Source organism: Acidobacteriota bacterium, from assembly GCA_012729555.1.
Taxonomy (GTDB): Bacteria; Acidobacteriota; UBA6911; order UBA6911; family UBA6911; genus UBA6911.
In genome coordinates, this window is the sequence record JAAYCX010000044.1 from 1 (window position 1) to 89460 (window position 89460).

The 89460-nt window shown below is 66.4% G+C and carries 77 protein-coding genes, 2 tRNA genes and 1 pseudogene; 39 read left to right on the forward strand and 41 right to left on the reverse strand.

What is annotated here, in order from left to right; translation table 11 throughout:
- Positions 1 to 142 (reverse strand): NADH:flavin oxidoreductase (locus GXY47_08960; GenBank protein ID NLV31273.1); only part of this gene is annotated, 142 nt, incomplete at its 3' end.
- A gap of 48 nt (positions 143 to 190) precedes the next feature.
- A complete protein-coding gene (locus GXY47_08965) occupies positions 191 to 1444 on the reverse strand; it encodes a hypothetical protein (protein ID NLV31274.1) in 1254 nt (417 codons plus the stop codon).
- Between the two features lie 94 nt (positions 1445 to 1538).
- Between GXY47_08965 and GXY47_08970 the strand changes: the two genes are divergently transcribed.
- Positions 1539 to 1934 (forward strand): YbgC/FadM family acyl-CoA thioesterase, encoded by a 396-nt coding sequence (locus GXY47_08970; GenBank protein ID NLV31275.1) that lies wholly within the window; start codon positions 1539 to 1541, stop codon positions 1932 to 1934.
- On the opposite strand, the gene GXY47_08975 is transcribed toward GXY47_08970, so the two are convergent.
- The gene (locus GXY47_08975; GenBank protein ID NLV31276.1) at positions 1931 to 3028 is read right to left on the reverse strand and encodes a hypothetical protein; all 1098 of its coding nucleotides are present in this window, start codon (positions 3026 to 3028) and stop codon (positions 1931 to 1933) included. The genes GXY47_08970 and GXY47_08975 overlap by 4 nt on opposite strands.
- Before the next feature lie 85 nt (positions 3029 to 3113).
- Positions 3114 to 3917 (reverse strand): imidazole glycerol phosphate synthase subunit HisF, encoded by an 804-nt coding sequence (hisF, locus tag GXY47_08980; protein ID NLV31277.1) that lies wholly within the window; start codon positions 3915 to 3917, stop codon positions 3114 to 3116.
- A 201-nt stretch (positions 3918 to 4118) separates the two neighbouring features.
- Between hisF and GXY47_08985 the strand changes: the two genes are divergently transcribed.
- Positions 4119 to 4694 carry a helix-turn-helix domain-containing protein gene (locus tag GXY47_08985; protein NLV31278.1) on the forward strand — a complete coding sequence of 192 codons (576 nt, stop codon included), beginning with the start codon at positions 4119 to 4121 and terminating at the stop codon, positions 4692 to 4694.
- A gap of 12 nt (positions 4695 to 4706) precedes the next feature.
- On the forward strand, positions 4707 to 6356 hold the full coding sequence (locus tag GXY47_08990; protein ID NLV31279.1) for an AMP-binding protein: 1650 nt from the start codon (positions 4707 to 4709) through the stop codon (positions 6354 to 6356).
- A 9-nt stretch (positions 6357 to 6365) separates the two neighbouring features.
- Here the strand turns inward: GXY47_08990 and GXY47_08995 are convergent, their stop codons facing one another.
- From GXY47_08995 to GXY47_09035, 9 genes and pseudogenes are all read right to left on the reverse strand, one after another.
- On the reverse strand, positions 6366 to 7454 hold the full coding sequence (locus tag GXY47_08995; GenBank protein NLV31280.1) for an ATP-binding cassette domain-containing protein: 1089 nt from the start codon (positions 7452 to 7454) through the stop codon (positions 6366 to 6368).
- Positions 7447 to 8223: an ABC transporter permease gene (locus tag GXY47_09000; protein NLV31281.1), complete on the reverse strand. Its 777-nt coding sequence runs from the start codon at positions 8221 to 8223 to the stop codon at positions 7447 to 7449. The genes GXY47_08995 and GXY47_09000 overlap by 8 nt, the downstream gene beginning before the upstream one ends.
- Positions 8224 to 8241: 18 nt before the next feature.
- Positions 8242 to 9090: a molybdate ABC transporter substrate-binding protein gene (gene modA / locus GXY47_09005; protein NLV31282.1), complete on the reverse strand. Its 849-nt coding sequence runs from the start codon at positions 9088 to 9090 to the stop codon at positions 8242 to 8244.
- A gap of 47 nt (positions 9091 to 9137) precedes the next feature.
- Positions 9138 to 11486: a TonB-dependent receptor gene (locus GXY47_09010; protein NLV31283.1), complete on the reverse strand. Its 2349-nt coding sequence runs from the start codon at positions 11484 to 11486 to the stop codon at positions 9138 to 9140.
- Positions 11487 to 11747: 261 nt separating this feature from the next.
- Positions 11748 to 12122: a DUF5320 domain-containing protein gene (locus GXY47_09015; GenBank protein ID NLV31284.1), complete on the reverse strand. Its 375-nt coding sequence runs from the start codon at positions 12120 to 12122 to the stop codon at positions 11748 to 11750.
- A gap of 23 nt (positions 12123 to 12145) precedes the next feature.
- Positions 12146 to 12343: pseudogene (locus GXY47_09020) on the reverse strand (hypothetical protein).
- A gap of 716 nt (positions 12344 to 13059) precedes the next feature.
- Positions 13060 to 14604, reverse strand: coding sequence for a tannase/feruloyl esterase family alpha/beta hydrolase (locus GXY47_09025; GenBank protein ID NLV31285.1), 1545 nt, complete (start codon positions 14602 to 14604; stop codon positions 13060 to 13062).
- A gap of 34 nt (positions 14605 to 14638) precedes the next feature.
- Positions 14639 to 16210, reverse strand: coding sequence for an alpha-N-arabinofuranosidase (locus tag GXY47_09030; protein ID NLV31286.1), 1572 nt, complete (start codon positions 16208 to 16210; stop codon positions 14639 to 14641).
- Between the two features lie 28 nt (positions 16211 to 16238).
- The gene (locus tag GXY47_09035) at positions 16239 to 17066 is read right to left on the reverse strand and encodes a pirin family protein (GenBank protein NLV31287.1); all 828 of its coding nucleotides are present in this window, start codon (positions 17064 to 17066) and stop codon (positions 16239 to 16241) included.
- Between the two features lie 66 nt (positions 17067 to 17132).
- Here GXY47_09035 and GXY47_09040 point away from each other — a divergent pair, with 66 nt between their 5' ends.
- The gene (locus GXY47_09040; protein NLV31288.1) at positions 17133 to 21035 is read left to right on the forward strand and encodes a hypothetical protein; all 3903 of its coding nucleotides are present in this window, start codon (positions 17133 to 17135) and stop codon (positions 21033 to 21035) included.
- A 7-nt stretch (positions 21036 to 21042) separates the two neighbouring features.
- Positions 21043 to 21234, forward strand: coding sequence for a hypothetical protein (locus GXY47_09045; GenBank protein ID NLV31289.1), 192 nt, complete (start codon positions 21043 to 21045; stop codon positions 21232 to 21234).
- 7 nt (positions 21235 to 21241) lie between these two features.
- Here the strand turns inward: GXY47_09045 and GXY47_09050 are convergent, their stop codons facing one another.
- The 4 genes from GXY47_09050 to GXY47_09065 are packed head-to-tail and all read right to left on the reverse strand — an operon-like array spanning position 21242 to position 26032.
- On the reverse strand, positions 21242 to 22162 hold the full coding sequence (locus GXY47_09050; protein NLV31290.1) for a prolyl oligopeptidase family serine peptidase: 921 nt from the start codon (positions 22160 to 22162) through the stop codon (positions 21242 to 21244).
- 46 nt (positions 22163 to 22208) lie between these two features.
- On the reverse strand, positions 22209 to 23276 hold the full coding sequence (locus GXY47_09055; GenBank protein NLV31291.1) for a DUF3237 domain-containing protein: 1068 nt from the start codon (positions 23274 to 23276) through the stop codon (positions 22209 to 22211).
- A gap of 34 nt (positions 23277 to 23310) precedes the next feature.
- On the reverse strand, positions 23311 to 25050 hold the full coding sequence (locus GXY47_09060; GenBank protein NLV31292.1) for a tannase/feruloyl esterase family alpha/beta hydrolase: 1740 nt from the start codon (positions 25048 to 25050) through the stop codon (positions 23311 to 23313).
- Between the two features lie 40 nt (positions 25051 to 25090).
- Positions 25091 to 26032, reverse strand: a complete 942-nt coding sequence (locus GXY47_09065) for an alpha/beta hydrolase (protein ID NLV31293.1) — start codon at positions 26030 to 26032, stop codon at positions 25091 to 25093.
- A gap of 245 nt (positions 26033 to 26277) precedes the next feature.
- On the opposite strand from GXY47_09065, the gene GXY47_09070 reads away from it, so the two are divergent.
- Both GXY47_09070 and GXY47_09075 read left to right on the forward strand, forming a co-directional pair.
- Entirely contained in the window at positions 26278 to 26997 is a 720-nt protein-coding gene (locus GXY47_09070; GenBank protein NLV31294.1) for a TetR/AcrR family transcriptional regulator, read from the forward strand.
- Positions 26994 to 28154 carry an esterase gene (locus tag GXY47_09075; GenBank protein ID NLV31295.1) on the forward strand — a complete coding sequence of 387 codons (1161 nt, stop codon included), beginning with the start codon at positions 26994 to 26996 and terminating at the stop codon, positions 28152 to 28154. The genes GXY47_09070 and GXY47_09075 overlap by 4 nt, the downstream gene beginning before the upstream one ends.
- Before the next feature lie 124 nt (positions 28155 to 28278).
- Here the strand turns inward: GXY47_09075 and GXY47_09080 are convergent, their stop codons facing one another.
- From GXY47_09080 to GXY47_09090, 3 genes are all read right to left on the reverse strand, one after another.
- Positions 28279 to 29295, reverse strand: a complete 1017-nt coding sequence (locus tag GXY47_09080) for a uroporphyrinogen decarboxylase (GenBank protein ID NLV31296.1) — start codon at positions 29293 to 29295, stop codon at positions 28279 to 28281.
- A 26-nt stretch (positions 29296 to 29321) separates the two neighbouring features.
- Complete coding sequence (locus tag GXY47_09085; protein NLV31297.1) at positions 29322 to 29954, reverse strand: cobalamin-binding protein; 633 nt, start codon at positions 29952 to 29954, stop codon at positions 29322 to 29324.
- A gap of 190 nt (positions 29955 to 30144) precedes the next feature.
- Positions 30145 to 30966, reverse strand: a complete 822-nt coding sequence (locus GXY47_09090; protein NLV31298.1) for a methyltetrahydrofolate cobalamin methyltransferase — start codon at positions 30964 to 30966, stop codon at positions 30145 to 30147.
- Between the two features lie 353 nt (positions 30967 to 31319).
- Here GXY47_09090 and GXY47_09095 point away from each other — a divergent pair, with 353 nt between their 5' ends.
- From GXY47_09095 to GXY47_09105, 3 genes are all read left to right on the forward strand, one after another.
- Positions 31320 to 33335: a hydantoinase/oxoprolinase family protein gene (locus tag GXY47_09095; GenBank protein ID NLV31299.1), complete on the forward strand. Its 2016-nt coding sequence runs from the start codon at positions 31320 to 31322 to the stop codon at positions 33333 to 33335.
- Between the two features lie 191 nt (positions 33336 to 33526).
- A complete protein-coding gene (locus GXY47_09100; protein NLV31300.1) occupies positions 33527 to 34528 on the forward strand; it encodes a hypothetical protein in 1002 nt (333 codons plus the stop codon).
- A gap of 81 nt (positions 34529 to 34609) precedes the next feature.
- The gene (locus GXY47_09105; GenBank protein ID NLV31301.1) at positions 34610 to 36415 is read left to right on the forward strand and encodes a DUF4445 domain-containing protein; all 1806 of its coding nucleotides are present in this window, start codon (positions 34610 to 34612) and stop codon (positions 36413 to 36415) included.
- Here GXY47_09105 and GXY47_09110 read toward each other — a convergent pair.
- Positions 36410 to 37477, reverse strand: a complete 1068-nt coding sequence (locus GXY47_09110) for a hypothetical protein (GenBank protein ID NLV31302.1) — start codon at positions 37475 to 37477, stop codon at positions 36410 to 36412. The two genes, GXY47_09105 and GXY47_09110, sit on opposite strands and share 6 nt — an antisense overlap.
- Before the next feature lie 32 nt (positions 37478 to 37509).
- On the reverse strand, positions 37510 to 38292 hold the full coding sequence (locus tag GXY47_09115) for an arylamine N-acetyltransferase (protein ID NLV31303.1): 783 nt from the start codon (positions 38290 to 38292) through the stop codon (positions 37510 to 37512).
- A gap of 190 nt (positions 38293 to 38482) precedes the next feature.
- On the opposite strand from GXY47_09115, the gene GXY47_09120 reads away from it, so the two are divergent.
- The 6 genes from GXY47_09120 to GXY47_09145 all read left to right on the forward strand — a co-directional run bounded on the left by GXY47_09120 (position 38483) and on the right by GXY47_09145 (position 45721).
- Positions 38483 to 39490, forward strand: coding sequence for a uroporphyrinogen decarboxylase (locus GXY47_09120; GenBank protein NLV31304.1), 1008 nt, complete (start codon positions 38483 to 38485; stop codon positions 39488 to 39490).
- A gap of 11 nt (positions 39491 to 39501) precedes the next feature.
- The gene (locus GXY47_09125) at positions 39502 to 40032 is read left to right on the forward strand and encodes a DUF2284 domain-containing protein (protein ID NLV31305.1); all 531 of its coding nucleotides are present in this window, start codon (positions 39502 to 39504) and stop codon (positions 40030 to 40032) included.
- Between the two features lie 231 nt (positions 40033 to 40263).
- A complete protein-coding gene (locus GXY47_09130) occupies positions 40264 to 41007 on the forward strand; it encodes a hypothetical protein (GenBank protein NLV31306.1) in 744 nt (247 codons plus the stop codon).
- Positions 40985 to 41764, forward strand: a complete 780-nt coding sequence (locus tag GXY47_09135; protein NLV31307.1) for a nucleotidyl transferase AbiEii/AbiGii toxin family protein — start codon at positions 40985 to 40987, stop codon at positions 41762 to 41764. Before GXY47_09130 ends, GXY47_09135 begins: the two co-directional genes overlap by 23 nt.
- Positions 41765 to 42207: 443 nt before the next feature.
- Positions 42208 to 43269 carry a hypothetical protein gene (locus tag GXY47_09140; GenBank protein NLV31308.1) on the forward strand — a complete coding sequence of 354 codons (1062 nt, stop codon included), beginning with the start codon at positions 42208 to 42210 and terminating at the stop codon, positions 43267 to 43269.
- A gap of 97 nt (positions 43270 to 43366) precedes the next feature.
- Positions 43367 to 45721: a xanthine dehydrogenase family protein molybdopterin-binding subunit gene (locus GXY47_09145; GenBank protein ID NLV31309.1), complete on the forward strand. Its 2355-nt coding sequence runs from the start codon at positions 43367 to 43369 to the stop codon at positions 45719 to 45721.
- Between the two features lie 11 nt (positions 45722 to 45732).
- Here GXY47_09145 and GXY47_09150 read toward each other — a convergent pair whose 3' ends face one another.
- The 4 genes from GXY47_09150 to GXY47_09165 form a co-directional block, all read right to left on the reverse strand.
- Positions 45733 to 46617: a DUF72 domain-containing protein gene (locus tag GXY47_09150; protein NLV31310.1), complete on the reverse strand. Its 885-nt coding sequence runs from the start codon at positions 46615 to 46617 to the stop codon at positions 45733 to 45735.
- A complete protein-coding gene (locus tag GXY47_09155) occupies positions 46617 to 47786 on the reverse strand; it encodes a Fic family protein (protein ID NLV31311.1) in 1170 nt (389 codons plus the stop codon). Before GXY47_09155 ends, GXY47_09150 begins: the two co-directional genes overlap by 1 nt.
- A gap of 183 nt (positions 47787 to 47969) precedes the next feature.
- Entirely contained in the window at positions 47970 to 48551 is a 582-nt protein-coding gene (locus tag GXY47_09160; GenBank protein ID NLV31312.1) for a hypothetical protein, read from the reverse strand.
- A 164-nt stretch (positions 48552 to 48715) separates the two neighbouring features.
- Positions 48716 to 48792 (reverse strand) — tRNA-Met (locus GXY47_09165).
- A gap of 293 nt (positions 48793 to 49085) precedes the next feature.
- On the opposite strand from GXY47_09165, the gene GXY47_09170 reads away from it, so the two are divergent.
- Positions 49086 to 51548, forward strand: a complete 2463-nt coding sequence (locus GXY47_09170) for a molybdopterin-dependent oxidoreductase (GenBank protein ID NLV31313.1) — start codon at positions 49086 to 49088, stop codon at positions 51546 to 51548.
- Here GXY47_09170 and GXY47_09175 read toward each other — a convergent pair.
- Entirely contained in the window at positions 51545 to 52627 is a 1083-nt protein-coding gene (locus tag GXY47_09175) for a hypothetical protein (protein ID NLV31314.1), read from the reverse strand. The genes GXY47_09170 and GXY47_09175 overlap by 4 nt on opposite strands.
- A 51-nt stretch (positions 52628 to 52678) precedes the next feature.
- Positions 52679 to 52984 carry a hypothetical protein gene (locus GXY47_09180; protein ID NLV31315.1) on the reverse strand — a complete coding sequence of 102 codons (306 nt, stop codon included), beginning with the start codon at positions 52982 to 52984 and terminating at the stop codon, positions 52679 to 52681.
- 157 nt (positions 52985 to 53141) lie between these two features.
- On the opposite strand from GXY47_09180, the gene GXY47_09185 reads away from it, so the two are divergent.
- The 4 genes from GXY47_09185 to nifJ all read left to right on the forward strand — a co-directional run bounded on the left by GXY47_09185 (position 53142) and on the right by nifJ (position 59776).
- A complete protein-coding gene (locus GXY47_09185; protein NLV31316.1) occupies positions 53142 to 53384 on the forward strand; it encodes a ferredoxin family protein in 243 nt (80 codons plus the stop codon).
- Between the two features lie 66 nt (positions 53385 to 53450).
- Positions 53451 to 54515, forward strand: a complete 1065-nt coding sequence (vorB, locus tag GXY47_09190) for a 3-methyl-2-oxobutanoate dehydrogenase subunit VorB (GenBank protein NLV31317.1) — start codon at positions 53451 to 53453, stop codon at positions 54513 to 54515.
- Complete coding sequence (locus GXY47_09195) at positions 54496 to 55935, forward strand: 2-ketoisovalerate ferredoxin oxidoreductase (GenBank protein NLV31318.1); 1440 nt, start codon at positions 54496 to 54498, stop codon at positions 55933 to 55935. The genes vorB and GXY47_09195 overlap by 20 nt, the downstream gene beginning before the upstream one ends.
- A gap of 274 nt (positions 55936 to 56209) precedes the next feature.
- Positions 56210 to 59776, forward strand: a complete 3567-nt coding sequence (nifJ, locus tag GXY47_09200) for a pyruvate:ferredoxin (flavodoxin) oxidoreductase (GenBank protein NLV31319.1) — start codon at positions 56210 to 56212, stop codon at positions 59774 to 59776.
- A gap of 24 nt (positions 59777 to 59800) precedes the next feature.
- Here the strand turns inward: nifJ and GXY47_09205 are convergent, their stop codons facing one another.
- Positions 59801 to 61003, reverse strand: coding sequence for an anion transporter (locus tag GXY47_09205; protein ID NLV31320.1), 1203 nt, complete (start codon positions 61001 to 61003; stop codon positions 59801 to 59803).
- Between the two features lie 75 nt (positions 61004 to 61078).
- Here GXY47_09205 and GXY47_09210 point away from each other — a divergent pair, with 75 nt between their 5' ends.
- Together GXY47_09210 and GXY47_09215 are read left to right on the forward strand one after the other, a co-directional pair.
- A complete protein-coding gene (locus GXY47_09210) occupies positions 61079 to 62164 on the forward strand; it encodes a saccharopine dehydrogenase family protein (protein NLV31321.1) in 1086 nt (361 codons plus the stop codon).
- 136 nt (positions 62165 to 62300) lie between these two features.
- On the forward strand, positions 62301 to 63533 hold the full coding sequence (locus tag GXY47_09215) for a cytochrome C (GenBank protein ID NLV31322.1): 1233 nt from the start codon (positions 62301 to 62303) through the stop codon (positions 63531 to 63533).
- 79 nt (positions 63534 to 63612) lie between these two features.
- On the opposite strand, the gene GXY47_09220 is transcribed toward GXY47_09215, so the two are convergent.
- From GXY47_09220 to GXY47_09265, 10 genes are all read right to left on the reverse strand, one after another.
- Positions 63613 to 64197, reverse strand: a complete 585-nt coding sequence (locus GXY47_09220; protein NLV31323.1) for a methyltransferase domain-containing protein — start codon at positions 64195 to 64197, stop codon at positions 63613 to 63615.
- A gap of 23 nt (positions 64198 to 64220) precedes the next feature.
- Positions 64221 to 64994 carry a hypothetical protein gene (locus GXY47_09225; protein NLV31324.1) on the reverse strand — a complete coding sequence of 258 codons (774 nt, stop codon included), beginning with the start codon at positions 64992 to 64994 and terminating at the stop codon, positions 64221 to 64223.
- Positions 64995 to 65086: 92 nt separating this feature from the next.
- Complete coding sequence (locus GXY47_09230) at positions 65087 to 66235, reverse strand: ABC transporter permease (GenBank protein ID NLV31325.1); 1149 nt, start codon at positions 66233 to 66235, stop codon at positions 65087 to 65089.
- Between the two features lie 4 nt (positions 66236 to 66239).
- A complete protein-coding gene (locus GXY47_09235; GenBank protein ID NLV31326.1) occupies positions 66240 to 67367 on the reverse strand; it encodes an ABC transporter permease in 1128 nt (375 codons plus the stop codon).
- Between the two features lie 45 nt (positions 67368 to 67412).
- Positions 67413 to 69404, reverse strand: a complete 1992-nt coding sequence (locus tag GXY47_09240) for a hypothetical protein (protein ID NLV31327.1) — start codon at positions 69402 to 69404, stop codon at positions 67413 to 67415.
- 57 nt (positions 69405 to 69461) lie between these two features.
- Entirely contained in the window at positions 69462 to 70202 is a 741-nt protein-coding gene (locus GXY47_09245; protein NLV31328.1) for a glycosyltransferase family 2 protein, read from the reverse strand.
- 16 nt (positions 70203 to 70218) lie between these two features.
- Positions 70219 to 71316 carry a class I fructose-bisphosphate aldolase gene (locus GXY47_09250; GenBank protein ID NLV31329.1) on the reverse strand — a complete coding sequence of 366 codons (1098 nt, stop codon included), beginning with the start codon at positions 71314 to 71316 and terminating at the stop codon, positions 70219 to 70221.
- Between the two features lie 83 nt (positions 71317 to 71399).
- Positions 71400 to 72227, reverse strand: coding sequence for a pyrroline-5-carboxylate reductase (proC, locus tag GXY47_09255; GenBank protein ID NLV31330.1), 828 nt, complete (start codon positions 72225 to 72227; stop codon positions 71400 to 71402).
- A gap of 21 nt (positions 72228 to 72248) precedes the next feature.
- Positions 72249 to 73841: a SpoIIE family protein phosphatase gene (locus GXY47_09260; GenBank protein NLV31331.1), complete on the reverse strand. Its 1593-nt coding sequence runs from the start codon at positions 73839 to 73841 to the stop codon at positions 72249 to 72251.
- Between the two features lie 83 nt (positions 73842 to 73924).
- The gene (locus GXY47_09265) at positions 73925 to 75118 is read right to left on the reverse strand and encodes a PLP-dependent transferase (GenBank protein NLV31332.1); all 1194 of its coding nucleotides are present in this window, start codon (positions 75116 to 75118) and stop codon (positions 73925 to 73927) included.
- A gap of 164 nt (positions 75119 to 75282) precedes the next feature.
- Between GXY47_09265 and GXY47_09270 the strand changes: the two genes are divergently transcribed.
- The 12 genes from GXY47_09270 (at position 75283) to GXY47_09325 (ending at position 84644) form a co-directional block, all read left to right on the forward strand.
- A tRNA-Sec gene (locus GXY47_09270) sits at positions 75283 to 75381 on the forward strand.
- A 229-nt stretch (positions 75382 to 75610) separates the two neighbouring features.
- Positions 75611 to 77686 (forward strand): hypothetical protein, encoded by a 2076-nt coding sequence (locus GXY47_09275; GenBank protein NLV31333.1) that lies wholly within the window; start codon positions 75611 to 75613, stop codon positions 77684 to 77686.
- Positions 77686 to 78192: a class IV adenylate cyclase gene (locus GXY47_09280; protein ID NLV31334.1), complete on the forward strand. Its 507-nt coding sequence runs from the start codon at positions 77686 to 77688 to the stop codon at positions 78190 to 78192. Before GXY47_09275 ends, GXY47_09280 begins: the two co-directional genes overlap by 1 nt.
- Before the next feature lie 96 nt (positions 78193 to 78288).
- The gene (locus GXY47_09285) at positions 78289 to 79023 is read left to right on the forward strand and encodes a DUF364 domain-containing protein (GenBank protein NLV31335.1); all 735 of its coding nucleotides are present in this window, start codon (positions 78289 to 78291) and stop codon (positions 79021 to 79023) included.
- A 34-nt stretch (positions 79024 to 79057) separates the two neighbouring features.
- Positions 79058 to 79930 (forward strand): DUF89 family protein, encoded by an 873-nt coding sequence (locus GXY47_09290; GenBank protein ID NLV31336.1) that lies wholly within the window; start codon positions 79058 to 79060, stop codon positions 79928 to 79930.
- A 96-nt stretch (positions 79931 to 80026) separates the two neighbouring features.
- The gene (locus tag GXY47_09295) at positions 80027 to 80308 is read left to right on the forward strand and encodes a type II toxin-antitoxin system Phd/YefM family antitoxin (GenBank protein NLV31337.1); all 282 of its coding nucleotides are present in this window, start codon (positions 80027 to 80029) and stop codon (positions 80306 to 80308) included.
- Entirely contained in the window at positions 80299 to 80706 is a 408-nt protein-coding gene (locus GXY47_09300) for a type II toxin-antitoxin system VapC family toxin (protein ID NLV31338.1), read from the forward strand. The genes GXY47_09295 and GXY47_09300 overlap by 10 nt, the downstream gene beginning before the upstream one ends.
- 53 nt (positions 80707 to 80759) lie before the next feature.
- Positions 80760 to 82022, forward strand: a complete 1263-nt coding sequence (locus GXY47_09305; GenBank protein ID NLV31339.1) for a YdcF family protein — start codon at positions 80760 to 80762, stop codon at positions 82020 to 82022.
- An 84-nt stretch (positions 82023 to 82106) separates the two neighbouring features.
- Complete coding sequence (locus GXY47_09310; GenBank protein NLV31340.1) at positions 82107 to 82400, forward strand: GYD domain-containing protein; 294 nt, start codon at positions 82107 to 82109, stop codon at positions 82398 to 82400.
- Positions 82401 to 82491: 91 nt separating this feature from the next.
- Complete coding sequence (locus GXY47_09315; GenBank protein NLV31341.1) at positions 82492 to 82827, forward strand: winged helix-turn-helix transcriptional regulator; 336 nt, start codon at positions 82492 to 82494, stop codon at positions 82825 to 82827.
- Positions 82824 to 84362, forward strand: coding sequence for a hypothetical protein (locus GXY47_09320; protein ID NLV31342.1), 1539 nt, complete (start codon positions 82824 to 82826; stop codon positions 84360 to 84362). Before GXY47_09315 ends, GXY47_09320 begins: the two co-directional genes overlap by 4 nt.
- A gap of 51 nt (positions 84363 to 84413) precedes the next feature.
- Positions 84414 to 84644, forward strand: a complete 231-nt coding sequence (locus GXY47_09325) for a thioredoxin family protein (protein ID NLV31343.1) — start codon at positions 84414 to 84416, stop codon at positions 84642 to 84644.
- A 7-nt stretch (positions 84645 to 84651) separates the two neighbouring features.
- Here the strand turns inward: GXY47_09325 and GXY47_09330 are convergent, their stop codons facing one another.
- Positions 84652 to 85044, reverse strand: a complete 393-nt coding sequence (locus GXY47_09330) for a metalloregulator ArsR/SmtB family transcription factor (GenBank protein NLV31344.1) — start codon at positions 85042 to 85044, stop codon at positions 84652 to 84654.
- A gap of 227 nt (positions 85045 to 85271) precedes the next feature.
- Here GXY47_09330 and GXY47_09335 point away from each other — a divergent pair, with 227 nt between their 5' ends.
- Genes GXY47_09335 through GXY47_09345 form a run of 3 tightly spaced genes read left to right on the forward strand, consistent with a single transcriptional unit; the run spans position 85272 to position 87723 of the window.
- Positions 85272 to 85712, forward strand: coding sequence for a hypothetical protein (locus tag GXY47_09335; GenBank protein ID NLV31345.1), 441 nt, complete (start codon positions 85272 to 85274; stop codon positions 85710 to 85712).
- 12 nt (positions 85713 to 85724) lie between these two features.
- Positions 85725 to 86411 carry a sulfite exporter TauE/SafE family protein gene (locus GXY47_09340; protein NLV31346.1) on the forward strand — a complete coding sequence of 229 codons (687 nt, stop codon included), beginning with the start codon at positions 85725 to 85727 and terminating at the stop codon, positions 86409 to 86411.
- Between the two features lie 43 nt (positions 86412 to 86454).
- Positions 86455 to 87723: a radical SAM protein gene (locus GXY47_09345; GenBank protein NLV31347.1), complete on the forward strand. Its 1269-nt coding sequence runs from the start codon at positions 86455 to 86457 to the stop codon at positions 87721 to 87723.
- Here GXY47_09345 and arsB read toward each other — a convergent pair whose 3' ends face one another.
- Entirely contained in the window at positions 87724 to 88884 is a 1161-nt protein-coding gene (gene arsB / locus GXY47_09350; protein ID NLV31348.1) for an ACR3 family arsenite efflux transporter, read from the reverse strand.
- Positions 88885 to 88956: 72 nt separating this feature from the next.
- On the opposite strand from arsB, the gene GXY47_09355 reads away from it, so the two are divergent.
- Positions 88957 to 89439, forward strand: a complete 483-nt coding sequence (locus tag GXY47_09355; protein NLV31349.1) for a rhodanese-like domain-containing protein — start codon at positions 88957 to 88959, stop codon at positions 89437 to 89439.
- Positions 89440 to 89460 lie beyond the last annotated feature (21 nt).

Sequence of the window (89460 nt, forward strand, 5' to 3'; positions counted from 1 at the left end):
GGAAGAAATCGACGAATTCGGGGGTGACGCGCCCCTCGCGGTCGGCCAGGTTGGGGGAAGGGGGAGCCATCTCCAGGCGGTTCTTGAAGTCCACCCCCCGGATCCTGAGCGGTTCAAATACGTGCGTGTAGCGCGATCCCATGTCGGTATGTCCTTTCCCCGCTATGAGGCGACTCCGGCCCCGTTCTTGTCAAGAGAAATGGCGGCGGGCGCCGACGGCGACCGCCGCCTCCAGCAGGACGGAGACCGAAACCAGCGCGGAGACGGCGGCGACCGCGGGCCAGAGGGTGCCCGGGCGGGCCCACTGCAGGGAAGCGCCGAGGAGCGGCCCCAAAACCTGCCCCAGCCCGATGAGGGCCTCGTGATAGCCGCCGTGCCGGGTGCTGCCGCCGCTCGAGGCCATCCCGAAGTAGAGGCTCGCGGCGTAGATGGTCCCGATGGAGAAGCCGAGCACCGCCTGGGCCGCGACCATCGCCGCGAGCGCCGGCCCGAGCCCGGCCCCGGTCAGGCCGCCCCCGGCGACGGTGCCGACGAAGCCGAGGAGCATGGCGACGCTCGCGGCGAGCAGCAGCCCCGGCCGCCGGTGCCAGAAGGTCGTCCCCCCGGTGACGGCGAAGGCGGCGGCCCGGGCGACGAGCCAGACGCCGCCCGCCAGTGTGGCCTCCGTCGGGGTGAGCCGCGCGATGGCCTCGAGCGAGGGGAGCGCGGGAGCGAGGGTGAAGACGATGACATAGGTGGAGGGGAGCGCGATCCGCGACAGCCACAGGGCCAGGCGCAGGCGCGCGCCGTCGGAGGGGGTCTCCGCGCTGCGCGTCGTCGATTCCGGGGGGGCGGCCGGCGGAGGCGCCGCGGGGGGGCGGAAGCGGAGGATGATGAGGCCCGCGGCCAGGTGCCCGGCGGCGATGATGCCGAAGTAGGCCCAGGCGGGGGCGTGCTGGATCACGGCGCCGCTCGCGGCGAAGGCGGCGGCCCCCGTCGTGGACCAGAGGATGTTGTACCCCCCGAGGCGGCGCGACAGGCGGTCGGGAGCGCCGGCGGCGGACACCAGGCTCTGCAGCATCGGCCAGGAGGCGGCCACCAGGCCCGTTTCCAGGACCGCGAGGACGGCGGCCGTCACGGCGCGGCCGCCCGAGGCGGCGGCCCCCACCGCGACGGCGCACGCCGTCATGAGGGCGTACAGGGCGGGCAGGGACCGCCGCCGCCCCCAGCGGAGCGAAATCCCTCGGGCGGCCAGGGCCCCCAGGGTGTAGAACGCCCCCTGGCAGGCGGCGACGGTGAAATTCTCCCGGGCGTCCCAGCCGAAGCGGTGATGGGTGTAGAAGGAGAGGCCCGAGACGAGCAGGACGGCCGCGACGGCGTTGGCCGTTTCCGCGGCATACAGCGGCCGCAGGCCCCCGCCGGGGGGGGAGGGTGTCTCGGCGCCTTGGGTCGTGGGGGTTCTCAATGTCTCACCGGGCCAAATCTGGAATAGTAGCAGGCGCCGGCCGGTGATGCCATTTCCGCTTGGCCCACGGGGAAAATCGGGTACAATCCCGCTCATGCCGACGAAAGAACAGGTGCAGCCGTTCCGTGTCTATATGGAGGACGTCGACGCCCAGGGGATCGTCTATTACGCCAATTACCTGCGCTTTTTCGAACGCGGCCGGAGCGAACTGCTGGAAGCCCTCGGCGTCCCGATGGCCCGGGCCGCCGACCCCGACTGCCGGCTCGTGATCTACGAGATCCGGGTCCAATACCGCCGCCCCGCCCTGCTCGGGGACATGATCGAGGTGGTCACCTCGGTCGAGCGCATGAGCGAGTACCGGCTCACCTTCAGGCAGCAGGTCCGGCGCCGGGGGGAGACCGAGCCCTTGGTCAAGGGGGAGGTGGACATCGTCGCCATCGGCCCCGACGGCGCGGTGAAGGAACTCCCCCCCTTCTTCGACGCTATCTAGCGGAGCAGGGCCATGAGAAAATCGCGCCATTTCGACCCGGAGGCGAACGCGAGCGACTCGTACCGGGCAGAGTCGTAGATCCGCTCCGGCAGGTAGATCCCCAGCCCGGCCGCGCGCTCGTATTCCGCGCCCGCGCCCGGGTCCCCCTCGGCCCGCTCCGGGAAGTTCCGGCTGCGGGAGGGGAGGAGTTCCCGCTCCAGGTAACCCTGAAGCTCGAGCCCCGCGGTGCGGGCGGGGTGCCCTTCCGGCAGGGCCCCGCCGACCCGGCCGACGAACTCGTAGAGGTCGCGGCAGCCGTTGGCGTCATAAGCGTAGGTCCGCCCCACGGCCTCCCGGGCCTCTTTCATGGCCTCCGGGTCCCCGGTCACGGCCGTCACCCACCGGTCGAGCCGCTCGATGAAGCCGGGGATCCCTTCCGTCTTCACCGCCGACGTGACGCGGTTCTCCGCGTAGTAGACGAAGGCGCTCGCCAGTTCCCCGGGACCCATGGAAGGATCCGCCGCCAGGTCCCCGATCGCCAGTACGTACAGGTAGCCGAGCCGGGGGCTTGCCCCGGGGGTCCCCACGACGATGTCCGCCCCGGCGCGCCATTCGTGGACCGCCTCGGCCGTCTGCATGAAGTCGGCGTCCACGACCAGGAGATCGATTTTTTTCCCCGTCGCGGCGCGGACCCGGGCCAGGGTCCGGGCGAAATCGGGGACGCTCATGGCGTGCCCGCTCAGGTCGTCGCGCCCCAGCCCCCCGAATCCCTCGCCCCTCCCGAAATAGAGCAGGGCGATCTTTTCGGCCGGGTAGCGATGGTGCGGCGCGCGAAGGTGTAGAGCGCGCTCTCCCCGGCCATGTCCTGGATGGGGGACGAGTCGAGCGCGGGGGGAGTGCCGGCCTGCCCGCCCGGGTCGTTCCGCAGGAGTACCGTTGTCAGGGTCCGGGGAAACCGCAGGGCCCCGCCCGCCCCCTTCTCCAGGATGCCGTGGCGGACGACCACCGCCGCCCGGTCGCCGGGAGCCCCTTTTTCGAGGGCCTGGATCAATGCATGCGCCGACCCGTCCAGCCCGCGGTCGTTGAGGGCGCTGACATAGACCAGGACGAGCCATTCCCGGTCCTCTTCCGATGCGGCCCCGCGCGGGGCCGCCCCCGCGAGCGCGAGCAGGAGGAGGAGCGTTGCGGGCAGGCCCGCCTTCATAAGGCCCCCCCCGGTCCGGCCGGGGCGGAGGCGGAGTCCCCGAGGACGGGGATCCCGCACTTGCGCAGGTACTCCTTCACCTCGCAGATACGGAAGGTCCGATAGTGGAACACGGAGGCCGCCAGCAGGATGCGGGCCCCACCCCGCGTCACCCCTTCGTGGAAGTGCTCGAGCGTCCCGGCCCCGCCCGAGGCGACCACGGGAACGGTCACGGCGTCGGCGATCGCGCGGGTGAATTCCAGGTCGTAGCCGGCCAGGGTGCCGTCGCCGTCCATGCTGGTCGGGAGGAGGATGCCGGCCCCCAGGCGTTCGCACTCGCGCGCCCAGGCGACGGCGTCCTTCCCGGTGGGTTTCGTCCCCCCGGCCACCACCAGCTCGAACCCCGACGGCATCGCGGCGTTGCGGCGCGCGTCCACGGCCACGGTGACGCGGTCGGAGCCGAAGGTGCGCGCAGCCGTTTCGACCAGGGAGGGGTCCCGGACCGCGGCGCTGTTCATGGACACCTTCGCCGCGCCGGCATCGAGCGTCATCGTGATATCCTCGAGCGAGCCGATGCCGCCGCCGACCGTGAGCGGGATCGAGATGACGGAAGCTACGCTCCTCACCCACTCCAGGCGGGTCTTGCGGTTCTCCAGCGTGGCCGCGATGTCGAGCATGGCCAGTTCGTCCGCCCCCTCCAGCTGGTAATAGCGCGCGTTCTCCACCGGGTCGCCCGCCTCCCTGAGCCCGACGAAATGGACCCCCTTGACCACCCGACCGTCCTTCATGTCGAGGCAGGGCATTATCCTGACCGGTTCCATCCTTCCTTCCTTTCCGCGGCGCGTTCCGCCCGTAAATGTTTTCCCCATTATGGCCCCGCACCGCGGTCCCCGCAAGCGTCCAGGCCGGCCGCCGGCCGGACGGGGAAAGGGGGAAAATAAGCCATGATTCCGCCGGGGAAACATATTATGATTCCCACTTTGGTTTGTTTACTGGAGAGATACCAAAGCCCGGGAAGGATCATGGCCCATACCATCACCGTCGGATCGAGGATCCGTTCCATACGAGAGTCGAAGAACATCACGGCCGAACAGGCGGCCGAACGCGCGGGCCTGACGCCCGCGCAGCTGGAGCGCATCGAGGGGGACCGGAACCTCCCTTCGCTGGCCCCGCTGGTCAGGATCGCCCGCGCGCTGGGGGTGCGGCTGGGCACCTTCCTCGACGACAGCGACGGCCTGGGGCCCGTCCTCAGCCGCAGGGAGGACCGCCCCGAGAGCATCAGCTTCTCCTCCGAGACCGCCTGCTCGCACAACAACCTGAAGTTCTTCTCCCTGGCGCAGTCCAAGGCGGGCCGGCACATGGAGCCGTTCCTCATCGACATCGAGTCCGAGTCCGACTGCGGGTACCCCCTGTCCACCCACGAGGGGGAGGAGTTCCTCTACGTCCTGGACGGGGTGATCGAGATCTATTACGGGAAGGAAAAGTACGTCGTGCGCGAAGGGGAGAGCATCTACTACGACTCCATCGTGGAGCACAACGTGCACGCCGCCGGCGGTTCCCGGGCCAGGATCCTGGCCGTCGTCTACACTCCATTCTAGGCAGAAGGACTTATGCAACTCTTCGACCGAACCCTGGGGGAATGGCTGGAGTACTGGGCGGAAACGACTCCCGACCGGGAGTATATCGTCTATTCCGACCGCGACCTGCGCTTCACCTGGCGGCAGTTCAACCGGCGGGTGGACGAGGCCGCCCTCGGCCTGCTCGCCATCGGGGTGCGGAAGGGGGACCACGTCGGCATCTGGGCGCAGAACGTGCCCGAATGGCTGACGTACATGTACGCCTGCGCCAAGCTGGGCGCGGTCTACGTTACGGTCAACACCAACCACAAGCAGCACGAGCTCGAGTACCAGGTGAAACATTCGGACATGCACACCCTTCTCATCACCGAGGGGACCTGGGAGTCGAGCTACGTGGACATGGTCTACGAGATGCTGCCCGAACTGAAGGAATGCATGCGGGGCCGGCTGCGGAGCGAGCGGTTCCCGGTGATGAAAAACGTGGTCTTCATCGGGCAGGAGAAGTACCGCGGGATGTACAACAGCGCCGAGCTGCAGCTGCTCGGGGCCAACATGGACCCGCGGGCGCTCGAGGAGATCAAGCGGACGGTGCGCCCCGACGACGTCATGATGATGCAGTACACCTCCGGCACCACCGGGTTTCCCAAGGGGGTGATGCTGTCGCACTACAACCTGGCCAACAACGGGTACATGACGGGCGAACACATGCAGTTCACGGCCGAGGACAAGCTCTGCGTCTGCGTCCCGCTCTTTCACTGCTTCGGCGTGACCCTGGCCACCACGAACTGCCTGACGCACGGCTGCACCCAGGTGATGGTGGAGCGGTTCGACGCGCTGGTGGTCCTGGCCTCGATCCACAAGGAGCGCTGCACCGCCCTCTACGGCGTCCCCACCATGTTCATCGAGGAGCTCAACCACCCGATGTTCCCGATGTTCGACATGTCCAGCCTCCGGACCGGGATCATGGCCGGGGCCCTCTGCCCGGTGGAACTGATGCGCCGGGTGAGCGACAGGATGTTCATGCGGATCACCAGCGTGTACGGCCTGACCGAGTCGTCGCCGGGGATGACGCAGACCCGCATCGACGACCCCTTCGAATGGCGCTGCCAGACGGTGGGCCGCCCTTACGAGCACACCGAGGTGGCCGTCATCGACCCCAAGACCCGGAAGATCTGCGCGGACGGGGAGCAGGGGGAGATCTGCTGCCGCGGTTACCTGGTCATGAAGGGGTACTACAAGAACCCCGAGGCGACGGCCGAGGCGGTCGACGCCAGCGGCTTCCTCCACTCGGGCGACCTCGGGTACCGGGACGCGGACGGCAACTACCGGATCACCGGGCGGATCAAGGACATGATCATCCGCGGGGGGGAGAACATCTATCCCCGGGAGGTCGAGGAATACCTCTACCACCTGGAGGGGATCAAGGACGTGCAGGTGGTGGGGGTGGCCTCGGAGAAGTACGGCGAGGAGGTCGGCGCCTTCATCATCCTCAAGGAGGGGGCGGAACTGGACGAGGTCGCGGTCCAGGAATTCTGCCGCGGCCGGATCGCCCGCCACAAGATCCCCCGGTACATCTTCTTCGTCGACCGCTTCCCGCTCACGGGCAGCGGCAAGATCCAGAAGTTCAAGCTCCGGGAGCAGAGCCTCGAACTCCTCCGGGAGCGCGGCGTCACCCCGCCCTGAGCCGCGGGATCACTCTTTGTTCATCCAGAACAGGGCGCTCCGGGGCAGGCCGACCATGACTCCGGTCTGGCCGTCCCTCAGGTCGAAGTGCTCGACCATCCGGCGGCCGGCGTGGAATTCGAGAACGAGGTCCGCCCCGTCGGGCTGAAACTGAACGACGGACCTCGGGCCCAGGTCGAGGAGATGGATCCGTCCCGTCAGCACGTGTTCGTCCGGCCTGGGCGGATGCGCGGCATCGCGAAAGGCCACATGTTCCGGGAGGATGCCGACCATGACGCGGGTCCGGGGCGTCGGGTCCTCCTCCCCCGCAGGAAGCGACGCCAAAATTCCGGCGGCCGGGCATTCCACCGTCAGCCAATCCCCCTGCCGCCCCTTCACGACCCCTTCCCAGAGGTTGTTGATCCCCAGGAAGCGCGCGATCGATTCCGTGGCCGGCCGGCGGTACACCGACGCCCTGTCGCCCGTCTGCCGGATGCGTCCGTCCATGAGGATGCTGATCCTGCCGGCCAGGAAATAGGCCTCCATCAGGTTGTGGGTGACGAGCAGGACCGTCAGCCGCTGCCGGCGCTGCAGCTCCCGCAACAGCCGCCAGATCTCCTGCCGGAGCGATTCGTTCAGCGAAGCGAAGGGTTCGTCGAGCAGGACCAGGCGCGGGCGGCTGGCCAGCGCCCGCACCAGCCCGACACGCTGCCTTTCGCCCCCGGAGAGGGTCTGGGGGAGGCGTCCCAGCAGCTCGCCGATGCCCGTGGCCTCGACCAGCATATCGACGAGGGGCTGGTATGAGCCCGGACTGAGGCCGCGCGCGCGGGGGCTGTAACGGATGTTTTCGCGCACGGTCAGGTGGGGGAAGAGCCCGATCGACTGCGGCAGGTAGCCCAGGCCCCGCTCTTCCATCGGCCGGTTCGTGATCTCTTCCCCGTCGAGCCGGATGGATCCCCCCAGCGGCGGCAGGATGCCGAGCAGGGCGTTGAGCAGCGTGGATTTTCCGGAACCGGAGGGGCCGAGCACCGCGTGGCATTCCCCTTGCGCCACCTCCAGGTCGATGCCCCGCAGCCGGAACTCCCCCGCCGCCGCGCTGAGAGCGTTCACCTTAAGCATGCGCCACCTTTCCCAGCAGCCAGCGGGAGAGGGACAGCGCCGCAAGCCCCGTCAGCACCAGCACGAGGATCAGCGCCACCGTTCCCTCGATGTCGGCGCCCGCCAGACGCATGAAAATCGCGATGGGGAGGGTTTCCGTGCGCATTGCCATGGTCCCGGCCACCATGATCGTCGCCCCGAATTCGCCGAGCGCCTTGGCCCACGACAGGATGAAGGCGGCCAGGAGCCCGCGGCGGGCCAGAGGCAGGGTGACGGTGAAAAAGGCGTGGCGCGGCGTCGCGCCAAGGGAGCGGGCGACCGTTTCCAGTTCGACGGGGACCTCGTCGAAGGATGTTTTCAGCAGGCGCACCGCCACCCCGAGGACCGTCACGAACTGCGCCAGGATGATGCCCAGGAAGGTGAAGACGAACCGGACCCCGTAATCCTGGACCCATTCCCCGACCGGGTTGTTGAAGAAGATCAACAGGATCGCGCCCAGCGCCGCGGGAGACACGATGATGGGAAACTCCAGGACGGTGTCGACCAGCTCCCGGAAGCGGAACCGGTAGCGCGACAGTCCGTAGGCCGCCGGCACCGCCAGCAGGATCGCCAGGAGGGCGGCAAGGGAGGCCGCGACGAGGGAGAGGCGGATGGAGAACAGGGTCCGGGCCGAGCCCAGCGTTTCGCGCAGGGTGGAGGGGTCCAGGAACCAGGCGAGGGAGAGGATGAGCCCGCCGTAAAGCCCCAGGACCGCGAGGGCGGCGGCAATGGTGGTGCGGCGAAGATTCATGGGCGGCTTCCCATCGTCCTATTTCCCGACCCACCCGGCGGGCAGGGCATACTCGCCTCCCACCGGCTTTTCGGCGCCCAGCCAGTCCATGGCCTCCCGGGGCGTCGCGAAATATTTGTGGCGGGCGAAAATCCTGCGCCCCTCGGGACCCGCCAGGAAATCGATGAACGCCTGCGCCGCTTTCCTGTCCCGGGTGAACCGGGATACCGCCACCGGGATGTAACCGATCCGGGGCACCTGGGCCGCAGGGATCCGGACCGTCTCGATGCGGGCCGGGTCCCAGTGCTCGAACACGCTCCATCCGATCACGGCGTCCGCCATCTTCAGGGAAATCGCGGTCGCCGTCCGTTCGCACGATTCGGTGTAATTGACGAGATTGCGCCGGAAGGCCGCCTTTTCCGCGGCGCCGAAGGACTTTTCGACGATCTCCACGGCGTAGGTCCCGACGCAGACCGTTTCGGGGTTGGCGATGGCGACGCGCAGGCCGGGCCGGGTCAGGTCCTTCAGGGTGCGGATCCCGTGCGGATTGCCCCTGGGCACGTTGATGGCCGAAACCAGGTAGACGAGGATTCTTTCCGTATCCGCGTAGACGTCCCCGCCGCGCTTGGCTTTTTCCATGTAATCGGACGATCCCGGAAAATAGATGTCCCCCTGGCGGGCCAGCTTCATCTGCGAGAGGACCGACCCGGAACCACCGAACACCAGTTCGATCTTGACGCCGGTTTTTTCCGTGTACAGGCGCGCCGCCTCCTCGGTGGGGGGCTTGGAGGCGGCCCCCGCGTAGACCAGCAGGCTTTCGGCGGCGGTGGCCTCCCCCACGCCGAAGCCCGCCAGGAGCCCGAGAAAAGCAGGAAGGAGTTTTGTCATGACCCGATGCATGATGAATCCTCGAACGCGATAGACGCCCGGCGCGGCTAATGGAGCCAGCGCAGGCTCAGGTGCCAGTTGCGGCCCGGTTCGGGAAAGCCCTCCTGGTAGTGATAATTCCGGTCCAGGAGATTCTTGACCCCTCCCGTGAGGCGCGCGCCCCGCCCGAGCGGGACGATCACCCCCACATCGACGGTGGCGAACCGGGAGGCGGGGACGATGGCCCCGGAATCGTTCGTCGTCACGGTGCCGCTTTCGTAGCGCGCCGCGGCCATCAGGTGAATGTCCCGCGCCAGGCCGTAATCGGCCGTCCCGACGACCTTGTGGCGCGGCGCGCGCACCGGGTGCACCCCCAGCATATTCGAGGGGCCCGAGAGGGTCCAGTTCAAATAGCTGTAGTTCGCGTTGATGGCGAGCCGGGGGACGGGGGCGCTGCGCAGGGTGAATTCCACCCCCTGGTGGGTTTCCGTGCCGACATTGACCGCCTGCTGGCACATCCCGCCCGCCAGGGACGGGCACTGCCCCTCGAACTCTTCCGGAACGAGCGCGTTCTGGATGGCGTCGCCGACGTCGCTTCGGAACAGGTCCGCCTGCAGCATGGTGCCGCGTCCGAGGGCGTGCGCGTACCCCAAATTCCAGTTGCGCGCGTGCTCCGGCTGGAGGGACGGGTTGGGGATCGCCCGGCCGTAGCGGTAGGAGTAGCGGTCCTTGAGGGTCGGGAAGTGGCTCTTGCGCGCAAAGGAGAAAAACAGGGAGCCCGATTCCGACACGGCGTAGGAAAGCGAGGCGAGCGGGTTGAGGCCCCAGGTCCGGGCCAGGCAATCGGAGCCCGGGCAATCGAAAGGGGCGATCGTGTAGACGGTCGCGCGCTCGCTCCCGGAGCCCGTCACCGTCGTCAGCAGGTCCTCGGCGTCCACGGCATCGAGGTAATCGGCGCTGAACCCGACCGTCCCCTTCAGCCGGGAGGAAAGAGTGACGACGTCCTGGACCCCGATCGACATCATCCTGTCGTGCTGCCGTCTCCAGGGCTGGCCGAGGGGCGACTCCCCGGAGTAGGAGATGGAGCTTTCCTCGTGGATGTCGTCCTTCAGAAAAAAGGAAATCCCCAGGGCGTTCCGGGAAAAGCGCCGGGTGGAAAACTCCGCCGAGGTCCCGAGCGAGTGGTCATCCAGGGGCGCGACGCTCGAAAGCCCGGAATAGGTCGCGTCGGTGAAGCCCGTCATGGCGTTGCGGTAACGGTCGTAGAAGACCCGGAGCTTCAGGTCGCCGGTGTTCCCCAGGGTGGTCCGGGAGGTGAAGTAAGCCATCTCCCGCTTCCAGTCGGGCCAGCGCCAGAATTTCGGCTTGTTGTTGCGGGTGTCGGTGCCGGAATAAGGGGGGACCCCGTAGTCCGACTCCTGGCGGACGTAGGAGAGCACGTACTGGTCCCCGTCCCGCGGCGTCCAGCCCAGCCGCCCGTTGAATCGGGTGTCGGCTCGGTCGGAGTTGATCCGTTCGTGGTCCGGCTGCATCGGCGTGGGTTCATACCCGCCCGAGAGCGGGAAGGAGTCCGTCTGGACCCGGTCCACCCCCCCCTGGAGGAAGAAGCGGCGCCAGGCGGTGCCCAGGTGGAGCCACGATTCCAGACGGTCGCCCGAGCCGGTCCCGAGTGCGGCGTCCACGTCCAGCTCCTTTTCCGGCCGGCGCGTCACCAGGTTCACCGAGCCCCCCAACCCGTTCGGCCCCAGCAGGGGGGAGGAGTATCCTTTGGCGACCTCGATGGCGGCGAGGTCGCTCGAGAGAAACCGGCTGACGTCGACGAAGCCGTCGTAGGGGACGTAGAGCGGGATGCCGTCGAGGTAGAGACCCACCTGGCGCGTGTCGAAGCCGCGGATCATGAGGCCCGCGCGGCCGCTCGAGGAGTTGTGGTCCACGCCGATCCCGGGGAGGTGGGGGACCGCCTCGGCGAGATCGACGGCGTACAGGCGCCGGATCTCTTCGTGGTCGAGGGTGGAGACCACGGGGGAGAGGGGCGAAGTCTCCGCCGTGACGCTGATCTCGAGCGTGCCCAGTTCGAAGGGGCGCCCCGGGCTGCGCTCCAGCAGCTTCTGCACGGTCTCGCCGAGCCGGGTGATGACGCTCCTTGTCACCTCGTCGTTCCAGGGCCGCGCCGGGACCTCGGGCGCGGCCACGCCCCCGCCCGGGTAAAGGTCGATCCAGCGCCGGACGGCCGAGACTATCGCCTCGGTCCCGGCCCGCCGCTCTTCGGGGCCGAGCGCTTCGCTCGCGAGGAAAGCCAGGTCGTCGAGCCAGGCGCGCAGCTGTTTCGTCTGCGCTCCCGACGGGGAAGCCCAGAAGAGGGGGGCGAGGAGGAGAAGGAGGGTCAGCGGGCGTCGAAGTGATCGAAGCATAGGCATAGGGCAAAGGCCTCTGTAATGGATCGGGAACGGCGTTCCCGGTTACGGGCGGCACTTATACCATAGCCATGTCGTTTATAAAAAACAAAAAATGCGGCCAGGGTCGTCCCCCTTCCATGTGGCGCGCGGCTGTTTGGAACAGGGGCAATAGCGCAGGTGGCCGTGAAGGGCGGCGGGCCCCGCGCCGGTTACGCCGTAGAAGACCACCCGTTTCCCGCCCCTGCGTCAAATCGGGCCGGAGCGAAGCCGGCCCGTCCCGGGCTAATCCCGTGCCGTTTCGGCCGCGGCCTCGATTTCGGAAAGACGCTTCTCGATGGCGTCGAGTTCCGTCTTGAGCATCTCGGCCTGGTTCCTGAGCGCCTCGGTCTCCGTTCCCGGGTCGGGTGTCCGGTAAGGGGGGTATCCGTATGGGACGGCCCCCCGGCCGAAACGGCTCCATCCCGGCCGCCCGGTGGCGTAATACATGTTGCGCCAGCCGCGGCCGCCGCCTCCGAACCCGCGGCCCCGGCCGTAACCGAAGCCGCGGCCCGGCCCGGGCTGCGCATATCCCGGCGCCCCGAACCCGGCGCAATAGCCGGCCGCGCGTCCAGTCATGGATCCCATTCCCATCGGTCCTGTTCGATCTCCTCCTGGCATGGTCATGCCTCCTTTCCTTTTGTCTACTCTCTTGTCATGAAAGCCCCGCACCTCGGGCATTTGTGCTCGCTGCAGGGGATCCCGCGCTGGTGCGGCAGCGTCGCGCCGCACTGCGGGCAGACGCAATCACCTTCCGGACCGGCGGCGAAGGGGCCGCCCATGCGGCCCGCGCCGCCACCGCGGCCCGCACCGCCACCGCGGCCCGCACCGCCACCGCGGCCAGCGCCGCCGCCACGGCCAGCGCCGCCCCCACGGCCCGCACCGCCCCCACGGCCCGCACCGCCCCCACGGCCCGCACCGCCGCCGCCTCCTGCTCCTCCTGGTTCCATCATTGTGTTTACCTCCTGACACTCGTTGTGCATTCCCCTGCGGCGCCAGCCTTCCCTCCGCCCGCGGCAACCGGGCATGGCAAAGGTATCGTGCCCCAGGGTGTTTCCCATCCAGGCCGCGACGACCTGGTCCAGGTCCCCCGCCACGAAGGGAATAACCTCGATGCCGTAACCGGCTACGATGGCCTGCAGGGTCCGGGTGATGGCGCCGCATACCAGGGTGCCTATTCCCAGCTCCACCAGCCGCAGCGCCTTGTGTGCCGGAAAATCCTCCGGCAGGGTCGCGCGCGTTTCGCGCAATATCCGTCCCGCCCCGACATCCCCGACATCCCCGACATCGATGATGTGAAGCTGGCGGGCGGTGTCGAAAACCGGCGCGATCCGGTTGTCCCAGGCCGAGAAGGCTGTTTTCATCGTCGTACCCCGTCCTTTGTGCCACCCTCTATAGAGCAAATGGCGGGCCAGAGGCGACGCCGCCGATCCGGTCGGGGCAAGATGTGGATATGGAATCAGATAGGGCTTGCAGGCGGGGGAGGGGGATCCCGGTAGGGTAGCACGGAGGCTACTTTACCGGGGTCCAATCGCTGCAAAAATGCAACTCTCGAGGTCTACTCAGCCCTGCACTCGAAGCTGGACGCGTCGTCGAGGTCGCCCGAGCCTTTATACGCCGCCGTCTGCGGGTAGGGGCAGAGGGGGCGCGAGCGCGGCTTCTGACCCGGGCCGGTGCTTGCCCGGATGCCTTCGGGTGCCTCGCCCGTTTCCACCCAGCGGTCGATCACCGAGAGCATGTCGGTGACGGCGGGGGCGTCGCCGCCGCCGCAGTGGCCGGCACCGGGGATCATGAAGAGGCGGACCGATCCGGCCGCCTCTTCAGGGTCCATCTTCTCCGTCATCGATTTGTAGAAGTCGATGGTGTTCCCCGCCGGGATCAGGCCGTCCGCCCAGCCGTGCGAGAGGAGGAGCTTCCCCCCCCGCTCGAAGAACCGCCGGAGTCCGTCGGCCGGGACGTCCAGGATGTCGCTCCCGGCCCGGAACGATTCGGCCAGGTCCCGGTCGTAGTCGAAGGAGCGGAAGTCCCACTTCGGATCCTTGAACACAATGTCGCGGAAGTAGGAGGTGGCCACCGGGAACGGTTCTTTGCCGCTGACCAGTGCCATCAGCTGCTGCTCGCTCCCCGGGGGGAAGCCGGCGAAGACCAGCTCCCCTGTGCGCGGGTTTTTCACCCCGGCGTAGATGTCACGGAGCGCCTCGACCTGCGGCGCGGTCAGGCAGTCGGCCTTGCCGCCGTCGCGGCACTGGAGCCGGGCGGGATCGAAGCCGCATCCCTCGGGGTCGGCCGCGATCCCGTCCCTGAGCCCGTCCTCGGGGTCGCATTGATTCAGAAAGGCCTGGTTGACCGCCATCAGTTTGGGCGCCGGGAGGGCGCGTGGTTCCTCGCTCATCGTGGCGTAGCCGGTCCAGAGCGTGCTCAGCATCAGGCCCACCATGGGGTTGGCCGGCGCCATCGCGGAGATGCCGTCGTAATCCTCGGGGTATCGGTACCCCTCCATGAGCCCCTGCCGGCCCCCCGTGGAGCAGCTGACCCAGAGCGACCTCTGCTCCTTGCGCCCGTAATAGGCGGCGATGAGGATCTTCGCCTTCACCGTCATTTCGTGCACCGCCCGGTAGCCGAAATCGATCAGCTTCTCCGGGTGGCCGACGGCGAAACGGGCGTCCATGCCGCTGCCGACATGGCCGGTGTCCGTCGCCACGGTGGCGTAGCCTTCCGCCAGGGGTTCGGCCAGCGCGGAATAGCTGATGCTGCCGGCCCACACCCCGTTGCCGATCCCGACCAGCTTGCCGTTCCACTTCTCGGCCGGCATCCAGATCTCGATCCTGATGTCGGAATCGGTCGTGGGCGTGAGCGTGGCGGTCACCCGGCAGAAGGCGGGTGCGGCTTTGAACGCGGCCGTACCTCCCGGCCCCCCCGCGAGCATCCCCCCGCCCCCGGGCGGGGTGAAGGCGCCCGCCGCGACCAGGGAGGCCGAGGTGATTTTCCCGTCCGGCAGCGAAAGCGAGGCGAGACTCTCGCAGGACGCAGCCCGGGTCGGCGCAGCCAGGAGGAGTGCGCCTGCGGCCGCCGCGCAGAATATTTTTGCCACATAGCTCAACATGGTTTTCTCCTTGAATAGCGGTTGAAAATCCGGGCTAGCGCAGCTCGAGGACCACGACCGATTTCGCCGGCAGGCGCAGGTCGAGCCGGCCCCCTTCCAGCTTCGCCCCCGTAAAGGGGACGGGGTGGAGCGTTTCCGGGTTTTCGAAAGTGTTGTGCGCATCCATGGCCTCCGCCGTCAGGACTCTGCCCGTGACCGCCGAGACCGGCGCGCCCTCGATTTCCACCGAGACTCCGCTGGCGGCGTGAGGATCGAGGTTCACCAGGCCGATCACGAGCGATCCGTCCTTCGCCCGCGCGGCCGAGGCGGTGACCCGGGGAACGGACCAGCGGTCGTGGCTGTAGGTGCCCGTCTCTACCTCGGCCGGGAGGGAGACGGCGTCCTGGAACGGACGGTACATGTGGAAGGCGTGATAGGTCGGGGTCCGGACCATCGCGGGTCCGTCGGTGAGGATCATCGCCTGCAGCACGTTGACGGTCTGGGCGATGGCCGTCATCCGGACCCGGTCGGCGTACTTGTGGAAGATGTTGAAGTTCGCCGCGGCCACGAGGGCGTCCCGCAGGGTGTTCTGCTGGACGAGAAACCCGGGGTTGGAGCCCGGCTGGGGCCGGTACCAGGTCCCCCACTCGTCGACATACAGCCCGGTCTTCACGCGCGGCCGGCCGCCGGAGCGCGCTTTTTCGAGCTCCGACAGGAGCGCGTCCTGCCGGGCGATGAAGCCGTCGATCCGGAGGGTGTTGGCAAGGGTCCGGATCCATCCCTCCTCGTCGAAGCCGGTGGCCGTGTCCTTGTCCTCCCAGCGTGGTCCCAGGATGGTGTAGTAATGGAGCGAGATCGCGTCCATCCGGCCCCGCACGTTCTTCATCAGGGTTTCGGTGAAGACCGTCTCGCCGTCGTGGTCGCCCGACGCCAGAAGCTCCGGCATCGCCCCGGGGCGCGTCTTCATGAAGGTGGCGTACTGGTTGTAGAGGTCGGCGTAGTACTCGGGGCGCATGTTCCCGCCGCAGCCCCAGGTCTCGTTCCCCAGGGCGTAGATGGAAACCTTCCAGGGCCGTTCCCGGCCGTTGGCCTTCCGTTCCCGCACCAGGGTCGTGTCCTGGTCCCCCGTCATGTACTCCAGCCACTCGGCCGCTTCCCGGGGGGTGCCGGTCCCGACGTTGGCGTTCACGTAGGCGTCGGCGCCGATCAGCTCGACGAAATCGAAAAACTCGTGGGTGCCGAAGGCGTTGTCCTCGGGGACCCCGCCCCAGTTGGTGTTGATGCGGACCGCGCGCCGCTCCCGCGGGCCGATCCCGTCGCGCCAGTGGTATTCGTCGGCGAAGCAGCCGCCGGGCCAGCGCACCATCGGGACCCGAAGCTCCCGGAGGGCGGCGATGACGTCGTCGCGCAACCCCCGGGTGTTCGGGATCGGGGAGTCCTCGCCGACAAAGACGCCGCCGTAGATGCCGCTTCCCAGGTGCTCCGAGAACTGGGCGTAGACATTCTTGTCGATGACGGGGCCCGGATGGTCGGCCCGCACGACGACGGTGGTGTCGGCCGCCGCCACGGCGGAGGCGGGCAGGGCGGCCGTCAGCAAAAGCGTCAGCGCTCTGATGAAAGGTCTCATGGATGTACCTCCGGTCGGTTGTGTCTTTCTAACGGATGAAGTTGCCCGTGCGCAGGTCGGCGAATGCCTGCTCGAGCTCCTGTTTCGTGTTCATCACGATCGGGCCGCCCCAGGCGACCGGCTCCCGCAGGCGCGGCCCCTCCAGGAACATGAAGCGGAGCGGCCGCTCCGCGGCCGAGACCACGATCGTGTCCCCTTCCCCGAAGAGGAGGGCCGATTTTTCGGCGTAGCGCGTTCCCGCCACGAGAGCGTCCCCCTCGAGCAGGAACAGGAAGCTGTTTTGCTCCGGACTGGTCGGGAGGGCCAGGGTCTTCCCCTCCTTCAGCTGAAACTCCATCACCGTCGCCTGGAGGTGGTGGGGAGTGCGGCCCGCCGCCCCTTCCCACTCGCCGGAGATGACGCGCAGGCGGTAGTCCTCCCGGGCGATCTCGAGGGTGTCCTCCCGGCGGATATCGAAGTATTTCGGCTCCGTCATCTTCTCCCGCGCGGGGAGGTTGAGCCAGAGCTGCAGCCCCAGCATGCGGCCCGAGGGTTGCGGCATCTCCTCGTGCAGGATGCCCGAGCCCGCCGTCATCCACTGTGTCCCCCCGTCGGTGATCACCCCGCCGTTACCCAGGCTGTCCTTGTGGACGATCTCCCCCCGGACCAGGTAGGTGACGGTTTCGATCCCCCGGTGCGGGTGCATCGGGAACCCCCGGACGTAGTCATCCGGGTTCGTGCTGTCGAAGGAATCGAGCATCAGAAAGGGGTCGAAATCCTCCACGGTGTCCCGCCCCAGCACGCGCACCAGGCGCACCCCCGCCCCGTCCACCGTCCGCTCGCCCCGGGCGACGCGCACCACTTTCTTTTCGGCCATGGCCTTCCTCCTTCCGGCGTGGGAAATGTCCTGTCGATCGTTGCCCTCCATAGTACAATGCGGGTCATGAAAAGACCAAAATCCTTATCGCTGCTGGCGCCGGTGCTCGGCGTGGCCCTGTTTTCGTCCCTTCCGGCTGCGGCGGCGGAGAAGGACAACATCGCCCTGCGCCGCGCCGCCTGGCATTCGAGCGCCGCCAACGTCGACAACACCGCGCAGCTGGTCGCCGACGGCGTCCTCGGAACCCTCTCGGACGAGGTCATCGACACGGGCGGCACCTCCGCTTCCAACCCCACCTACGGGCAGATGGTCCCGGGACGGGTCGAGAGCGAGTGGATCAGCGCCGGCGGGGGGGAGGAGTGGGTCCATCTCGATCTCGGGGCCGGCGCCCGGATCGGGAAGGTCACGGTGTACTGGGGTTCGAGCTACGCGGTCGAATACGACCTCCAGGTGTCGCAGGACGCCCGCGCCTGGCAAACGGTTGCGGGCGCCCGGGGCCGGGCCGGCGGCGCGGTGGCGACGGAGATCGATGCGCGTGCCCGCTACCTGCGCGTCCTCTGCCGGACCTCCTCGGGCGGCGACTACCGGATCCGCGAGATCGAGGTCGGGGGGGAAAGCGGCCCGCCTTACCGCCTCCCGCCGCAGCCCGCCCCGGAGGAGGACGGGACGCAGCGGCTGACGGGCGGCAACTGGAGGATCGAGCGCGCATCGCTGGTGAAAGCCGACGGCGCGACCCTCAGCGCGGCAGGGTACGACGATTCCGGCTGGCTCCCGGCCACGGTGCCCGGCACCGCCTTCGTCTCCTGGCTCCGTGCCGGCGCGGTCCCCGACCCCTATTACGACGACTGGCAGTTCCAGGCCTCCGACATCTTCTTCACCGCCGATTTCTGGTACCGAAACTCGTTCGAGATCCCGGAGGCGCAACGGGGGCGGCGGGTCTATCTCGACTTCGACGCGATCAACTGGAAGGCCGACGTCTGGCTCAACGGCCGCCGGCTCGAGAACGACCTCGCGGGGTACGCTCACTCGATCGAGGGCGCCTTCATCCGCGCCCGGTTCGACGTCACGGCGCTGGCGCGCTTCGGCGGGCCGAACTTCCTGGCGGTGCGGATCTACCGCAACCGGACCCCGGGGCTGGTCACCACCCAGGGGCTGGCCGAAGGGCCCCTCCCCAACGGGGGGGAACTCGGGCAGGACAACCCCACCCTGCACGCGGCGGTGGGGTGGGACTGGCTCCCCACGATCCGCGGCCGCGGCATCGGAATCTACAACGACGTTACCGTGACCTGCGGCGGGAGCGTGCGGCTCGAAGACGCCTGGATGGAGACCGATCTGGACATCGTCGAAACATCGGCCAACCTCTCGGCCCGCAACCTGGCGCTGGGCCGGACGGTGACGCAGCCCGCGGGACAGGGGGGGGCGGACCCCGCCCACGTCGCCGATAACGACGAGAGCACCCAGTGGATCGGCGCGGACGTCGACGGTGCGGGTTTCACGGTGGATCTCGGGGAGGTGACGGCGATCGGCAGCCTCGAGCTGGTATGGGGGAGCGAAACCGGGGGCGCCGCCGCCTCGGCCGAGAGCCGGCATCCCGCCGAGTTCAGCGTGCAGGTGTCGGATGACGGCGCCGGCTGGAGGAATTTCGATTCCTATGCGGGGGGCGAAGTGGACACCGGCTGGTTCGGCGTCCGGCAGGCCGACCCGGCGCCCGGTACCGGGGAGCATGCGGGGTTCGACATCTCCAACGGGGTGCCGGGGCCGGTGGCGACGGTCAAGGTTTCCTTCGCCGGCAACGACGCATTCCCGGTGCGGATTCCCGTGCAGCAGAAGGCGCGCTACGTGCGCTTCACGGCAACGAAACGGAGGGAGGTGGCCGAGCAGGGGAACCGGGTGGTGCCGGTCAGGGTCAGGGAAATCCGGATCTATGCGGAAACCGCGGCCGAAGTCGCCCAGAGCATGGTCCGCACCTACGCGCTGGACGACTCCCAGGCCGAGCTCAGCTTCCGGGCGGACGTGCACAATTACGGGCCGGAGCCGGCGGAGGTGACGCTCGAAGGCGTCATCACCCCCGGAGACGTGCGCTTTTCCCGCACGATCAGCGTCCCGGGGAACGGCCGCCGGGAAGCTGTGATCGACGGCATTCTCCTCAACGACCCGGAGCTCTGGTGGCCTAACACCTACGGGGGGCAGCCGCTCTACACCGCCACGGTGACCGCCCGCCGGGCGGGGGGCGTCGAGGACCGGTCGAGTTTCCGGTTCGGGGTGAGGGAATTCACCTACCCCATCGACGGCAACCGGCTCACGATCTACTGCAACGGCACCCGGATCGTGGCCAAGGGGGGGAACTGGGGGATGGACGACGGCCTGAAGACCGACACGCCCCAAAAATACGACGACAAGATGCGGCTGCACGCCGAGGCCAACTTCACCATGATCCGCAACTGGGTCGGGATGACCAACCACCGCGCCTTCTACGAGGCGGCGGACCGCTACGGCATCCTCCTCTGGGACGACTTCTGGCTGGCAAACCCGGCCGACGGCCCGAACCCGGACGACGAGAGGATGTTTCTCGACAACGCCGTCGACAAGATCCGCAAGGTCCGGCGCCACCCGTCGCTCGCCCTCTACTGCGGCCGCAACGAGGCCAACCCGCCGAAAACGCTCGACGCCGGCCTGAGGCGGCTCACCCGGGATCATGACCGCACGCGGATCTACATCCCGAACTCCGCCGCCGACCCGGTGGGGAGCGGCGGGGGCTACGCCGTCGCGGCCATGCCCAACCGCAACGACGGGACGGGGATCCGGGAGTATTTCAACGAGGTCCCCTACGTCACGCTCCGGAGCGAATGCGGCATCCCCAACGTGCCGAGCCTCGAAAGCATGCGCAGGTTCCTCCCCGAGGAAAAACTCTGGCCCATCAACGAATCGTGGGCGCTGCACGACTGGACCTACCACATGAACGGGCCGGCCAATACCTACATGGACGCGCTGCAGCTCTACAAGCCCGGCGGCTTCACCGTCCCCACCGACCGGGTCCAGGGGCAGAAGCCCGACCCGTCCGACCCCGTCTTCGCCCGCTACAGGAAGGAGATCCTCGAAATGGTGGCGGCCGCCGGGCGGGCCTACACCCTGGAGGAATTCCAGAGGATGGCCCAGATGATCAACTACGAGAACTTCAAGGGGGTGTACGAGGGGCTGACGGTGAAGCGCTCGAACGGCTTCCTGATGTGGATGAGCCAGTCCTCCTGGCCCAGCTTCATGTGGCAGACCTACGACTGGTATCTCGACACCAACGCCGGCTACTTCGGCGCCAGGGCGGCCAACCAGCCGACCCACGCCGTCTGGGACCCGCGCGACGACGCCGTCGTGCTCTCGAACCTCTCGACGGCGGCCTATTCCGGCGTCGTCACGAGTCTCAGGGTATTCGATCTCGACGGCCGGCCGGTGACGGATCGGGAGTGGGTCACCCCTGCGCTCGGCCCCGACGCATACGGCATCCGGCTCGGGACGGCCGATTTCTCGCAATCCCCCACCGACCTGGTCTTTATCCGGCTCTCCGTGCGGGACGGATCCGGCCGGCTGCTGGGCGACAACCTCTACTGGCACAACCGGAAGGACTACATGCGCTACGAGGGGCTCAACCGGCTGCCCGAGGTGCGCCTCCGCGCCGCGGTCTCGCCGCGCGTCACCGTCGACGAGGAAAGGGGGCGGGGGAACGTGCGCTACACCCTCACCTTCCGGAACGACGGGCCCGCCCCGGCGGTCCAGACCCGCATCCGCACCCTGGCCGGGGAGGCGGGGCGCGACATCCTCCCCGCCTTCTACAGCGACAACTATTTCGGGCTGATGCCGGGGGAGAGCAAGACGGTCACCGTGGAGTTCGATCCGCGCCGCCTCGGCGGGGAGCGCCCGCGCTTCCTGCTCGGCGGCTGGAACACCCGGCCGGAGACGATCGAGCCGGTGGAATGAAAACGATATGCCCCTGGAAAAATTCCGCTCGATCGAGGAGATGAACGCGGCGCCCGTCCGCAAGACGGCGGACGCCGCGTTCTGGCGCTTCCGGCGCCACTCGTCCCGCTACCGGCGGATCGTGCGGACGGAGCGTCCACGCGGAGTGTTCCGGTTCCGGTCGCTCCAGGAGGCACAGGCCGCCCGAAGGAACGGGTGACGGCGCGTCAGTGGACCGCCGGTTTCGATTGTTTGGCGAAGAAGGCGTACACCGCCGGCAGCGCCGCTTCGATGACGGGACCGTGGCTGATCCCCGGCATCTCCACGTACTCGTGCGTCAACCCGAGTTCCCGGGCCTTGGCCACCCAGCGCTGCGTGTTGGCGACCGGCACTACTTCGTCCGCGTCCCCGTGCACGAAGAGGATGGGGGTTTCGGGGATCGCCTTCATGCTGTCCGGGTCGATGGTGAAGGCCGCGGCGGCGATCGGGGCCAGCGCCGCCCAGATCGAGGGGTATTTCACCCCGAGGTGGAGCGTTCCCGCTCCCCCCATGGAGTGTCCCATCAGGTAGATGCGCCGCTCGTCGACCTTGAACTCCCCGCGGACGAGGTCGAGGACGTGCATCACGTCCTTCTCGCTCAGTTCGTTCAGGTTCTCCGGGTCGTCGGGATTGGAGAACATCGAAGGCTTCGGCTTCGCGGCCGCCCCTTCGGATCCCGCGGGCTTCGGCTTGGGCCCGAATCCTTTCATGGAAATGCCGTACCAGCCGCGCACGTTGTATCCCATCGGGCCCACGAGGATGTAGCCCCCCTCTTCGGCCAGTTCGAGGGCCTTCGCCCCGAACATGATCGCCGGCCCCGCGCCCAGCCCGTGCAGGGTGACGATGAGGGGGGCTTTTTCCTCCTTGCGCACCTTGGAGGAGATGAACAGCGCGTACTCCATCTTTTCGCCGGTTTCCTCGAAGAGGTAGGACCGCATCTGGACGCGCGGGTCGACCTTCATCGGCATGAAGTCCCCGCGCTTTGCGGGGGGCGCCTTGCGCGCGTCCCGGGGCGCGGACGGCTGGGAGGAAACGGGCGCGATCAGGCCGAAGCCGAGGCCGAGCGCGGCCAGGGAGAGGGTGACGACGGTTCTGCGGATAGGGTTCATGACGGTTCTCCAGGTGTGGTTTCGGTAGACCCCCACGGGGGGCGGTTCAGCGTTTCGTTTCGTAGAAGGTGAGGGCGACCCCCCCCTGTCCCATGCGGGGGCTCGAGCTCAGGTAGCGCCCCCCGTTCAGCCACGCGTAGGGGCCGTCCACCCGGACTTCGAAGGTGGGCGCCAGCCGGTTCATGGTCCCGCCGTTGCGCACCAGGATCACCTCCCCTTCCTCCGTCTGCCAGAGGTAGCGGGCATCGATGGTGGGTGGGCTGGCCAGGTTCTGGTAGTCGGCGCCGCCCGGCAGGACCTTGCCGCGGATCCTGCCGCTTACGCTCCCGCCCGTGATCGGGATGATGTTGCGCACGCGGTCGCCCGCGGGCCCCACCATCTGGGTCGGCCCGAGCGTCACGTTCTCGTCGATCAGCATCGCCCCGCGCTCCTCCTCGGGCCCAGCCTTGCGGTAGTCCCGGGGCTGGTCGGGGAGGCCCTCAGGCTTGGTCACCCGGACCGGATCCTTGTCCTGTCCCCCGGCGACGACGGCCGAGACGTCGAAAACGGCAATCGTCATCTTTCCCGCCGCCTCGTCGACCGTTCGACGGGCGGCGTAGGTCCCCCGGTTGAGCCAGGCGTAGGCGCTGTCGTTCGGCGCCTCGAACGCGGGGACCATCCGGACGTCGCCCGGGTCCGCCGCCGTCCCCGCGCCCCACATGTAGATGTACTTCCCGTCCCCGGTGCGCAGGACGAGGATCTCCTCGATCTCCATGCCGCCGGGGAATTCCAGCTGGAGGTCGAGCCCGCCCGGCATGACCGAGCCCCGGATCCTGGCGCCCGATACCGTCCCCCCCTCGACCACCAGTACCTTCCGCTGGCCGTAGGGCGTCCGGCCGAGGTCGTGGACCGTGCCGAGGAGCAGCTGGGCCTCCAGCACCGGCACCCCCTCTTCGGGCGCCGGGATCCCTTCGGGCATCCCGCAGGGCCAGGCCCGGTGCGGGACGAGGACCCTGTTTCTCCCCGCGCTCCGCGACCCCTCCGGGGCCGCCCCGCGCAACGGGTGGCCGGGCAGGGCGAGGAGTGCGCCGAGCAGCGCGAGGAGGGTGACGGTGTTGCGACCGTAGACTTTCATGACAGGACCTTTCCGGTTTCGCACGCTTCCCTCGTCAGGGAGCCGTGCATGTGTAGGAGGCCGCCGCGCCCTTCGGGCCGCCGACATATTTCGGGTAGGCCGGGTAGGAGCACATCGGGAGGCTCCGCTCCCCCGCACTTACGGTCACGGCCGCAGGCGGCGTCCCCTGCTCGACCCACCGGATCAGCAGATCGAAACGGCTGAAGCCGCTGGGAATCGGGGCCGGCTCGATCGGGCGGCCGTCGCCGTCCACCGAATGGGAGGTGCCGCTCAGCCCGTGCCCCGTCTGCGGGAGCACGAAAAAGCGGGCGAAGGCATCGACCTTCTCCCTCCCCATCGCGTCGATGACCGACTGGAAATAATCGAGCTGCGCGCCGGGGGACGCCAGGGTGTCATTGGTCCCGATGGCGACGATCATCTTCCCCCCGCGCCGGAGGAAGGGCTCCAGGTTCGGGTCGGTGGAGTCGAGCGCCAGGGAGAGTTCGCGCCTCCGGGCGTCGAGGCGCCCCCCCTCGACGTAATCGAGCGGGTTGGCACCGAGGTCCTGCATCAGGAACCCCGTCACGCCCAGGGTTCCGAGATGGTTGTGGGCCGGGGCGGTTTCGGGCGCCCCTTCCTGGCCGCGAAAGCGTCGGGCGGCTACGATGCCGCTGCTCGCGGCGTCGGTGTTCGGCACCCACATCCCGAAGGATTGGACGCCATGGGCCAGGGGGGTCGCGAAGCGGTAGGGGCTGTAGACGAACTCGAGCGTGGAGATCTGGCCGTCGGTCAGGCAGGCGGCGGCGCTCGTGTCCTCGGGGTTCGGGTCGACATTGTCGGGGCAGCGCTTCGCCTTCCATGGATCGCGGCCCGGCTCGCCCCGCCTGACGTCGAAGATCGCCCGGCAGGCCATGTAGTTGTTGATGACCCCGTCGGTGAGCCCGTCCAGCCCGTCGCACTGCCGCATGAATTCCGCCCGGATCGCGTTGGTCTTGGCCGGGGTCACCCAGCGGGCCAGGGGCTTTTCCTGGATCCGGATCAGGTCGGGGGCGAGCATGAGGGTGGTGAGGCTCACGATCGGGACGTTGGCCGCCACCCCGTCATAGTCCGCGGGGTAGCGCTGGGCCACGGTCAGCGCCTCGCGCCCCCCCTGGGAGGTGCCGAAGAAGTAGTTGTAGCGTGGTTTTTTCCCGTACATCCTTTCGATCAGCACCAGGGCGGCGTCGTGCGTCTTCTTGAGCTGCATGTAGCCCAGGTTCCGGATCGCCTCGTCGTTGAGGGCCCAGTCGTCGCCCGAACCGGCTCCCGGCGCCGTCTTGCGGCCGAACCCGAAGCTCATCTGGTGCCCCGAATCGCTGCCATAGGTGGCGAACCCCCGCCCGATCAGGGAAGGTCCCGGCCCCATGTCCACCCCGCCCAGGAGGTTGGGGATCATGCCGTTCATCCCCCCGCCCCCGAGCTGGGCCGCACGGCCGCTCCAGGAGGCGGGCAGGACCACCTGGAAATGGATCGGCCTGGCGGTGGTTTCGGTGGAAACGGGGGCCATCGACCCGTTCACGCTGCAGTAAGCCGGGCCGGTCCCGGCCGCCTCCTTCCAGACGGGAGGGTCGAGCGTCACGGCCGAGACCGGTTCGCCGATGGCCGAGACCGGGATGGCGGAGCCGAGCCTGGCCGCCGTGCAGTCCCCGCTGCTGATTTCCTTGCCCGCCCCGGAAGCCCCGGCCTGCGCCGGGCACGGGGACGCCCCGGCGAAAAGGCCCGCCAGGACCAGAACACATCCCGCCCCTCTGCTCATTGTCCCATTCATCCGCACGTCTCCTTTTTCCTTCGCCATCCTAGGGGATCTGTTTCTTCACGAACGTCCACTTGGCGTGGGCGCAGAGGCCGCAGTCGGGACCGGTGAACAGCTTTCCCGCCGTTTTGTTCCCCTTCAACTGCCAGTCCAGCCAGGCCGAGGCAACGCGGCCGAATTCCCCGCCGTTCGGCTCCATGTAGGTCCCCCCGTGGCCCACGTCGAGGTTGGCCATGGCCACCGGGACCTTGTCGATTTTTGCGAAATCGTCGGTCGCGTTCGGATAGGCGATATCCTTCTCGCCGCCGATGACATAGAAAACGGGGGCGTGCAGCCGCGCGAGCAGCGCCTTGTCCACCGCCGGCATCGACATCATCATCTTCGGCGCCGCTCCCGTCTTTGGCGGCGCTCCCGTCTTCGGCGCGGCTTTGGAAGCGGGCGCCTTGGGCATCCCTTCCTTCGGCGCCCCGAAGGGGGTGTTCAGGATGCCGCTGTTCATGACCAGGGTGGTGGCCACGCGCGGGTCGGGGGAGACCTCCAGGGCCTGCAGCCCGCCGCAACTCATCCCCGCCACGGCGAATTTCGCCGGGTCCACCTTGCCGGAGTATCTGCTTCCCGAGCGCCCGTTTTCGGCCGTGGCCCAGGCGAGGGCCTCCAGGAGCTGGGCCGACTTGGTGCCGCCTCCCCCCATCATTCCTTCTTTCGAGGCCGGGGCTCCTTCGCGGTAGGGGCCGATGGCGACGACCAGGTAGCCGTGGGAGGCCACTTCGACCAGGAAGGGGGCGTGCATCTGGGAGGAATTGGCGCAGCCGCCGTTACCCCAGGCCATGACGGGGAGCGGGTTCTGCGCTCCGAACGGGCCCAGGTCGGCGGGCCGGTAAATCGTGTGGCCGGGCAGCCGGGGATCGCCTTCGATGATCGCCGGGTAAGGGCCCGATCCGGCGGGGGGCGCCTGGGCGAAGGCGCCGGCGGCGAAACAAGTCAAAACAAGCAGCGAAACCAGGGTTGATCGAAACATCGCTTTTCCTCCTGTCCGGCTAAGGGATCGGTACGGATTTCTACTGGCTGATACGTATCCTGCGGTCCCGACGTAACAGCGAATTATACACTTGTATAATCGGCGAACGGGTGTCTTATAATACGGACGGGCCGCTGTATCAAGCAAAAAGCCGACAGGAGATCCTCCGGTCGTGGAGCGGCCGCGTGTTTCGGACAGCGGAGGCCGGCACCTTGAAGAAGAACCCGGAGGGGGCCCGAGACAGGATTTTCAGGGCCGCGGAGGAACTCTTTTCCCGCAAGAGATTCCGGGAAGTTTCCGTGCGCGACATCGCCTCCCAGGCGGGGGTGCATTTCGCCCTGGTGGGGTACTACTTCGGCGGGAAGCAGGCGCTGTTCGACGAGGTCTTCCGGTCGCACGTGGATCCCGTGGTCGAGGAGGGGCTGAGGGAACTCGAGGCGGTCACGCGCGGCGGGCGGACGGCCGCGGTCGAGGAGATCCTCAGGGCGTGGATCCTCCCCTGCCTGCGGCAGGGGGATACCCCGGCCGGCCGGGCGATCCACCTCCGCATCATTGCCAACCTGTCGCACGAGCGGTGGGAATACACCCACGCGCTGGCCGGCAACATGAACCGGTCGCACCGGGCCTTCATCCGGGCGCTGCGCCGGAGCCTCCCCCACCTCTCGGAAAGGACGGTGATGTGGCGCCTCCATTTCATGGCCGGCGCCCTCTTTTTCGGGGTGCGGCAGCCGGCTTCGCTGACCGTCCTGTCGGGCGGGCGGTGCGACCCCGAGGACCTGGAGGCGACGTTCGAGCAGATCCTGCCCTATGCCGCCGCCGGGCTGCGCGCGCCGGACCCCGCCGGAACCGAAACCGGGGAGCGGAAGCGCCGTAAGGCCGGATCCAAAGGGAAAACAGGGAGAAATCCCGCCAAGCAAGGAGAAAAGCCATGAAACCACGCACCATCGCCGTCGTCCTGATCTTTCTTTTCGGCGCCTTCGAGGCTGGGGCGCAGACCGGAGCGACCCCCATCAGGGAGGACTTCAAGCCCTCGACGCTGAACCAGCCCGGACAGGAATACCCCCAGGTCAACTCCCAGCGCCACGCGCGCTTCCGCATCGTGGCCCCCCAGGCCCAAAGCGTCAGCGTGAGTCTGGGAGGGCGAGAGGGCACCCCGCTCCGCAAGGGGGAAGACGGCGCCTGGACGGGCACCACGGCGGTGCCGCTCGACGAGGGGTTCCACTACTACCGGATCACGGTCGACGGGGGGACGTTCAATGATCCCGGCGCCCTGAATTTCTACGGCTCCACCCGCTGGGAGAGCGGGATCGAGGTCCCCGCCGCCGACCAGGATTTCTACGCGCTGAGGGATGTGCCCCACGGCCGCGTCGAGCAGGTGCTCTTCCCCTCCAAAAGCACCGGCACGGTGCGCCGGGCCTTCGTCTACACCCCCCCCGGCTACGACCGGGACCCCTCCGGGCGCTACCCGGTGCTCTACCTGCAGCACGGCTGGGGCGAGGATGAAACCGCCTGGAGCAACCAGGGGCGCGCGCACCTGATCATGGACAACCTGATCGCCGCGGGGAAGGCCCGCCCCTTCCTCATCGTGATGACCTACGGCATGACGAACGACGCCCGGATCGGCGGCCTGGCGAAATTCGACGTCGGCCCCTTCCGGACGGTCCTCCTGGACGAGCTGATCCCTTACGTCGACGCCCATTACCGCACTCTGCCCGACGCGGCGCACCGCGCCATGGCCGGGCTGTCGATGGGGGGGATGGAGACCCGCTGGATCACCCTCGGGCACCTGGACACCTTCTCGCACATCGGCCTCTTCAGCGGCGGCTCGATCTCTCCCGAGGATGTGAAGGCCGCCCCCGGTTTCGGGGAAAAGGTCAAACTGGTGTTTGTCGGGTACGGCGGCCGCGAACTCGGCGCGCCGCGCGCCGGGGCCCCTCGCGGGTTCGGCGGAGACCCGCGGGCGGACGCCGAGGCGCTCACGAAGGCCGGGATCCGGAGCGTCTTCTACGTTTCCCCCGACACGGCGCACGAGTTCCAGTCCTGGCGCCGCTGCCTCCGGGAATTCGCCCCGCTCCTGTTCCGGGAATGAGCGCGATCGGCGGCAGGGTGGCCCCGGCCGCGCCCGGCCGGGGGGGCAGATAAAAAAAGCCGGGGGGCGCGTCGCGGTCACGGCGCGCCCCCCGGCTCCCGGTCCGGGCAAGGTGGTTTCCGATCTAGCGGAACATCTCCTTGCTCATCTTGTCGATTTCCCTGGAAATGGCGTCGTAGACCCCGTCGTAGACGGCGCCCTTGCCCCCCTGGGTGATGCAGGGAATGAAGTAATGCTTGCCGTTTTCCTCGCACGCCCTGCGTACGTGCCGCTCGACCAGCTCCTGGGTCCAGTCCTCACGGTCGACGAGACCGTTGTCGATGTCCCCCATGAAGGAGATCCTGCCGCCGTACTTCCTGATGAGGTCCGACACCTTGTTGGTCGTGACGCACCCCTGCCAGATGTCGATCTTCATCTCGATCATGTGGGGGACGAGGTTGGCGCTGTAGGCGTCGTTGTGATGCACGATGAGCTGGACCCCCCTCTCCTTGTAGTACCCGTACCACTTCTTGTACGGTTCCAGGAAGAACTCCTCGAACATGTCCGGGGAGAGGAAGGACGAACGGTGGCTGCCCCAGTCGTCGTGCTGAAGGATGACCTCCGGGGCGAAGTTGTCGCAGACCAGCTTGGCGTAACGGAGCTTCCAGTCGGTGACGTAGGCGATCAGTTCCTTCATCGCCTCCGGTTCCTCGTAGAAGGCGATCAGGCAGTCGTCCATCCCCATCAGGTAATGGAGCTGCTCGAAGATCCCGGGCGCCCCGAACAGGGTGACGAACACTTCGTTCCTGTCGACGGCGTCGATCTGCGGCTTGAACTTGTCCCACTCCGACTGGGGGTAGTCCAGCCGCGGCGCCTTGACGACCTTCTCCCACTGGGTGATGTCCTTGAGCACCTTGTGGGCCTCGTCGTGCACCGGGAAGGCTCCCGGCACGTTGGCGGGCCAGGCCCGGGTGACGCCCCAGCCGTCCTTGACCGGCGGCTCCCCGCGCCCCACCCTGGGCGAGGCGGCCGCGATGGGGTCCCCCATGATCATGCCGAAGGGGGAACCCGGATCGCAATCGAACGCCTCGTACTGGTTGACGAACCGGTCCGGGTTGCCGCCGCGGATGGTTTCCAGCAGATTCTGTCTCTTGGTCAGCATGAAACCCTTTCTCCGATGGGGGTGGGTTAGGCCGCGACGATCTCCTTCGCCTTTTCGGCGGCGGATCCGGCGTCGGGCGCGTAGGCGTCGGCCCCGATCTCCTCGGCGAACTTCGGGGTCACGGGCGCGCCGCCGACGATGATCTTGAAGCCCTGCAGGCCGCTCTCCCTGATGGCGTCCACCGTCTTCTTGAGCGCGGGCAGGGTCGTGGTCAGAAGCGCCGAACACGCCACCAGCTTCACGTTCTTGTTCCCCTTAATGGCTTCGATGAACTTGGCGGGCGCCTGGTCCACGCCGATGTCCACCATGTCGAAACCGGCGCTGCCGATCATCATGTTGACGAGGTTCTTCCCGATGTCATGCAGGTCGCCTTCGACGGTACCGATGACGCAGGTGCCCAGGGAAGTCGACGCCTCGGAGCTCAGGAAGGGCTTCAGCACTTCCACGCCCTTGGCCATCGCCTTTGCCGCGATCAGCATCTCGGGCACGTAGATCTCGCCGGCCGAAAACCGGTCTCCCACCACCTTCATGCCGTCAATCATCGCCTGAAGGATGTCCTTCGCGGCGCTTCCCTCGTCCAGGGCTTCCTGGACCAGTCCGGGAACTATCTTGGTCTTGCCGATGATTACCTGTTCTTTGACTTCGTCGATCTTGGCCATGTCTTTTCACCTGATTTTCGTAATGTCCCGGCCGGGGGCCGGAGAGGTTGATTCCAGAAAAACCGTCCTTCCAATAATAGATCCAGCGGTATCGAAACAGCCGCGCGCATTATTTTCTAGCACGTCCTGCCCGAAGATGCTAAGAAAAACGGCCCGCCTTCGCCTCCCGGCTTCGGCGGGCACGCCTGCCTCATTTCTTCGCCGGCGCCTGGGGCTGCGTGCCGAACACGCCTCTCCTGAACGCCTGGATGAACTCGATGCACATCTCGTCGCGCCCCAGGAGCGCTTCCGTCGCGTAGATGAGGCCCCGCAGGTCGCGGTTCAACGGGTCGAGGATCACGCTGTCCAGCCCCGCGTTCATGGCGAGGACGACAAAGGCCTGGTTCACGATCTTCCGCGCGGGGAGGTTGAACGAGATGTTGCTGGCCGCCCCCGTCACGTGGAGGGTGGGGTAGCGTCTCCGGATCTCCTTCATGACCTCGATGATCATGTTGACGCCGTCGTCCGAAGTCGCCAGCATTTCCACCAGCGGGTCGATGTGCAGCCGGGAAGGGTCGATGTTGTACTCCTTCGCCTTCTGCATCAGCGCTTCGAGCACCTCGAGGCGCTTCTCCGCCGAGCGCGGAATTCCCGTGTCGTCGCACAGGAGCGCGGCGCACTGCCAGTCGGTCCTGGCGATCTTGGGGAAGACCGTCGCGATCTTGTTCCCCTCCATCGACACGGAATTGACCAGCCCGGGTCTTTTGCAGAAATCGATCGCCTTCGCGCAGGTCTCGGCGCTCGGGCTGTCCACGGCGATGGGGGTGTCGGTCGCTTCCTGGACGATGTCGATCATCCATTTCAGGGTTTCCAGTTCCCGGGAAACCTCGACGGATGCGCATACGTCGATGAAATCGGCCCCCGCTTCGGACTGCACCTTGGCCAGGTTCCTGATGAAATCGGCGTCTCCGGCTTCAATCGCCTTGCCCACGGACGGAATCGATCCATTGATCTTTTCAGCAATTATTATCATTGTGCGTCACTCCATTCCCAAATGATCCAGCCATCACTGCCCCACACGTTGCGGGATGCGCCTCTCGCTGATGATGTCCCCCAGCGACCGCGGGGCCTGTGCGGCCCGGCTCCGCTCTGCGTACGCATTAAGTTGCCCTAGAGGAGGGGGTCAAGTCAAATGCGAACGCGGCCATGGACACCCTAAAGCCTCTAAAATAAAACGTTTATGATTCTAATCCATTCGGCCCATAAGTCAACCCCATATGTCCGGCGGTCCGCCGCCGGCCCCGGGGCGCCTTCGAGCGGGCCGGATGGGCGTTGAAGCGCCCGCGAAAAGGTGTTAATACGTCCCTGGGCGGGGGGCGAAAACCTTTGAGCGACAGCGGCTTCATCAAAATCGGCCTCGGAGTGGATGCCGGCGGCACCTACACCGACGCCGTCATCTTCGACTTCGAGGCGGACCGGATCCTCTCCAAGGCCAAATCGCCGACCACGCGGTGGGATTTCACGGTGGGGATCGAAAGGGCGCTCCGGCAGCTCGACCCGCAGCGGTTGCGTGAGGTCGAGCTGGTGTCGCTCTCCACCACCCTGGCCACAAACGCCATCGTCGAAAACGAGGGGCAGAAGGTCGGCCTCCTCCTCATGCCCCCCTTCGGGCTGGATATCGCCCAGAACATACCCTGCCGGCCGCAGGCGGTCGTGGAGGGACAGCTGGACATCACGGGGAGGGAACTGGCGCCGGTCCGGGAGGACGAGGTCCGGCAAGCGGCCCGCCGCATGGTGGAGCGGCACTCCGTGGCCGCCTTCGCCGTCTCCGGGTTCGCCGGTTCCATCAATCCCGAGCACGAACTCCGGGTCAAGAGCTGCCTCGAGGAGGAAACGGGCCTGTTCGTGTCGTGCGGCCACGAGCTTTCGGACACGCTCGATTTCCAGACACGGGCGGTCACGGCCTTCCTGAACGCGAGGATCATCCCGAGGATCGCCGGCCTGCTGCTCGACCTCGAAAGGGTGATGCGGCGGTACGGCATCGACGCCCCCGTGTTCGTGGTCAAGGGGGACGGCACCCTGATGAAGGCCGACCTGGCGAAACGGCGCCCCGTCGAGACGATCCTCTCGGGCCCCGCGGCCAGCGTGGCGGGCGCCCGGCACCTGACCGGGCTGGAGGATGCGATCGTCGTCGACATGGGCGGAACGACGACCGACACGGCCGCCCTGGCGTCGGGCCGGGTCCGGCTCGACCGGGATGGTTCCCGCGTCGGGGGGCGCCGGACGCACGTCCAGGCGCTCGATATCCGCACGGTCGGTCTGGGGGGGGACAGCCTGATCCGGTTCGAGCGGATGCGGTTTCATATCGGCCCCCGGCGGGTGGCCCCGATCGCCTGGCTCGGCCGTCACTGGCCCGGCACCGAAGCCGCCCTCGATTACCTGACCCTCCGCCTGCGGCAGTACGGCGTTTCCACGGCGAAGATGGCGCTCCTGGTCAGGACCGGCGATGCCGGGTCGTTGCCCCTCACCCCCCTGGAGGAGAAGATCCTCCGGCAGCTCGAGCACCGGCCGCATTCGATGGAGGAGCTGCTGCACATCTTCGGCGCCGCCACCGAGGCCAGTCTGCACCTGCAGCGGCTCGAGGGTCGGGGCGTCCTTCAAAGGTGCGGCCTGACGCTCACCGACCTGCTTCATATCGACGGCCGGTACCTGGAATGGGACGCCGAGACCGCCCGGCGCTACGCCGGCTTCTACACGCCCCTCTGCCGCATGCCCCTCGACGCGATGGCGGCCCACGTCCTCGCCCTGGCGGCGCGGCAGCTGTCCCTGGAACTGCTCAAGCGGGGCCTGGATGACGACACCGAGCCGGACAGGATGGAGGGGTGCCCCGTCTGCCGGACCCTGGTCCGCCATCTCCTGGAGGAGCAGCACCCGAATTACGAAGTGGCGATCCGCCTCCGGCACCCGGTCGTCGGCATAGGGGCGCCGATCCGGTTCTTCCTGCCGCAGGCCATCGTCCCCCTCCAGACCAGGTCCGTCATACCGGAAAACGCCGACGTGGCCAACGCCATCGGCGCGATCACGAGCCAGGTGCACATACGGAAAGGGCTCTGGATCGTCCCCGGCGACAACGGCGATTTCATCGTGGAAGGCGTTTCCGGCGTGCGCCGGTTCGGCAATCTCGAAGACGCGGACCGGTTCGTCAGGGAGGAACTGACGGCCATCGTCCGCCGGAAGGCGGGAGAAGCCGGGACCGGCATCCGGGACGTCGCCTTCGAAACCGAGGACAGCGTCCCCCGGGCGGCCAGCGGGGAGGCGGTCTTTCTCAGGCGCACCATATCCGCGAGCCTCGAGGGGCGCCCCGACCCGGGCTCCCGGCCGGAACGGGACGGCGCTGAATAGGAGCCGGCCGCGGCCCGGGGAGGCCGCGCGGGAAGTTATGGCTTGTGATGCGGCCGTATCCTCCTATAAAGTGGATGCGGGCGGCCCGGGCGTCGGGACGGCGCCCCGGTTGATGACGGGCATGAGGCCGCGGCGGCCATGATTTCAGGGATTCCCAATACCAACACCGATGAATCAGGAGACTTTCGATCATGAATCTAAAAGAGATGTTCCTATCCGCCTTGCGGAATGAGAAGCCCATAAAATGGATGGGGTACGGGTTCGAGGCTTTTCCGAAGATCAAGTTCCACTGCGTCATGGACCCCATATCCATATGGGACATCCTCCAGTTCACGGGGGAGGCGGCCATTGACAACTGGGGCGGGACCCTTCGTTTCCTCCCCGGCGACCCCGGGTGGATCCCGATCGTCAACGACCAGAACAAGGTCATCAAGGACGTCACCAAATGGCGCGACTACGTCAAGTTCCCCGCCATCCCGGACCTGGACTGGAGCGACGCCAAGAAGACGATTGAAGGGATCGACAGGGAAACCACCCTGGTCATGGTCCCCAGCTTCCGCGGCCTGTTCGAGCGCGCCCACTGCCTGATGCCGTTCGAAGAGGTGCTCGTCAACATGTACGAGGAGCCCGAGTCGATGTACGAGTTCTTCGACGCGTACGCCGACTGGAAGCTCCAGGTCTTCGAGCAGCTCATCGACATCCTCGAGCCCGACATCCTGCACAGCCATGACGACTGGGGCTCCAAGACCTCCCTCTTCTTCTCCCCGCAGAAGTTCCGCGATCTGCTGAAGCCTCACTACCAGCGCCTGTACGACTACGTCAAGAAGCGCGGGGTGCTGGTCCAGCATCATTCCGACTGCTATATCCAGGGGATCGAGAAGGACATGGTCGACCTGGGGATCGATATGTGGCAGGGGGCCCTCCCCTCCAACGACCTCCTCGCGATCCGGGAGAACACCCAGGGGAAGATGCTGATGCTGGGAGGCATCGACCAGGGGGTGATCGACCGGGCGGACGCGACCGAGGACGAGATCCGCGGCGAGGTCCGCAGGGCCATCGACACCTACGCCGCCGGCGGGGCGTTCCTCCCCTGCATCGGGAGCCTCGAGTGCATCAACGAGTGGGTGACCCCGGTCGTCATCGATGAATGCAACCGCTACGGCGCGGAGTGGCTCAAAAAGCAGCAGGCCTAAGCCGTAACCAGGCCTTCCCCGGGCCGGCCGGCCCGGGGGGGCTTTCGGGACTCCGGGCCCCGGCGTGCAAGGGGGGATTCCTTGGCTAAAGTCGAATTCATGCCGGTGGGGAGGCGCGGCACCTGTCCCGAGGGGACATCGCTCCTGGAGTGCGCGCGGCTGCTCGACGTGGACCTGGTCGGCCTTTGCGGCGGGGTCGGGGTGTGCCGGCGCTGCCGGGTCCAGGTCGTCGCCGGGGCCGTTTCGGACCCGACGGAAGAGGACCGGGACGCCTTCGCGAAGGAGGAACTCGGCCAGGGGCACCGCCTCGCCTGCATGACCTACCCCCTGGGTGACGTCCGGGTGCACGTGCCGCCGGAGTCGCTGTCGGCCCCCCAGCGCACGCAGGTGGAGGGGCTCGAGGTGCTGGTCCGGCCGGACCCCCTGGCACGCGCCTTCGATGTCCGGCTGGCCCCTCCCTCGCTGGGACGCCCGGTGCCGGACGACCGGAACCTGTGGGACCTCCTCCGGCGCGACCACGGCCTGGCCCCGGGAACCATCGATCTCGCCGTGCAGCAGGTGCTTTCCACCCGGCTGCGCGAACTGGGGTTCGAGGCGAGCGTCGTGGTGCGGGAAGGGGAGGTCATCGCCGTCGACGCCCCGGCGACCCGCTGGATCGGCCTGGCCGTCGATATCGGCACGACCAAGATCGCGGTCTACCTGGTGGACATGCAGAGCGGCGTCGTCGCCGCCTCCGCGGGGCTGATGAATCCGCAGATATCCTACGGCGAGGATATCATCTCCCGCATCCATCACGCGGGCGAATCCGCGGAAAACGCCGCGAAAATGCAGGCCCTGCTCGTCGACGCCCTCAACGGCAGCGTCGCCTCCCTGTGCGCGGAGATCGGCGCCGATCCGGCCCGCATCGTCGACGTGGTCCTGGTCGCCAATACCGCCGTACACCACCTCTTTCTGCGCCTGCCGGTGCGGCAGCTGGGCCTGGTCCCTTACGTGCCGGGCATCGGCGGCGCCGAGGACCTCAAGGCCCGGGAAATCGGCCTGAAAACGGCACCGGGAGCCTGGGTCCACATGCTGCCGAACATCGCGGGCTATGTGGGCGCGGATCACGTGGCGATGCTGCTGGCTACCGGGGTGAACCGGAGGGAGGGGGTGACGCTGGCCATCGACATCGGCACCAACACCGAAATCTGCCTGAATCGGGGCGGCAGGATGAAGAGCGTGTCGTGCGCCTCGGGGCCGGCGTTCGAAGGCGCCCAGATCCGGTTCGGCATGCGGGCGGCGGCGGGGGCGATCGAGCACGTGCGCCTCGACGGGGGTCTCCCCGAAATCCAGACGATCGGGGGGGGCACCCCGGTCGGCATCTGCGGCTCGGGCCTGCTCGACGCCGTCGCGCAGATGCTCCAGGGCGGCGTGATCGACTCCACGGGCCGGATGCTGGACCATCCGCTCGTGCGCCGGCGCGGCGGTGTGCGGGAATTCGTCCTGGCCGAGCGTCCGGGACAGGAGGCCGTCACCGTATCCCAGAAGGACGTCCGGGCGCTGCAAGCGGCCAAGACCGCCATCCGCCTCGGCATCCAGGCGCTGGTGGAGGACGCGGGGATCGAGGAGGGGGAAATCGACCGGGTGATCATCGCCGGGGCGTTCGGCACCTACATCGACGTGGAGAGCGCCATCGCCATCGGCATGCTCCCGGCGCTCCCCCTCGGCCGTTTCGAGCAGGTGGGGAACGCGGCGGGGACCGGGGCGCGCCTGGCGCTGGTTTCGCGCGAGAAGCGCCGGGAGGCGCTGGAGATCGCGGGGGCGGACGGGTATCTCGAACTGGCCCGCATCCCCGATTTCAACGAGAAATTCGCCGCGGCCACCCCGATGGGCGCAGCCGTTTCATGAATTCAGGGCGTCGGCGATCTCCCTGAGGCGGTCCCATTCCGCATCGACCGGGACATGATCCGCCACCCCCACGATCGTCCGGCCGTCGCCCCGTGCGAACTCCCGGGCCCCGGCGATCGACTCCCGCAGCAGCGAGCGGTCCACCATCGGCATGACGTAGTCCTGGGGGATGCCGCCCCACAGGATCATGCCCGGGCCCGTCGCCTGCCTCGCCTCGGCAAGGGTCGCGTCGCTCTGGGGCGGTCCCGCCACCCCCGCCACTCCGTCGACGCCGGAATCGGCCATGGGTCCAAGCAGGTGCCGGCACATCCCCCCGATATGCACCCACAGCCGACCGCCGCTTTGGCGCAGCAGTTCGCCGGTGTCGAGGTAACTGGCCCGGAGGTGCCTGGCGAAGGCGGCCGGGGTGACGAATTGCCCGTCGAGGTTGTCCGGCGCCCAGAAGAGGGAAGCGGGGAAGCCGGAAGCCAGCTCCCGGACCAGTCCGTTCCTTTTCTCCTCCATGACCCCGAGCAGCGCCGTGAGCCGCTCCTCCTCCGTCATCATCAGCATCAGCCCGTCGCTCCATCCCAGCAGGGTGTGGAGCAGGTCGGAGTAGGGGGTCCTGGGGACCCCGATGACGTCGACCCCCCCGGGATCCGCGGCCCCGGGCGCTGCGGACGGTTCCAGCCGGTACCGCATCGCCGCGACGATCTCCTCCGCCGCGTCCAGGTCCTCCTCGTCCTTGACCGGGTATTCCTTCTGCCACCAGTCGCCGTCGGGACCCAGGGCCCATTTTTCGGTCAGAACCCCTGAGCGCGTGCGGTAGCGGACGACCCGCTCGGTCGCGGACTTTTCGCGCGTCACCTCGACCCCCTCGAATTCGAGCCGCCAGGGGGACCGGACGGTCCACGCCGGGCAGTTCAGGGCGGCGGCCGCTTCGGCCGCGGTCTCCCCGCACCCTTCCGGCAGCGTCCCCCGGCGGCTGTGCCAGGCGAACCACAAGCCCAGGTCGGGCATGAACAGGGGGCGGGCCGGGGCTTCCCCGCCGACCGCGTCCATCAGGATTCTCCTGAAGTCCATCTCTGTTTCCTCCGAAGGGCGCGGGACCGCCGCTACCGCCGGATCCGCTCCGGGTCCAGGCCGAAATGCTCCCGCGCCAGGGCGTTGAATTCCGATTCATCCGCGAGCGTTTTTTCGATAACCTCGCCGCCCTTCACGACCTTGAAGCGGCCGTCGGTGAGCGTGACCCTCCCGTCCCGGGTAGGCCGGGTGCACATGCGCATCGTCAGGAAAAAGGAGCCGGGGAAGGTGGCGGTGAAATGGTTCGCCATCAGGAAATCGTCCGGGAGGCATTCCTCGAGGGTGAAGGCGTAGAGCGGGTGGAATCGGTCCCCCTCCCTCTTCTGGAGCAGGTGGCCAAGGGGGGTATGGTTCGTGAGGCGGTAGGTGTGCGAGAACTGCCGCTGTTCCGTCCGCTCCTCCAGAAGCAGCGGGGCGAGGATGCCGTCGTTGCCGAAGCCCACGTCCGCCAGGTACCGCCGGCCCCCCGCCTCCACCAGGATCACCTGGTGGGTCCGGGTCGTGCATCGTCCGTCGTCGAGGATCACCCGCGCCAGCAGGTCCCTGACCCGGAACCCCATCTTCCGCAGGACGAGGGAAAAGAGGCCGTTCATCTCGAAGCAGTACCCCCCCCGCCGCTCCCCCACCAGTTTCCTGAAAAGGGAGGCCTCGTCCAGCAGGACGGGTCTGCCGTAGAACACGTCCAGGTTTTCGAAGGGTACGCCGAGGGTGTGGGCGAGGTGGAGCTCCCGGAGGGTGTCCTCCCCGGCATCCGTGCCTCCGCGGTATTGCACCCGTTCGAAATAGGCGTCGAGGTCTAAAAGCGCGTCGCTCATCCAGATACTCCTTACCCGTCCAAATCCACATCATTACCATACCAGAGACGCCGTCTCATTTTTTTGGAAAAAGGGGTACTCTTTTCCGCCGTTTTTCCTTACAGTGATGCCACCGGAACCGGGACAGGCTCCGGTGTCCGGCGGATGGCCTTTCGGGGATCAACGGTACCTTATCGAGGGGGAGAATCGGATGCTCACGAAAAGACAGAATATGGTGGAGACCATGAAGGGCGGTCGCCCTGACCGCTTCGTCAAGGGCTACGAGGCGCTCGCGCTGGTGATGACGCCCTTCGCCCTGAGCAACGTGCGCCCCGTCAAGGGCGCCCCTCCCCTGAAGAACCGATGGGGCGTGACTACCTGCTTCCCGGCCAACGCGCCCGGGCCCTTCCCGGTGCACGACGCGGAGCATATCGTCATCAAGGACATCGAACACTGGCGCGACTGCGTCACGGTCCCCGATCCCGTCATGCCCGAGGAGGCCTGGGAGGAGACGATCCGGCAGGTCGAGGCGATCGACCGCAGCGAGTATTTCGTGGCCCCCTTCGTCGCCCCCGGGGTGTTCGAACAGAGCCATTACCTCCTGGAGATCACCAACTGCCTGACCGCCTTCTACACCAACCCCGACGAGCTGCACGAGATCTACGACATGATCACCGAGTTCGAGCTCCGGCTGGCCGAGGATATCTGCCGGCGCATCCGGCCGGACGCCCTGTTCCATCACGACGACTGGGGGAGCCAGAAATCCTCCTTCATCTCCCCCGCCATGTTCGAGGAGTTCCTCCTCCCCTGCTACAAGCGGATCTACGGCTATTACAAGGCCCACGGCGTCGAGTGCATCGTCCACCACTCCGACTCCTACGGGGAAAACCTCGTCCCCTACATGGTGGAGATGGGGATGGACGTCTGGCAGGGGGCGATGTCGACCAACAACATCCCGAAGATCCTCGCCGAGCACGGCGGGAAGCTGACCCTCATGGGCGGCATCGACAACGGCAAGGTCGACCGCGAGGACTGGACGCGCGAGCTGATCCACGAGGAGACCTTCCGCGCCTGCCGGGAGTACGGCACCAAGTACTACATCCCCTGCACCACGATGGGGGACCCCGCCAGCATCTACCCCGGCGTCTACGAGGCCGTTATGGAGGAGATCGACAACGCCTCGGCGGAGATGTTCCCGTCCGGGGCGGCGGGGGCGTAGCGGTCCGCGCCATGGAGAGATGGGTCCGAAAGGCTCTGGAAGCCGGTTTCGACGAGGCGGGCGAGCTCGACTGCGCCCTCCTCGTCGCGCGGCCCGAAGTCCGGGATGCCTGCCGCGCGAACAGCTGCCGGCGTTACGGCACCAGCTGGTCCTGCCCCCCCGGGTGCGGCACGCTCGAGGAGTGCGCCGCCCGCCTCCGCCGCTATTCGAAGGGGCTGATCGTCCAGACGGTCGGGCGGCTGGAGGACGAGTTCGACGGCGAGGGGATGATGGCCGCGGCCGAGCGCCACGCGGAGACCTTCCGCCGCCTGACCGCCGAACTGCGGCGGGAGTTCCCCGGGATGCTGCCCATGGGGACCGGGAGCTGCTCCCGCTGCGACAGCTGCACCTACCCCGACGCCCCCTGCCGCGACCCGTTCGGGGCGAGCCCCCCCATGGAGGCGTACGGAATCCTGGTCGCCGACGCCTGCCGCTCGAGCGGCATCCCCTACTACCACGGCAAGGGGACCATCACCTACACCGCCTGTTTTCTGCTCCGGTAGCCGTTCGCCCCTGGCCAATATCGCGGCGTCCGCGAAGACAAACTGTTCGACCAGACATATTCAAAGAGCCGGCCGGGAGAATTATGTATGTTCCGATACTAAATAATGGCAATATAGCGATATTATCATCATAATTGAAATACAAATAGTATGTTGACAAACCATGCAGTATCAATAAAATGATATTATATGGTATCAAAAAATACGTCATTGTCCCGAAAGGACAGCCAATTGCTCGAGCAGGTGGTCGTGAAGCACGGGCAGATAGCCGATACCAGCCAGCTGGACGAAATATTCCAAAGCGCATACTCGCGCAAAAGCGACCGGAATCGGCGCATCTCTCTGCTGGCGAAGGCCGGATGGCTCGTCCGGATTCGGCGAGGTCTGTACCAGATCGTCACGGATATGACCGCCCGAGGCATGGGGAACGTATCCAACCTGGTGATCTCCCAAGCGCTCAACCGCCGTTCTTACGTCTCGTTCGCCAACGCGTTGAATTGGCACGGCATGTTCGATCAGCTCACAAAAACCGTGGACTCCGTCACAACCGCCAGACCTCGGAGCTACCGGTTCCAGTCCACCGAGTTCCGGTTTCTGAAAGTGGAGGAAGATCTTTTCTTCGGCTTTTCCGGGCAGCGGGTGGACGGAAAGATCGTGAACATCGGTGAGATCGAAAAAGTGATCCTGGATTATCTGTTTTTAAGGCGGAACGCCGCGACCGTCAGTCTGGTTGTCGAAAAGCTCAGGGAATATCGGGACAAATTCGATTTTGCCCGGATGACGAAATACGCGATGGCATACAGCATCACGGTCCAACGCAATCTGGGATTCCTGCTGGATGCCGTGGGTGTTTCGAGCGACGCCCTGTATCAAGCGGCGAGCGACAATCGAAAGGGATTCACCAAAATGCATCCCGGCGCCAAAACCTTCAACTCGCGATGGCGGTTGTACTATGACCCTGGAGTTATTGAGTAAGGCGCAACTTCAAATCATCAATCGCGGCGGCCTTCAATACCCGCTCGACGCGGCCGAGAAGGATTACGTGCTCGCGCTGGTCGTAAAGATTCTTTACGAATCCGGGCTCAAGGCGAAGCTGGTGTTCAAGGGCGGGACCGCCCTTTACCACACCTATCTTCCTCAATTGCGCTTTTCCGAGGACCTGGATTTCACCGCCCTTATTCCGGTCACCCTGGAAGAACTCGAAGAAGTCCTCGTTGCCCATGATTTCCTGGAACTCAAAGAGCACAATGTTTCGGACCATACAGTCAAGATCAACCGGTTGAAATACGCCGGCCCGTTGGGGCAGCCCAATTCACTGAAGATTGAAGTCGATGTCACCCAAAATGTCGTGTTGCCCGCCTGCGAGAAGGAATACCGGAATCATTATGGAGTTCAGGCGGCCGTACGCGTCATGGATCTGCGAGAAATCCTTGCGGAGAAGATCCGAGCCGCAAGTGGCCGGGCCAGGTATCGCGATTTCTACGATATCGCCATGATCCTCGACGGCTTTGCGATGAATATCGGCGAGGTCCTCGACCTTGTTCGCCGGAAGGAAATCCGGAAACCGGTCTCGCATGGATCGATGCTGAGGAATTGGAAAATAGCGCGGCAGGAGAAGGACGGGAGATCGGACCAGATAGTCTATTCCAGGGATGTCTCTGAAAAGGAGATCCTGGCCGCCATGGCGGCGATAGGATGTTTTTCGATTGGGGGCCGAGCGGGAGGTATATAGCGTCGATCCGGGGATGCCCGGCAGTCTCAAGCCGCGGATTCGGGAACGGGTCCTGGAGGAGTGCATCCGTGTCGCCTGGGGACCGGGAAGAACGCCTTCAGGATATCCTCGAGGCCTCCCTCCAATCCATTGTCAAGTAGTTGCAGGAACTGCACTAACGACTTTCCAGCCTCCCCGCCCGAGGCAAATGGCTTGTTTTATTCCCTGAGTTTGTAGCATGATGTCTTCCAGTCATGAAAGCGATCGCCCTGCATGTTTCCTCCGGCTTTACCTGAACGCGTTGATACAACGTCGGTTCGTCGTCATTGCGGCATTCCCATCATGCAGTTTGTGTCCACAACGCCACGCCGGTGCCGTGAGCGGTCTATGCGCATACGCGCCGGAAACCTGGCGAAGCCGGCATCGGTTGGGCAGATCACGTTTCCTGGGGAAGAGGTAATACTTTGGGCAGAGGGCGCGATGCGGGGGGAGAGCCCCGCTGGGAAGGGGAGGTTCGCGGTCTGAGGGGCTACATCGAGGCCCACCCGGAAATCGGGATCGGTCCGGGCGAGGTGTGCATCCCCGGGGAGTGGCGCGCCGGCTTCTACCAGCGGTTCGACGCGATCCGGCGGGCCGTGGTGGAATCGTGGGACCCCTCCCTGTATTCGGAGGTCCGGGCCCTTTCGCACCGATTCCTCGAGGCCGAGCGACGGTTGTCCGAAGCCTTGGGGCTCGAAGTGGGGTTGGCGCAGGATCTGTCCAGCTTTCTGCGCAGGCCCGGGGAAGGCCTGATGCGCCTGATCCACGGCCGCCTGTTCGAGCTGCTTCAGGGCAGGGTTTCCGGGGAGGATTTCGCGCGCCTGGCGGCGGGCGATCTTGCCGCCGGCGCCGCGGCGATGTTCCGGCTCGGGTACGAAGCCTGGGCCGCGCTGGCCATGATCGTACTGCTGGAACCGGACGGGATATGGGGAGTCGCCCTCGACGGGGACGGCAGGCCGCTGATGACGGAGATGCGGGAGATCGTCTTCGGGCGCCAGTTCCATCACCCGGCCAGGCGCATCCCGGAATTCCTGTTTCATTCGAAGAAACTGGGCCGTCACGTGGCCTTCAAGACGCCCCTGGCCGGAGAGGTGAACGCGTACCGTGTCCCGGTGGAAATGCCCACCCAGAGGCTGTTGCGCCATCGCAACGGGGACTCCTCGTCCGTGCTGGGCCACAGGATGCTCTTTCTCTCCGTCGTCAAGGATTTGAAGGAGATACCCGTCTTCGCGGATCTCCATCAAAGGACGATTCACGGTCCGGATCTCAGTATCGAATGCGTGACGGAGCAGGATCTCGCGGACCCGGAAAATCTCGGGCGGATTCAAAATCGGTTGAACATCCTCAGGCCGCGCCTCGGGGGAACCCTGGTGCTGGTGGATTCCAGGGTGGAACCGGAACCGTTTACCGCGGCTCGAACTATGGACGTCCTTTCGGCGGGACTCGAGCCGTCCGGTTTCCAACCCCTGATCGACCTATTGGTCTAGCAATCGCAGGTATTCCGCTTCAGAAGGGGGACCGGGAGCGGTTACAATGGACAGTGCCCACGGCGGGCGTTTTTCATAAGAGAAGGGAGCTGAAACCATGGCGGATCTGACGGGAATCAACGGACAGAGGGAAGATTTCAGGGTGGTCGGGAAAACGGACCTCCCGGGCAAGCTGTCATGGGCCGTCGCTTCGGGCCTCGCCAGATTCGGGATCGACTATGTCGTTCCCGATATGCTCGAGGCCAAATTCCTGCGCAGCCCGCACGCGCATGCGCGCATCAAGGGGTACAACCTGGAAAAGGCCAGGGCGGTTCCCGGAGTGGTGGACATCGTCACCTGGAAGGACGAGGATCTGAAAAAGCTCGCCCGCGGCGGCATCGGCGGTCCGCCCCAGCCCTTCATTTCCGATGTCGCCGAGGAAGAGAACGTGGAGGTGGGCTTCATCGTCGTCGCGGAAAACGGGGATATCTGCGACGAAGCCCTGAAAGCGCTCGAGGTGGATTGGGAAATCCTGCCCCATATCGTCGATATCAAGGCGGGAAGGGAGGCCGATGCCCCCGTCATCCGTCCCCAGGACCGGGGGGGCGTCGTCAACCCGTTCGGAGGGGGGGGCGGCGACAATCCGCCGAAACAGGGGAACGTGGCCTATTCGAACCAGATCCAGGGGGATGTGGAAAAAGGGTTCGGCGAGGCCGATTACATCATCGAGTACGACCTGAATATGCCCGCCTACGCCTCCGCTTCCCCCAACCCCCACGGATCGGTGGCCTGGTGGTTCGACGACCCCTACCGGGGGAGAGACAATATCCACATCGAAGGCGCCGTCTGGCACGCGAGCGGCGGCAAGAACGCGATCGGGCAATTGTATGGGCTGCCCCCGGAAAAGACCGTGCAGGAAGGGCTGTTCCAGGGGGGGAAGTACTGCGACTGGACCATCCGCCGGTCCCAGCAGATCACCCCGCTCCTTGCCAAGAGGACCGGCAGGCCCGTGCGCTGCGCCAACACCCGCCGCGACACCTTCGACTTCATGATCCAGCAGCGTTTCATTCACATGAAGGTCGGTTTCACCAAAGACGGCCTGATCACGGCGTTTGACGATTTCTCCGTCACCGACGGCGGCACCACGGGCAATTCCTTTTTCGGGACGATCGGCGACCAGGGGTACGGCCCCTACATCGGGACCAAGTGCCTGAACATCCGTCAGCGGATGGAGGTGGTCGACAGCAACCGCGGCTTGATGCCGTTCAGTTCGCAGTTCTGCCCCTTCAACTGGGACTCGGTGACCATGGCCATCCACATGATCGCCGAGAAACTCGGCAAGGACCCGATCGACGTCGCCAGGCTCAACCTGCACGGACCCGACGGCCAGAACGACCACAGGCCGGTTCCCAGCTTCGATGCCTGCATCGAGGCGGGAAAGAAGATGATGAACTGGAACTGGCACAAGAACGGGGCCAGGCGGCTGCCCGACGGGCGGATGCACGGGGCCGGTTTCCGCTACCAGATGTGCCCCCGGCACGCGATGGGGAGCGATTTTCACGCCGTGCTCGAGCTTCGTAACGGCGTGGTGCGCATGCCGATCCAGGGCCCCCACGCCGGGGTGTTTTCGGTCGAAGGCGTGGCCATGATCGCGGCCGAAGAGCTCGGGCTCGAAGCCACGGACATCCACATCGACTACGATCCCGACGCGGTGTTCGTGTCGATCAGCGGCGGGGCCGACGGCCTCGTGGCCACCGGCTGGGTGATGAAGGAATGCTGCCACATCTTCCGGCGCCGCGTCTTCGAGGCGGCCATCGCGGAAGCGGACAAGCCGGCCGCCGGCGGGTTCGGCGGCCCGCCGCGCAAGCTGCCTCCCAACCCGTTGAAGGGGAAAAAGCCCGAAGATCTGGATATCGTGGGCGGAAAGATCGTACTCAAGTCGGACCCGGGCGCCGGGGTGCCGCTCAGGAGTCTCGCGTCCAACGTCTACGCGACCTTCGCCGGGCATCCGCCCGACCCGCTCTGGCCCACCAGGTACGACACCCTGAACACGCTCTATTGCGAAGTGGCGGTGGATACCGAAACCGGGCAGGTGGAGATCCTGCGCTACGGGGCCGCGGTGGATTCGGGCAAGGTCATCCGACGGGTTTCGCTCGAAAGCCAGCTCGACCAGGTGGCGTTCTTCAGCCAGGGATGCCAGATGTTCGAGGACTACTACTACGACAAGAGCACCGGCGTGAAGCTCAACACCGACATGATCGAGTACAAGAAACCGGGGATGCTGGACGTGCCGAAGCTCGAAACCGACCTGGTGGAGACGCGGGCGGGGAACGGGACCTACGGCGCCAACGGCATCAGTCACTCCATGGCCAACACCCACATGATCATTTGCGCCATCTACAACGCGATCGGCAAATGGGTGGACCCGCCGGCCACGCCCGACCGGGTGCTCAAGGCGCTGGGCAAGATCTGATGACCCGCCTTCTATCGTGGCGGCGCCGGGTCAGGACCCGGCGCCGCCTCCGCGAATAGCCTGTCAAACAGCTCCACCGATCCCGGGGCGTACCCGGCGTAGTGGTTGTTGAAATAGACGTAGACCTGGAACGCCTTTGCGAGGACCGCCTTGATGGGAGGGATCCAGGCGCGCATTTCCGGGGTCCGGTCCAGGAGGAGCGATTCGAAGGGGCGTCGGCGCACCCCCGCGTCCTGCGCCCGCCCTATCGCCGCATCCATCTCTTTTCGATGGCCCAGGAAGCGCACGTAGACGAAAGATGAGGTGAAAACCTCGCCGCGGGCGGCCAGTTTCGGGAGCGGATCCATCGTATAGTAGTCGATGAATACGAGCGAGACGCTCCGGCCGCGCAGGAGGTCCAGCAGCGGCGGCCGGACCCACAGGGGGTTCCGGATCTCGATCCCCCACCGGAATCCGGACGGGAGGAGCGGGAGAAAGCGTTTCAACCTCCGGACGAAATCCTCGCCGGTCCGGTATTCCTGCGGGTCCTTCCCCTTGGCGACATAGGGGAACTGCAGGATCATCGGCCCCAGCCGACTCCCCAGGCCCGACATCACGGAGATGAACTCCTTCAGCTCCGTCTCGCACCCCTCCAGGTACTTGTCATGGCTGATGACCCTGGGGACCTTCGCCGAGAAGATGAATCCCGCGGGCGTCTTCGTCTTCCAGCTTTCCACCGTTTTACGGCTCGGCGTGCGGTACCAGGTGGAGTCCACTTCCACCGTCTGCAGCTTTTCCGAATAGGCCCGGATCATCTCGCCGGGATCCACGGAATCGGGATAGAAGGAGCCGCACCAGTCCGTGGAACTCCAGCTCGAAGTCCCCACATGCAGATTGGGCGGAAAGGGTGCCGGCATCAGGCTTGCGGCTTCGCCCGCGGCGGCAGGAAGGCGAGAATCGACTGGCGTCGTGCCACGTATCCTTTGGGCGTCAGTGCCAGCAGCCCCATCCTGACCAGGGCATTGACGTCGCGCGAAAGGGTCTTGGCGGTCCTGAGGGCATATGCCCTGGCCAGGCGCGGTGATATTTCCGGCAGTTTCGCCATGGGAACCGGCTCCTGCCTCCGCGACAGGTCCAGCACCAGATGACGTTGACGCTGCTGGCTGGGATTGCCTCTGTCCCGGAAGAGCTCGTGCACGTAGTTTCGCCAGGCAACGTCCCACTGCTGGTTCCAGATGGTTTCCAATTGGCCCTGGAGCCCGTCCAGAAAACCCTGGATGGCATAGGCCACGAAGGAGGTCACCTCGCCTCCCGATCTGCCGGCGTGGTCCAACTGGCGGTAATACTCGGTCCGGGTCTGGTTGTAATGGTTGCTCGGCAGGTGCGCGGCCGGCGCCGGCACGCCCGAACGGATGAGGATTTCGAACTCCACCAGCCGTGCGGTGCGCCCGTTGCCATCTCCGAAGGGATGAATCCAGGCGATGTACAGATGCGCGAGGATGGCCTTCAACGTTGCGAATGCGATCTCCATTCCCTTCTGCGGCCGGAAGTCCGGCCCGTTCAGCCATTGGCACAACCGGTCCAGCAGATATTCGCAGTCTTCCGCCGGCGCGCCCCGGTATTTGCCCACCAGGACGGAATGGGTGCGAAGCTGACCCGGTTGCACCCCTTCCTCCAGTTTCAAATTTGCCAGCACTTCCCGGTTGTGTGCCTGGATGGCCGCCGCCGAGAGCGGCTCGCCCCCGCCTGTCGCCACATCGTCCAGGATGCGGTTGCAGGCGGCAAGAACGTTGTCGATTTCCTGCTTCTGGTACTCCAGCGAGGGCGGCACCTCCAGGTTGCCGTCCAGATGCCTGCGGACCTGGTCTTCGGTGAGCGTGTTGCCCTCGATGGCCGTCGTAGCGGCGATCCCCTTCGCCAGAAACAGCTTGTAGAGCTCTTCCGCCGTCGAAGGACGTAGCGGCACCCGTGCGATATGCTCGCACTTCGACTGGCATTCCCCCAGCGCCATCCAGGTGGACGGCGACAGACCGTGCAGGTCCGCCTGGAATTTCAGCCAAGGGTGGGTCTTCTCGTATGTCCTCATTGATGTCCTATGTATAACCAATACTCATAATATATAACGGAGAATATGTCTTCTTCAATGTCCAAGTCTGAGATCCACTGTTGCCTTATCGAGCGTACTGCGCGACGGAACGGTTTATGGGCGATTCCGAACCATGAGCGGGAATTCGAGGAGGCCCGCTGCGGCCGGCCTCCTTCATGGATTCTATCCCAGCTTTTTCATGCTTTCCATCGGGTTCAAATTGAGCTCGAGGCGCTCGATGATCGCGGCGAGCCGTTTTTGCCTGCCTTGGTCGGTCTTGGCGCCCAGAAAATACGACCTGGCGTAGGTTCTGCGCGCGGAGGGCGTCATCTTCACGAAATTCGCGTAGGCGCTGCCATGAGCTTTCAGCATATCCTCGAACGACCGTACCTGGTCGTCGGTCAGGGCGCCCGGTTTCGGTGCGGTCCAGCGTCCGTTTTGTCGGGCGATCTGGACCTTCGCCCGGCCGAAATCGGTCATCAGGCCCAGCGACTCGAGCTTTTGGACGAGGCCTTTGTTTTTGTCCGACCAGTGGCTCGCGACGTCGCGCTGCTTGAAATATTTCACGTACGTATCGTCGTCGACACTCCGTATCTGGCCATCGATCCAGCCGAAGCAGAGAGCTTCCTCCAGGGCTTCGTCCGCCCTGATGGTTTCCACCCTGGAGGTTTTGCCGAAGACCAGCCAGACGCCTTCACCGGCCAGGGCGTTTTTCGTCAGCCATTTCCTGAACTGCGCGCGGTTTTTGAACAGCATCCGGTTCATGAGGCTCCTCATCGTCATGGGCGGGTCATGGGCGGCATGCAATAGCATATCGCTTTTGAAGGGAAGGGGATATGCGAAAACATAAAAATGCGGGCGAATATGCAATAAACATGTCCCGACGTCTTGAGGAGGGCGGCCGCGGGTTTCCTGGTGATGGTGGGAGTTGGTAGCGACGGGTGGAATCGAACCACCGACCTTGGGGTTATGAATCCCACGCTCTAACCGACTGAGCTACGTCGCCACAAGATCGAAGCCCGGATCGGGGGCGGGGGTGACCCGGGGCCCGGCAATCCGGCAGGCCACTCATTTTGCTGACTTCCGCGCCGCTTTTCAAGTCCAAATCGCGCCGGGCGCGGGGCCCGGTGTCGCCCCCGCCTGTAGCGTTCGCCCGACGCGGGGCGTAATGAAAGCCGAAAGGCGGGCATGACCCGCGATCACACTGAAATTGCCGATCGCCGGACCGGGCGGACGGGGCGGGAGCAGGGCCGGAGGGCCGTCGCCGTGTGGCGCCCGGGACGGGCCAGGGGGGGGAGCATGGCGGACGAGGCCTGGACCTGGAAGGTCCCGGAAGCGAGCGCGCAGATCAAGCGCGAGATGACGCGGCAGGATGCCTTCGACCGGGTTTCGGGGCGGGCGATATTCACGAGGGACATCGCGCTGCCGGGGATGCTGTACGCCAAGATCCTCGTCTCCCCGCGCGCGCACGCGCGCATCGTGAAGATGGATGTCACCCGGGCGAAGGAGCTCCCGGGGGTGCGCGACATCCTGACCTGGGACGACCCCGACATCGCCTCCGACAGCGGGACCGGGGCCGACATCTCCGCGAGCTACAGCATCCTGACCCTGCCCGGGACGGCCGATTTCTACCAGCACCCCATGGGGGTGGCCGTGGCGGCCGACAGCGAGGAGATCTGCGATCGCGCGCTGGGGCTCGTCGAGGTCGAGTGGGAGGAGCTCCCCTTCCTCCTCGACATGGAGGAGGCGGCCGGGGAGGACGCCCCGAAGATCATGCCCGAGGTGCGGCGCATGATGCCGTTTTTTCCCGGGGCGGGGGCCAAGCGCGGGCCCAACGTGATCGGGAGCGAGGACCGGAAGATCGGCGACCTCGAAAAGGGGTTCGCCGAGGCGGACAAGGTCCTGGAGTACACCATCCGCAGGGAGATGAACACCCCGGCGGGGGTGGAGGCGATGGTGTGCGTGGCCCAGTGGAAGGAGGGGGGCCTGGACCTCTGGGTCCACCACCAGGCCAACCCGCAGAGCGATCTGAGTTCCCCCCGCGGCATGGGGGGGATGGGGATGTTCCCCTTCGGGGGTGCCCGAGGAGAGCCCGCCTTCACCCACTGGTCCAAAATCAGGGTCACCTTCCCCTACCAGGGTTCCTGGTACGGGGGGCTGGCCTGGCTCGCCTACAGCAACTCCTTCGTGCGCCTGGCCGCCGTGCTGGCCCGGCGCGCGGCCGGCCGGCCGGTGAAACTCCTCTACGACGAGAGCGGCTTCTACTGCGGCGGGGACGAGGCGGGGACTTACCGCTGCAAGGTGGGGGCGAAAAGGGACGGGACGATCACGGCCTTTCACTGGCACATGACCGGGGCGCGCAACCCGGCGGTGGACAAGACCTACGAGTGCACCAAAATCCCCAACATCCGGGGGTCCCAGACCTGGCCGCTGACCAACAAGGGTTTCCAGGAGTGCTTCCGGCACGGGGCCGCCGCCTGCGTGCCCCACAACGTGATGTTCGACCTGGTGGCCGCCGAGTTCGGCCTCGACCCGACCGAGGTAGCCCTCCTGAACGACGGTTGCCAGGGGCACGACTGGGACTTCATTACCCGGTACCAGGAGGAGAACGGCTTCCCGCGGCGGCACAGCCTCAGGGAGGTCGTGGAGATGGGGAAGGAGGCGATCGACTGGGACCGGAAGTGGCACCCCCCGGCGGCGCGCCGCCTTCCGAGCGGGCGGATGCACGGGATGGGGTTCACCTCGATCAACGAATGGCACTGGGGCGCCGGGATGATGTCGTTCGTGAGCAACTCCCACGCCTGCCTGATGCTCCAGAACGGCAAAGTCACCATCGTCGGGCTGCGGTGCGACATGGGGATCGACACCGAGTCGGGCTACCGCCACTCGGTGGCCGCGGAAATCGGCCTCAAGTACGAGGACGTGCTCATCCAGGAGCGGAGGGTGGACAACGGGGCCTGGTCGCTGGCCCAGCCCGCGGGGTCGAGCGGGATGGTGAACGCGGCCAGCCAGCTCGTCCTCGCCGCCCGGGAGCTGAAGGGGAAGATCCTCGAGATCGCGGCGGCGACGGGCGCCATGCCGATGGGGTTCATGATGGGGGCGCCGGGCGGCGCGAAGACCCCGCAGGCCAAAAAGCCGGAGGACTTCGACATCCGGGACAGCATGATCTTCGAGAAGGCCGACCCCGAACGGAAGCGCCCCCTGGCCCAGGTGGCGGGGGGCTTCATGAGCCAGAGCCCGGTGGTGGCCCACCCCGAGGTCCGGCCCCCGATCGCCATGATGACGGAGATGATGGGCGGGGGGCGGAAGTATTACGTCATGGGGCGGCAGGCGCACTTCATCGAGGCCGAGGTGGACGTGGAGACGGGGAGGGTCCACGTTACGGGGATCGTGTGCGTCAACGACGTCGGCCACATCTTCAACCGCCGGGGGTGCGAGGCGCAGCAGTACGGCGGCGCCGTCATGGGGCTGGGCAAGAGCGCCACCGAGGAGAAGGTCTTCTGCCCCCGGACGGGGGTCGGGCTCAATTTCGACCTGGCCCACTATCATTTCGCCACGATGAACGATTACCCCGCCGTCCGCTGCCTGCTCAACGAGAGCCACCTCGGGTACGGGGCGTACGGATCGTTCGGGATCGGGGAGAACGTGGGGGCGGCGCTGGCGGCCATCACCTCGTCGGCCATCCACAACGCGACGGGGAAGTGGATCCTCGACCACCCCATCACGCCCGACAGGGTGCTGCGGGCGCTGGGGAAGATCTAGGCTCCTCCCTTCGGGTCCGTCACGGCGCGGGTGAGAAAGAAGGCGAGGCCCAGCACGATCAGGGCCCCGATCCCGGAAACCATCAGGAAGGTCGCCGTCATCGAGGACTGGGCGTCCAGGAGCGGCTTGTCCGAGATCCCGACGCACAGCATCCCCACCACGGCGCTCCGGCGGTTGCGCAGGGGCTCGCAGGCGGCCAGCTGGCGGCCTGACCCCTCGTGGACCCGGCCGAAAAAAGTCTTCCCCAGGGACAGGACGGTGCGCCCGATGTCGGCGTGGGCGCGCGTGCCGGCTTCCCCCTCCCCGTCCGGGGTCGCGGCGTTGGTCGCCACCCGCACGTCGCCCAGGTGGAGGGAAACGATCCCGTCGGACGCGTCGTCGGCGTGGCGCGCGCCGAACACGAAATCGCCGATCCGGGTCACGAGCCGGGTGTCGCGGTTGAGGAGGATCCCCCCGTAGAGCACTCCCTTGAAGCCGGAGCTGGTCTCCACCGGCGTCGCCGCGATCAGGGCCAGCCCGCTGTCGACCTCGGGCCGGGCGTCGGGGGAGGAATGGATCGGGACGCGGGCCTGCTGCGCCAGCGCCTGCCCCTCCCTGCGGAGCGACTCGGGCGGGAGCACCTCCGTCCCCGCCGAGGTTCCCCCGGACAGGGCGTTCTTGAGGTAATCGAGGATGGGGAGACGGTCGGCCCCGGGCTGCTCCAGATCCCTCTCGAGCGCCCGCAGCATCCTCGGACTCCGGGTGTCCACGAAGGTCAGGAAATGGAGGCGCTGTTCCTCGCGGATGCGCGCGAGAAGGCCGGGGACCGTCTCCCTCCCTCCCGGTTCCAGCGCCAGGGCCAGGCGCTCCGAGCGCGCCGCCCCCTGGACCGATTGCCGCACGGAGTCCCGCGCGAAGGCGTAGACCATCGAGGCGGACCGGAGGTCCTGGCGGAGCTGTTTGAGTTCCTCGTCCAGCATGGTCCGGGTGAGGATCCTGGACCCCATGAACGCGGCCAGGACGGTGCTCAGGATGGCGATCAGGATGAACCCGGCCGCAATCCTGGCGCGCAGGGACAGATTTCGAAGAAGCTTCGTCATGGTCGGAACTCGGCCCGGCGATCCGGGCATGTCCCGGGAATCCCTCAGGTATCAATCAAGATCGATATCCCGGGTGGGGCGGGTCACGGGCCGGCCCCGGTTCTGATCCAGCGATTCCTCGAATTTCCGCTCGAGCAGCTGCGAGTGGGACTCGAGGTCCGCGGCGCTCCGGCGGAAGACGGCCTCCCGCTCCTCCGCCTGCCGGCGCAGGAGTTCGGCCGCCTCCCCGAGGTCCAGGGAATTCTTTTTCGGGGGGGGGAGTTCGTGCCGGATCACCTTGCCGAGGTTCGGGTCGATGACGATGCGGGCGCCGCAACAGGGGCACTCGACGGAGATGCTGGGGTTCTGCCGGGACATGATTTCTCCTCCCAATTCCGGCCATTCTAACCCGGGCCGTCCAGCCCTGCCAAGATGAAACCTTTTTTCGAAACAGGTGTTGCCTCGTCAGTCAATCCAGATTATGGTTAAAGTTTTACCATGCCCGGCAGAGGGCTGGAACGTGCTGGAGGAAATCATGTCGGATCGCGGCGATGTCATCATCGCGCACCATCTCTGCAAGGGGTGCCGCCTTTGCGTCGTTTCCTGCCCCGCGAAGGTGCTTGAGCAGGGGACGGTGCTGAACCGACAGGGCTATAATGCGGCGGTCTACAAGGGGAGCGGGTGCACCGGGTGCGGCATCTGCTTTTACGTCTGCCCCGAGCCCGGGGCCATCACCGTGCGCGTGCGCACGCTGGGTGAGGGTAAGCCCGCAGCCTGAAAGGGTTTGTGGCTTACGCAGGAAGAGGCCCGAACAGGGGCCGGTTATCGATTCTGGAGGCGGCGCATGCGCCTGTTGATGAAGGGGAATGAAGCGGTGGTGCGCGGCGCGGTCGCCGCGGGGTGCAGGGCGTACTTCGGCTATCCGATCACCCCGGCGAGCGAAATCGCGGAAATGGCCTCTCTTCTCCTTCCCGATTCCGGGGGCGTCTTCGTCCCGGCCGAGAGCGAGATCGGCGCCATCCAGATGCTCTTCGGCGCCTCGTCGGCGGGCGCACGGGCCATGACCGCTTCCTCCGGCCCCGGCATCAGCCTGATGCAGGAGGGGATCTCCTACATGGCGGGCGCCCTGCTGCCGGGGGTGATCGTGGACGTGCAGCGGGCGGGGCCGGGGCTCGGGAACCTGGGCGTGGAACAGGGGGACTACCACCAGGTCGTCAAGGCCGGCGGGCACGGCTGCTACAGGACCCCCGTCTTCGCCCCCAACAGCGTCCAGGAAATGTGCGACCTCACGATCCATGCCTTCGACGTGGCCGACCGCTACCGCACCCCCGTGATGGTGCTGGCCGACGGGGCGCTCGGGCAGATGATGGAACCGGTCGAGATCACCGCCGGGGCCGCGGAGGCGCCGGAAAAGCCGTGGGCCGTGACCGGCACCGCCCGCACGCGTGGAAACCTGATCACCTCGATCCTGCTCGAGCACGAAAAACAGGAGATCCACATCACCGGGCTGGAAAAGACCTACGCGGAAATCGAGAGGAACGAGGTCCGGTGGGAGGAGATCCGGACGGAGGACGCCGAAATCCTCGTCGTCGCCTTCGGCATCAGCAGCCGCATCGCCCGCGCCGCGGTGGACATGGCCCGCGACCAGGGAGTCCGGGTGGGCCTGCTGCGCCCGATCAGCCTCCTCCCGTTTCCCGCCCGGCGGTTGCGCCAGCTGGCCGGCAAGGTGTACGCCATAATGGTGCTGGAGCTCAACAGCGGCCAGATGGTGGACGACGTCCGCCTGCACGTGGGCGGGATCACCCCGGTCGAACTGATGCGCCGGACCGGGGGGATGATGCCGGCGGCGGAGGAAGTGGCCGAAGCCCTCAGAAAGATGGAGAAAGAGTGTGTGGGAAACAAAGCATAGCCGATCCGCATCTTTTTACGACCGTTTCGAGCGCAAGGGGGGGGATACCGAAATCACCCACTATTGCCCCGGGTGCGGCCACGGGGTGCTGCAGAAGCTGATCGCGGAGGCTATCGACGATTTCGGCATCCAGGACCGGACCATCCTCGTCGGTTCGGTCGGCTGCTCCATCTTCATGTACTACTACCTCGACGTGGGCAATATCTCCTCCTCCCACGGCCGGGCCCCCGCCGTGGCGACCGGGGTCAAACGCGCGCGCCCGGAGGCGGTCGTATTCTGCTACCAGGGGGACGGCGACCTGGCCGCCATCGGGGGGAACGAGATTCTCCACGCGGCCAACCGCGGGGAATCGATCGCGGTCTTTTTCGTCAACAACGGCATCTACGGCATGACGGGGGGGCAGATGGCGCCCACGACCCCGCTCGGTGAGCGCACCACGACCTCCCCCAGGGGGCGTTCCTTCGAGGTCGAGGGGCCGCCGATGCGGATGTGCGAACTGCTGGCGACGCTCGACGGGCCCGCCTACATCGAACGGGTGGCCCTGACCGACGCCCGGCAGAACATGCGCGCACGCAAGGCGGTGCGCAAGGCGCTCCGGAACCAGATCGAGGGGCGCGGGTTCTCCTTCGTCGAGGTTCTCTCCCCCTGCCCCAGCGGCTGGAAGGTCCCGCCCGATGAGGCGATGCACTGGGTGGAGAAGCACATGATCCCGGTTTTCCCGCTCCGGGTTTTCCGGGACCTCGACCGCAGCGGCCATGTCCCCAGGGGGATCGGTGCGCCCAAGGCGGCCGGGACACTCCTCGGGCCCGCGTCCCCCGCGGCCCGGACGGAAACGCCGGCCCCGGCGGCCGGGAGCGTGGCCCGGGGCGAAATCGGGGAAGAGGCGCTCACCCTGAGCGGGTTCGGCGGGCAGGGGGTCCTCTTCACGGGGCTCGCGCTGGCCGAGGGGGCCATGCGCGAGGGGCTGGAGGTCACCTGGATCCCCTCCTACGGGCCGGAAATGCGCGGGGGGACGGCCCACTGCCACCTGCATCTCTCCCGCAGTTCGATCGCCTCCCCCTGGATCAGCCGCCCCACGAGCCTGATCGCCTTCAACCAGCCCTCCATCGAAAAATTCGCCCCCGCGGTCCGTCCGGGAGGGCTCCTGCTTGCGAACACGTCGATGGTGAAGGAAGTCCCGGACCGGAAGGATATCCGGATCGTCAGGATCCCCTCCTACGAAATCGCCTCCGAACTGGGCAGCGCCAAATCGGCCAACATGGTCATGCTGGGCGCCTACCTGGAGCTGACCGGGGCGGTGGACCAGGAATCGATCCTGGCGGCGTTCGCCGAGAAAGGGACCCGGCCGGGGATGCTCCAGAGCAACCGCCGGGCGATCGAAGCCGGACGTCGGGCGGCGGTCGAAGCGGCGCAGCCCTGAACTCATTAAGATGTGATAAATCAGGGACTAATCCCGTTCCGCCCCTTTTCCCGGAGCGGCCGGGTCGACCGGAGAAATACCGGCTGGTAATACCCCCCGTATTATTTTAGAATGGGCCTGTCTGTCCGGGGGACCCGGTTCTTCCCGGCCGGAGAAATCGCCGACATGGACGGGCATCATCGGTCAGACGATCACGCGGGTGGAAGTGAAAGAGGGGTCGCAACCGCCCCTGCCCGGAGCCGCTCTCCCCACCTTGACTCGCAGAGGGTGAACCATGGAAAGAAAAAGGGTTACCATCGATGGTAACGAGGCCGCAGCCTATATCGCCTATCGCACAAGCGAGGTCATCGCGATATATCCCATCACCCCGTCGTCGCCGATGGGGGAATGGGCCGACGCCTGGACTGCCCGGAAGGTCAGGAACATCTGGGGGATGATTCCCTCGGTGACAGAGATGCAGAGTGAGGGGGGGGCGGCCGGGGCCGTCCACGGCGCGCTGCAGGCCGGCGCCCTGACCACCACGTTCACCGCATCGCAGGGGCTGCTCCTGATGATCCCCAACATGTTCAAGATCGCCGGGGAGCTGACGCCCACGGTCTTCAACGTCACCGCCCGCACCATCGCGACCCACGCGCTTTCGATCTACGGCGACCACAGCGATGTCATGGCCGTGCGCTCCACCGGCTGGGCGATGCTGGCCTCGGGCTCGGTGCAGGAAGTGATGGACATGACCCTGATCGCCCAGGCTGCGACGCTCCAGGCCCGCGTCCCATTCGTGCACTTCTTCGACGGGTTCCGGACCTCTCATGAAATCATGAAGATCGAGCAGCTCACGGACGAGGATATCCGGGCCATGATCGACGACGACCTGGTCCTGGCCCATCGCCTGCGCCGGCTCTCCCCCGACAACCCCGTCATCCGGGGGACGGCGCAGAACCCCGATGTCTTCTTCCAGGCACGGGAGGCCGCGAATCCCTTCTACCTGGCCGCCCCCGCCATCGTACAGAAGGCCATGGACCGGTTCGCCGCCGTCGTCGGGCGGCAGTATCACCTGTTCGACTACGTCGGCGCCCCGGACGCGGAGCGCGTGATCGTGCTGATGGGGTCGGGGGCGGAAGCGGCCGAGGAGACCGTCGAATACCTCGCCGACCGGAAGGAAAAGGTAGGTGTCCTGAAAGTCCGCCTTTACCGTCCTTTCTCCGGGGAAGCCATGCTCCGGGCGCTCCCGCGGTCGGTGCGCGCGCTGGCGGTGCTCGACCGGACCAAGGAGCCGGGCGCAGGCGGGGAGCCGCTGTACAAGGACGTGGTCACGGCGATCGCGGAATCCTTTTCCGCCGGCACCCTGCCGCTCACGGGCTTTCCCAAGGTGGTGGGGGGGCGCTACGGGCTCTCCTCGAAGGAATTCACCCCGGCCATGATCCGCGGCGTATTCGAGGAACTGAAAAAGGAGAATCCGAAAAACTATTTCAGCGTCGGGATCCACGACGACGTCACGGACAACTCCATCGATTACGACCCCGGGTTCAGCGTCGAGGGGGACGTCACCCGCTGCCTCTTCTACGGGCTGGGGGCGGACGGCACCGTCGGCGCCAACAAGAATTCCATCAAGATCATCGGTGAGGACACGCTCAACCACGCCCAGGGGTACTTCTCCTACGATTCGCGCAAGTCGGGCACAGTGACCGTGTCGCACCTCCGGTTCGGGGCCAAACCGATCCGCTCCACCTACCTCGTGGACAAGGCGAACTTCATCGCCTGCCACCAGTTCGTTTTCCTGGAACGGTACGACATGCTCCGGGACGCCGTCGAAGGGGCTACCTTCCTCCTGAACAGCCCCTACGGTCCCGACGAGGTCTGGGACCGGATCCCGCGGAGCGTGCAGCAGCGCATCATCGACAGGAAGATCCGTTTCTACGTCATCGACGGCTACAAGGTCGCGAAGGAGACGGGGATGGGCGCGCGGGTCAACACCATCATGCAGACCTGCTTCTTCGCCATTTCGGGGGTGCTGCCGCGCGACGAGGCGATCGACGCCATCAAGAAATCGATCCAGAAGACGTACGGGTCGAAGGGGGAGGAGGTCGTCCGGAAGAACTTCCGCGCGGTGGAGGAGACGCTGGCCAACCTTTTCGAGGTTGAGGTCCCCGCATCGCCTACCAGCAGCATCGAAAAACCGCCGGCGGTGCCGGAGGAGGCCCCCGATTTCGTGCAGACCTTCACCGCCCGCATCATCGAAGGGGAGGGGGACCGCCTCCCGGTGAGCGCCTTCTCCGTGGACGGGACCTTCCCGACGGGGACCGCCAGGTGGGAGAAGCGCAATATCGCTCTGGAGATCCCCTCGTGGGACCCGAACACCTGCATCCAGTGCGGCAAATGCGCCATATCCTGCCCGCACGCGAGCATCCGGATCAAGGCCTACGACGCCCGGCACCTGGAGACGGCGCCCCCCACCTTCAAGCATATGCAGGCGAAGGGGAAGGACCTGGAGCCGGGCATGATGTACACCGTCCAGGTGGCCCCGGAGGACTGCACCGGTTGCGGCGTGTGCGTGGGGATGTGCCCCGCGCGCAACCGGAAGGAGCCGAGGCTCAAGGCGATCAACATGGTGCCGCAGCCCCCGGTCCGCCTCGCCGAGCGGGAGAATTTCCGTTTCTTCCTCGAGTTGCCGGAGTACGACCGCCGGCTGCTGCGGCTGAGCAGCGTCAAGACCACCCAGCTGCTCGAGCCGCTCTTCGAGTTTTCCGGGGCGTGCGCCGGCTGTGGTGAGACCCCCTACATCAAGCTGCTGACGCAGCTTTTCGGAGACCGGGCCCTCATCGCCAACGCCACCGGGTGCTCCTCCATCTACGGTGCCAACCTCCCGACGACCCCCTATACCCGCAACCGGGACGGGAGGGGGCCGGCCTGGAGCAATTCGCTCTTCGAGGACAACGCCGAGTTCGGCCTGGGCTTCCGGCTGACGGTCGACCAGCACGCCGAAGTGGCCCGGGAGCTGGTCCGGGCGCTGGCGCCCCGGATCGGCGACGAGCTGGCGGGGCGGCTGCTCGACGCCGACCAGTCGACCGAAGCCGGCATCTTCGACCAGCGGGAAAGGGTGGCGGCGCTCAAGGACCGGCTGCGGGGGACGGATTCCCTCGAGGCCAGGAGCCTCCTCACCCTGGCGGATAACCTGGTGAAGAAGAGCGTGTGGATCGTCGGCGGGGACGGCTGGGCCTACGACATCGGCTACGGCGGGCTGGACCACGTCCTGGCTTCGGGCCGCGACGTGAACATCCTGGTGCTCGACAGCGAGGTGTACAGTAACACCGGCGGGCAGATGTCCAAGGCCACCCCTCGGGCGGCCGTAGCCAAGTTCGCCGCCGGGGGGAAGCCCGCCTCCAAGAAGGACCTCGGGATGCACGCGATGAACTCCGGGGGCGCCTACGTGGCCTCGGTGGCCCTCGGGGCCAACGACGTACAGACCATCCGGGCGTTCCAGGAGGCCGAGGCCTTCCCCGGCCCCTCCATCATCATCGCCTACAGCCACTGCATCGCCCACGGCTACGACATGATCCACGGGATGGATCAGCAGAAGGCGGCGGTCAACAGCGGCCACTGGATCCTCTACCGGTACAACCCGCTCCTGGCGATGGAGGGGAAGAACCCGCTGATCCTCGATTCCCGGCCGCCGACCATCCCGGTGAAGGACTACGCCTACGCCGAAACGCGTTACAAGATGCTGACGCTGAGCCAGCCCGAGGAGGCCAAGCGCCTCCTCGCCCTGGCCCAGGGCGACATCCGGGCCCGGCAGCAGCTCTACCGGCAGCTGGCGACCCTCGACTACGGCGTCGGGGAGGAGTAGGCTCCCGCCGTCGGACCGCGCGGGTCAGCGGAGGAGCCACATTCCCGCGGCCATCGTCAGGAGCGTGAGGGGCAGGCCGGTCCGGAAGTATTCCGCGAAACCGATCCGCGCCTTCCGCCCGGCCTTCTGGATGACGATCAGGTTGGCGACCGACCCCAGGAGGGTCAGGTTCCCGGCCAGGGTGGAGGCCATCGACAGCAGCAGCCAGCCGCGCTCCGGATCGCCGAGGGCGGGGATCAGCGGCTTGAAGAGGAGGACCGCCGGCACGTTGCTTACGAGGTTGGACAGGAGCGCGGCGGCGGCGCTGAACACGATCGGGCGCTCCAGCCCGCTGCCCGCGGCGCGCACCAGCGCGTCGGACGACATCAGGGTCTTCTCGACCCCGGCGATGACGATGAAAAGGCCGATGAAGAGCACCAGCAGCGAAAAATCGATCTCCCGGTAGATCCTCTCCGGCTTGAGCTTCCGCGTCAGGAGCAGGAGCGCCGCGGCCACGATCGCCACCTCCGCGACCGGCCATCCCGAGAAGAAGCCGATGAGCATGAGGGCGGAGACGGTGAGCGATTTCCAGGCCAGCGGGCGGTGGATGCGCGTGCGGCGCGGAGCGACCGCGAGGGTCTCCGCGCGGCGGAATTCGCCGCGGTAGACGAGGGCGATGACGAGAAACGTCAGGACCAGCCCGACGGCGGCCACGGGGCCGAGCGCGGCGGCGAAGGTGCGGTAGGGGATGCCGGAAAAGGCCCCGATCATCATGTTCTGGGGGTTCCCCGTGATGGTGGCCACGCTGCCGATATTGGATCCCATGGCCACCGCGAGCAGGTAGGGGACCGGGTTGCGCCCGAGGGCGAGGGCCATGTCCAGCACGAGGGGGGTCAGGACCAGGCAGACGGTGTCGTTGACGAAGAAAGCGGAGAAGACGCCGGAGACGAGGATGACGGCGGCCAGGAGCGTGAGCGGGTGGCGGGCGTGCTCGACCGACCACGCGCTCACGGCGGCGAAGACGCCCGAAACGCGGAGGTTGGCCGCCACGATCATCATCCCGAACAGGAGCAGGATCGTGTTGTGGTCGACGGCGGCCCAGGCCTCCTCCAGGGTGAGCACCTCGAACGCCATCATCAGGCTGGCGCCGATGATGGCCGCTCCGGTGCGGTCCACCCGGAAGCCGGGCAACCGCCCCAGAGCCAGCACGAGATAGGTCCCCAGGAAAATCAGCGCGGCCGCGAGCACGAGGCTATTTTGCTCCTTGCTTTTGCGATTTCAAGCGGATAAATCATGGTCGGGCGGGGAATTGGGGAGGTGCGGATGAAACGTATCCTGCTGATGGGGGCCGGGAAGGTGGGGGCGCTGATCGCCTGCCTCCTTTCGGAGTCGGGCGATTACGAACTGGTCGTGGGGGATTCGGACCGGGATGCCGTGCGGCGCCTCCGGGCTACCGCCTGCGCCGGGGTGGAACTGCACCAGGTCGACGCCTCCGATCCCGCGGCGCTCGAGAGCTTCATCGGCGCCCACCCGGCCGAGGCCGTCATCTCCTGCCTGCCGTATTACGGCAACTTCGCGGTCTCGGAGGCCGCGCTGCGCCACGGCCTGCACTACTTCGACCTCACCGAGGACGTGGAGGTGGCGCGCCACATCGCCCGGATCAGCGCCGGCGCGCCGGTGGCCTTCGTGCCCCAGTGCGGCCTGGCCCCCGGGTTCATCAGCATCATCGCCAACGAGCTCATGAAACATTTCGACGAACTCGACACGGTGAAATTGCGGGTGGGGGCGCTTCCGGTCAACCCCGGCAACGCGCTGAAGTATTCGCTGACCTGGTCGACCGACGGTCTGATCAACGAGTACGGCAACCTGTGCACCGGGGTCGAGGAGGGCAGGACGACGACCCTCCTGCCCCTCGAGGGGTACGAGACGATCTCGGTGGACGGTCTCCTCTACGAGGGATTCAACACCTCCGGCGGCCTCGGCACCCTGGCGGAAACCTACCGGGGGAGGGTGCGGACGCTCAACTACAAGACGCTGCGCTACCCCGGGCACTGCGAGAAGATGCAGTTCCTGATGCAGGACCTGAAGCTCAACCGGGACCGCGGCACGCTCAAGCGCATCCTGGAGGCGGCCGTGCCCCGGACCCACCAGGACGTGGTCCTCGTGTACGTCTCCGTGACCGGGAAGCAGGACGGCGCGCTGTTCGAGGAGAACTACGTCAGGAAATTCTACCCCCGGGAGATCTCCGGCCGCCCCTGGGCCGCCATCCAGGTCACCACGGCCAGCGCCCTGTGCGCGGTGGCGGACACGGTGCTGCAATCGGGGCGCCCGCCGCGGGGGTTCGTCACCCAGGAGAGTTTCGGGTATCCCGATTTCATCGCCAACCGATTCGCGAACGCCTACGCCTGATCCGCGCGCGCTTCCAAAAATCTTGCGTCCGCGCCGGAATCCCCTATAATGAAGACCAAAGGCTCGACCGGACACCCAACGACCGGGATTTGATGTATTTCAGAAAGGCGGTACCATGAAAACGCCGGGATTGCGCATGATGCTGTTCGCAGCGGCCCTTGCCGCCGGCATGAGTCTCAATGCCGGGCTGGCGGCCGACTGCGTGGATTGCCACAAGAACGTCACCCCCAACATCGTGACCGACTGGGAGCTGAGCAAGCACGGGCAGATGGGGATGGACTGCGCCGTGTGCCACGGCTCGGACCATGTCTCCGCCACCGATGTCGCCAAGACGAAGATTCCCACCCCGGACACCTGCGCCACCTGCCACGACGCCCGGGTGCAGCAGTACAAGAAGGGAAAACACGCCCTGGCCTGGGCTTCGATGAAGGCGATGCCCACCATGCACTGGCAGCCCTCCATCGTCACCGACGGGATGAAGGGGTGCGGCGGCTGCCACAAGATCGGGGTCAAGACCGAGGCGGAGATCAAGGACCTGAAGAAGAACAATCCCGGCTACGGCACGGCCTCCTGCGACGCCTGCCACACGCGGCACACCTTCTCGGTCGTCGAGGCGCGGCAGCCGCAGGCGTGCCAGACCTGCCACATGGGTTTCGACCACCCCCAGTGGGAGATGTATTCCTCCTCCAAGCACGGCGTGCGCGCCCTGCTCAAACAGAACAAGGTTCTGCCGGAAGGGACGGCCGCCCCTACCTGCCAGACCTGCCACATGCAGGAGGGAAATCACGAAGTCCGGACCGCCTGGGGTTTCCTGGGGCTGCGGCTCCCCATGCCGGGGGACATCATCTGGGCCGAGGACCGCAAGACCATCTTTCAGGCTATCGGGGTTCTCGACCCTGCCGGCAATCCCACCGAGCGTCTCGACGCGGTGAAGAAGATCGATCTGCTGCGCACCACGCAGGAGGAGTGGCAGAAGGAACGGGACAAGACCCTCAATACCTGCCGGCAGTGCCACTCGGCCAGCTTCGCCGGGTCGGAACTGCTCAAGGGGGACCAGATGATCAAGGAGATCGATCACCTGATGGCCGAGGCGATCCGCGTCGTCGCCGGGCTGTATAAAGACGGGGTCCTCAAGCAACCCAAGTCCTACGCCTACGCCTTCCCCGACCTCCTGGCGTTCCAGGACGCCCCGACTTCGATCGAGACCAAGCTGTTCGTGATGTTCCTCGAGCACCGGAACCGGGCGTTCCAGGGGATGTTTCATGCCAGCCCCGATTACGCCTGGTGGTACGGCTACAGCGAGATGCAGAGCGACCTGACCGAGATCAAGTACATGGCGGAGGAGATGCGCAAGGCGAAGGGGAAATAGCCCCTCGTTTCCCAAAACGCCGCAAGGGCCAACCGCGGGCCGCCTCCGGGCGGCCCGCTCTGTTTTCCGGGGTTGTCTCTCAGTTCCTGCGCAGGGGGGTGGTGTAGAGCATGAGGATGTGACTGGCGTTGTCCTCGTTGGAAATCACCGTCCTGGTCTCGTCCGGGATGATGCCGTCCAGCCCGTAATCGTGGCAAACGATCCGCGAGCCCGGTTTCAGTTTTTCCAGCTGGGGCAGGAGGCGGCGGTTCATTTCGGGGAGCAGGTAGATGGGGAGGACGGTGGCCTCGGCCAGGTCGACCTTGAAGATGTCCTCCTGGATGATCTCGACCAGGTTCCCGACCCCGTTTCTGGCCACGTTCTCCCGGGACTCCCGGACGCGCACCGGGTCGATGTCGTAGCCGACGGCGCGGCACCCGTACTTCTGGGCCGCCAGCACCAGCATGCGGCCGTCGCCGCACCCGAGGTCGTAGACCACGTCCTGCTTTTTGACACCCGCCATCCGGAGCATGGTGGAAACCACGTCGTAGGGGGTCCCCACGTAGACCACGTCCGGGGTGCGCATCCACCCGGGGTCCCCTTCATCTCCCGGGGCCACGGCACCCAGGGCCAGGGAGGCCCCGATAACGGCCAGTGCCGGCAAAATCCGCAGTTTTCGATGCATGATCCGTCCTCTCTTGCAGGGTTCTAGCGAAAGATCGCCAGCATGGGAAAGCGCTGTACGATGCCGTGAACGGCCATGTCTCCGAGGGGTGTCCCCTCGGCGTAGACGATCCGGAGGTTGGGCATGGAAAGGAAGGACTGGAGATCGCCGTCCCGGATATCGCACCGCATGATGTTGAGTTCGTTCAGCCGGGGCATCCCTTCCAGGCTGGCGATCCCCGCTCCCGTGACCTTGGTGTCGGCCAGCGCCAGGACCTCCAGCTGCCGGAGGCGGGCGACGGCCTCCATGGCGTTGTCGCCGACCGGGTTCCCGCTCAGGTTCAGCACGGTCAGGGACTTGGACGTCAGGTGCTTGAGCACGGCGCCGTCGGTGCCGGTGTGCCGGAGTGCGAGGGCCTCCAGGTTCGGCAGGCCGGAAAGCCAGGGGAGCGGATTCGCGCCGAGATCGATGTCGTGAATATAGAGGCGCCGGAGCGCGGTGGCATTCTGGAGGTGGGCCAGCCCTGCAGGGGTGACGCGGCCTCCGCCGATCTCGAGCCATTCGAGGCTGCGGAGGGCGGGCAGGCGGGCGAGCGCCTCGTCGGTGAACTGGCCCTGGTCGGCCTCGATCCAGCGCACGACCCCCTCCGGGTCCCGCTGCAGGGGGATGCCGAGGCGCGTGAGGGCCTCGGCCGCGGCGGTCTCGGCGGCCCGCGGCTCGTGCGCGGCCGCGGCCTGGTCGGCGAAGGCGGCCGCGGGGGCGCCCGCGGGCGACAGCAGCGCCGCCGTCAGACATATTCTGCGTATCCAAAGCTTCATTCCGGCCTCCTCTTCGGCGTTCCATAATAGCTTGGAAACCGATCCGCGGCCATCATTAAAGTGGCACGCGGAGAGGGGGGGCGCCGGGGGGCCTAGTCCAGTTTCTTGTGGAACCGGAGGGCGCTGAGGACGAAAACCGCCAGGCCGACCAGGCCGAGCGCGGCGATCTCCTGCCACATTGCCGGCGCGCCCACCCCTTTCAGGAAAAGGTCGCGGGCGATCTGCATGAAGTAGCGCAACGGATTCAGGTAGGTCACCAGCTGTACGGCAGGGGGCATGTTTCGGATCGGGAAGGCGAAGCCGCTCAACAGCATCGCCGGCATGAAGAAGAAGAAGGAGAGCATCATCGCCTGCTGCTGGGTGCGCGACAGGGTGGAGATGAAAAGGCCCACGCCCAAAGTCGTCAGCAGGAAGAGGATGGAGCAGAACATCAGCAGGGGGATGCTTCCGCGCAGGGGGATGCCGAACACCAGCAGGGCGGCGACTACGATGAAGAGGACCTCAAAGACGCCGATCAGGGCGAAAGGGAGGAGCTTCCCCAGCATCAGCTCGAACGGGCGCACCGGGGTCACCATCAGCTGCTCCATGGTCCCGAGCTCCTTTTCCCGCACGATGCTCATGGCCGTGAGCATGATGGTCACCAGGGCGATGATGTTGACGATGACGCCGGGGACGAAATAGACGCGGCTGCGCAGGTCGGGGTTGAACCAGACCCGGTCCTCCGCCGTCAGGACCGGGATGACGGCCGGAACCGGGGGCCCCACGGCCGGGGAGGGCGGGGCCTTGGGGCGGGCGGCTCCGACGGCGGCGCCGTAGGAGGCGACGATCCGGGTGGCGTAGCTGGAGACGATCGACGCGGTGTTGGAGTTGGTGCCGTCGACGAGGATCTGTACCCCGGCGGTGTTCCCGCGCATGACGTCGCGGCCGAATCCCGGGAGCAGGCGGACCACGGCGTCGACCGCCCCGCGGTCGAGGAGTTCGCGGATTTCCCCCTCGCTCTCCGGCGTGGCTGTCAGTGCGAAGTAGCGCGAGTTGCGGAAGGCGTCCCCGAGCTCGCGGCTTTCGGGGGTCCGGTCCGCGTCCATCCATCCCAGCCGCGCCTTTTCCACGTCCAGGTTGACGGCGTAACCGAAGAGGATCAGCTGGAGAATGGGGGGGCCGACCAGCAGCGCCAGGGACCGGGGGTCCTTGAGCGTCTGGATGAATTCCTTCCGGATGATCGCCGCGATGCGGTTCCACATGGTTTCAGGCCACCTTCTGTTTGAGTTTGCGGAGCACGATCAGGTAGATCAGCGCCGCGTAGGCCGCGAGCAGTCCCACCTCCAGGAAGAGGACCTCGATGCCGACCCCGCGCAGAAAAATGCCCTTGAGAATCGTGACGAAATAGCGGGTCGGGAAGAGATGACTGATGATCCGGACCGGGAGCGGCATGTTTTCGATCGCGAACACGAACCCGGACAGGAGGAACGCGGGGAGGAAGGAGCTGAGCATCGCCAGCTGGTAGGCGACCAGCTGGGACCGGGTCAGCGCCGACACCAGGATGCCCCAGAACAGGGCGCCGACCAGGAACAGGCAGCCGGAAAAGGCCAGGAACAGAAGGCTCCCCATCAGGGGCACGCCGAAGATGAGGACCCCGATCACCACCGTCAGGACCATGTCGACGACCCCGAGAACGAAATAGGCGCTCATTTTCCCGAGCGCGACCTCGGCCGGGCGCAGGGGCGTGGAGAGCAGCTGTTCCATCGTCCCCATCTCCCATTCGCGCGCCAGGGTCAGGGAAGTCATGAGCGCCCCGATGATCATGAGAATCAGCGCGATCAGCCCCGGGACGATGTAGTTCCTCGATTTCAGGTCGCTGTTGTACCAGACGCGCAGCCGCGCGTCGACGGCCGGGCGGGCGCCGGCCGCTTTTGCGGGCGCCGGGGAGCGCAGCGAGTCCGCCAGGGGCCGGATGATGCCGGTGGCGTAGGCGAGGGCGATGGAGGCGGTGTTGGAATCGCTGCCGTCGAACAGGAGCTGGACCTGGGGATTGCGGCCGGAAGCCAGGTCCCGGGCGTAGTCCCGGGGGATGACGATGCCGAGCATGCACTCGTTGCGGTCGATGGAGTGTTCGATCTCGCGGTACCCGTCCGCGTCCCCCAGGATCTGGAAATAGCGCGACAGTTCGAAGCGCGAGACCAGGTCGCGGCTGGCGGGGGAGCGGTCGGCGTCGTAAACGAGCGCGGGGATCCGGTCGACGTCGAGCGTCAGCGCGTACCCGAACAGGAGGATCATCAGGATCGGAAGTGCCAGCGCCATGACGAGACTGATCGGGTCGCGCAGGATGTGGAGAAACTCCTTGCGCGCCGCGGCCCGGGTTCTTCGCAGGTTCATGCGCTCCCTCTCCCATTTCCGCACGCCGGCCGGGCCGGCATGCTCCTAACCCTCCGGCACCGCGGTTTCGTGCGACAGCAGGGTGATGGCCCCCTTGAGCTGGTCCTTGGTCCCGCTGAGCACCAGGCGGTCACCCCCCGCGAGCTTCATGTTCGGATCGGGGTTGTTCAGCGTGAGGTTCTCCCGGATGATGCCCAGGATCAGGCTCCCCGTCTTCTCCCGGAGCCCGATTTCACTGACCCGGGCGCCGTTCCACCCCCACCGTTCGGGAGCCTGCCAGGTCTCCGTGTAGATGTCGAGCTCGTTGCTCAGCCGGATGCGGGGCACGGTGACCTTCCGGTCCCGGAAGAAGCCGAAGCGCTGGTCGCGGATCGACTTGATTTCGGCGGCCACCATCGACCGGGGGGCGTTGTAGACCCTCAGGATCCGCGTCATGAGCTCCAGGGACGCCTCGAACTCCTCGGCGATGACCTCCGTGGAGCCCTGGTCCCACAGCGCGTCCATGTCCGCGACGTATTTCGTCCTGGCGAGAACCACGATTTCGGGCATCATCTCCCGGGCCAGCTTGATGCCCAGCCGGGCGGCGAAGGGGTCGGAGACGACGAAGACGATGACGCGGGAGCGGCGGATGCCCGCCAGTTCGAGGGTGTGGGCGTTGGTGCAGTCCCCGAACAGGATCGATTCCCCCTCCCGCCTGGTCTCGCGCACCCCCTGCTCGTTCAGGTCGACGATGACGTAGGGGATCCCGTTCGCCTTGAGCGCCCGGGCGATGTTCTGTCCGCCCAGGCCGTTGCCGCAGATGATCACGTGGTCCCTGAGGCGCTCCAGTTCCCGTGCCTCGCCCTCCGCCTGTCCGACCCTCAGCCCGGGGTCCCAGTCCCGGGCAAAACGCATGACCAGATTGCGCGTGAGCCGGAAGAAGAAAGGGGAGACGATCATGCTGACCACGGAGCATGCCAGCAGGATCTGGTAGGGGCCGGCGCCCACGATGCCGGCGGCGACCGCCGCCTGGAGCAGAACGAAGGAGAACTCCCCGAGCTGGGCCAGCGCCGTCCCCGCGAAAAGGGCGGGATGGAGCGGAATGCGGCTGGCGGCGACGGCGGCCGTGGTGATGAGGGTCTTGCCGAAAATGACGGCCGTGGTGATCAGGAGGACGCTCCCGACGTTTTGCGCGATGAAGGATGGGTCCACGAGCATCCCGAGCGAGATGAAGAAGAGGCTGTTGAGTCCGTCGCGGAAGGGGCGCACCTCGGCGAAGATGTGCTGGCCGCAATCCGATTCGGACAGCACCAGCCCCGCCAGGAAGGAGCCGAGCGCGAGGGAAATCCCCGCCGCGGCCGAAACCCACGCGATCCCCAGGAAGAGGAAGGTGGCGGTGATCAGAAACAGTTCCTTGCTCTGGGTCTTCAGGATGCCGCGGAGGATCAGGGGGAAAACATAGCGCGCCACGACCAGCACGCCCACGATGAGGAGGGCGGCTTTCGCCACCGAGAACCCCACCGAGGATAGCGACGCCTCCTCCGCGGCCATCAGGGGGATGGCCACCATGAACGGGATGGTGGCCAGGTCCTGGAATATGGCGATGCCGAGGCCGATGCGCCCATGAACGGAATCGATCTCGCCCCGGTCGGACAACATCTTCATGAAGATGGCGGTGCTGCTGAGCGCCACCAGCATGCCGTAGACGATGCCGGCCTGGAGGGAGGCCCCGGCCTGCCGGGCGATGAGGGTCACGACGAGTCCGGTCCCGAGGGTCTGCAGGGGGCCGGTCAGCAGCACGGCGATCCTGGTCTCCATCAGTTTCTTCAGGGAGTATTCCAGGCCGAGGGAGAAGAGAAGGATCATCAGCCCGACCGTCGCCAGGGTATGGATGCTGTCGAGCTCGTGCACCAGGCTGAAGCCGTAGGGGCCGATGAGGGTCCCGGTGATCATGAACCCGACGATGGGGGACTGGTTGAGGCGGTGGAAGACATACACGACCGCGGTCGCGAACCCGAACACCACCACCAGGTCCCCCAGCATCCCGAATTCGTGCATGGAGCCGTCTCCTGCCTTCCCGCCCGCCGCCGCGAGCCCCTCCCGGTCCCCCGGCCGTTATCGATAAAGGCCCGCGCGCAGGTTCCGACGGATGCGCCAGACCTCGCCCAGCACCTGGAGGTAGGACCGGGCGGTCACCTTGCTCCCGGGAGCGTTCCGCCAGGTGATGGGGGCTTCCGCGATCAGGCAGCCGTGGGCCTGGGCGATGGCCAGCAGCTCGATGTCGTAGCCCCAGCGCGCCATCGTCTGCCGGGGGAAGATGATGCCCGCCGCTTTCCGGGTGAACATCTTGAACCCGGCCTGCGTGTCGGCGATGCCGGGGACCGAGAGGGTCTGGATGATCCAGTTCCCCATCCGGCCGGCCAGCTCCTTGCAGCGCGCCTGGCGGACGGGGATCACCGAGTCCTCCAGGGCGCGGGACCCGATGACGACGTCGTACCCCTTGTCGAAATAGGGCCAGAAGCGCTCGACGTGCTCGAGGGTGGTCGAATTGTCCGCATCCATGAACAGGAGGTGGGTCCCGCCCGCGGCCAGCATCCCCAGCCTGACGGAAGCCCCCTTGCCGTGGTTGAGCCCGTCGGGGTGGGCCAGGAGCCTCACCGGGACCGGACCGGAATCGTGCCGCCGCGCGATATCGGCGGTCCGGTCCGACGACCCGTCGTCCACCACCAGGATCTCCGAGCCGTAGGTTCGGGCGCGCAGATAGGCCACCGACTGCGCCAGGGTGTCGGGCAGGCGCAGCTCCTCGTTGAAGGCCGGAATCACGACGGAAAGGCGGAGAGTCGGATCGCTCGTCATAGGGCTCGGGGCGTTCCTAGGCTACCGTCACTTCCCTGCAGAGATAGACGTCCTGGATGGCGTGGAGCAGGGCGATCCCCTCCTCCATCGGGCGCTGGAACGCCTTGCGGCCCGAAATCAGGCCCATCCCCCCGGCCCGCTTGTTGACCACGGCCGTCTTCACCGCCTGGGCCAGGTCCCCGGCGCCGGAGCTGGCGCCGCCCGAGTTGATCAGCCCGGCGCGCCCCAGGTAGCAGTTGATGACCTGGTAGCGGGTGAGGTCGATCGGGTGATCCGAGGTCAGGTCGGAGTAGACCTTTTTATGCGTCTTGCCGAACTTGAGCGCGTTGTAGCCGCCGTTGCATTCCGGGAGCTTCTGCTTGATGATGTCGGCCTCGATGGTGACCCCGAGATGGTTGGCCTGGCCCGTCAGGTCGGCCGCGACGTGGTAATCGGGTCCCCCCTCCCCGGTCTTGCTGAAGGCGGAGTTGCGCAGGTAGCACCAGAGGATCGTGGCCATCCCCATCTGGTGCGCCTCGTGGAACGCTTCGGAGACCTCCTGGATCTGCCGGCGGGATTCGTCGGACCCGAAATAGATGGTGGCGCCGATGGCGGTGGCTCCCATTTCGAACGCCTGCCGGACGTTGGCGAACAGGATCTGGTCGTAGCCGTTCGGGTAGGAGAGGAATTCGTTGTGGTTGATCTTTACTATGAAGGGGATCTTGTGGGCGTATCTGCGGCATACGGAGCCGAGGACGCCGAGCGTGGACGCCACGGCGTTGCACCCCCCCTCGATGGCCAGCCGGACGATGTTCTCGCCGTCGAAATAGATCGGGTTGGGGGCGAAGGAGGCCCCGCCGGAGTGCTCGATTCCCTGGTCGACCGGGAGGATCGAGAGATAGCCCGTCCCCCCGAGCCGCCCGTGGTCCACGAGCGACTGCAGGCTGCGCAGAACCGGGGCCGGCCGGTCGCTCGCGAGCCAGGCCCGGTCGATGAAGTCGGGTCCCGGCAGGTGCAGCTGGTCCTTGCCCACCGTCCTGCTCTGGTGGTCTAGGTAATACGAGGCTTCCGGCCCCAGCAATTCCGTTATTTTGTCGATGGAGTCTGCGGATCCGGCACGGAATGATTCAGGCATGGCAAACGCCCCCTTTCCTTATGGCAAGGCCTGGTTTTATGACGAACGGACCGGTCCCATCCATGGGATACCGCCCGGTCCCGCTATTTCCGCTCGAGAGCGCCCAGTTCCCGGGACCGCCGGGTGGCCGCTTCCACGGCCTCCATCAGGGTCGACCGGAAATTGCACTTTTCCAGCATTTTCAGCCCGGCAAAGGTGGTCCCCCCGGGTGTGGCGACGATGTCCTTGAGCTCGCTCGGGTGCTTCCCGGTCTCCAGGAGCATCTTGGCCGCCCCGTAGACCGTCTGGGCCGCAAGCAGCGACGCCTCCTTCCGGGAGATCCCCAGCTGCACCCCGGCGTCGCTGAGCGATTCGATGAACATGAAGACGTAGGCGGGGCCGCTCCCGCTCAGGCCGGTGACCACGTCCATCAGCGCCTCGTTCGGCAGGACCACGGTCTTCCCGATGCACCCGAAAATGGCCTCCGCCCGCCCGAGGTCTTCGGAGGACACGTTCCGGCCCGGGCAGAGGGCGGTGATGCCGGCCTGGACGGAGGCGGGGGCGTTCGGCATGGCGCGGATGACGCCCGACTGGCGGTGCATCTTTTCGGCCAGCCTTTCGGTCGTCACCCCGGCCACGATCGAGACGAAAACATGGTTTTCATGGCTCGATCCGGCCAGTTCGTCCAGCAGCGGGCCGACGTTCTGCGGCTTGACGGCGATGATGACGATGGAGGCCTTCTGCACCAGTTCCAGGTTCGACGTCGTTGTCCGGATCCCGTGGGCCATCTCCACCGCGGCGAGGCGTTCCCGGTTGACGTCGCTCGAGAGGATGTCCGATTTTTTCATCCGGCCCGAATGGACCAGTCCCCGGATCAGGACCTCTCCCATGTTGCCCGCGCCTATGATGCCGACTACCTTCCCCCCAAGCATTCCGTCCTCCTTGGTTTCCGACTACGCGTGTTTCCCGCGGCGCCCTGGGCCCCCCGCGGGGTCCCCCGCCCGGGTCCCTTCCCGGGGATCCAGGACCTTGCAGACGACGGTGGTGATATCGTCGACCTGGGGCATGCCGTCGGAAAACTCCCGGACCGCCCCGTAGAGCCCGTTCACGATGTCCTTGGCGCTCTCGCGCCGGTAGGCGCGGATGAAATCGAGGGCGCGCTCCACGCCGAAAAAGTTCTGGTCGGGCCGCTCGGCGTCGGTGATGCCGTCGGTCAGAAGGGTCAGAAGGTCCCCCGGTTCCAGCTGGATGGGTCCGCTCGACCCGAAGGTGTGGCCCGGCATCAGCCCCAGCGGGATGTCGATGCTGTCGAGCGACCGCTTGACCTCCCCCGCGGCGTTGAAGAGGAACCCGGGGGTGTGCCCGGCGCTGGCGTAGACCAGGGTGCGGGAGCGGGGATCGAGGCGGCAGTAGAAAAGCGTCGCGTAGTGGTCCTGCCTCAGGTCGTCGGCCAGGGCGTCGTTGGTCAGCGACAGGGTTTCGGCCACGTCCCGGCTTACGGGAGCGAATGCCCTGAGGAAGGCGCGCAGTTCGGCCATCAGGAGGGCCGACCCGATGCCGTGGCCGCAGACGTCCCCCATGACGATGCCGATGGCGCCGTCCCCGAGCGGGATGAAATCGAAGTAGTCCCCCCCGATGGCGTCCGCGGGGAAAGCGGCCGCGGCAAAGTCGTATCCCTCGATGCGCGGGGGGGGGATTTCGTAAAACTGCTGCTGGACGGCGCGGGCCAGGCTCATCTGGAACTGCTGCTCCTGGAGCTTGCGCTGCTCGGTGACGTCCTTGATCACCGTGACGAAATGGGTGATGACCCCCGTCGGGCCCCACATCGGGGTAATGGTCTGCTCGGCGTAGAAGATCTCGCCGTTTTTCCTGCGATTGGCCATCGTGGCCCGGAACACGTTGCCGGAGAGGATCGTCGCCCAGAGGTTTTCGTAGAACGCCGCGTCGTGGACCCCGGAATTGATGATGCGGGGGGTGATTCCCCTCACCTCCTCCCGGGTATAGCCCGTCGTCTGTTCGAAGGCGGGGTTGACGTACTCGATGATGCCGCTGCGGTCGGTGATGATGATGCTGTCGGCCGTCTGCTCGACGGCGTTCTGCAGGATCTGGATCTGGGTGCTTCCTTCCTTCCTCTCCGTCATGTCGTGAAAAACCACGACGCTGCCGCGGATCCCCCCCTCCTCGCCGCGGAGCGGGTTCGCCTGCACCGAGAGCCAGAGTCCGGAGGGGCATTGCTCGTTGCGGATGAAGACCTCCGTCTCGGCCACGGTCTCGCCCGCCAGTGCCCGCGCGTCGGGAAGCTCTTCCCGCCGGTAGGGGGTGATGCCGTCCGGCCGGTAGCAGCCCCTGATTTCGGACCAGGCCCGGGGGGCGTTCTCCTGCCCGGAGACCCCCAGCATTTTCTGGGCGGCCGCGTTGCAGATCAAAAACCGGCCCCCGGCATCGGCCACCACCACCCCCTCGGAGAGGTGGTAGAGGGTCGAACGGAGAATCTCCAGCTCATCGGGGAGCGGCTGGAAAATGTAATCGCTGTAGGCGCAGGCCATAGCCACGGATCCTCTGCAAAAAACCGGACTCTTCACTCTACCATGGGGAAGCCGCGGCGTGCCAGCGGCCCGTGGCGGACCGGTCAGGCGTCCATGTGGGCGAACCCGAGCTCGAGGTCGCCCATGATGTCGCGGGGGTCTTCGAGCCCGACCGACAGGCGGATGAGTTCGTCGATGATGCCCAGCCTGTAACGCTCCTCGCGGGTGATGTTGTAGTAGCTGTTCAGCGCCGGATGGGTGACCAGCGTCTCGGGCCCGCCCAGGCTTGGGCCGAGCATGCACAGTTTGAGCCCTTCCAGGAATTTCAGGGTCCGTGCCAGGTCGGCGTCGAGCTCGAAGGTGACGACGGCGCCGAACCCCCGCATCTGCCTTCTGGCTATGGCGTGCTGGGGGTGCCCCGGGAGGCCGGGATAGTAGACGCGGCGCACCCTGGGCTGTTTTTCGAGGAACTCCGCGATCTCCTGGGCGGTGCGGTTGAGCCGTTCCATCCGCACCCCGAAAGTTTTCACCCCCCGGATCAGCAGGTAGCTGCTCATCGGGTCGATGACGCCCCCGGTCATACGGCGCCACTGCAGCATCGGTTCGGTGGCGTGCTCCGACCCCAGGACCGCCCCCCCGAGCACGTCGTTGTGCCCCGCCAGGTATTTGGTTGTGCTCTGGATGACGATGTCCACCCCCTGCTCGAGCGGCCGGGCGTTGTAGGGGGTGGCGAAGGTGCTGTCGATGACGCTGAGGACCTGGTGCCGGCGCGCGATCCGCACCACCTCGTCCACGTCCGCGATGTTCAGGTAGGGGTTGGTGGGGGACTCGGAGATGATCATGACCGTTTCCGAGGTCACCGCGCGTTCCATGGCTTCGTAGTCCCCCATCGGGACCACCGTGGAGTGGATGCCGAAGCGGGGCATCACGGTGGTGACGAACCGCAGCGTCTGCTTGTAGGCGTCGTCGGTGATGATGATGTGCTCCCCCTGGCTGCAGGTGGAGAGGATGGTGGAGGAGACGGCGCTCATGCCGCAGTCGAAAAGGACGCAGCGTTCGGCCCCTTCGAGGGCCGCCAGTTTCTTCTCGGCCGCCTCGCGGGTGGGATTCCCGTACCGCCCGTACTCGTAGTGCCGGATGCGGCCCTCGGCGAACGCCACCATCTCCGCGACGTTCTTGAAGACGAAGGTGCTGGCGTAGTCGATGGGGGTGGTGATGCTCCCCATCCAGCGGTTCTCGCCGTAGTGCACGGCCATGGTGTCCCGGTGTCCCTTCGGGTGCCTGGTGTACTCGTTCATGACGCTCTCCACTCGCTTCCGCGGCAGCGGCTCCACGGGCGTCCGCCGCCGGATTCACAATAAACCGGCGCAGCCATTATGATCCAAATTTTCCGATTATTGGAGCAAAACCTCGGATTTCAAGTGGGTGCCCGGCCGGTTTCTGATACAATCACCGCCAGCGCGGAGGTGAATCCGGCCTGGTGGCCGGCCTGGACTTCAAATCCAGTTGTGGTTCACCGGAAGGTGGGCTGGGTGGGTTCGATTCCCATGCACCTCCGCCACTTCTCCCCCCAATCCCGAACGGGGACGGACCACCCCGTCACCGCAATCATTGCCCTTGGACCCAGGGAAGGGGACCGGCGCGGCGGAAGGGTCCGATAAATGGCCCCGCTTTCCCCCGGCTGTAGTAGAATCGAGGCCTGAGGCGGGCGAACCCGGCTCTCCCAGTCGCCCCCGGTGGGGCCCGGTGGGAAAGAATCAGGCTTCCGTCCCGTTGACGAAGGATCCCTCATGACCCAGAAAATTTCGGTCGGTATCGTTCTCGCGCTCCTTTGCGCCTTCCCGGGCCTCGAGGCCCGCCCCTCCCTGAAGGAAATCCGCTCGGCCTCCCGCAACGTGCTGGTGGCCTTCATCGCCGGCGACTCGGCCGAGACCGGCGCCGTCGCCATTGGCGACCCTTCCGGGTGGAAGATCAACGGCCGCCCGGCGACGGCCGTTTACCGGTACTCCACCGCGGCCGACCCCTTCGATCACCACATCTACCTCGAGACCTCGAAACTCGAGGAGGGGGAGCGCTACCGGGTGGAGACTCCCTACGGGGACAGGGAGATCGAGTTCCGGGAAAAGGAAATCTTCTGCGAGGCGATCAAGACCAACCAGGCCGGCTACAGCGCGCGGTCGCGCCGCCGGTACGCCAACTTCGCCCTCTGGCTGGGGACCGGGGGGGCGCGCCGGATCGAGGGCCCCCTCCCGGAATTCACCGTGTGGGACCGGGGGACGGGGAAAACCGTCGCGGGCGGGCGGCTGGAGGAGGTCGGCGCGGACTCGGGCTCCGGCGATCACGTGTACCGGATCGACCTGGCGGCCGTCCCCGCTGGGGGTCCCTATACCCTCACCGTCAGGGGGTACGGCAGCAGCCACCCCTTCGGCGTGGGAGGGGAGTTTTCCGCGCATCTGGCCTACACCCTCTTCCGGGCCCAGTACCTGCAGCGCTGCGGCTGCCCGATCGCCCGGCCCGGCATCCGCAAGAAGGCGTGCCACACCCTGATCTACGACGTGGACGGCCCGATCGGCGAGGCCAACATCGATGTCGGGGGGGACGAGCGGACCTTCCGCGTCCACGGGGGGTACCATGACGCGGGGGACGCCGACCGGCGGGCGTACCACATGGCCAACCCGATCATCAACCTGATGATCTACGAGGCCTTCCCGCGCCTGTTCGCCGACGGCCAGTTCGACCTCCCGGGCAGGTTCGACGACGACTACAACATCACGGGGTACGAAAACGGCGTCCCCGATATCGTCGACGAAGCCGCCTGGGGGAGCCTGGCGTGGGAGTACCTGCAGAACGGGGACGGCGGCATCCATTTCGGGACCGAGACCCGCGGGTACCCGGACCCCTTCGCCGCGCCGATGGACCGGGACGACAAGAAGTACGGCACGGTGAAGGTCGACGACCGCGCCACCTGCACCGGGGCCGGGCTGTTTCTGCACCTGGCCCGTATCCTCGCCCCGTACGATCCCGGGAGGGCGAAGGAACTGGAGCGGCGGGCGGAGCGGGCCGCAAGCTCCTGCGGCGGCGCCATGGCCGCGCCGGAGAGGCTCTACTTCCATATCCAGCGCTTCCTCCTCCACGGGGAAGAGGCCGATCACGCGAAAATCCGGGAACTGCACCCGATCGCCGGCGGGCTGAAGGACCATCTCTACCTGACGCCGGGCTATTCGCTCAACGACGACCGGCTGGACAACCCCGCCTATATCCTCTCCTACATCCTGGACCGGAAGGCCGGAACCGACCCGGAGATCGTCCGTTTCTTCCGCCGGGCGCTCAAGGACGCGGCCGACGCCAATATCGCCGAACTCCGGCGCCACGCCTACCCGGTGGGGAACGATCCCGACGGCAAGGCCTGGGGCCACAACGTCCGGCAGCCCCAGTACGCGGCCGCCCCGCTGCTCCACTGGATGCTGTCCGGGGACCAGGCCTACTTCGACGCCGCCTCGGAGCTGATGGACTACAAGCTGGGGCTCAACCCGATCGGTATCAGCTACGTGACGGGACTCGGTTTTGACCAGGTCCACAACGTCCACGACCGCGAGAGCGCCTACTGGGCGGCCGAGGGCCAGGGCCCGAAACCGGGCATCACCGTTTTCGGGCCGGGGGTCACCGGCTGGAGCCGCGGCATCCGGGTCGTCCCCCCCGTCGACCGCCTCCCCCTGGAGCGCCGGTACGTGGACGACCGGGAGATCATCTCCTTCAACGAGTTCACGATCTTCGAGACGATGCACTACGACGCGCTCTACACGGTGCTCGCCGGGGGCGGGAAGTGGCGGGGAACCGACCCGTTCAGAAACCGGGATGTCCCATGATGGCCCGAAACATCGAGATCAAGGCCCGGATCGGGAGCGTCGAGGCGGTTATCCCCCTGGTGGAGGCGGTGGCCGACCGGGGGCCGGTCGAGATCGTCCAGGACGACTTCTTTTTCGCCTGCCCGAACGGGCGGCTGAAGCTCCGCACCCTCGCCCCGGACCGGGGCGAACTCATCTTCTACCGGCGGGCCGACGGGGCGGGGCCCAGGGAGTCGTCTTACATCGTTTCGCCCACCGGCAGCCCGGCGACCCTGCGTGCGGCCCTCGCCTCCGCCTGGGGGGAGGCGGGGCGCGTGAAGAAGCGGCGCCTCCTCTACCACGCCGGGCGGAAGCGCATCCACCTGGACCGCGTCGAGAGCCTGGGCGATTTCCTCGAACTCGAGGTGGCGCTCGGGGAGGGGGAGAGCGCGGATGCGGGAGAAGAGGAAGCCCGGAATCTCATGCGCCGGCTCGGTATCGGCCCGGAGCGGCTCGTTGCCGGCGCCTACGTCGACCTGCAAACATAAGGGACATCACGCCCCTTTGGTGTAGAATCCGGGCGCGGACACGGGGCGGCGACCGGCGCCGTGCGGCCCGATCGGCGCCACAGCGGAGGCAAAGTGATCAAGATTCTTGAAGACGTCGTTTCCACCCTGGACATGGAAGCGCCCGTGCGGGATATCCGCATCGGCCTGTTTCACAGCGCGGTCCTGACGCGCCATTGCGGGCTTGCGGCCACGCTCCCCCGGGACGCCCTGCGGCAGGACCCTCCCCTGATGAAGGGGCCCGGCTTCCTGCTGGATAAAAGCGCCGCGGAACTGGTCCGGATGGCCGAATCGGACAGCATCGTCGAATCCGCGGTCGGGATGGCCACCATCAATTCGCTGCTCGAGATCGACATGGGCCGGTGCCGGGAGCTGAACGCCCGGGAGCTGATCGCCGAGAAGGGCGCGGGGAAGAAGGTCGTCATCGTGGGACGCTTCCCCTTCATTCCCGACCTCCGGGAAACGGTCGGGGACCTGAAGGTGCTGGAAAAAAACCCGCAGAAGGACGACCTCCCGGAATCGGAAGCGCAAAATGTCCTTCCCGAGGCGGATGTCGTCGCCATCACGGGCACCTCCTTCACCAATCACACCATCGGAGGGCTGCTCCGGCTGTGCCGGCCGAACGCTTTCGTCGTCGTGCTGGGCGACAGCGCCCCGCTTTCCCCGGTCCTTTTCGATTACGGCATCGCCGCCGTGTCGGGCACGAAGGTCACCGATCCGGAACTGGCCCTGCGCGGGATCAGCCAGGGGGCCAATTACCGTCAGATCAAGGGGGTCGAGCGGCTCACCATGGTCCGGGACGTCAGGGGGTAGCCGGCGGCGTCGCCGTTTTTCAGATCGGGAACCGATGAAGACGTATCTGGATTGCGTTCCGTGTTTCATGAAGCAGGCGCTTTTCGCCGCCAGAGAAGCCACTGACGACGAAAGAACGATCAAGCGGGTCCTGGACGCCGTAGCTTCACATATTCCGGACATCCCCTACGACAGCCCGCCGCCGGACACGGCCCGGCATATCTATGGCGCCGTGCGCGAAATCACGGGGGTGCCGGATCCGTTCAGAAAGCTCAAGGACGACAGCGTCCGCATCGCCCTCGGCCATTATGAAAGGATGAAAGCGGCCGTTGCGGAATCGGACGACCCGCTCCGGACGGCGGCCGGTATCGCGATTGCGGGCAACGTCATCGATTTCGGCGCCCACCAGGATTTCGATCTGGAGGAGGAAATGCACTCCGTCCTGGGGAAACCGCTCGCCATCGACCACTACGAATCTTTCAGGCAAAGGGTCGGGGCCGCCGGAACGATCCTCTATCTGGGGGATAACGCTGGGGAGACCGTCTTCGACCGGATCCTGATCGAGACGATGGGGAAGCGGACGTTCTACGCGGTGCGGGACATCTCCATCATCAACGATGCCACGGTCGAGGACGCCGAAAAGAGCGGCATCGGCCGCTCGGCCCGCATCCTCTCCTCCGGCTGCGACGCCCCCGGGACCATCCTGGGACGGTGCTCGCCGGAGTTTCTGGAACTGTTCCGCAGCGCGGATGTCATCATCAGCAAGGGGCAGGGAAACCTGGAATGCCTCTCGGAGGCGGAGGGGCCGATCTTTTTCCTCCTGAAGGTGAAATGCCCCGTGATCACCCGCCACCTCGGCGCCCGGAAGGGGGGGCTGGTCCTGATGGACGCCCGGCGGAGAGAAACACCGAAAGGATCGCAGGTCTGAATCCACTCGCCTCGTGAGCCGACTATTTGCAGGAGCTTCTTTAACTGCGGCGGCCATCAATGTAAAATATGATTATAATATTTTGCGGAGATGGAGATGGAAAAAGAAATAAGCTCGACCGAGGCGGTTCGGAATTTTTCCGAATTGCTCAACAAAATCAAATATCGCGGGGATCGGTATACCGTTATCCGCGGCGGCAAGCCCGCCGCATCGCTGGTTCCGGTGGAAGAGTCTCGCGGGGGTGCGACCCTCGCGCTCCTGCCCGGGATTGTGCGCGCGCTTCCCCGCCTGGACAGCGACGATACCGGTTTTGAGGCCGATGTTCTGGCAACGGCACGCACCCAACCGGAGATACCCGAGGCACAGCCATGGGAGTGATCCTCGATTCCAGCGAGATCATCGCCCTGGAGAGAAACCGCGGGGCCGTGGATGGCCTGGTGGCCGGCCGCGAGGATGAACCCTTCGGCATCAGCGTGATAACGGTGGCCGAGCTGCTCCATGGCGTCGAAAGAGCGGATACGGAAATTCGTAAAATCCGGCGGCAGGCATTTGTGGAGAAAGTGATCGAAACGATCCCCGTATTCCCGTTCGACAGCGGCATGGCCCGCATCTATGCCCGGATCTGGGCATCGCTATGGAAGCGAGGCTTCAAGGTGGGGGCCCATGATCTGATCATTGCCGCAACGGCGATTTCCCTGGACTACACCGTGTTGACCGCAAACCGGCGCGATTTCGGGAAAATCGAGGGTTTGCGACTGGAAGTGAGGCCCGCGTAACGCGACGATTCCGGCATGGAACTGGTGCCCGGATCATAGATCAGGATGAAACCATGAAAGCCATGATTGCACGCCGTCCTTTCCTCAAAAGCCTGGGACTCCTTCTGCTCGCCTTCTGCTGCCTGCGCCTGGCGCCGGCCGCCGCCTGGACGGGTGACGGCGGCACCGACGCCGTCATCACCGCCAAGGCCTTCCCCTTCTTCCGCACCGTGGCCCGGAACCGGGCGCTGGCGGACGGGGTGCGGTGGGACGCGTGGCTCCATCAGCAGCATGCCCGGCAGCGGGAGCGGATGCGCCGGGCGCTGGTCGAGTGCGCCGACGCCGGCTGTTACGCCGAAGCGGCGGGCTGGAGCCCCGGCGAGATCGAGGCGATCGGGAACCGGCTCGCGGCCCTTGTCCGGGATGGCGGCAGGTTGGGCGCGCTCGGTGCGGCGCTGCGGGCGGAGGCCGCGTATCCCCTGTACGCGGCCCGCGAAGACGCCGATCTCGTCAGGAGCGCCTGGACGGATTCGGCGCGCGGCGTCAACCGGATCCTCGAGGTCTACGTCGGGGGGAAGAAGCCCCTCTACCCGGCCATCGACGCGATCTCCTTCCCGGAGGGGGACCCGGCCTTCCGTGAAAGGGTGCGCCGACGGCTGGCCGGGGTGGTCAGGGGAGGGGACGGCAGGGACCTCTTTTTCGGGGCGCCGCTCGAGTTCGCCCTCTGGGCGCTCGCGGTCAACGGACGCGACGAGGCCGCCCGCTACGAGCCGCTCGAACGGGGGGCGAACTGGAGGACGGTCGGGCGGATCGGGGCCATCGACTGGCACGCCTATGCCTACAGCATGATCCTGGTCCCGGGGCAGGGGCCGGAGCGGGAGGGGGAGGCGATCTCCCCAGGCAGCATCCGGCGCTGCCGGGAGGCCGCGGAGCGCTTCCGCAGGAAGCTGGCCCCCATCCTGGTCGTCTCGGGGGGGCACGTCCACCCGAACCAGACCCCCTTTTCCGAAGCGGTGGAGATGAAAAAGTACCTGGTGCGGGAACTCGGGATCCCGGAAGAGGCGATCCTCATCGAGCCGCACGCGCGCCACAGCACCACCAACATGCGAAACGCCTCGCGCCTGGCCTACCGCTACGGCATCCCCGACACCAAGAAGATCTTGATCGTCACCGACCCGGTGCAGAACGGGTTCCTCACGGTCATGCAGAAGCGCTTTCTGGACGAACTGGGCTATCTCCCCTATCGCGGGCTCGAGAAGCTGGGCGGGGAGGAGAGCGAATTTTACCCGGTCCGGGAGTGCGTGCAACCCAACCCCCTCGACCCGCTCGACCCCTAGACCGATTTCCCCGGTTTCCGGAATCGGTTATAATGGGACCACGCTTCAGCTTTTCCCACCCATACGGCAGTGGAGGTGACTCTCATGCCGATCTACATCACGCTGTACAACTGGACGGACCAGGGCATTCACAACGTCAAGGACGCACCGGCGCGGATCAGGCAGACGTGCCAGAGCGCGGAGGCCGGGGGCGGCCGGGTCCTCGGCGTGTTCCTCACGATGGGCCAATACGACCTGGTCGCGATCTCGGAGGTCCCCGACGACGAGACCTACGCCGCCTCGCTGCTGGCGCAGGGGATGATGGGGAACGTGCGCTCGACCTCGCTCCGGGCCTTCTCCGAGGAGGAGTTCGAAGGCATCGTCGGCCGTCTCCCCTGAATCGGGGGCCGGGGCCGGACGGCGAGGAAACCGGGCGGAGAAGTGAGTCCACTATTTGGTTATTTGGCCAAATAGTGGTATTATCCCTCCCATGGACAAGAAAACGGAGAGAGGATACGAGGTCCGTGCCGGGATCTTCAAGGCGCTGGCCCACCCGTCCCGCCTCTTCATCGTCGAGCAACTGGCGGCCGGGGAAAGGTGCGTGTGCGACCTCGCCGATATGATCGGGGCCGACGTCTCGACCGTCTCCCGCCACCTGTCCGTGCTCCGGAACGCCGGGGTCCTCGAGTCAGACAAGCGGGGACTGCAGGTCTACTACCGCCTCAGGTTTCCCTGCGTCCTGCGCTTTTTCGACTGCGTCGGGGAGGTCCTGGCGCAGAGCGCCGAGGAGCATCGGACGCTGACGGGCGGGGGGGCGAAAGCGTGAAGCTGAAAACGGAATGGAAACAGCTCGGGTGGACGCTGGGGCTCTTCCTCCTCTTCTTCTGGCTCCCGCTCGAGCAGGGACGGTTCACCGGGAGCGTCATGGAGGCGCTCCACCTCAGCCGCTGGTACGCGCGCGAGCACGTGCTCCTGTGCCTGGTGCCCGCCTTCTTCATCGCGGGCGCCATAGGGGTTTTCGTCAGCCAGGCCGCGGTCATGAAATACCTGGGCGCCAAGGCATCGCGCGTCCTCGCCTACGGGGTGGCGTCGGTGTCGGGATCGATCCTGGCCGTCTGCTCCTGCACCGTCCTGCCGCTCTTCGCCGGCATCTGGCGGATGGGGGCGGGGCTCGGCCCGGCCTGCGCCTTCCTCTACTCGGGTCCCGCCATCAACGTGCTGGCCGTGATCCTGACCGCCCGCATCCTCGGCCTCGAACTGGGGATCGCCCGCGCGGTGGCGGCCGTGCTTTTCAGCGTCGTCATCGGGCTCGTCATGCATTTCCTCTTCCGCAGGGAGGAGGCGGCCAAGGCGGCGGCCCGGGCGGCGCTGCCGCAGCCGGAAGTCGCGCGGCCGCTCTGGCAGAACGCGCTCTTTTTCGCCCTGATGATCGGCATCCTGGTGTTCGCCAACTGGGGCGCGCCGAACGATTACGAGTTCGCGCTCGCAGACGGCAGCAGGTTCGAGGCCGCCGTCATCGCAGCCCCCGAAGAGGGTGCCGACGCGGCTTACACCCTCAAGGTCCTGTCCGGACCGGAGGCGGGCCGGGAGATCGGCGTCGCGGCGGGCGCGATCGTTTCCCGGGCCCCCGTCGCCGGCCCGTGGACCACGCTATGGCAGAATAAATGGAAGGTCACTTCGGCGCTGGGAGTCTGCCTGGGCATCATCCTCGTCGCCTGGTTCGGGATCCCCTGGTGGAAGGTGGTCCTGGGCGCCGTTCCCGCGGCCGTCCTGGCTTTCGCCCTCCCCTCGGGGGGGATGTGGGTCCTGCTCCCCTTCGCGGCCGCGGTCGCGGCGCTGTCGGTGATCCTGGCCGGCCGGGAGGGGGAATCCTCGGACTGGCTCGAGGCGACGTGGGGGTTCGCCAAGCAGATCATGCCATTGCTCCTCCTCGGCGTCCTGGTCGCCGGCTTCCTGCTCGGGCGCCCGGGGCACGAGGGGCTGATTCCCGGAAAATTCGTGGAAATGCTGGTCGGGGACCGGCCCGACACCTTTTTTGCGCTCACCGGGCTGGGGGGCGGGGCGTTCGAGGCGTTCGCGCGCTCGGTCTGGCCCCTCTGGACCAACCTGTTCGCCAGCGTCTTCGGGGCGTTCATGTATTTCGCCACCCTGACGGAAGTCCCCATCCTCCAGGGCCTCATCGGGGCCGGGATGGGGAAGGGGCCGGCGCTGGCGCTCCTGCTGGCCGGGCCGGCGCTGTCGCTCCCCAACATGCTCGTGATCCGGAGCGTGATGGGCACCGGGAAGACGGTGGTCTTCTGCACCCTGGTCGTGGTCATGGCCACCGCGAGCGGGCTGGTGTTCGGCTGGATCTGGGGATAGGCACGGAACCGCCGGGAAGGTCCGGCGATGTTGGATCCAGGGAGGAAAAGAATGAAGATCCAGATTCTGGGCACGGGCTGCCCGAAGTGCCGCAAGCTGGCGGAAAACGCCGAAGAAGCGGCCAGGCAGCTGGGGGTCGAGCACGAAATCGAAAAGGTGACCGAGATCGACAAGATCATGGCGTTCGGGGTGATGATGACGCCGGCGCTCGCCATCGACGGCGAGGTGAAAGCGGTCGGCAAGATCCCCTCGGTCGAGGAAATCAGGAAGATGCTGGCCTGATTCCGGGTCAGCGGCGGCGGCCCGATGTGCGGGCCAGTTGCGCCGCGGTCCCGCAGGGAGCCCCCGGCTGCTTGGACCCGAGCCAGGCGTCGAGGCGCTTGGTGAGTCGTCGGGACTCCGGGCGCCGGGCCAGGCTCGACTTCAGGAGCTTCATATGCGCATCGACGAGGGGGTCCCCCGCCGGACGCAGGGAGTAGTAGGACCACAGCCCTTCCTTGCGGCCGGTCGCCACACCGGCGTTACGCAGGGCGGCCAGGTGACGGGAGGCCTTGGACTGGGTGATTCCGAGGACCTCCATGAAGTCGCAGACGCACAGCTCCCGGTGGTGAAACAGGAGCCAGATCATCGCGAGCCTGGCCTCATCGGAAAGGACCTTGAAAAATCTGGCGGACTCCTTCATGCCGTCTCCTTGCAACGCATTCATATAACCGGCTTGACGAATGCAGTCAAGCGCAATCGTTTGTATCGCCGCAGTCTTAATGTATATCATATGTTATGTTTATCCGGAATCGCCGCGCGCGCGGCCCCGTCCGCGGGCGGTTTCGTGGTATCCTGTTCCAATCGAAACCCGTTCCAGGACCAGCACCTGAGCGAGCGGGATGTTCCAAAAAAGAGGAGAGAAGAGGCATGATCCAAACCCTGATGCGATCCATTCTGATCCTGGCGCTGACCGTCGCGGTCTCGGGCCCGGTTTTAGATCTGGCCGTCCAGCCGGCGCCGGCGGCCCCCGGGCACAAGGTCATCGCCTACTATTTCCACACCGACACGCGCTGCAGCACCTGCATGAAGATCGAGTCCTATTCCAGGGAAGCCATCGAGCAGGGCTTCTCCGAGGAACTCAGGAGCGGGAAGCTGGAACTCAGGATCGTCAATTATGAAAAGCCCCAGAACCGCCATTTCATGCAGGACTACAAGCTGGTGTCCAAGTCGCTGGTCCTGGTGAACATGGTCGACGGCAGGCAGACCGAATGGACGAACCTGAAGATGGTGTGGCAGCTGACGGGACGAAAGGACGCCTTTCTCAACTACGTCCGCCGCGAGGTCCGCGGCTACCTGGCCAAGGGTTAGGCGGGACCGGGAATGGAAGGGTCCTCTTTCGCGATATTTTCCGCGCTCTGGCTCGGCATCCTGACCTCCATCAGTCCCTGCCCCCTGGCCACCAACATCGCCGCGGTTTCCTTCATCAGCCGGAACCTGGAGTCCTCGAAAAGGGTTCTCTGGAGCGGCCTGCTCTACGCCGCGGGACGGATGCTGGCCTACGTCGTGATCGCCGTCCTGGCGGTAGCCAGCCTTCTCTCGCTCCCCGAGGTCTCCTTCTTTCTCGAAAAAAACATGCACAGGATCATCGGGCCGCTGCTGATTGTGGTGGGGGTGATCCTGCTCGACGTGCTCCCGATCTCCTTTTCGGCGTCCCCTGTCGGCGTCGGGTTCCAGGAGAAGGCGGGAAAATGGGGGATGTGGGGGGCCGGGCTGCTCGGAATCGTTTTCGCCCTCACCTTCTGTCCCCTTTCGGCCGCCCTCTTTTTCGGCAGCCTGATCCCCCTGGCCGTCGACGGCCGCTCCGCGGTGCTCCTCCCATCCGTCTACGGCCTCGGCACGGCGCTGCCGGTCGTGGCCTTCGCCCTGGTGATGGTCTCGAGCGTGAAGTCGATCGGCAAGGTGTTCAACCGTCTGACGCAGGTCGAAAAATGGGTACGCAAGCTGACGGCCGTGGTTTTCATCGGGGCGGGTGTGTATCTCCTCCTGAAAAATATCCTGGGATTCTGACCCTCGGCGTCCGGGCCGGCCCTCAATCCGAAAGTATGGAACGATGAAGAAGGAATTCGAAGCGGAGGTGGGTCCGGAGGGGCACCTCGTCCTGCCGCCGGAACTGGCGCGAAAATATGGATATCGGCCGGGGGAGAAGATCCGGGTCGAGGCGGGGCGTAACCGGGTCACCCTCCTGCGATCGCCCGACCACCTGGCCAGGGTCTATATCGAGCCGACCAACCGCTGCAACCTCGACTGCGTCACCTGCATCCGCCACGGCTGGGACGAGCCGCTCGGGGAGATGAGTCCGGCCACCTTCGGGAACATCATAACGGGGCTGCGTGAACTGGACCCCCCGCCCGATGTCTTTTTCGGGGGGCTGGGGGAGCCGCTTGGTCACCCGCGCATCCTCGACATGGTCCGGGACGCCAAGAGTCTCGGGGGCGAGGTCGAACTGATCACCAATGGCATGCTGCTCACGCGGGAGGTGTCCGAGGCGCTGGTGGCCGCGGGGCTGGACAAGCTCTGGGTGTCGCTCGACGGTGCGACACCCGAGAGCTACACGGACGTGCGCCTCGGGGCGGCGCTGCCCCAGGTGATCGCAAACCTCCAGGTGTTCCGTCGTGTCCGCTGGGAACGCTACCGGACCGAGCTTTTCGACCTGCTCCTCAAACCCCGCATCGGGATCGTCTTCGTGGCCATGAAGCGCAACATCGGCGATTTTCCGGCGGTGGTCAGCCTGGCGAACCGGCTGGGGGCGCTCCATTTCATGGTGAGCAACGTGCTCCCCTATACCCCGGAGATGCAGGATGAAATCCTGTATACCCGCGCGCTTACCGACTCGATCTACGCCTCCACCCCCTGGCTCAGGGAAATGGAGTTCCCCAAAATGGACGTCGGGCCCGCAACCCGCGAAGCGATTTACCAGGCCATGCGGGGCGACCACTCCCTCACCTTCGGCGGGGGAAGTCTGGCCGAGAGCGGCAACCGCTGTCCCTTCGTCGAGAAGGGGTCGATGTCCATCCGCTGGGACGGCGAGGTGAGCCCCTGCCTGGCCCTGATGCACGATCACACGACCTACCAGTACCGGTACCGGCGCGCCATCAAGCGGCATGCGGTCGGAAACGTGTCGGGCGGGGACATCGCCGGAATCTGGAACCGGGCCGATTACGCGGCGCTGCGCCGGCGGCTGCAGGAATTCCATTTCTCCCCCTGCCTCGACTGCGGCGGGTGCGAGTATTTCGAATCGAACCGGGAAGACTGCATCGGCAGCCCCACCCCCGCCTGCGGCGGCTGCCTCTGGGCGCAGGGGGTCGTGCGGTGCCCGTGATCAGCACCGGCTGACGGACACCCGGGTTTCCTTCCCGAAGTACCTGCGCTGCAGCCAGAGCGCGACGTTGACCAGGCCGATCAGGACGGGGACCTCGACCAGGGGGCCGATGACGGCGGCGAACGCCACCCCCGAGTGGATGCCGAATACGGCAACGGCGACGGCGATGGCCAGTTCGAAGTTGTTGCTCGCGGCGGTGAAGGAGAGGGTGGCTGTTTTCGGATAGCCGGCTCCCACCCGGCGTCCCATCCAGAAGCTCACCAGGAACATGAGCACGAAGTAGATGAGGAGTGGGACGGCGATGCGGACCACGTCCATCGGGATCTGGACGATGAGCCCCCCCTTGAGGCTGAACATGACCACGATGGTGAACAGGAGCGCGATCAGGGTGACGGGGCTGATCCTGGGAATGAAGACGCCGTGGTACCATTCCTTCCCCTTCGCCCGGACCAGCAGCAGGCGGGTGAGAAAGCCGGCGATGAAGGGGATGCCGAGATAGATGAAAACGCTTTCGGCGATCTGGCCGATGCCGACGTCGACGACGCTGCCGGACAACCCGAACAGGGGGGGCAGGACGGAGATGAAAAACCAGGCGTAGACGCTGTAGAAAAGAACCTGGAACACGCTGTTGAAGGCGACCAGGCCCGCGCAGTATTCGGTGTCCCCCCGGGCGAGGTCGTTCCAGACGATGACCATGGCGATGCAGCGCGCCAGTCCGATCAAGATCAGGCCGACCATGTATTCGGGGTACCCCCGCAGGAAGGTGATGGCCAGCAGGAACATCAGGACCGGGCCGATCACCCAGTTCTGGACCAGCGACAGGCCGAGCACCCTGAAATTGCGGAACACGTCGCCCAGTTCCTCGTAGCGCACCTTGGCTAGCGGCGGGTACATCATGAGGATCAATCCGATGGCGATCGGGATGTTGGTGGTGCCCGCCTGGAACCGATTGACGAAGGCTTCGGTGCCCGGGAGGAAATGGCCGAGGCCGACTCCGACGGCCATGGCCAGGAAGATCCACAGGGTCAGAAAGCGATCCAGGAAGGAGAGGCGCCGGGTAATGCCCTCCTCCGGGCTCCTCGTGGAAGAGTTTGCAATCCCTCTTTTCAATGAACACCTCCCGTGGCATGTCCGAAAACGCGAAAGCCGGCCGATTTGCATCGGCCCGGACCTATGCGGTATATTCATATAACCGGTTCAACGAATGCAGTCAAGGGGTATGGAGGGGGGCGAATGAGGACGATGACGGCGAAGGGGCTTGCAATCGTGATGCTAGGCGCCGCCCTGCCCTGCTGGATTTCTCCGGGTGGGTCCGCCGCGAGAGCGGAATCGGGCTCCCGCATCATCGCGCACCCGGAGGTTCCCAGGATCCCCGCCCGGGAGCTGGCCGGGCTGCTAGAGAGGAAGGCCGACGTCGTCGTCATCGATACCCAGGCGGCCGAAAACTACCGGATGTGGCACATCCCCACGGCCGTCAACGTCCCCTACAGTGTCGGGGACGACCCGACGGAGCACGAGCTGTTGCTGGTGGACCTCCCGATGGACAGGCTGATTGTCGTCTACTGCCTTTGCGAGGAGGGCTCCGACAGCGCCCGGGTGGCCCTCGGCCTGCGGCAGCTGGGTTTCGACCCCGCCCGGGTCAAGGTCCTCGAAGGGGGCCTCGTCAAGTGGGACGAGGCGGGTTACCCCATTGTCCGAACCGAAACCCCCGAATAACCCCAATCCTGGACATCCACC

What these genes read in the sequence shown, in the direction of transcription:
- GXY47_09075 (NLV31295.1), top strand. Translation starts at nt 26,994, where the DNA reads ATGAAACCACGCACCATCGCCGTCGTCCTGATCTTTCTTTTCGGCGCC.
- GXY47_09015 (NLV31284.1), bottom strand. Translation starts at nt 12,122, where the DNA reads ATGCCAGGAGGAGATCGAACAGGACCGATGGGAATGGGATCCATGACT.
- GXY47_08985 (NLV31278.1), top strand. Translation starts at nt 4,119, where the DNA reads ATGGCCCATACCATCACCGTCGGATCGAGGATCCGTTCCATACGAGAG.
- GXY47_09145 (NLV31309.1), top strand. Translation starts at nt 43,367, where the DNA reads ATGGCGGATCTGACGGGAATCAACGGACAGAGGGAAGATTTCAGGGTG.
- GXY47_09325 (NLV31343.1), top strand. Translation starts at nt 84,414, where the DNA reads ATGAAGATCCAGATTCTGGGCACGGGCTGCCCGAAGTGCCGCAAGCTG.
- GXY47_09120 (NLV31304.1), top strand. Translation starts at nt 38,483, where the DNA reads ATGCTCACGAAAAGACAGAATATGGTGGAGACCATGAAGGGCGGTCGC.
- GXY47_09010 (NLV31283.1), bottom strand. Translation starts at nt 11,486, where the DNA reads ATGCCTATGCTTCGATCACTTCGACGCCCGCTGACCCTCCTTCTCCTC.
- vorB (NLV31317.1), top strand. Translation starts at nt 53,451, where the DNA reads ATGCGCCTGTTGATGAAGGGGAATGAAGCGGTGGTGCGCGGCGCGGTC.
- GXY47_09050 (NLV31290.1), bottom strand. Translation starts at nt 22,162, where the DNA reads ATGAACCCTATCCGCAGAACCGTCGTCACCCTCTCCCTGGCCGCGCTC.
- GXY47_09180 (NLV31315.1), bottom strand. Translation starts at nt 52,984, where the DNA reads ATGTCCCGGCAGAACCCCAGCATCTCCGTCGAGTGCCCCTGTTGCGGC.
- proC (NLV31330.1), bottom strand. Translation starts at nt 72,227, where the DNA reads ATGCTTGGGGGGAAGGTAGTCGGCATCATAGGCGCGGGCAACATGGGA.
- GXY47_09160 (NLV31312.1), bottom strand. Translation starts at nt 48,551, where the DNA reads ATGAACCGGATGCTGTTCAAAAACCGCGCGCAGTTCAGGAAATGGCTG.
- GXY47_09175 (NLV31314.1), bottom strand. Translation starts at nt 52,627, where the DNA reads ATGACGAAGCTTCTTCGAAATCTGTCCCTGCGCGCCAGGATTGCGGCC.
- hisF (NLV31277.1), bottom strand. Translation starts at nt 3,917, where the DNA reads ATGGAACCGGTCAGGATAATGCCCTGCCTCGACATGAAGGACGGTCGG.
- GXY47_09085 (NLV31297.1), bottom strand. Translation starts at nt 29,954, where the DNA reads ATGGCCAAGATCGACGAAGTCAAAGAACAGGTAATCATCGGCAAGACC.
- GXY47_09025 (NLV31285.1), bottom strand. Translation starts at nt 14,604, where the DNA reads ATGTTGAGCTATGTGGCAAAAATATTCTGCGCGGCGGCCGCAGGCGCA.
- GXY47_09225 (NLV31324.1), bottom strand. Translation starts at nt 64,994, where the DNA reads ATGAAGCTTTGGATACGCAGAATATGTCTGACGGCGGCGCTGCTGTCG.
- GXY47_09315 (NLV31341.1), top strand. Translation starts at nt 82,492, where the DNA reads ATGGACAAGAAAACGGAGAGAGGATACGAGGTCCGTGCCGGGATCTTC.
- GXY47_09125 (NLV31305.1), top strand. Translation starts at nt 39,502, where the DNA reads ATGGAGAGATGGGTCCGAAAGGCTCTGGAAGCCGGTTTCGACGAGGCG.
- GXY47_09220 (NLV31323.1), bottom strand. Translation starts at nt 64,197, where the DNA reads ATGCATCGAAAACTGCGGATTTTGCCGGCACTGGCCGTTATCGGGGCC.
- GXY47_09150 (NLV31310.1), bottom strand. Translation starts at nt 46,617, where the DNA reads ATGCCGGCACCCTTTCCGCCCAATCTGCATGTGGGGACTTCGAGCTGG.
- GXY47_09250 (NLV31329.1), bottom strand. Translation starts at nt 71,316, where the DNA reads ATGCCTGAATCATTCCGTGCCGGATCCGCAGACTCCATCGACAAAATA.
- modA (NLV31282.1), bottom strand. Translation starts at nt 9,090, where the DNA reads ATGACAAAACTCCTTCCTGCTTTTCTCGGGCTCCTGGCGGGCTTCGGC.
- nifJ (NLV31319.1), top strand. Translation starts at nt 56,210, where the DNA reads ATGGAAAGAAAAAGGGTTACCATCGATGGTAACGAGGCCGCAGCCTAT.
- GXY47_09340 (NLV31346.1), top strand. Translation starts at nt 85,725, where the DNA reads ATGGAAGGGTCCTCTTTCGCGATATTTTCCGCGCTCTGGCTCGGCATC.
- GXY47_09040 (NLV31288.1), top strand. Translation starts at nt 17,133, where the DNA reads ATGAAAAGACCAAAATCCTTATCGCTGCTGGCGCCGGTGCTCGGCGTG.
- GXY47_08975 (NLV31276.1), bottom strand. Translation starts at nt 3,028, where the DNA reads ATGGCTCGTCCTGGTCTATGTCAGCGCCCTCAACGACCGCGGGCTGGA.
- GXY47_09185 (NLV31316.1), top strand. Translation starts at nt 53,142, where the DNA reads ATGTCGGATCGCGGCGATGTCATCATCGCGCACCATCTCTGCAAGGGG.
- GXY47_09265 (NLV31332.1), bottom strand. Translation starts at nt 75,118, where the DNA reads ATGAACGAGTACACCAGGCACCCGAAGGGACACCGGGACACCATGGCC.
- GXY47_09245 (NLV31328.1), bottom strand. Translation starts at nt 70,202, where the DNA reads ATGACGAGCGATCCGACTCTCCGCCTTTCCGTCGTGATTCCGGCCTTC.
- GXY47_09045 (NLV31289.1), top strand. Translation starts at nt 21,043, where the DNA reads ATGCCCCTGGAAAAATTCCGCTCGATCGAGGAGATGAACGCGGCGCCC.
- GXY47_09115 (NLV31303.1), bottom strand. Translation starts at nt 38,292, where the DNA reads ATGAGCGACGCGCTTTTAGACCTCGACGCCTATTTCGAACGGGTGCAA.
- GXY47_09210 (NLV31321.1), top strand. Translation starts at nt 61,079, where the DNA reads ATGAAACGTATCCTGCTGATGGGGGCCGGGAAGGTGGGGGCGCTGATC.
- GXY47_09330 (NLV31344.1), bottom strand. Translation starts at nt 85,044, where the DNA reads ATGAAGGAGTCCGCCAGATTTTTCAAGGTCCTTTCCGATGAGGCCAGG.
- GXY47_08995 (NLV31280.1), bottom strand. Translation starts at nt 7,454, where the DNA reads ATGCTTAAGGTGAACGCTCTCAGCGCGGCGGCGGGGGAGTTCCGGCTG.
- GXY47_09230 (NLV31325.1), bottom strand. Translation starts at nt 66,235, where the DNA reads ATGTGGAACCGCATCGCGGCGATCATCCGGAAGGAATTCATCCAGACG.
- GXY47_09300 (NLV31338.1), top strand. Translation starts at nt 80,299, where the DNA reads ATGGGAGTGATCCTCGATTCCAGCGAGATCATCGCCCTGGAGAGAAAC.
- GXY47_09355 (NLV31349.1), top strand. Translation starts at nt 88,957, where the DNA reads ATGAGGACGATGACGGCGAAGGGGCTTGCAATCGTGATGCTAGGCGCC.
- GXY47_09290 (NLV31336.1), top strand. Translation starts at nt 79,058, where the DNA reads ATGAAGACGTATCTGGATTGCGTTCCGTGTTTCATGAAGCAGGCGCTT.
- GXY47_09135 (NLV31307.1), top strand. Translation starts at nt 40,985, where the DNA reads ATGACCCTGGAGTTATTGAGTAAGGCGCAACTTCAAATCATCAATCGC.
- GXY47_09240 (NLV31327.1), bottom strand. Translation starts at nt 69,404, where the DNA reads ATGCACGAATTCGGGATGCTGGGGGACCTGGTGGTGGTGTTCGGGTTC.
- GXY47_09275 (NLV31333.1), top strand. Translation starts at nt 75,611, where the DNA reads ATGACCCAGAAAATTTCGGTCGGTATCGTTCTCGCGCTCCTTTGCGCC.
- GXY47_09235 (NLV31326.1), bottom strand. Translation starts at nt 67,367, where the DNA reads ATGAACCTGCGAAGAACCCGGGCCGCGGCGCGCAAGGAGTTTCTCCAC.
- GXY47_09080 (NLV31296.1), bottom strand. Translation starts at nt 29,295, where the DNA reads ATGCTGACCAAGAGACAGAATCTGCTGGAAACCATCCGCGGCGGCAAC.
- GXY47_09000 (NLV31281.1), bottom strand. Translation starts at nt 8,223, where the DNA reads ATGAATCTTCGCCGCACCACCATTGCCGCCGCCCTCGCGGTCCTGGGG.
- GXY47_09035 (NLV31287.1), bottom strand. Translation starts at nt 17,066, where the DNA reads ATGGCCGAAAAGAAAGTGGTGCGCGTCGCCCGGGGCGAGCGGACGGTG.
- GXY47_09155 (NLV31311.1), bottom strand. Translation starts at nt 47,786, where the DNA reads ATGAGGACATACGAGAAGACCCACCCTTGGCTGAAATTCCAGGCGGAC.
- GXY47_09280 (NLV31334.1), top strand. Translation starts at nt 77,686, where the DNA reads ATGGCCCGAAACATCGAGATCAAGGCCCGGATCGGGAGCGTCGAGGCG.
- GXY47_09170 (NLV31313.1), top strand. Translation starts at nt 49,086, where the DNA reads ATGGCGGACGAGGCCTGGACCTGGAAGGTCCCGGAAGCGAGCGCGCAG.
- arsB (NLV31348.1), bottom strand. Translation starts at nt 88,884, where the DNA reads ATGCAAATCGGCCGGCTTTCGCGTTTTCGGACATGCCACGGGAGGTGT.
- GXY47_09295 (NLV31337.1), top strand. Translation starts at nt 80,027, where the DNA reads ATGGAAAAAGAAATAAGCTCGACCGAGGCGGTTCGGAATTTTTCCGAA.
- GXY47_09215 (NLV31322.1), top strand. Translation starts at nt 62,301, where the DNA reads ATGATGCTGTTCGCAGCGGCCCTTGCCGCCGGCATGAGTCTCAATGCC.
- GXY47_08990 (NLV31279.1), top strand. Translation starts at nt 4,707, where the DNA reads ATGCAACTCTTCGACCGAACCCTGGGGGAATGGCTGGAGTACTGGGCG.
- GXY47_08970 (NLV31275.1), top strand. Translation starts at nt 1,539, where the DNA reads ATGCCGACGAAAGAACAGGTGCAGCCGTTCCGTGTCTATATGGAGGAC.
- GXY47_09090 (NLV31298.1), bottom strand. Translation starts at nt 30,966, where the DNA reads ATGATAATAATTGCTGAAAAGATCAATGGATCGATTCCGTCCGTGGGC.
- GXY47_09055 (NLV31291.1), bottom strand. Translation starts at nt 23,276, where the DNA reads ATGAAAGTCTACGGTCGCAACACCGTCACCCTCCTCGCGCTGCTCGGC.
- GXY47_09335 (NLV31345.1), top strand. Translation starts at nt 85,272, where the DNA reads ATGATCCAAACCCTGATGCGATCCATTCTGATCCTGGCGCTGACCGTC.
- GXY47_09100 (NLV31300.1), top strand. Translation starts at nt 33,527, where the DNA reads ATGAATCTAAAAGAGATGTTCCTATCCGCCTTGCGGAATGAGAAGCCC.
- GXY47_09305 (NLV31339.1), top strand. Translation starts at nt 80,760, where the DNA reads ATGAAAGCCATGATTGCACGCCGTCCTTTCCTCAAAAGCCTGGGACTC.
- GXY47_09030 (NLV31286.1), bottom strand. Translation starts at nt 16,210, where the DNA reads ATGAGACCTTTCATCAGAGCGCTGACGCTTTTGCTGACGGCCGCCCTG.
- GXY47_09110 (NLV31302.1), bottom strand. Translation starts at nt 37,477, where the DNA reads ATGGACTTCAGGAGAATCCTGATGGACGCGGTCGGCGGGGAAGCCCCG.
- GXY47_09260 (NLV31331.1), bottom strand. Translation starts at nt 73,841, where the DNA reads ATGGCCTGCGCCTACAGCGATTACATTTTCCAGCCGCTCCCCGATGAG.
- GXY47_09345 (NLV31347.1), top strand. Translation starts at nt 86,455, where the DNA reads ATGAAGAAGGAATTCGAAGCGGAGGTGGGTCCGGAGGGGCACCTCGTC.
- GXY47_09060 (NLV31292.1), bottom strand. Translation starts at nt 25,050, where the DNA reads ATGAGCAGAGGGGCGGGATGTGTTCTGGTCCTGGCGGGCCTTTTCGCC.
- GXY47_09310 (NLV31340.1), top strand. Translation starts at nt 82,107, where the DNA reads ATGCCGATCTACATCACGCTGTACAACTGGACGGACCAGGGCATTCAC.